This window comes from Campylobacter avium LMG 24591 (assembly GCF_002238335.1).
Taxonomy (GTDB): domain Bacteria; phylum Campylobacterota; class Campylobacteria; order Campylobacterales; family Campylobacteraceae; genus Campylobacter_D; species Campylobacter_D avium.
In genome coordinates this window covers 402,202-515,825 of the sequence record NZ_CP022347.1, presented here as the reverse complement: position 1 = coordinate 515,825, position 113,624 = coordinate 402,202, and the positions used below count along the sequence as shown (strand labels likewise).

Sequence of the window (113,624 nt, the reverse complement as noted above, 5' to 3'; positions counted from 1 at the left end):
TATGCTAGTTTCTCTTAAAGATGGAGTGTTTGTTGTGTTTATGCCGCAGGCCTCTATAAAATTTAGGGCTTGAGTGATTTTATCGCTTAGTTCGCTGTATTTATCCCTAAGCTCTGCCCTTTTTAAAAAGTCTAAATTCCAGCGATGAACTTCCCTTAAATCAGCCAAACCTCCTCTAGCAAAGGCACGAAGCAAATTTAAAGTAGTAGCACTTTGATAGTAGGCTTCAAGCATTCTTTTAGGCTCAGGCTTTCTAGCCTCCTCGTTAAATTCAAAGCCGTTTATTATGTCGCCTCTGTAACTTGGCAAAGAACGTCCGTCTATCTCCTCAAAATCAGCACTTCTTGGCTTTGCAAACTGCCCAGCTACCCTACCAACCTTTACTATAGGGCAACCGCCCGAAAAGGTAAGCACTATAGCCATTTGCAACATAAGTTTAAAAGTATCTCTTATATTATCCGCGCCGAAATTTAAAAAGCTCTCAGCGCAGTCTCCGCCTTGAAGTAAGAAAGCTTCTTTCTTTGCAACCTTAGCAAGTTTTGACTTTAAAGACCTTACCTCGCCGGCAAAAACCAAAGGAGGCAATTTCTCTAGCTTAGAAACAACAGAGGATAGCTCCTCTAAATTTTCATAAACCGGTTGCTGTTTTATAGGATATTTTTTCCAAGAATCCTTAGTCCAAGTTGCCATACAAAATCCGAAAAACTATTTCTTAAGCTCTTTTATACGTGCAGCCTTTCCTTTTCTATCTCTTAAGTAGAAAAGTCTTGCACGGCGAACCCTACCTTTTCTTAATACTGTTATACTTTCTAGGCTCTCGCTATAAAGTGGAAAAATTCTCTCAACTCCTATGTTGTTAGCACCTATTTTCCTAACTGTGAAGGTTTGAGCTGTGCCGCTGCCTCTTTTAACTATGCAAATGCCCTCGAAATTTTGAATTCTACTTTTATCGCCTTCTTGTATGCGAATAGCAAGTTTTAGAGTATCGCCTGCTCTAAAATCAGGCACAGTCTTACCCTCTAGCTGTTTTGCCTCGAAGCTTTGTATGTATTTATTTTTCATCATCTTTCCTTGTAAGTAGGTGTTTTTGATATAAGCTAGGGTTAAAAAATTTTGTCCTAGCTATAGATAACTCTTTTTTTAAAGCGTGGATTTTAACGTGATTTCCCTTTAAAAAGGCTGAAGTTGCGTTTAAATTTGTGCTTTTATAGCTAAATGAAAATGGTTTTGTAAAGGCAGGCGCTTCTAGCAAATCGTCCTCAAAGCTTTCTTCATCCAAACTTTGTGAATTTCCTAAAACTCCGCTTACATTTCTACTGATAGCATCGCAAAGAGCAAGTGCAGCTATTTCTCCGCCCGTTAAAACAAAAGAACCCAAGGAAAAAAGCTCGTTTGCAAAAAGTTCTATAACCCTTTCATCTATACCTTCGTATCTGCCGCAAACAAAGCAGATATGCTCTTTTTTGGCTAGTCTTTTTGCATCTTTTTGAGTGAAAATTTTTGCACAAGGATTTAAAAATACAAAATGTATGTTTTCATCCTTATTTTTAAGATAAGATAAGGTGTCAACTAGGGGCTGTGCTTGCATTAAAAGTCCTGCGCCGCCGCCTATTTTATAATCATCAACCTTTTTTCTAATATCCTTTGAAAAAGCTCTTGGATTTAAAAAATCAGTTTCTATGAGCTTTTTTTCCTTAGCTCTAGCAAGTATGGAATGTTCAAAATATGGATAAAAAAACTCACAAAACAAAGATACAAAGCTAAATTTCATAAACTTTTTAATAACTCTAAGGCGTTTTTAGTGTGTATTTTTTTAGCCGCAATATCCACCTTATCTATGTAAAAATCAGCATAAGGCAGGTAAAACTCAGAAACAAATTCTGGCCTTAAAGCCTCATCTACTCGCACCAAAAAAAGATAATTTGCAGAGGTTTCAAGTATATCAACAACCTTGCCAAGCTTTAGTTCATCTTCAAAAAGCTCGCAAGAGATAATGTCAAAGTAAAAAAACTCACCCTCTTTTAGCTCGCAAGTTTTTCTACTTTCTTCCTCGCTTTTGTAAAGAAGCTTATTGACCAAGGTTTTAGCAAGTTCTAAGCTCTCATAACCCTTAAAAAGAACCAAATTCCTTTCACTATCAAAGCTTTTGATTATAAAATCTTGCTCATCACCCAAAAATTTGGCATTATCTTCAAACTGCTCTAAAAAATCACTGATAATATGCAGTTTTAAAAATCCCTTTAAACCAACAGTTTTGCCAATCTTAGCAACTAAAATTTTATTCATCTATATTTTTAACAGTGACTCTGTAAGAGGTTGAATCCTTACTTTTAAAAGCAGAAATCACTGTTTTAATGGCATTCATCATCTTGCCATTTTTGCCTATTAGCTTACCTGTGTCTGCCTTATCAGCGTAAATGATGATTTCTACGAAATTATCGCCCAAAGGCACGGATTTGGTTTGAATTTTATCAGGAAAATCAGCTATTAATTTCGCATATTCTTTTAAAAATTCTTCAGCCATTATCTACTCGTTATAGAAGCAACCTTGTCGCTAAGTTTAGCACCAACGCTTTTCCAATACGCAAGTCTTTCAGCGTCAAATTTGATTAGCTCAGGTTCTACCATAGGATTATAATAACCTATGCTCTCTATCCAAGCACCGTCTCTTCTTTTTCTACTATCAGTAACAACTATCCTATAAAATGGTCTTTTTTTGCGTCCCATTCTAGTAAGTCTAATAACAGTCATTAAATTCTCCTAAAATAAAATTTATATATAAGCACGAAATGCCCATATATAAACCTTTAAAAGCCTCGTCTGGCATTTGACATCATTTGCATTAAATTTTGCATGCCTGCTTTTGATGAAAATTTCTTAGCCATCTTAGCGGCGTTTTCAAACTGCTTTAAAAAGCGATTTACTTCCATTTGCGATAGGCCTGCACCGTTTGCTATCCTACGTTTTCTAGCATTGTTTAACAAGGAAGGATTTTCCCTTTCTTTTGGAGTCATAGATGAAATCATAGCCTTTATGTGAAGTAATTGCTTTGAATTTTCAAAGTCCATATCCTTTACAGCTGAGGCTACATTTGACATACCAGGTATCATAGAAAGCAAGGACTGCATGGAGCCTAACTTGCTTACATTTTGCATTTGTTCTAGAAAATCATTAAAGTTAAATTCGCCCTTTTTGATTTTTTGATTTAATTTCTTGGCCTCTTTTTCATCTATGACGGTAGCGGTTTTTTCAGCCAAAGAAGCCAAATCTCCCTCGCCCATGATCCTGCCAACTATCCTATCAGGTATGAAAGGCTCTAAATCAGCTACCTTTTCTCCTAAACCTATAAAACGAAGCGGAATTTGAAGCTGTCTTGCTATGCCAAGCGCCACGCCACCTTTTGTATCAGCGTCAAATTTGCTAAGTATAACCCCGCTTAAACCTATGCTTTCATTAAAAGACGCTGCTGTTTTAACCCCGTCTTGTCCACTCATGGCGTCGGCTACATAAAAGGTTTCATCGGGATTTAAAGCCTTTTTTATCTCTTTTAGCTCAGAAATTAAGGCTTCATCTATGGCCAAACGTCCCGCAGTATCCACTAGTAAAACATCATAATTAGCACTTTTGGCCTTTTTAAGTGCTTCTTTTGCTACATTTAAAGCCTTTGTTTCGCCCTCTATGCTGAAAAAATCAAGGTCATTATCCTCGCAAAGCTTTTGTAGCTGCTCAACCGCTGCCAATCTTTGCAAATCACAAGCAGCAAGCAAGACCTTTTTGTTTCTAAGTTTTAAAAAATTTGCTAATTTCGCGGTGCTTGTAGTTTTACCACCGCCTTGCAAGCCACACATCAAAACAACAGTCGGCGGTGTGCTTGAAAAAACAAAGCCCTGAGGTGCATTTTTAACGCTTAAAATATCTTCTAAATTCTTTTTTATGGAAGCTAAAAACTGCTGTTGTCCGATATTGCCTTTTTTTACATCATCTTCTACTAAGGCTAATAACTCTTTTACGACCTTATGATGCACATCAGCCTTTAATAAAGACTTTTTAAGCGTATCTAAAGCATTCTTTAAGGCTTTTTCATCGTCAACAAATCTAAGTTTATTAATAGCATTTTTAAAACTATCGCTTATTAAATCAAACAAAATTTACCTCGTAATAAAAATAAAAGCATAATTCTAAAGAATTTTTGCTTTAAAGGTCTTTAAAATTTAAATTTTTAAGCTCAAAACCAAATTTTTCAAAACTTTCATCCAAATCAGCTCTAAAATGATAATCAAAAAGAGCACATTCAAAGCTGTGCAAATACATCCTTTGCGATGGAATTTTAGCATACCTTTCATCGCCTACAACTCCATATCCTGCAAAGGCGGTGTGAAGCCTGATTTGATGAGTTCTGCCTGTTTTTATGATGATTTTAGCCAAGGTTTTTTTGGCATTTATCATCAAAGGGATTATCTTTGTATAGGCACTTTGTCCCTCCTTTGAAATTTTAACAAAGGCTTTATTTTGAGTTTTTTTAACCAAGATAGGCTCATCTATCTCAAGCACCTCAGGCACTATGCCATTAAGCACTGCTATATAGCTCTTATAAACATTTTGTTTTTTAAATTCATTTATACATTTTAAACGAAAATCCTCATTTTTACAAAGCAACAAAAGCCCGCTAGTTTCTTTATCAAGCCTATTTAAAAGCCTTGCTTGTAGGCTTTTTTCCACTTCCTCGCTAAGCATAGCAAAGGGCTTATTTACAGCTATGATTTTCTCATCTTCAAAAATGATTTCTATCTTTTTTTGCTCTTTTACTACAAATTTTGCAGACTTGCTCAAAAGCTCTCTTGCTAGCTTTAGTTTTTCATTTTTATAAAAGACAAGCCCTCTATCGATAAGCTCCTTTGCCTTTGAATTTGAAATTTTTTCTTGCAGGGCTAGGAGTTTGTAAGCTTTTTCTTTCATACTAAAGCAGCCTTTATACTATCTTTTATGGGTTTTAAGCTTGGTTTAAAATTTAACATAGCTTTTTTATCCGCTTTGTTTATAATCTCATTTAGCAATGCTACATCCTCGCATATGTATATATTATCAACTAAGCAAAAAAGTGCTTTTTGATTATGTATAAAAGGGCCTGATATTATGATTTTGTTAAAAGTTGCAGGTTCTACCGGATTGTGCCCTCCAATGCCCTTTATAAAGGAGCCGCCCAAAACAACAATATCTGAGATAAGATATAAATTAATCAACTCGCCCAAAACATCCACTAGCAAAATATCGCTAGCAAAATTTGCATCAAAATTATCAAACTCACTGAATTTGCTAAAAGTGAGTGAGTGTTTTTTACAGTACTGTTTTAAAAAAAGTTCTAAATTTTTAAATCTTTCTGGGTGTCTTGGGGCTATGATTAGCCTTTGCTTTGAATTTAAGGTGAAATTTTCTAGCAAAAGCTCGTCCTCTTTTTCGTGGGTGCTTGCAAAAAGTATAAGTTCTTTATCGTTTTTTTTGTAGTGTTTATTGGCTTCTAAGTTAGCACAAGCTTTTATGTTAAAAAATTCATGCACATTTTTTGCGCCAAGCTCTTCAAGCCTTTGTTTATCAAGCTTACTTTGTGCAAAAACCTCATCTATATACGAAAAAACCTTTCTGTAAAAAAAAGAGAATTTTTTATATCTGTTAAAGGACTTGTCAGAAATTCTAGCATTAAGCAAAATCACCTTAGCACCTCTTAGCTTGGCCATAAAAACAAGCATTAACCACAGCTCAGCCTCAAATAAAACCAAAACCTTACAAGGCTTAAACCAAAATGGAAGCAAGGTTTCAAAGGCTAAGAAATTTACTTTTTTGCATTTTTTACTAGCCTCATCAAAGCCTGTTTGGGTGATGCAGCTTACACGAACATCATTAAAACTACCTAGCAAAGGCGCTATGCTTCTTATCTCCCCGAAGGAGCAAGCATGAAAATGCACCTGCGCTTCTTGCAAGGAGTTTTTGTATAAAAAAAATCTAGCCTTAATGCTATTTTTATACTTTTGCTTCAAAAAAGAAAGCAAAAGTAAAGGTATAGATAAAAAAACATGAAGCAAAGAAAGCAAAATATAGTAAAAAAATACTATCAATTCACGCTTTCAGCAATCTTTTTGCTGTCCTTTGTCTCCTCACGCTCTTTGTATAAAATTCTGCCACAGTGCGGACAAGTGACAATCTCATCTCCTCTTAGTATGGATAGATAGGTTTTATCATAAATTCTCATAAAACAGCCATAACAAGCTTGTTTTTTTACCGGAACAACGGCGGTATTTTTAGCCCATTTTCTTATTTTTTCATAAAAACTTAAAACCTTTTGATTTATCCCTGCGGTTAATTTGGACTTTTTATCGTAAACTAAGGCTCTTTCCTTTTCCAAATCCTCCATCTTGCTTTCAACATCTTTTGCTATATTTTTAAGCTCTTCTTCCTCTTTTGATTTATCTTGCAACAATTCTTGCTTTAGCTTTTCTTTATTAAGCAAAAGTTTATCTAGCTTTTCGATTTCTTCATTTGCAACCTCTAGCTGCTCTTTTACTATATCTTCTTCAATTTGCAAAGCATTTGCTTCTTTGGCAGTTTTAACATTAGGAGTTTTTTTAGAAATTTCATCCAATCTTTGTCTAAATTGCACGATGTGAGCATTATTTTGCTCTTGCTCGTTTTTTATGTCCAAAATATCTTTTTCACAAGCAAGTAAATCTTTTTCTAATTTTTGTATTTCCAACTCACTATCTCTTAAAGCCTTGTTGATTTTATCTATCTTTGGCGTGAAACCGTCAAGCTCTTTGTCAACAACTGATAATTCTACTAATTGTTCTAAGTGTTTGTTCATAAAAGTCCCTCTATTGTTTTAATGATATTTAAATGGATTTTTTGAATTTGTTATTATAACCTTTAATGGCAAATTTTGCAAATGATTGCTTAAGGAATTAACAAAACAGCTCTCACTCTCAAAATGCCCAAGCTCTATCAAATTTAGGCCATTGCTAAGTGCTTCCAAGGCTTGATGATACTTAAAATCCCCGCTTAAAAAGCAATCCGCCTTAACATCATTTATTAAATCTCCGCCAGAACCCGTGCAAATAGCTATTTTCTTAAGCTCTTCCTTAGCAAAAGCATACTTAAGCACAGGAAGTCCAAGTTTTTCTTTAACATAGGCTAGTAAATTTGAAAAGCTATCTTTAAGGTCAACATAAATCAAAAAACCATCTTGTGTATAATGCTTAAATCCCAAAATTTCCTCTGTAAAATAGGCATTTAAGTGGGATTTATCATAATTTGTATGCATGGATATTAAGGCTATATTTTTTCGTATCATAGTTTTTATAAAAGCATTTGGGTACTTGTGATTTGCTATGTTTTTTAAGGATTTAAAAATTAGCGGGTGATGAGTAATTAGCAAGGAATTCTCACTGCAAGCCTCAAGCACGGCCTCATCTATATCCAAGCTAAGATAAACATTTTCAACATCATCTTGCAAAGAACCCAAAAGCAAACCACTATTATCCCAAGCTTCTTGCTCACAAAATGGGCTTATGCTATCTAAAAAATTATATATTTTCTCAATCTTCATTTAAATTTTCTTTATAAACCTGTGCGCAACGTTTTGAAAGCTCTCTAATCTTTAGCATATACTCTTGTCTTTGTGTGCTTGAAATAACTCCTCTTGCGTCAAGTAAGTTAAAAGTATGTGCTGCTTGCATGCAGTAATCATAAGCTGGTAAAGAAAGATTATTATCTAAAATATGCTTGCACTCCTTGCAAAAATTCTCAAAATTCGCATATAAAACATCAGTGGAGCTTAATTCAAAATTATACTTGCTGTGTTCAAATTCTCCCTGCTTATGAACATCTTTATAAGTAATTTTTTCTCCATTAAATTCATTCCAAAGTATGTCATACACGCTATTAACATTTTGCAAATACATAGCAAGTCTTTCAAGCCCGTAAGTTATCTCAACACTGATTAAATCAAGTGCCAAGCCTCCAACTTGCTGAAAATAAGTAAACTGCGTTACCTCCATTCCATCAAGCCAAACTTCCCAACCAAGCCCCCAAGCACCAAGCGAAGGGCTTTCCCAATTATCCTCAACAAAGCGAACATCGTGATTTTTAAGATTAAAACCTAAAGCCTCTAAGCTCTTTAAATATAATTCTTGTATATTATCAGGACTAGGTTTTATGAGAACTTGAAACTGATAATAAGCCCCTAAGCGGTTTGGATTATCCCCGTATCTACCATCAGTTGGACGCCTACTAGGTGCTACATAAGCAGCAGCCCAAGGTTTCTTACCCAAAGAGCGTAAAAAAGTGGCAGGGTGAAAGGTGCCCGCTCCTGCTGGTATGTCGTAAGGCTGCATTATGGCACAGCCTTGTTTTTGCCAAAAATCTTGCAATTTTAAAATTATCTCGCAAAAGCTAATCATTGCGTTTTAACCTCACTTGTAACCGTGTTTTGAGCTATTTTTGCACTACCTGCTTGAGTGAAATTTTCAACCGCTTTATTCCACATCATCTTATACTTTCTTTTTAAAAACTCAACCTCATTTTGTGCGTGTTTTAGCTGCGAATTTAAAGCATCTATGGTCTTTCTATCCTCATCATAAATTTCTTGCATAGAATAAAGTGCATCTTTTAAAAACTTGTTTTCTCTTTGCAAAACCTCCAAGGTTTCATCCTTTGCGTCAAGCACCTTTTCATGTAAATTTAATATAGTTCCTATGGTTTTTTCCACAAAGCTTTCTCCTGCCAAGCTTATGGAATCGACAGGCAAAGGCTCTTCATTTGGTTTTCTTGGCACCACACTAAATGTTCCTTGATTTGCTTCTATATAAATTTTGCCATCCTCTTCCTTGAAATTTAGGGCATTGTTTGCCATCATCCCCTTGACAACATCTTCATTTAGACGAACTAATTTACAAAATTCTTGCAATTCTAAGTAAGTTTGCATCATAAATCCTTTACAACAAAACCTCTACTGTCTTTGAATCAGATATTAAATTTTCCTCTTGTTTTTTTCTATCATCTTTCAAGGACTTAGCCAATATATCGTCATTTAAGGCTAAAATTTGAATGGCTAAATAAGCAGCATTGATAGCACCTGCTTTACCTATGGCGACTGTGGCTACAGGAACGCCCTTTGGCATTTGAACTGTGGAATACAAAGAATCCATGCTAGCTAAATTTGAGCCAGGCATTGGCACGCCTATAACAGGCTTTGTGGTGCAAGCAGCAACCGCTCCGGCTAAATGTGCTGCCATGCCAGCTGCTGCTATGAAGACTTTAGCACCTCTTTTTTCAGCATCGCTTATATAATTTTTTGTTCGTGCAGGGCTTCTGTGTGCTGAAGTGATGATGAGTTCATATTTTACGCCAAAAGAGCTAAGCACTTTGCTAGCTTCATTTATGATTTCATAATCACTTTTACTACCCATTAAAATAGATACAAAATTCATACTACTTCCTTAAAAAAGAAAATTTAGGCAAAGAAAATGGCAGGGCAATTTCATTTTCATTACCGCTGTGAATTTCTTTAAATTCTTTATTTGTTCTTGAGATAAGCTTCTTAAATTCCACAAAGATTTTATCATCTTTTTTATAAATTTTGCCAAGCTCATTATCTGCTTCTTTTATATCAAAGCCGAGAGGGCAAAGCACTTCGTAGCTTTCGTTTAAAACTATCTTGCCCTTGCATTTGAAAAAAGTCCCGTCCTCGCTAAAGGCGCAAACTTGCTTTGAGCCTTGCTCTATGCTTGTGTCTAAATTTTGCGTATCGTTTCTATCTAAAGCTCTATTTACAAGATAGCCGTCTGTAAAACCGCGGTTAGCTAGTGTTTTTATCTCTTCATCGTATTTTTTTGCATCAAAATTTCCACTTAAAACATCATCTATAGCCATTCGATAAGTTCTAGTAGCAAGAGCTACATAATATTCGCTTTTAGTGCGACCTTCTATTTTAAAGGCATTTATGCAGGATTTTTGCATGATTTTATCTATATGAGTGCTTAAATTTAAATCCTTAGAATTAAATATATGTGTTCCATCCTCATCTTGTTCTAATCTAAAAAGAGTGCCATTTTCACCCTTTGCGTAAAGTTCGTATTTAAACCTACAGTCATTTGCACAAGAGCCACGGTTGCTCATTCTGCCGCTTTGAACAGAGGAAATTAAACATCTGCCAGAGTAGGCAAAACACATAGAGCCATGAACAAAGGCTTCAAATTCTAAGTTCTTGCACTGCTCCTTCATAAAGGCTATATCATTTAGCGAAAGTTCTCTAGCAACCACAACTCTCGTTGCTCCTAGGCTTTCATAGGCCTTAGCGTCAAGGTAATTTAAGATGTTTGCTTGAGTTGAGATGTGTAAATTTATATCCAAGTTCATTTCTTTTATCAAATTCGCCACGCCCAAAGAAGCTACTATAAAGGCGTCAGGCTTCATATCATAAAGTTTTTTTATGTGTTTTTTTAAATTCTCAATCTGTGAGGAAAAATAAAAGGCATTTAAGGTTACAAAAATTCTTTTACCCAAAGAATGCGTATATTTCACGGCCTCGTTAAAGCTATCGTAATCAAAACCCCTAGCTGTAGCTGCTCTTAAAGAAAAATTATTAAGCCCGGCATAGACAGCATCTGCTCCGTAAGCTAAAGCGATTTTAAGCTTAGTGAAATTTCCAGCAGGTGCTACTAATTCGGGCTTTAGCATTATTTCTTATGCCCTAGGTTCGCAATCAACTGTTCTATATCATCATTTGTAACTACATCCTCTGTGCTATCGCCATTTATATGCACAGCTGAAGAAACCCTATGTATATCATCTTTTTTAGAATCAAATAAAGAGGATATGTATCTATTTAAAGCCCTCATAACATTTATAACACGTTCGATTTTTTGTCTATGTATGTCTTGATACTGCATAGAATCCATAGCAATTAAAACTTCATTTTGCCCATCTTGCAAACGAGAAATAATATCTTTTATATCATTTTTTGAAGCATTGTTCTTATCAAGCAAATCCCTAAATGTCTTAACCTGAGGGAATTTTTCGCTTAAGATATTAAAAACCTCTAAATTTTTATTTATATTTTCCTCCACATTACGTAAAATAAGCTCTGCTTGGGAAAAATGTTTATCCATAAGTTCTAACTTATCCATAAGCTCAACAGCTCTTTTTTCACTATCTCTAGTTACATCATCTAGTTGATTAACCACTTTGTGTTCTTGATTTGGTGGTGGAGGTGGCCAATGTGCATCAGCTTTAACCCTGTAATTTTCTAAGCTAGAATCATCAACATTTGTTTCAGAATTACTTTCATCCACGCTAGGCAAGGCAACATCATCAAGGTTCGTATCGCTATTCATCAGGCTGTCAAGTTCTTCTTGGGTCATAAAACTTCCTTGAAAATACATAAAATAAACGAAACATTATATTGAAAATTATTAAATTTATAGCTAAAACCATCAAAAAATATTTATTGATAAAATGCTCAATTTTTTTTTATTAATTTAAACTTAAATTAATAAAAAAGTGCTACAATTTCAAAATATATTTCACAAAGGAGAAAAAATGGGCAAATTTGTAAATACTGTAGATGAGTTTTTTTCTTTTTGTAAGGAAAATGAGGTTTTATTTGTGGATTTTAGATTTACAGATATGATAGGAACTTGGCATCATATCACTTATAATTTAAGTGTTATAGAAAAAGAACATTTTGAGGATGGAATTCCTTTTGATGGTAGCTCGCTTGATGGTTGGCAACCGGTTCATAAATCAGATATGATACTAAAGCCAGACGCACAAAGTGCTTTTTTAGATCCTTTTACAGCTGACCCTACAGTGATAGTTTTTTGCGATGTTTATGATATTTACAAGGGACAAATGTATGAAAAATGCCCTAGAAGCATAGCTAAAAAAGCTATGGAATTCTTGAAAAATAACGACGTGGCGGATACTGCTTACTTTGGTGCTGAAAATGAATTTTTCATCTTTGATAGCGTAAAAATAGTAGATAATATACACTGCGCAAAGTATGAGATAGATACTGAAGAAGGCGAGTGGAATGATGATAAAGACTTCGTAGATGGCTACAATACAGGGCATAGACCTAGGACAAAGGGCGGGTATTTTCCTGTGCAGCCAATTGACTCTATGGTTGATTTAAGAGCTGAGATGGTGCAAACGCTTGAAAAAGTGGGTTTAAAAACCTTTGTTCATCACCACGAAGTAGCTCAAGGACAAGGAGAAATAGGCGTTAGCTTTGGTACTCTTGTTGAAGCTGCTGATAATGTGCAAATTTACAAGTATGTGGTTAGGATGGTAGCTCATCTTAACGGAAAAACCGCTACCTTTATGCCAAAACCTCTTTATGGAGACAATGGAAATGGTATGCATGTGCATATGAGCTTGTGGAAAAATGGAAAAAATTTATTTTTCGATGAAAATGGCTACGGCAAACTAAGCCAAACAGCCATACACTACATAGGCGGAATTTTAGGACACGCAAGGAGCGTTGCAGCCTTTACAAATCCTAGCTCAAATTCATATAAAAGATTGATACCTGGCTTTGAGGCGCCGTCAATACTTACTTATTCTTGCCAAAACAGAAGTGCTAGTTGTCGTGTGCCTTACGGTATAGGCAAAAACTCTGCTAGGGTTGAAATTCGCTTCCCAGATAGCACAGCAAATCCTTATCTAGCCTTTGTTTCACTGCTTATGGCCGGACTTGATGGTATAAAAAACAGTACTGTGCCTGTTGGACCGATGGATGAGAATTTATTTGAACTAACCCTTGATGAGATAAGAGAAAAAGGCATAGAGCAACTCCCTCACACCTTAAGAGGTAGCCTAGAAGCCTTAATAAGATACAATTCTTATCTAAAGCCTGTTATGACTGATACTTTCATAGATGATTATCAGCATCTTAAGTTTAAAACTCAGGTTTGGCCTGTTGAGGCTAGGCCTACTGCTTACGAGTTTAAGACTTGTTATTCTTGCTAAATTATACCAAGCTTTTTGCTTGGTATCTCATATTTTAACCACAAATATAAACTCAACTAATCTTTAGCAACATGAATTTAACAAAAACGATATAAATATCACAAAATTAAAGCTATCATACTAAAATTACAAGCAAAAACTAGGAATTTTTATGAAAGATTTAGATAAGGCATTTTTAGGACACCCAAAACCTATATTTTCGCTATCTATGACAGAGCTTTGGGAGAGATTTTCATTTTATGGAATTTATCCCTTGCTTGTGCTTTTTATGTCAGCTGCTGTATTTGAGGGCGGACTTGGATATGACAAGGCAAATACCTCTGCTATAGTTGGGATATTTGGCTCCTGTCTTTACCTTGCTGCTTTGCCGGGCGGCTACATAGCTGATAAGGTGCTTGGCTTAAAATACTCTGTACTTTTGGGTTGTATTATCATAGCCCTAGGTCATCTAAGCATAGGGCTTTCGTATTTTTATACAAATTTATTTTTCTTGGGACTAGCCTTTATAGTCATAGGCACAGGGCTTTTTAAGACATGTTCTTCTGTTATGGTGGGCGTGCTTTATAAGGACGGCGATCCTAGGCGGGATTCTGGCTTTACTATTTTTTATATGGGTATAAATTTAGGTGGCTTTGTGGCTCCGCTAATTTGTGGTTTTTTGCAAAAAGAGTATGGCTGGCACTTTGGTTTTGCAGCCGGCGGTATAGGTATGCTAATAGCCCTTTTGATATTTTACTTCATAAGCATGCCAAATTTTAAGGAATTTGATGAAAAAGTGGGCTTGAGCGAGGATTGGGACAAGCCAAAAAAGATGAGCTATGGCACAAAATGGGTGCTTATTGTATCCACGCTGGCCATATTTACGGCTTTATTTTTTGCATTAGCTGGTTTTGTAAAGCTAGATCCTATCTCTATATCCAAGCAAATGATCTTTGTTATACTAAGTCTTTGTGCGATTTATTTTACATATCTTTTCTTTTTTAGCTCTTTAAATTCAGCCGAAAAGAAAAATTTAATAGTATTTGTAGTTTTGCTTGCGGCGGCTTCTATATTTTGGTCTGTTTTTGAGCAAATACCAACCTCCTTTAACTTCTTTGCACAAAGCTACACCCAAAGACTTATCTTTGGTTTTGAAATTCCAACGCCTTGGTTTCAGTCCTTTAATCCACTTTTCATCATCACCTTTGCACCTATCATCGCCTTTGTTTGGGTATTTTTAGCTAAAAAAGGCTTTGAATTTTCCTCGCTTAGCAAATTTGCACTAGGGCTACTTTGCGGAGCTATTTGCTTTGTGATCCTGTGGGGCTTTCCATAATGACAAAACTAGCTCCAAGCCTCATACAAAATCAAGTTATGGGGCTTTGGTTTGCCTCCTCTGCCTTAGGAAATGTAGTAGCAGGACTCATAGGAGGCAATGTAGCAAATGATAAGATACAAAATTTACCCGAAATTTTCGGCTTTTTAGCCATAATGCTTTTCGTATCTTTTTTGCTTTTATTTGCGTGCAAAAAATTCATAATGAAAATAGCTAAAGCATAAATTCACTAAAACAAAAGGCTAAATTTAAAACAGCTTTTTGTTTTCTTTTTGTAGCAAAAAATAAAATTTCATACAAAAATCACTAAATTTTATCTTTTATAAACAATAAATAAAATACAATATGAAAAATTTTAAACTCAAGGAGATTATGTGAAAAAAGTTATATCAATCATAGCTGCTGGTTTGGCTGCTATCGCTTTAACGGCTTGTTCTAGCGAGAAAACAGATACAAATCAAACTAGCGCTAATGCTGATTCAGGCAAAATTTATGAGATAAAATTTGCACACGTTGTTAGTGCAAACACACCTAAGGGCAAGGCTGCGGATTTATTCGCCAAAAGAGTTGAAGAGTTAAGCAATGGACGCATAAAGGTGCATGTTTTCCCATCAGCTCAGCTTGTTGATGATGATAAGGTTTTTCAAGAGTTAAAGAGAAATAATATCCAAATGGCAGCACCTTCTTTTTCTAAATTTACACCTATAGCTAAGGAATTTAACCTCTGGGATGTGCCTTTTATCTTTAGAGATACAGAGCATTTGCACAAGGTAATGGACGGAGAAGTAGGACAAATCTTAAAAGATGTAATCTCTGCTAAAGGTTACATAGCTCTTGATTATTGGGACGCTGGTTTTAAGCAATTTAGCACAAACAAAAAGCCTATCGTAGTACCAAGCGATGCAGAGGGTCAAAAGATGAGGATAATGTCTTCTAAGGTTTTAGAAGAACAAACTAAGGCTATGAAGGCTATACCGCAAGTTTTACCTTTTGGCGAGGTATATTCTGCTCTACAAACAGGTGTTGTTGATGCGGCTGAAAATCCACTTTCAAATTTATATAACTCCAAATTTTATGAGGTTCAAAGCTCTATAACTATGTCAAATCACGGATATTTGGGCTATTTAGTAGTTGCTTCTGAGAAATTTTGGCAAGGCTTGCCGGCTGATTTGCAAGAAGTGATTAAAACAGCTATGAGAGAAGCTACTATATATGAAAGAGAAGAAAGTGCTAAGGAAGAAGAATTGCTTTTACAAAGATTAAAAGATAATGACAAAACAGGCACTAAAATTTTCGAGCTTACTGAAGAACAAAAAAAGCAGTGGCAAGATTTAATGGTAGGAATTTATCCTAAATTTTATGATTTAGTTGGTAAAGACTTGATAGAAAAAACACTTAATACAAAGTGATTTAAGTATGTGTTTTTTATCTTTGCTAAAAAAGCCCTTTTTATGGGCTCATCATAGTAAGGGCGTAAATGCCTTTTTTGATGTGCTAGATAAGATAATAGCTGGAATTAATAAAAATGTAGCAGTTATCGGTCTAGCACTTGGTATAGCTATAACTGCGGTTAATGTGGCTATTAGATACATAGCTACATTTTATCCTGACATTGGCTCACTTACTTGGGCTGAAGAGGTTGCAAGATACTGCTTTTTGTGGTCAGCTTTTTTTGGTGCGGCTTATGGTTTTAGAAAGGGCGTTCATATAAGCGTAACCACTATTATAGAGATGTTTCCTCCGGCTCTTGCAAAGGCTTGTGTGCTTTTTGCGCATATCTTAAGCTCGGTATTTTTAGCCTATATGTTTTACGCAAGCATAGAGGTTTGTCTTTTAAACAAAGAAATGGGCTATATGAGTGAGGCTTTGCATTCTGTGCCTTTGTTTTACTTTTTGCTTTGTCTGCCTATCTCATTTTTGGGTGCAACTTACCGCTCTATAGAAAAAATTTATGAGGTATCCTTTACTGACGCTAGGTATGTGGTTAAGAATGCAGAGGCTGAAATGATACACGATATGGTTATAAAGGATTAGGTATGAGTGTTTTGGTTTTAATGCTTTTACTTTTTGGCTTACTTTTGCTAGGCGTTCCTGTTGCCGTATCTTTGGGTGTTTCAGCCGTTGTAACTATGATATTTTTCTCATCACACGACATTTTAGCCGTGCCTGAAACGATGATAACAGGACTTAAACCAGCCTTGATGGCTATACCTATGTTTATCTTAGCAGGTTCATTAATGAGCAAGGGCTCATCTGCTAAGAGGATAGTTGATTTTGCTAAAAGCATAGTAGGACATTTACCGGGTGGACTTCCTATGAGTGCAATTTTAGCTTGTATCATCTTTGCAGCCGTTAGTGGAAGCTCACCTGCTACTGTTGTGGCTATTGGTTCTGTTATGTTTGTGGCTTTAAAAGAGGCTGGTTATCCTAAAAGCTACTCAGTTGGTGCCATAACCTCTGCTGGAAGTCTTGGAATTTTAATCCCTCCTTCTGTTGTTATGATAGTTTATGGAGTAACTGCTGAAGTATCTATAGAAAAACTCTTTATGGCTGGAGTAATTCCTGGTCTTATGATAGGCTTTATGATGATGCTTTATGCGTATTTTGGAGCTAAAAGACTTGGTTTTAAGTCAGGCACTCCTGCATCCTTAAAAGAAAGATGGCTTAAATTTAAAGAAGCTTTTTGGGCTTTGCTTATCATAGTTGTGGTAATTGGCGGGATTTATGCTGGGATTTTTACCGCAACAGAAGCTGCTGGTATATCTGCTGTTTATGCTTTTATCGTCTCTATATTTGTTTATAAGGATATAAAATTAAGAGATTTATATGATGTATTTTTAGATGCTGCTATAACTACTGCGATGATTTTCTTTGTTATAGGCTTTGCTGTGGTTTTTGCGCATTTTTTAACAAGCGAGAGAATTCCTCATATGATAACTGAATACCTAGTGTCTATAAATATGACTTGGTGGGTATTTTTAATCCTTGTAAATTTAGTGCTTTTTATAATGGGTCAGTTTATGGAGCCAAGCTCTGTTGTTATGATAATGACGCCACTTTTACTACCTATAGCCTTGCAACTTGGTATAGATCCTATACATTTTGGTATAGTTATGATAGTAAATATGGAAATAGGTATGCTAACTCCTCCTGTAGGGTTAAATTTATTTGTCGCAAGCTCTTTAACAAAGCTTTCCTTAAAAGATGTAACAGTTTCGGTGCTTCCTTGGCTAATGGTGCTTTTAGTAGGGCTTATACTCATTACTTACATACCTGAAATTTCTTTATTTTTACCGAATTTAGTAAGTCAATAATCCTGATATGAAAATATCGGGATTATTATAAAATGCCTTAAGAGTATTTTTATTTTATTAGTATATAATTATATTAGAATATTATAATATAATTATGAAAGGATAAAAATGCACGAAGACTTACACGATGAAAAGCTACAAGAACTAAGAAAATCTTTAGAAAGCGATGAAATTTTTGAAAATTTAGCCCTTTTGTTTGCAGCATTTTCAGACAGTACTAGACTAAAAATATTGTCTGCTTTAAGCAAGGAAGAATTATGCGTCCATGAGCTATCTCAAATTCTTAACATCAAGCAACCATCCATCTCCCAGCACCTAAAATTACTTTGGCAAAGCAAAATTGTAAAAAAAAGAAAGGTAGGACTTCATGTTTTTTACAGCTTTGATGATGAGCATATAAAAAGAATTTATAAGTTAGGAGTAGAACATGCAAAAGAATAAATTTAACATCATTATAAGCTTAATTCTTGCGTTTTTTGCCATAATTTTAAGCTACGATAAAAAGGAGCTTGATACATATTACCTCATCATTTATATGCTAATTTACATCTTTTTGGCCAAGGATATATTTAAAAATGCTTTTTTAGACTTTAAGCAAAAAGCGTTTATGAGAGAAAATTTCTTAATGGCCATAGCCAGCTTGGGAAGTTTAATGCTTAGCGAATTTAGCGAAGCCATAGCTATAATTATATTTTACAAGATAGGACAGTATTACGAAAACAAGGCGGTGGCTCATTCTAAAAACACAGTTACTTCCCTGCTATCCTTAAAAAGCGACAAAGCAAATTTAATACACAAGGATGAAATCCAAGAAGTAAAAGCACAAGATGTAAAGCCGGACGAACTCATACTTATAAAGGCTTTTGAAAAGGTTCCGCTGGACTGTTTGCTACTTGATGAGGAAGCTTTTTTAGACACCAAGGCCTTAAGCGGAGAAGCTGTTCCTAAAAGATTTCTTAAGCAAGACGAACTCTTAGCTGGCATGATAAATCAAGATAAGGCCATTAAGGCAAGAGTTATAAGAACTTATGAAAATTCAAGCATAAATAAAATTTTAGATTTAATCCAAAATTCACAAAGAGCAAGACTTGAAAAAATAATAAGCAAATTTGCTAAATTTTACACACCTGCAGTGGTTTTTCTAGCTATTTTAATAAGCCTCATACCGACTGCTATCTACGGCTTTGATGTCTTTAAGACTTATTTTGAAAAATCCTTAATCTTGCTTGTCATATCTTGCCCTTGTGCTTTTGTCATAGGCGTGCCACTTACTTATTTTGCAGCAGTTGGTAAGGCTTCTAAAATGGGCATTGTGATAAAGGGAGGAGTTTTTTTAGACGAGCTTACAAGGGCTACAAAGATAATTTTTGATAAGACAGGAACTCTAAGCAAGGGAGAATTTAAGCTGCAAAAGATACTAAATCGCAGCGATAAAAGCGATGAAGAGGTGCTTTATTACGCTTATTTAGCAGAGCTAAACTCAAGCAATCCTTTAGCCAAGGTCTTTCTTGCAAACAAAAATTTCAAGCAAAGGGATGATATAAAACACCAAGAAATACGCGGCAAAGGCGTAATAGCAAGCTTAAATGATACAAAAATCATTATGGGAAGTGCTAGATTTTTACAAGAAAAGCAAATTTCTTTGCCACAAGATGTGATAGATACTTTCAACATACATTTAGCCGTAAATAATGCCTACTTAGCTTCATTTTTGGTAGATGATAAGATAAAAGATGAGGCAAAAACTTGCATACAAGCCTTGAAAGAAATGGGATTAAAAACACAAATTTTAAGCGGAGATAAAAAAGATAGGGTTGAAGCTGTGGCAAAAGAGCTAGAAATAGACGATTGTAAGGCTCAGTGCCTGCCGCAAGATAAGTTGAAATTCATAGAAAATGATATTAAAAATAAAGAAAAAATTATCTTTGTAGGGGACGGGATAAATGATTCTTTAGCACTTATTAAGGCAAATGTTGGCATAGCTATGGGAAAAATGGGAAGCGATATAAGCGTAGAAAACTCAGATATCGTGATAATGAATGATAATTTATCAAAGCTCGTTGATTTAATGAAGCTAGCCAAATTCAGCAAAAAAATTCTTTTGCTGAATTTAAGCCTAGCCTTAGGAGTGAAAGTTCTAACTATAATCTTAGCCTCAATCACCTTTATTCCTATGTATCTTGCTATACTTGCTGATACCGGAGTAACTGTGATTGTGGTGCTAAATGCTTTGAGATTACTATATAAAAACAAAAAAGAGGAACAAGAGAGCGCGAATGCTTTGCAAATTCACGACTCCTCTTGTTGTTGCAATCACTAAAATTTGTTGTAAAGGGCGTATTTTCCAGCACCTAAAAAGATAAGTGCTAAAGAACCAAAGGCGTAAAGTGCTTGAAGCTCTACTATCCAGCCACCGTGCTGATTTAAGGCTAAGTAACCCTCAACATTTCCGCCTAAAACAACCAAAGAAGCAAAAATCATTGTGCAAAGCACTGCTAAAGAAGAAAGCCTAGTAAAAATACCAAGTATTATTAAAACAGGTGCTACAAGCTCTCCTAAATACACGCCATAAGCCACAAATTCAGGCAAAGAAAAAGCTGTCACAGAAGCTTTAATCCCATCTATACCGCTAAAAACCTTTTGTAATCCGTGAAGAAACATTAAAATTCCAACATTAAGCCTTAAAATCAAAATGCCAAAATCCTGCATAGCAACTCCTAATTTTTATGTAAATAAAAGCTAAATTATATTGTGTTTTTGTAAATTTTATATTTAAAATTGTTTATATTTAATTTATTAAATTTGTCCTCTATAAAAGATATAAAATCTCCTTTTTACAATACTTAGAAATTATTTTAATTTATAAAATATTAACTATTTTTTCGCTAAAATCAAAAACATTCTCAAAAATATTTCAATGGAGGCAAGACTCAGATGAATAGACGTGATTTTATCAAAAATACCGCTATCGCAAGTGCCGCTAGTGTGGCTGGTTTAACTGTGCCTAGCTCTGTTATGGCAAATCAGCAAGATTCTTGGCGTTGGGATAAATCTGTGTGTAGATTTTGCGGCACGGGCTGTGGCATTATGGTAGCTAGAAAAGATGGCAAGATAGTTGCTGTAAAGGGCGATCCAGCCGCTCCGGTTAACCGTGGCTTAAACTGCATAAAGGGCTATTTTAACGCTAAGATAATGTATGGAGAAGACAGGCTTGTAGCACCACTTTTAAGGGTAAATGACAAGGGTGAATTTGATAAAAACGGCAAATTTAGGCAGGTTTCTTGGCAAAGAGCCTTTGATGAGATGGAAAAGCAGTTTAAAAGAGCTTATAACGAGCTTGGTCCTAGCGGCATAGGCGTTTTTGGTAGCGGCCAATACACCATACAAGAAGGCTATGCGGCGGTAAAGCTTATAAAAGGCGGCTTTCGCTCAAACAACATAGACCCAAATGCCAGACACTGCATGGCTTCAGCTGTTGTTGCCTTTATGCAAACTTTTGGAGTAGATGAACCCTCAGGCTGTTATGATGATATAGAACTTACTGATACTATCGTAACTTGGGGTGCAAACATGGCTGAAATGCACCCTATTTTATGGTCCAGGGTAAGCGATAGAAAGCTTAGCAATCAAGATAAAGTAAAGATAGTAAATTTAAGCACCTTTTCAAACAGAACCTCTCACATAGCAGATATTGAGATTATTTTTAAACCTAGCACGGATTTAGCAATCTGGAATTTTATAGCAAGAGAGATTGTTTATAATCATCCAGAATCAATAGATGAAAAATTTGTAAAAGAGCACTGTATATTTACTACAGGATATGCAGATATAGGTTATGGTATGAGAAATAACCAAAATCATCCAAGTTTTCAAGAGAGTGAAAAAGATACTGTAGCAAAAGAAAATTCTATAATACTTGATGAAGAAGAAGCAGTATCTTTGGCATATCTTGGCTTGAAAGCAGGGGATAAACTAGATATGAAACACGGTGCTGCTGCTACTGATCATTGGGAAATAAGTTTTGATGATTTTAAAAAAGCTCTTGAGCCTTACACTTTAGATTATGTTGCTAAAGTCGCAAAGGGCGATGATAATGAAGATTTAGAAAGTTTTAAGCAAAAGCTACAAAGCTTAGCAAATCTTTACATAGAAAAAAATAGAAAAGTCGTAAGCTTTTGGACTATGGGTTTTAACCAACACACAAGAGGAACTTGGGTGAATGAACAAGCTTATATGGTGCATTTCTTACTTGGAAAACAAGCAAAACCAGGCTCTGGCGCCTTTTCTTTAACCGGACAACCAAGCGCTTGTGGAACTGCAAGAGAGGTTGGCACCTTTTCTCACCGCTTGCCTGCTGATATGGTTGTGGCAAATCCTAAGCACAGAGAAATCACAGAAAAAATTTGGAAACTTCCAAAAAATACTATAAATCCTAAGCCAGGTTCTCATTATGTGCAAATAATGAGGGATTTAGAGGATTCTAAAATCAAATTCATTTGGGTACAGGTAAATAATCCTTGGCACAACACAGCTAATGCAAATCACTGGATAAAAGCTGCTAGAACCATGGATAATTTTATAGTGGTAAGCGATAGTTATCCTGGAATTTCGGCTAAAGTAGCGGATTTAATCTTGCCTTCAGCTATGATTTATGAAAAATGGGGAGCTTACGGAAATGCAGAGCGAAGAACTCAGCATTGGAGACAACAAGTCTTGCCAATTGGCGATGCTATGAGTGATACTTGGCAGATGATTGAATTTTCAAAAAGATTTAAGCTAAAAGAAGTATGGAAAGAAACAAAGGTGGATGATAAGCTAACATTGCCTAATGTTTTAGAGGAAGCTAAGGCTATGGGTTATACGGAGGAAAGCACTCTTTATGATGTGTTATTTGCAAATGCTGACGCGAAAGCCTTTAAAGCAAATGATAAGATAGGACAAGGCTTTGATAATACTGAAGTTTTTGGCGATGAAAGAAAGGTTGTTGGAAGCGATGGTAAAGAATTTAAAGGATATGGCTTTTTCGTGCAAAAATATCTTTGGGAGGAATACCGCAAATTTGGACTTGGACATGGACATGATTTAGCTGACTTTGATACTTATCACAGACTAAGAGGACTTAAGTGGCCTGTTGTAAATGGTAAGGAAACACAGTGGCGTTTTAACACTCAGTATGATTATTACGCTAAAAAGGCCGCGCCAAATTCAGACTTTGCCTTTTATGGAAGCTCTGATAAGGCCTTACAAAAAGGAGATTTGTTAAAACCAAATACCCAGGAGAAATTCCCTCTTACAAATAAGGCTAAAATTTTCTTTAGACCTTTCATGAAAGCACCTGAAAGACCTGATTCTAACTATCCTTTCTGGCTTTGCACCGGCAGAGTTTTAGAGCATTGGCATAGCGGAACTATGACTATGCGTGTTCCTGAGCTTTACAGAGCCGTGCCTGAGGCTATGTGCTACATAAATGAAAAAGATTGCAAAAAGCTTGGCCTAAATCAAGGAGATTTAGTCTGGGTTGAATCAAGAAGAGGCAAAGTCAAAGCTAAGGTTGATATGAGGGGTAGAAATGTACCTCCTGTGGGACTTGTATATGTGCCTTGGTTTGATGAAAATGTGTATATAAACAAGGTTACACTTGATGCCACCTGTCCTTTGTCTAAGGAAACTGACTTTAAAAAATGTGCGGTTAGGATAATAAAGGTTTAAAACTCATGGACAATAGAAGGGAATTTTTTACAAAGGGCTTTAAAACTCTTTGCCTTTGCGTAGGCGGAGGATTTTTAGCTAGCATGGCCTTAAAGGCAAAGGATAGCTACTATCTAAGACCACCGGGTGCTGATGTGGAGGAGGAGTTTTTATCAAAATGTATAAGGTGCGGACTGTGCGTAAATGCCTGCCCTTACGATACCTTAAAGCTTGCCTCTATCTTTGATAGTGCGAAAAATGGAACTCCTTTTTTTGAGGCTAGAAAAGTCCCTTGCTATCTTTGCGATGACTTACCTTGTATAAGAGACTGCCCTACTAATGCTTTAGATGATAAATATTTAAAGATGAATGACGGCGCTTTCAAGCTTAAAATGGGCGTAGCTATAGTTGATTCTTTAAGCTGTATAGCGCATTGGGGCATACAGTGCGATGCCTGTTATAGAGCCTGTCCTTTGATAGATAAGGCTTTAAAGCTTGAGATGAAAAGAAATGAAAGAACAGCAAAGCACGCTTTTTTATTGCCTGTGGTGGATAATGAGCAGTGCGTAGGCTGTGGGCTATGCGAAAGGGCTTGCGTTACGCAAGAGCCAGCCATAAGGGTTTTGCCTAGAGAATATGTGCTGGGCAAGGCTGGAAACCACTATGTAAAAGGCTGGGAAAAAGATGATGAAAAAAGGCTAAATAGCCAAGAAAACAAAGAAAAAATGAAGTCAAATAAGGCTCAAGATTATCTAAATGATGGGGATTTACTATGAAATACCTTGTGCTTAGAAGAATTGTTCAGCTAGGAATTTTAGCCCTTTTTTGCTTTGTTCCCTTTGTTTTAAGCGGAAATTTAAGCTCGTCAAATCTTTTTAACACCATACCGCTAAGCGATCCTTTTGCAGTGCTTCAAATTTATCTAGCTTCATTAAGCATAGACTTTGCAGCCTTAATAGGAGCTTTGATAATAAGTGTAATATACGGACTTTTTCTAGGAAGAGCCTTTTGTGCTTGGATTTGTCCTGTTAATATGATTACTGATTTTTCAGCCTTTGTTAGAAGAAAGCTAAATTTAAAAGCCGAAAAAAGCCTTTTGCTAAGCAAGAATTTGCGTTATTACATTTTGCTTCTCTGCCTTTTTCTTTCTTTTTTTCTATCTTTGCCTGTGTTTGAAAGCTTTTCATACATAGGTATCATTCACAGAGGCATTATATTTGGCTCTGTGTCTTGGATTTTTGTTGCCTTTGTTATATTTTGCATAGATACATTTTTAAGCCCTAGGGCAACTTGCTCTCACCTTTGTCCGCTTGGTGCGTTTTATGCTTTGCTATCAAAATTTGCTTTTTTGAAAATCAAATACAGACTTGATAAATGCACCAAATGCTACAAATGTGTTCAAATTTGCCCTGAAAAGCAGGTTTTATCTTTAATAGCCAAGGAAAGCGGCTTGGTAAAATCTGGCGAATGTATAAGATGTGCAAGATGTATAGAAGTTTGCGATGATGATGCTTTAAATTTTAATATTTTTGACTTAAGGAGACTGTGATGTTAAAGAAAAGCCATGTTTTATTTATAGGTGTTTTAGCCCTTTTGTTTGTAGCCTGTAAAGACTCTGCTACAAAAGATACTAATGCAAGTACTGATGTTTCTAGCTCTAAAACTCTTAGTGATGTTGAGATAGGGCTTAGAAAAACAAGCTTAGAAAGTGAAAATTCTGTGGTTTTGCCAAATGCTGTGTATGACAGCGAAATGCCCGGTGAAAGTGAACTTTACCAAAGAGCCTTTGAAAATGCACCGCCTTTGATTTCTCACTCTATTGAGGGCATGCTACCTTTAAGCCCTGATAACAATATCTGCTTGACCTGCCATGATAAGGCCTTAGCAGCCGATATCAATGCTACTGCCATGCCTGCGACGCATTATTTTGACTTTATAAACAACAAAAGCACAGGAGATGTGGTTAGCAATGCTAGATTTTCTTGCACTCAGTGTCATGTGGTTCAAAGCGACGCAAAGCTTGTAGTTGGAAATACCTTTGAGGCTGATTTTCAAAACGAAAGCTTAAAAAAGAAGTCAAATCTCATAGATACACTTAACGAGGGCGTTAAATAATGCTAAAAATCTTAGTGCTGCTGAATTTTTTTATTTTTTTTAGCTTTGCTAATATTTTAGAATTTAATGCAAATGTAAGCACAGTAGCACTAAGACAAGATAAAATTTTAATAGGCTTAGACAGTGCCAAAGCCTTGGTTTATGATAAAAACACTAAAAATTTAGAATTTGATGTAAGCTTAGCTGAGATAAAAAACTACTACGATGACAATGTAAAGCCTAGCATTTATAGCCTTGATTATCTAAATTCCAAGCTTTTAATACTAAGTGAGGGAAAGTTGGGAGGAAAAAATTTAAGCCTCTATCAAAACGGGACTTTAACTACAAGAACCTTAAGCTTTGACTCCGCCAAGGAAGTATTTTTTATAGATGATGAGACCGTGCTGCTTGTTTTATTATCCGCTGAAATTAAGCTTTTAAAACTCAGTGATTTATCTGTGATAAAAAGCTTTTCATTCTCGCACTATAGTTTAAATGACGCTAGTATAAATGAGCAAAAAACAGAGCTTGTGAGTGTCTTTGAAAGCGGGGTTGTGGAGCTTTTTGATTTAAAAGCTTGGCAGGACAAAAAATCTTACAATGCACACAAAGATAACATTTATCAAGTTTCAAACAAAAAAGATTACATAGTATCTTGTTCTACAGATAAAAATATAGCTTTGATAAAAGATGATGAGATAAGACATATAAAAGAAAATTTTTTGATATATTCTTGTGCCTTAAGCGCTGATGCTAAATTTTTAGCCTATGCAAATAGCGAAAAAAATTTAGTAAATGTCCTAGAACTTCCTAGCTTACAACTCGTAAAAAGCATAGATACAAAAAGGCTGATGGTTGAAAATTTGATATTTTTAGATGAGGAACTTTTAATCTCTGGCTTTTCTAATCAAATAATCATTGAGGAAATAAAATGAACATTTCAAGCGTGCTAATAAACGCAAAAAAAGACAAACAAGAAAGGCTTTTAAAGGAGATAAATTCTATAAAAAATTGCTCCGTTGAGCTTGTGGAAGATGAAAAAATCATCGTTATAATAGAAAGTGAAAACTTAGATGAGGAATTAAGCTCTTATAAAAAACTAGAAAAACTTGAAAATATCATAAGTATAAATATGGTCTTTAGCTATCAGGATTTAGATGAGGATATGCAAAAGATTATGTCTGCTAATATAGAAAATATCGCAAATGAACAAAAGGACGCAAAAGACATAAAATACAGCGGAAATATAAACGACAAATTCTAAACTCTTTTTATCCTAAATACAGCCCTAGCCAAGATGTCAAAATACTTTCTTAAATAATGCTTGTGCATTACAAAGCCGCCAATTAGCCCTAAAATACTTCCTAAAACTATATCTATGAGCCTTGCACTTGCTATTACTTCAGCGTCTAAGCTCATCTTAGAGGCAACCTCAGCTAAGTAAGTAGTATAAGGAGTGATGAAAATCATAGCCAAAGCGTAGTTTCTAGTTACCACAAATTCAGTCATAAAAAACAAAAACATCATCAAAAGTATAAAAGAAAGGGTGCTAAAATTTATACTTAGTAAATACCAGGCCAAAAGAACTCCAAAAAAGGTGCCTAAAATTCTTTGAAGCTGTTTTATGAAAACTCCATTTAAGCTGATACCTTGCATAACTACAGCACAAGAAACAGCCACCCAATAAGACCTTTCAAGCTCTAAAAAATTCCCAACAAAAAGTGCAAAGCCTATAAAAACACCCATTATCAAAGAATCCACAACAACCACCTCAAAACCAAGCTCACCTCTAACAGGAATAGGCTTTGGCAAAGAATTTTTAAAGATGTAAATCACTGATAAGGAGTATAAAAATGCCATTAAATTTGCAACCATAGTGCCTACGCAAACAAGTCCGGTTAGAAAAATAAACTCACTTAGCTCAAAGGGAAAAAACGAGGCAAGCAGGGCTGAAAAAACAAAGAAAAAATACCCCGGCGCTCCTATATCATAGTATCTTACCAAGATAGAAGAGGTAGCTGCTATAAAGGCTATGATAAATGGAGTTAAAAAAGAGGGTAAAATATGCGTTAAAAGCCCTAGCAAAAAGCAAAGACACAGACCAAAAGAACAAGACATCACAACAGCCATTCTGTGATAAATAGGAGTATTTGGCACATATAAAAAGGCTAAAACGCCTATCATAGATATAAGTCCTAAATCTATCCTTTCATAAAAGGCTGAAATGCTAAGCACAATCCCAACACCAAAGGCACCAAAAAATGGCATTTGCCACACTCTTTCTGTGGGATTTAAAACAATACTATCTTTTAGGGATTTTAATAATTTTTCTTTCATAAAAAAGTCGCTATCTTTTCGCCAAATTTAACCGTGCTATTTGCTAAAGGCTTAAAGCTTAAATTTTTTGACTGGGCTATTAAGACTATGGTTGAGCCCATTTCAAAATGCCCCAATTCATCGGCTTTGTTAAGAAACAAAGAATCATAAGTTTTAGTGAAATTTCCTTTGTTAGCATTTGTTTGAATGCTTTCATCAAAGCTAAGTCTAATGCTACCCACATTTTGTGCACCCACAAAAACTAGCCAAATGTAAAAATTCTTAACAAGACATTTTAGGATAAGTCTTTCGTTTTTTGTGTAAAGATTAGCCACCTTTGAAAGTTTTTTTTCACTTACGCTAAATAATTCCCCGCTTACATAAGTAGCACTTAAAATTTGCATATCAAAGGGGCTGTGAAAGCGGTGATAATCCTTTGGCGAAAGATAAATATTTACATAATCAAGCCCATTTTTAAACTCGCTATCCTCGTAAGAATTCTTTAAAAGCTCATTTAAGCTATAAGTAAAGCCCTTTATACTAAAGGCAAATTTTTCATCCTTTGCGTCAAAACTTTGGCCAAGCTCTAAAATTTTACCATCACTTGGAGAGATAAACTCATCTTCTATTTTTCTTTGTATCTGCAAAGTTCTTGTAAAAAGCTCATTTAAGCTTAAGTATTCATCAGGCTGCTTAAATTCACTCATATCTATATCAAAATACTTAACATAGGCTTTATTGATTAGTTTTTGCAAAAAGCTAGGAAAATTACACTTTGCTACCTTGCCAAAAAGTCTTGAAGAAAAATTTGAAAATGTCATCACATCGCCTTTAAATTAAATAAAACTATCTCACTTTTTGCAAGATACCTCATGCTAAGCCCCCAAAAACCTGCCCCGCTACTTACATAAAGCTTGGTCTTTTCGCTTAAATCATAAAGTCCGTGCAAAAAGCCTTGATTTTGCTTCACTAAAAATCCAAAAGGAAAAACCTGCCCTGCGTGAGTGTGTCCGCTTAAAACTAAGTCAAAATTGCTTACATCATATCTTAAAACGCTTTTTGGCTGATGACTTAGCAAAATACTTGGTTTGCTTAAATTTAGCTTAGCTTTTGTTTTATTTATATCTGGTTCAAGGCTAGCATTACCCCTGCCAAGCCCTGCTAAATCAGCCATCGCAGCTATATTTAAAAACTCGGTTTCAAAACTATCATTTATTAAAATTTTAAGCTTTGTTTTTTGCCTTAAAAGCTCTAAAATTCCATCTATTCCTCTGTAATACTCGTGATTTCCAAGCGCGTAGTATATATCAGCTCTTATCTCATTTATGCCGCTAATATATCCTAAATCCTCAGGCTTTGTATCTACAAAATCGCCCACTATAACTACAAAATCAGGATTTAAGGAATTTATTTTTTCAACTATGCCCTTTAAAAAACTTTCATTTAAATTCTTACCAAAATGCGTATCGCTTATCATCACCATTTTTAAATCTTTTTGCAAAGTTGGTAAAGTTAGCTCAAGCTCTTTTACATCAGGAATTGATGTAGCATTGCTCCAGCCCTTTAAAACAAAGCAAAAACCAAAAAGCAAAAGTGCTAGATTAAAAAAGACCTTAACCCTACGTCTTTTTTCGCCCCTTAAGGGCATTTTGCTGGTTTTTTTGATGTAAAATTTTATACAAAAGCCCAAAATATCAGCAAAAATTGTAGTAAAAAACAAGGCATAAGTTATAGCAAAGGAATGTGCAAAAATGGTATAAATAGTGTTATTAAACTCATCATCAGCTCTAAAAATTAAAAAAGATGTCTGCATCAAAGAAAGTATGATTATAAAAATTTTTGCATATCTTTTATGCTGAAACAAGAAAGGAATTTTCATAAGCAAACGTTTATAAATATATATATTCGCTAGGATAAAAATGATAGAAAAAATTACTAAAAATATTATAAAAAGCATAAAACCTCCATTTATCTTGCCAAGGATTATAAAAATATTTGTTAAATACAGCGTTAATTTTTTTTGGATAAAATCTGGCTTTCACATAGACTTAGGATTATAAATGTATAGATTTGCACCCTCTCCAACAGGAGACTTACATATAGGAAATTTAAGAGCTGCTATATTTAATTACATCTGTGCAAAGCAAAATAATAGCGATTTTATACTTCGTATAGAAGACACTGATAAGGCTAGAAATATCCCTGAAAAGATAGATGAGATACAAGAAATTTTAAGGCTTTTTGGGCTTGAGTGGCAGCATTATTATGTGCAAAGTGAGAATTTGAAATTTCATAGACAAATGGCATTAAAGCTTTTGAGTGAAAAAAAAGCTTTTGCTTGTTTTTGCACAGAAGAAGAACTTAGTAAGAAAAAAGAGGAAGCAAAAAAAGCAAATAAAGCTTACCGCTACGATGGAAAATGCGAGAATTTAGCAGATATAGAGGTTTTAGAAAATGAAAAGCCCTTTGTAATCCGTCTTAAAAAGCCTGAAAATGATATGATTTTTGAGGACTTCATAAAAGGAACACTAAAATTCTCTCCAAAAGACATAGATAGCTTTGTGATAATGAGGGTTGATAAAACGCCTACTTATAATTTTGCTTGTGCTGTTGATGATATGCTAGAAGGTGTTAGTTGCGTGATAAGAGGCGAGGATCATGTCTCAAACACTCCAAAACAAGAGCACATAAGAGCAAGTTTAGGGTACGATAAAAAGATGACTTATGCACATTTGCCTATAATCTTAAATGAAAATGGCTTAAAGATGAGCAAAAGAGAGGCTCACTCTAGCGTAAAATGGCTTTTAGATGAGGGTATCTTACCTGCTGCCATAGCAAATTACCTAATCTTACTTGGCAATAAAACTCCGGTAGAAATTTTTGACATAAACGAGGCCTTGCAGTGGTTTGATCTTAAAAAAGTATCCAAAGCACCGGCTAAGTTTGATATGAAAAAACTCTTACAGATAAATAGAGAGCATATAAAAAGGCTTGATGATGAAAGTCTTTGCAAGGCTTTAGCTTACGAAAAAGAGCTTAAAAAAGAGTATGCGACTTTGGCGAAGTTTTATACTCAAGAAAGCAGTACCATAAAAGAGATAAAAGAAAAGCTTGATTTGATATTTACAAAACAAGCTTTTAGCGAATTTAAGGATGAAATTTCATTGCTATCAAAGCTTTTAAAAGACTATGATTTTGCTAGTGAATATGAGGATTTTAAAAAGGATTTGATGCAAAAAAGTGGTTTAAAGGGCAAGAATTTTTTTATGCCCTTAAGGCTTTTGCTTACAAATTCTACTCATGGACCTGATTTAAATGAGCTTTACGCACTTTTAAAGCCCTTTTTAAAGGATATTATAAAGGAAAAAAATGTTTCTTGATTCTTTTTTACTATCAATCGTTTCTGTTATACAAATCATCATAAATATTTATATGTGGATTATCATCATAGCAGCCTTGCTTTCTTGGGTAAATCCAGACCCTTATAATCCAATCGTTCAAACCATATACAAACTAGCAGCCCCGGCTTACCGCCTAGTTAGCAAGATACCAACCCGCATAGGAGCTGTTGATTTAGCACCGCTTATAATCATACTTGCCCTGCAGTTTATAAACATCTTGATAGGAAATTTAGCAAGGGCTTATCTATGATAAGAGCAACTTTGTTTCTTTTTTTTCTTTGCTCTTTTTCATTTTCAGCTATATATGATTTATCCACTTTAAAACAAAAAGATAATTCTTTAGCAAAAGATTACTACTTGCACCGCCTTTTTGAAAATAAACAAATTTCAAAACAAGAAGCACAAAGCCTTAGAAAGCATATTTTTAGATATGCAGGAAAATTAAAAAAAGAATTTGAAAAATTTGTGCCAGCAAGAACTTATATAGACCCAAGATATTCCAAGTGCTACAACTACACTAGAAATACCATCCTTGATGCAAACAGCTCTTGTCAGATACACAGACTAAGTTCTTTAAGATTTATCTCAAGCCTTGAAAACCAAACAAGAAGCAAGCTAGCTACTAAATTTAAGCAAAATAACAAAGGCTTGTCCATGCTACTTTTAGCCTTTAACACAAACAATCCTTTGCATTTTTTAGCACTAAATGATAGCAGTGAGAATTTCATAAAGGTGGCTAGCTTTTTTAATAATCCTGATATAGCCTTAAATAAGGACTTTGTGGATAAGCTTGTAAGGCAAAAAGGCTTTTTAAACTACATACAAAACATCATTATCAAAAAATCCCATACAGATTTAAGAATGTCGCTTTTAAGGGCAGAACCTAGCTTTGTAAGCGATGATTTGGCCTTTTATCTAGGGCTTAATGCTCTTACTTTTAACGATGAAAGAGCGGCTTTTGCTTTCTTTGAAAGGGCATACCAAAGCTTTAGACTACAAAGCCATAAAGATAATGCCTTGTTTTGGCTTTATAAAATAAGCTTAAAAGATGAGTATTTAAACACCTTGGCAAATAGCGCTTCCTTAAATATATATAGTATTTATGCAAAGGAGCTTAAAAATCAGCCTTTAACAAATTTCGAGCTTTTAGAGCTCTCATCTAATAAAAATGTAAATTTTAACATGCAAGATCCATTTGCTTGGCAGAGCTTAGCGGCTAAAATTTCAAACTCAAGCGAGGATTCTTTAAAGAAAATGGCTGAAAATTTTAAATCAAAACAAAGCTTGCCAATTTACGCTTATATCATGGAAAGGGTGCATAATTTTAAGAAAAATTACTTCATAATGCCATATTATGAGCATTTAAAAGATTATCCTAAGCAAAGACAAGCTCTAATCTTAGCCATAGCAAGACAAGAAAGCAGGTTTATACCAACTGCAATTTCCACATCCTACGCGCTTGGAATTATGCAGTTCATGCCATTTTTAGCAAATCACATAGCAAAAAATGAGTTAAAAATACCGAATTTCGACCAAGACGACATGTTTAAACCGCAAATAGCCTACAAATTTGCAAATCATCATCTTGATTATTTAGAAAAAAATTTAAGCTCAGTAGTCTTTATATCTTACGCTTATAACGGCGGCATAGGCTTTACAAACAAAATGCTTCAAAGGGATGATATGTTTAAGCCGGGCAAATTTGAGCCCTTTTTATCTATGGAATTTGTGCCTTATAAAGAAAGTAGAATTTACGCTAAAAGGGTTCTTGCAAATTATATTGTGTATTCTCATCTTTTGAGCGGTAATATAAAGATTTCGAGTATCTTTGAAAGCTTAATTCAAAGCAAGTAAAGATATTTGAGCAAATTTTAGCGGTGATTGTTTCGCTAGCATTGTTTTTCGCACTGAATTTATAGTATTTTGCGTACTCATTTTGTATTAAGTATTTTAAAAGCTCGTCATCTTTTTCTATCGGCTGAATTTCTACAAAATTAGAATTTATAAAAACTTGCAAATTTGATATATCAAAGTCATTTGGCGCTATAAAGATAGCAAAAATATCATCATCCTTGTATCTATCTAAAACAGGGCTTAAAAAGCTTAAAGTTATTATGTAATTTGTATTTAAATAAGTAAATTTAGCCTTTTGCGTGTGTATGAGGGTTTGGGATTTGAGATTAGCTATTATGTTATCATTCTTAGAACAAGCAAGAAATACAAGGCTTAAACAAATACAAAATAAAATTCTCATTTTCCACTCTTTTTACTAGGAATTATAACCTGTTAGTATTTTTTTTAGTTTAAAAAGTTATAATTATGAAATTTTTAAGAACTTTGGAAAAATTATGGGAAAATTAGTTATGGCTTTTAGTGGTCCTTCAAATTCAGGAAAAACAACACTTATAAGCAAATTAACGAAAGAATTTTTAGCTAGAAAACTAAAAGTAGCAGTTATAAAACACGACCCAGCAGATAAGGCCTCCTTTGATACAGAGGGCAAGGATAGTTTTAAGTTTTTTCAAAGCGGGGCTGATGTTTTAGTGCTAAGTCCTAAAAGAAGCACCCTATTTTCTCATAGTAGTATGGATATAGAACAAGCTTTAAGCTTAATTGATGCCGATTTGGTTTTGGTTGAGGGCTTAAAGACTTTGAAACTTCCAAGAATTAGCGTATTTTGCAAGGAAGTTGATGAGAGTTATTTTAAATACTCACAGGCCATTAGTTCTTACGAAAAGCCTAAGACAGAGGAGCTTACTTGGCTTCATCTAGATGATATTAACGGACTTTGTGAGTATATACTTAAAAACGCTAAGGAGTTAGATTGAAAGAGCTTATAAAAACGATACAAAAGGCCGTGCTTGAAATTTCAAAAGAGCTTAAAAATCCTGACACTTCGTATAGTAGCAGCGAGAATGCTACCGGAGATAAGCAGTTAAAATTAGACGTAAAAGCTGATTTGCTAATCACTGAAATTCTAAGCAAATGCCCTGATATAAAGGCTTTGATAAGCGAGGAAAAAGATGAGGCCTTGATACTTAATGAAAATGCCAAATTCATAATAGCTTATGACCCGCTTGATGGCTCATCCTTGCTTGATGTGAATTTTAGCGTTGGAAGCATTTTTGCAATCTATGAAAACGAAGCAAAGGCTAAGAATTTAAAAGCTGCTGCGTATAGTATTTATGGACCAAGGCTAGAATTTGTGCTTTGTGCTGAAAAAGTGGAGCTTTTTAGGCTTGATAAAGAGGCAAAATTTAGCCTTGTAAAAGAGCTTAAGATGAGCGAAAAAGGTAAGATTAACGCAAGCGGGGGCACTCAAAAAGAGTGGAGCAAAACTCACGCTGATTTTATCAAAGCTTTGTTTGATGAGGGTTATAGGCTAAGATATAGCGGTGCTATGGTTAGCGATGTGCATCAAATTTTATGTAAGGGTGGAGGACTTTTTTCATACCCTGCCACAAAAAGCTCACCAAATGGCAAACTAAGAGCCTTTTTTGAGGTTTTTCCTCTAGCCTTTGTTATAGAAAAAGCAGGAGGATTAAGCACAAATGGCTTTAATGAGAGCTTATTAGAGCTTGAATTTAGTGAAATTCACGCCACTACTCCTTGTTTTTTTGGTTCAAAATATGAGATAGAGAAGTTAAAACAAGCTTACAAGGTCTTAAATGGATAAATTTGAGGAAAATTTAAAGGCAAAATTACAAGAATTACAAAAATGCCAAGCTTCCTTAACTTTAGAGTCTTGCTACCCTTGTGAAAAACTACTTGAGTGCGAGCTTAGAAAAAGCTATGTAGATGCTGTTTATAACAGCATGTCAAAGGGTAAGATAGACGGGGGCTTTGATTTTTAAAGAAAGGATAAAATGCGCTATATAACAACACCTATTTATTATGTAAATGATGTACCTCACTTAGGACACGCTTATACAACTATCATAGCTGATTTTCTAGCTAGACTTTACAGGCTTAGAGGGCATAAAACCCTGCTAGTAACGGGAACAGATGAGCATGGACAAAAGATAGAACAAGCCGCAAGTGCTAGAAATTTCACGCCTAAAGAGTATGCAGATAAGATTTCAAAGGAATTTAAAAATCTTTGGGATAAGCTTGATATAAACTACGACATCTACGCAAGAACCACTGATGAAAGGCATATCAAAACAGTGCAAGCTATGTTTTTAAAGATGTGGCAAAAGGGCGATATTTATAAGGGCGAGTACGAGGGGTATTACTGCGTATCTTGCGAGACCTTTTTTACAAAAACTCAACTAAAAGAGAACGAATGCTGTGCTGATTGCGGTAAAAAAACTAGCATAGTAAAGGAAGAGAGTTATTTTTTTAAGCTATCAAAATATCAGGATAAAATTTTAAAATGGTATGAAGAAAAAGAGCCAATTTTACCAAAAAACAAAACAAATGAGCTAATAAATTTTGTAAAAGAGGGCTTAAAAGACTTAAGTATCACTAGGACCAGCTTTGATTGGGGTATAAAAATTCCAAAAGAACTTAAGGATGAAAAGCATATCATTTATGTTTGGCTTGATGCACTTTTTACCTATGTAAGCGTGCTTGATTACCTAGAAAAAGGGCAAAATTACGACTTTTGGCCTGCACATCTTCATCTAGTGGGTAAAGATATACTGAAATTTCACGCCATTTTTTGGCCTGCTTTTTTGATGAGCGTTGATATGCCACTGCCTAGATACATAGGTGCTCATGGCTGGTGGACTAGAGAGGGCGAGAAAATGAGCAAGTCAAAGGGCAATGTCATAAAGCCTATGGATATAGTAAATGCTTATGGGCTTGATTCTTTTAGGTATTTTCTTTTAAGAGAGGTTCCTTTTGGAAATGACGGAGATTTTAGCGAAGCGATTTTCATAAACAGAAATAACGCAGAACTTTGCAATGAGCTTGGAAATTTGCTAAACCGTATCATCGGTATGAGTGCAAAATACAGCAACAACATGCTTGAGAGCAAAGACATCAAGCAGCATTTTGAAAAAGAACTTAAGCAAAGCAAGGACTTTATAGACAATGCCTTGAAATTTTGCGAAAGCTTACAGCTTAACAGATACTTAGAAGAGCTTTTTAAAGCCTTGGCTGTGGCAAATTTAAGCATAAGCAAGTATGAGCCTTGGAATTTGGTAAAAAACGGAGACTTAGACAAGGCAAAAGCCTTAATTAGCCTCTGTGCTAATATCTTGGCCAAAGTAGCCCTACTTTTAAGCCCTGTTATGCCAAGCTCTATGCAAAAGCTTTCAAAGGCCTTAAACTACGAGCTAAACACGCAAAATTATAAAAAACTTATAGAAGAGGATGAGCTTTTAAATTTTAACTTAAGTCCTTGCGAGAATTTATTCAACAAGATAGAAAAACCTCTCTTAGAGCCTGTAAATTTAGAAGTCAAAAAAGAGGAAAAAAAGATAAAGATAGATGAGTTTTCTAAGATAGAAATAAAAATAGCCACCGTGCTTGAGTGCGAAAACATAGAAGGCAGCGAAAAGCTTTTAAAATTCAAGCTTGATTTAGGAGATGGTGATATAAGGCAAATACTTTCTGGCATAGCTAAATTCTATAAGGCAAATGAGCTTGTAGGAAAGCAAGTTTGCGTTTTAAGCAATCTTAAAAAGGCTAAAATTTTTGGCCATGAAAGCGATGGTATGATTTTATCTGCAAAAAGTGGAGATAAGCTAGTATTACTTAGTCCAAATGACTTGGTAAAAAACGGCTCCTTGGTAGGCTGATGAATATTAGCAATCTAATAGAACTAACAAGGGCTGTTGTGCTAAATGAGGGCTCGATTTCAAGCGTTTCATCTTTTGCACTCTCTTTAAAAGAGCTAAGCAAGGCCTGTGCATTTTTCTCAAATGATGAGCTTGAAATACAGCTTGCCTTGCAAAAAGGTGCCTTTGTTATCATCAGCGAAAATGATGTAAAAATCACAGATAAGGATGTGTTTTTTTTAAAAGTAGATGAGATAAAATTAGCTGTGCTAAGAATTTTAAGATTTATCAGCGAGGAAAAGGGCTTAAATTTTATACTGTGTTCTAAAATGGAATTAAATTTATGCCCTGCTTTTTCGCTAAATTACTTGCATGGCGATATTTTTTTGGATTTTCAAACCATAATGAAAGCTAGAAATGATAGCTTTATTTACTGCGATGATGAGTTGTATTTGCTTAAACTATGTGCATCTTATGAGGTTTTAAGACAAGCTACTTACAAAATGATTGAGCAGGGTTCTGTTTTTTTTACGAGCTTGCTTTGCGAGGGCTTGTATTTTAAAAATCTTCATTTTCCATTTATACTAGCCCAAAATTTCGCAAATATAGCCTCCAAACTCATACAAAACAAACAAGAAGTAGTTTTTAAAGCATCTTATTTGAATTTTTTTAAAATTTTCTTTATAGATGATGAATTTAAACTTTGTAAATTTGGAACTAGCAACAAAGCACTTATAGTGGTCTTTAATGAACTTGATTTTGAGTTTTTTAAAGAGGGCTTTAAATGCGTTAGCGGTTTTAAAAGCGCACTTAAGAATTCTTTGTTTTGTGATTTTTCATATTCTAAGATAGAGGATTTAAAGTATTTAGACTTTAGGTATTGCTTGCTTATGCAGGATTTAGACGAGCTTTTAGAGTGCTTGGTGCAAAATAAAACACAAGAGGCATTGTTTTAGATGTTTCATATAGTATTTTGTGCGAACGAAACTTACATAAAATTCGCAGCAGCTATGATTAACAACATTGTCTTAAAAACAAATACCAAGCTTGCTTTTTCTCATTTCCTAAAAGATAGCAAGGAAGAAGAAGGCTATGTTTTTCATATCTTAAGTGATGAGTTATCAAAAACTTGCTTGGAAAAATTAGACTTATTACAAAAAGAACTAAGCAAAATTTACCCCTTGCAGATAAAAAGCTACTCAGTTCCTTGCGATGAATTTGGTGCAAATTTAGCTTACAAGGGAACTTATGTAGCAAATTTAATCCTAAAAGCACCCTCAATCTTAGATAAAAATATAAACAAAGTTTTATATTTAGACCTTGATATGCTGGTTTTGTGTGATATAAGAGAAATTTTTGCCATAGATTTAAAGGATAATTATGTAGCCGTGGCGCAAAATCACACACATTTTGGCTCTTGGTTTAACACAGGCTTTGTTCTTATGAATTTAGAAAAATGGCGAGAGCATGATTTGGAGCAAAAATGTATAAAATATATACAAGAATACAACCCGGTTTTACCTGACCAAAGTGCTATAAATGTGTGCGTGGAAGATAAAAAGCTTATCTTAAGCTCGGTTTATAATTTTTATCCGCACAACAAATACTACAAAAAAGACTTTTTTAATGATGAGCTAACACAAATGAACGCTACGAAAAATGCCATTTTGCTACGAGGTGCTAAGATAGTGCATTTCTTGCAGTGTCCAAAGCCTTGGAACAGTGCCTTTTTAAAATCCTATAAAAATCAGCTTTGCCTTTCGATTTTTAGGCAACCTTGGTGGAATTTAGCCCTTAAAACACCTGTATTTAAACAAGAATTAGAGGCTATATACAAAACTCTTAAAAATAACGAAAGCGAGGATCTAGCCCTTTACTTAAGCATAGAACTTGAAGCACTTTGGCAAGAAATACAAAGCAGGCAAGCAGCCCTAGAAGAAAGAGTGAAAAACTCTCTTGAGTATAGATTAGGCGTTGCTTTAATCAAGGCTTCAAAGAAAAAATTTGGCTATTTGTTCTTGCCATTTAAATTTTTATACATCTACCTAAGCGTTAAATTTGAGGAAAAACTTTATAAAATCATCTCAAGGCATAATCCAAATTTAAACCTGCAAGAACTTGACAGCTATAAAAATGATGTAAGCATAGAAAATATGAAAAGACACCTATCCTACAGATACGGCTCTTGCATAGTAAAAAATTTAAAATCTTTTAAAGGCTTATTTAAACTAGCCTCTGAGCTAAGGCAAATAAAAAAGGAATTTTAAGTGAAAAATATAATGTTTTGTGCGGATGAAAACTACATAAAATTCACCTGTGTTTTAATATACAGCATAGTTTTAAATAGTAACGAAAAACATAATTTTGTTTTTCATATCTTAAGCGATACCTTAAGCGATGAGACAAAAGATAAGATAAAACTATTTGCAAAGGAATTAAATTTAGATATAAAAATTTATGAAATAAGCGATTTAGACTTTCAAGCCGCTGAGGTAAAACTTAGAAATTCGCTCCTTACATATTTTCGCTTTAAAATACCTTCTATTTTAGATACAAACATCGATAAATGTTTATATCTAGATACTGACATGCTTTGCTTGTGTGATATAAATGAACTTTTCAACTTAAATTTAAATGAACAATTAGCAGCTGTGAGCAGAGATATTTTTCCTAAAGATAAAAAAATACTTTATAAAAATACAAATACCCCCCCCCCATCTAATATCTTCAATCTAAGCAAAGCCTTAGAACTTCATAAAGAATTGTATTTTAACGCCGGTCTTTTATTAATAAATCTTAAAAAATTTAGAGAAAATGAAATAGAACAAAAATGCTTTTATATACTAAATAATTACACAAACTACTATGTAGACCAAGATATACTAAATTCATTGCTTCAAAAAGAATGCCTGTATATTGATTTTGCTTACAATGCCATGATAGCAACTTATAAAGAACATTTTAAACCTAAATTTTTTAAAGATGAAAAGCAAGACTGCGATTTATATACTAGCAAAGATGAGTATAAAAAAGCTATGAAAAATCCTAAAATAATCCATTATACATCATATAAACCATGGCTAAAACAGAAAAAATTTAATTTTTACTACACTATATCTAAGTTTTTGCCATTTTTAAGGCTACATAAAGGCATAAATGCTAATTACAAAATAGCAAAATCACATAAATTATGGTGGAATATAGCTCTAAAAACTCCGGTCTTTAAAGATGAGCTAAAAAAGATGTTTTATAAAAAATAAATTTAAGCCCTTAAACTAGCTAAATTTACTCCTTCTAAGTCTAGTAAAAACCTCTTTATATGAAGTCCGCCGCTGTATCCACCAAGTGAGTTGCTAGCAACAACCCTATGACAAGGAATGAAAATAGGAAGCTTGTTTTTGGCATTTGCGTTGCCAACAGCTCTAAAGGCTTTGTCTCTACCGATATCTTGTGCTATTTGCTTATAGCTTTTAACCGTGCCGTAAGGAATGTTTAATAAAGCCTTATAAACTGAATTTTCAAAAATAGTTGAGTTTATATCAAGTTCTACGCTAAATTTCTTTAATTTTTTAGCAAAATATAAATCAAGCTCATAGCTAGCATGTTCTAAAATTTCACAAGACTTCTCACTTAAGGCCTCATCTTCAAAATCAACTTTTACAAGCTTTTGGCCGTCACTGTGTAAAGAAAGGTAACAAAAAGGTGCTTTATAGTAAATTTTAAACATTTTTTATCCTTTTAGTAGTTACAATTAAGAAAAAATATTATACCGCAAGGAGATACGATGTCTTTTAAAGAAGAATACCAAAAATTAGTTGATGAAAGGGCAGCACAAAATATACCACCTTTACCATTAAATGCCGAGCAAACAAAAGAATTATGCGAGTTGTTAAAAGATAGCGATGATAAAGACTTAGTACTTTTACTAGAAGAAAGAGTAAGCCCGGGCGTTGATGATGCGGCCTTAGTTAAATGCGAATTCTTAGACAAGATACTAAAAGATGAGATAAAAAGCAAACTTATAGACAAGAAAAAAGCTTTAGCTATGCTTGAAACTATGCTAGGTGGTTACAATGTAAAAGTTTTAATAGACGCATTAAAACGAAAAGATACAGCAAAAGATGCCGCAAATGTGCTTAAAAACATCATCTTTGTGCATGATAATTTCAACGAGATAGAAAAATTAGCCCAAAGTGATGAAAATGCTAAAGAAATTTTAAAAAGCTGGGCTGAGGCTGAATGGTTTGTGAAAAAAGAAAAACTACCAGAGATCATAAAATGTATAGTCTTTAAGGTAGCTGGAGAGACAAATACTGATGATTTAAGTCCTGCAGGAGACGCTTTTACAAGAAGCGATATACCTTTACACGCAAATGCTATGCTAAAGGTAAGACAACCGGGCTCTTTAGAAAAGATAAAAGAGCTTAAAAAAAGCGGTAGAGAGGTGGTCTATGTAGGCGATGTTGTAGGCACAGGCTCAAGTAGAAAATCAGCCATAAATTCTATACAGTGGCACCTAGGAAAGGATATAAAAGGTGTGCCAAACAAAAGAACAGGTGGCATAGTAATGGGCTCAACCATAGCTCCAATCTTTTTTAACACAGCACAAGATAGCGGAGCACTACCTATAGTCTGCGATGTAAGTAAGCTTGAAATGGGAGATGAGTTTGAAATTCACACCTACAAAGGAGAGATAGTTAAAAATGGCGAGGTCATAGCTACATTTAAATTAAGCCCAAACACCATACTAGACGAGGTTAGAGCAGGAGGAAGAATTCCACTCATCATAGGCAGAGGACTCTGTGCTAAGGCTAGAGACGCTCTTAAAATGGGAGCTGAAGATATATTTATCAAGCCAAAACAGCCAGAAAGCGGTAGCGGAGGCTATACTCTAGCTCAAAAAATGCTTGGTCGTGCTTGTGGGGTAGATGGGGTTAGACCGGGTATGTATATAGAGCCTAGAACCCTTACCGTTGGCTCACAAGATACAACAGGACCTATGACAAGAGATGAGATAAAAGAATTAGCCTCACTTGGTTTTAATGCTGACTTTGTTATGCAAAGCTTTTGCCACACGGCAGCTTATCCTAAGGTAAGTGATTCAAATTTACATCAAACCTTGCCTTCATTTATCACAAGTAGAGGTGGGGTTAGCCTTAAGCCAGGCGATGGGGTAATCCACTCTTGGCTAAACCGCTTTGTTTTACCTGATACAGTTGGAACAGGTGGGGATTCTCACACAAGATTTCCTATAGGTATATCCTTTCCTGCGGGCTCTGGGCTTGTAGCCTTTGCTGCAGTTACAGGCTCTATGCCTTTGAATGTACCTGAGAGCGTTTTAGTAAGATTTAAAGGAGAGCTTCAACCCGGAGTAACCCTAAGAGACTTGGTAAATGCCATACCTTACTACGCCATAAAAGACGGACAATTAACAGTTGAGAAAAAAGGTAAGAAAAATATCTTTGCGGGTAAAATTTTAGAGATAGAGGGCTTACCAAATTTAAAAGTAGAACAAGCCTTTGAATTAAGCGATGCTAGTGCTGAAAGAAGTGCGGCTGCTTGTAGCGTGGATTTAAGCATAGAAAGCGTTAGCGAATACATAAAATCAAACATATCATTAATAGAAGCTATGATAGAAGCAGGCTATGAGGATAAAGAAACTCTAGCTAGAAGAGCTGATAAAATGAGAGAGTGGCTTAAAAATCCTACTCTCTTAAGGGCTGATAAGGACGCTAAATACGCTTATGTGCTTGAGATAGACTTAAATGAGATAAAAGAGCCGATACTAGCTTGTCCAAACGATCCTGATGATGTGGCTACCTTAAGTGAAATTTTAGCAGACGAAAAAAGAGCTAAAAATATAGATGAGGTGTTTATAGGATCTTGTATGACAAATATAGGGCATTACAGAGCCTTAGGCGAGATCTTAAAAGATAAGGGCATGCTAAAAACTAGACTTTGGATAGCACCTCCTACAAAGATGGATAAGGCTCAGCTAACAAGTGAGGGCTATTACGGGGTATTTGGTGCTGCTGGTGCTAGGATAGAAGTTCCGGGCTGTTCTTTGTGTATGGGAAATCAAGCTAGAGTAAATGACGGAGCTGTGGTATTTTCGACCTCAACTAGAAATTTTGACAACAGAATGGGTATGGGAGCTAAGGTATATCTAGGAAGTGCAGAGCTTGGTGCAGTTTGTGCCATACTTGGAAAACTGCCAAGTCCTAAGGAATACCTAGAAATCGTAAATGATAAGCTAGATGATGCTAAAAAGGCTAATATCTATAAGTATTTAAATTTCAATGAGATTAAAGAATTTAAATTAGCAAATTAAAATTTCTTTTACCCCGTTTTGGCTAAAATGGGGTAAAAAATTCTAAGGACTATATTTGAAATTTTTACTTTTACTTTTTTTTGCTGTGTTTTCATCCTTTGCAAATGAAGCTTGTAGCTACATCAAAACTTATAATTTAAAGCAAAATAACGACAAAGAAAATCTAGCAAAAGCCCTAGAAACTTGCTCTTTATCCCTACAAAATCAAGACTTTTCTAAGAAAATATATGAGTTATCAAACAAGATAAGAGGCTCAAATTTAGCCTGTGGTGGACTTTCATACATAGATAAATTAAGAGCCTTTCAAGTAAAACTTGCCCTTTTAATGCTAAATCCTAAAGAATACGCAAAACAAACAGATACAAAAAGAGATGAGCTTTTAAAAAGATATTTTAGATATTGGGCTTATCAAAGCATGGGTAACTACAAACTTTACACTGAATTTTGGAACGAATTTAAACAAATTTTAAATCCTCTTAAAAAATACGCCTCGCAAAATGGCTTAAATTCAAGCGAAAGCGAGCTTTTTTCGCTAGCAGCGGCTAATGAATTTTTATATTGGGCTGTTGGTGAGACGAAAATTTTTACAGATTTGGACGAATTTTCACTTTTTATACTGAACCCGCAAAATGACGCAACTCAAATAAAAGCTTACATATACACCAAACAACCAAATAAAGAAGAACTTATACAAGCACTTCACACCGCCTTGCTTGCCAAAAAACCTAGCTCTGTTATAAAGGTGTTCTTAGACCTTGGCTTAAACTTAAACGAAGGCTATGAAAGTGCCTTATTTTACGCACTGCAAAGCTATGATAATGTCAAATTTTTACTTCAAAATAACGCTAATGTAAATTATGCAAATTCCTTTGGCAAAACCGCCCTTTTTTACGCTATAGAATTTAACGAAAAAAACATAGTAAAACTACTCATAGAAAATAAAGCAAATGTAAATGCTAAATACATTTCAAATAACGAAAAATTAGCCATCATAAACAACATCGGAGGAAACAACCCCTACTATATAACCTTTTGTGCCTTAGAACATACTTCAAAGTCTGTTTTAATGCACGCAGCCTCTTACGCTGACGTTGAAATGTTAAAAATTCTTGTAGAAAATGGGGCGAATTTACACGATGTAGATGATTTGGGCTTTAATGCCCTTGACTTTGCCTTAAGTGCTAAAAAAATGGACAATGCTAAGTATTTGCAGTCTTTAGGACTTAAGGCTAATGAAAACTTATATTATGGAGGCTCTTTAGAATGAAAATAGCTTTAATAACAGGTGCTAGTTCTGGCTTTGGAGAGGCTTGTGCTAGGGCTTTAGCAAAAGAAAATTTTAAGATAGTAGCTGTAGCTAGGAGAAAAGAAAGGCTAGAAAAATTAGCTAATGAATTTAAGGGACAAATTTACACCTTAGAGCTTGATGTAAGAAAGCAAGATGAGGTTTTTAAAAGCATAGAGGCTTTGCCAAGCGAATTTAAAGACATTTCAGTACTTATAAATAACGCTGGTCTTGCACTAGGACAAGATGAATTTGATAAAATGAGCATAGATGATATAAATACTATGGTAGATACAAACATAAAGGGCTTTTTGTACATAGCAAAAGCTGTTATACCTATACTTAGAAAGCAAAAAAGTGCTAATATCTTTAATCTAAGCTCGGTAGCTGCTAGAAATCCTTATTTTGGAGGTAATGTGTATTGTGGCACCAAGGCTTTTGTATCGCAATTTTCACTAGCCCTAAGAAATGATTTAAGAGGAAGCAATGTAAAAGTTACCACCATAGCACCCGGACTTTGCAAGACTGAATTTAGCGAGGTGAGATTTAAGGGCGATAAACAAAAGGCCGATTCTGTTTATGAGGATACTAAATTCTTAAGTGCGGATGATATAGCAAAGGTTATTTTAAGTGTCTTAGCCTTGCCTGAGCATATCAATATAAACGAATTAGAACTTATGCCTGTTACTCAAACTTGGGCTGGTTTTCACATCGAAAAGACTAATATATGAAAATTATATCTATCTTAATCTTTTTATCTAGCTTTTCCCTTGCTAATGAGGCTGATTTTAACGCCTCTTACTACGGCATTTTAACACTTTTGCCGCCCTTTTTGGCCATAGTTTTAGCCTTTGTAACAAAAGATGTTATATTTTCGCTTTTTGTAGGAGCATTAAGTGGAACCTTTATGCTTGCATTTTCTGAAAGCTCAAGCATCATAGCATCAATCATCCCTGCGTTTATATCTTACATAGATAGGGTTTTAAACTCTATGACAAACAACTCAAATGCAGGTATCATCATGCAAGTTTTAACCATAGGAGGACTAATAGCTCTTATAACCAAAAACGGAGGCACAAAGGCTGTCGCTCTTTGGTTTGCTAAAAAGGCGAAAGACGCTAAAAATTCGCAGTTTGCTACCTGGTGCATGGGTTTATTTATCTTTTTTGATGATTATGCAAATTCTCTTATCATAGGACCTGTTATGAGGCCAATCAGTGATAAATTTAGAATTAGCAGGGAAAAATTAGCCTTTATCATAGACTCAACCGCAGCTCCTGTTACTGGACTTGCCATAATCTCTACTTGGATAGGGCTTGAAATTTCGCTCATTCATACTGGGTATGACCTTGTAGATCCTGCTGTTTTTGCTAGTTTACACATAGCAAGAGATGATATAAATGCCTTTGAAATCTTTGTGCAAACCATACCGTACCGCTTTTACAACCTTTTCATCCTCATCTTTGTGCTTTTAACCATATACATGGGTAAAGAATTTGGCCCTATGCTAAAGGCTGAAAAAAGAGCTCGTGCTGGAGAGATAGCCAAAGAACATTTGGTAGAAAGCGGAGGGCTTGAGGATGAAATTTTAGAACCTGATGAAAATACCAAGCTAAAAGCTTCTAATGCCATCTTGCCATTACTAACGCTTATAATCTTTGCGATTTTAAGCTTTTATTACAGCGGATACAATGCTATAAAAGATGAGGGCTTAAAAGCTATGATAGATGAGAGCCCTTTAAGCTTTTTTGCCTTAAGAACTTGCTTTGCAGAAGCAAATTCATCAACTGCCCTTTTTCAATCAGCCGTCATAGCTAGTATCTTGGCAATAATTCTTGGAATTTATAGAAAGACTTTCACCCTAAGAACCGCCATCAGCACCTGGCTTAGGGGTTGGAAGACCATGATTAGCACGGTTGCCATTTTACTTTGTGCTTGGTCCTTATCAAGCGTTATAAAAGACCTTGGAACTTCTAAGTATTTAATAGAAATTTTAACGGACACTACGCCTTTATTTTTACTGCCAACAGTCATATTTTTATTTGCATCGCTTATTTCTTTTTCCACAGGCACAAGCTACGGCACCATGGGAATTTTAATGCCTCTTGCCATACCGCTTGCTATGGGCATAGGAGTGCATAATGGGCTAAGTGGTGATGAACTTCATCACTATATGGTTATAAATATAGCCACGGTTTTAACAGGAGCAGTCTTTGGAGACCACTGCTCGCCAATTTCTGATACAACCATACTTGCTTCTATGGGTAGCAAATGCTCTTTACTAGCTCATGTAAATACTCAAATGCCTTACGCGCTCTCTATCTGTGCTGTGAGCATACTTTGTGGCTATTTACCTATCACCTTGGGCTTAAATGTTTATCTTTGCTTAGGGCTTGGAGTTGTGGCTATGATTATCTTACTTGCTTTAGTGGGTAAAAAAGTTGAATCTTGATGAAAAAAGCTCTTATTTAAAGGAGCTTTTCAAGGATTTTACCTTTGACTTCGTAAGCTTTGCTTCAAACACGAAGTCTTACAGGAACAAGCTTGAGCTTGCTATCTTTCATCAAGATGATGAAATTCACTACGCTATGTTTGAGGGCAAAAAAAAGTATATAGTAAAAGAATGCAAGATAGCAAATGAAAAGATACAAGATTTGATGCCCCTTGTCTTAAAGGCTTTAAACTCAAACAAAGCCTTAAAAGAAAGGCTTTTTGGAGTGGAGTTTTTAAGCACGAAGCTTGATATGAGCCTTACTTTGCTTTATCACAAGGACATAGAGCAAATCAAAACAGAACTAAATAAATTTAGCGAAAGCTTAAATTTAAAACTCATAGCAAGAAGCAGGGGCAAAAAGCTAGTTTTTAAAGATGAAATTTTAAAACAAGAGCTAGAAATTTATAATAAAAAATATCATTATGTATATACTAATGAGTGCTTTTGTCAAGCAAATACTTATATAAATGAAAAGATGATAGAATGGCTTTTAAAAGAGCTAAAAGATGAGAAAAAAAGAGATCTCTTAGAGCTTTACTGCGGGTATGGGAATTTTACCCTGCCCCTATCTTTTATCTTTGAAAGGGTAGTAGCAACCGAGCTATCCAAAAAAAATATAGAATTCGCACTTAAAAACTGCGAGTTAAATGGTGTTAAAAATATCAAATTCTTAAGGCTTTCAAGTGAGGATTTTTCAAAGGCTATAAAAAAAGAAAGAGAATTTTTTAGGCTAAGAGATGTAAATTTAGATGAGTTTTATTTTTCTCATATCCTGCTTGATCCACCAAGGGCTGGGCTTAGCAAAGAGGTTGTAACTTTAGCTAAAAACTATGAAAATATCATCTATATATCTTGCAATCCGCAAAGTTTAAGGCAAAATTTAGAGCATTTAAAAGAATATGAGCTTAAAAAACTAGCACTTTTTGATCAATTCGTAGATACAAAGCACATAGAGTGCATAGCCATACTAAAAAGAAAGGTTTAAGATGAAAGACTTTATGAAAGATGTTAAAACTATAGCAGTACTTGGACTAAGCCCTGATAAAAGCAAGGCTTCGCACATTGTGGCTAAGTATCTGCAAGAAAGTGGCTTTAAAATTATACCTATATACCCAAAAGAGGATATTATACTTAATGAAAAGGTGTTTAGAGCACTTGAGGATGTAAATGAAAAAATAGATTTGCTTGTGCTCTTTAGAAAGGGTGAAGTTGCTAGTGAAATTTTTGATACCGTCTTAAAAAAGGGCATTAAAAGATTTTGGCTACAGCTTGGCATAAAAAACGAAGCTGTTAAGGCAAAATGCCTTGAAAACAACATAGCTTTCGTGCAAGATAAGTGCATAATGCAAGAACTAAAGGCGATAAAATGATAGAGCTAAATAAAATTTATCAAGCAAAACAAAAAATAGCTGATTTTGCTCTTAAAACTCCTCTTTCGCATTCTCATTTTTTAAGTGATATTTGCAATGCAAAAATCTACCTTAAAAATGAAAATTTGCAAAGAACCGGTGCGTATAAGATACGAGGTGCGTATAATAAAATAGCAAATTTAAGCGAAAGCCAAAAGAAAAATGGGGTCATAGCAGCAAGTGCGGGCAATCACGCACAAGGAGTTGCCATAAGTGCTAAAAATTTTGGCATAAAAAGCACTATAGTAATGCCTGAATCAACTCCTCTTTTAAAGGTAAGTGCTACTAAGAATTTAGGTGCTGAAGTGATATTAAAGGGAGATAATTTTGATGAGTCTTATGATTTTGCGATAAAATATGCAAGAAAAAATAATATGAGCTTTATACACCCTTTTGAAGATGATTTGGTTATAGCCGGACAAGGCACTGTTATGCTTGAAATGCTAGATGATATAAATGACCTAGATGCTGTGCTTGTTCCAGTTGGAGGCGGAGGGCTTATAAGCGGTGTAGCAAGTGCTGCAAAACAGATAAATCCGGATATTAAGATAGTGGGAGTAAGTGCAAAAGGTGCTCCTGCAATGTATGAAAGCTATAAAAACAAAAAGATTAAAAATTCAAAGTCTGTCCGCACGATAGCCGACGGTATAGCTGTTAGAGACGTGAATGCTAAAAATCTTGATATTATATTAGAATGCGTTGATGATTTCGTCCAAGTAGATGATGAGGAAATAGCAGAAGCTGTATTGTTTTTGCTGGAAAAACATAAAATAATCGTTGAGGGTGCAGGAGCTGCCTCTGTAGCAGCACTGTTGCATAAAAAGATGAAATTTAAAAAAGATTCAAAGATAGCAGCCATCTTAAGTGGCGGAAATATAGATGTGCAAATGCTAAATATAATTATAGAAAAAGGGCTTTTCAAAGCTCACAGAAAAATGCAAATAATGGTTACGCTTATAGACAAACCTGGAGCTTTGCTAGACTTAACAGATAGCTTAAAAAAAGCTAATGCTAACATTGTAAAGATAGATTACGATAGATTTTCTACAAAGCTTGACTATGGAGATGCAATGATAAGCATAACCCTTGAAACAAAGGGCTTTGAACACCAAGAGGAGCTTAGAAAAATTCTTAAAGAAAAAGCTTATAAATTTAGCGAAATTCTATAAACTCAAACCATCTTACTACATTTACAAAAACTAAGGCAAAAAGCCTTAGAAATTTAGTGCTTAAATGGAATATTTTTTGCTTGTAAATCTTAAATTATATACAGTGAGTTTAATATGCAAGTAAAAAATATAAATTTTTACTCTGGAGAGAGCATAAAAACAAGTTCTAAAAAAGAGCTATATGATGAAAGAGGCTTTCAATCTGTTTTAGACAAACAGATAAAAGATGTAAGTGAGGTAAAAAATGCCCTCACTTTAGAATCTTACACAGCATATATAGTCTCAAATTTAGATATGAGTAGCTATGAAAAAAGTAGTATAAATATGGCTATAGGCTCTGCTATAGGCGTTTTAGACCTTGTAAAAGCTTATGAAAGAGCTGGTAGAAATGATACTGAACGTTTTTTACAATATGCTGAAGAAGAACGTATAAACATCATGAAAGATAAAAGCAAAGAAGAATTAGGAGAGCTTATCATAGAAGCAGCCTCTCTTTTACAAAGCGATGAGGTTTTATTAGGCAGAAGAATAAGAGGAGAAATTCCACTAAGCAAGGAACAATACAGAGCTCAAAAGCAAGACGCTGCAAATGTCTTAAAGGCTGTTTATAAGGAAATGTTTGGTGTTGAACCTGTAGTGCCTAAATTTTCACACGATTTGTCAAGGCTTGATATAAGTGGCTTAAGAGATGATTCTTTAGTAAAATCTCTTGAAAAATCTAAGTCTTCTTTAGATCCTTTTGAATTTATGAATGGCGAAAGCAGTCTAACTCACACTCAAATACAAGAGATAAAAGAGATGATAAATAGTTATGAAAGACTAGATACTGAGGCTTTAGCTGCCTTGCTTGAAAAAATATAAATGGAATATTTTTTGCTTGTAATTTTATGCAATAGTAAAGAAGGTTAGAAAAATTCATTTTAAGGAGTAAGTATGAAAAATAAATTTTTTCTAACAGTTGCACTAAGTGCCTTGTGTTTAGTATTTCTTAATGCTAAGGATGTAGACCCTACTGAGGGTAAGGAAAAAATAAGTAGAGCTGGGCTGGATATGTATGTAAATCCTGATTCACCTTTAAAAGAAGGTTTTTTAAACGGGAAGTATGATAAAAGCTTGACACAGATAAAAGAACTCTTTGAAAAGGATAAGCAAAATCCTAGAGCTCCTGCCCCGCCTGTAAGTGGTGTTGGTATTTGGCTTGTAGCTTCTGAAAAAGGCGGAGAAGAGTTAATAGCCCCAGGACAAACTCAAACAAACAGAAATCACGGTGGTTCAACCATGTATGTATCCACAGTTGTAAAGGGATATGGTGGAATTTCTAGTGATTTTGCTAGTTATGGTGGTCCAGGTTTTATTCTTAATTATGTAGATAACATACCAATAGATTTTAATGGAGATAGAATTGTAGATGGTTGGCTCATATCTTGGGATTTATCAGGCAAAAGTCCGGGAGGACAGTTTTTATACACAGCAAGGTCTATGAATCCTGGTCCAACTATGCAAACTTATATAAACATAAGGTAGGGCTTTGCTATGAAAGTAGACAATGCAAGTATCTATACACAAAATTTAGCTGGGTCAAACTCAGCTAAAGACATAAAAGAAAGCGAACAAAGCTTTGATACTGTTTTAGAAAATGAAATTAAGACAAGTGGCATTAAAGCAGAGGATATAAAAGATTGGTCTGATTTATATACTTATATTGGAGATAGACAACAAGAAAAATTAGGACAAACATTTGCTAATGAAGAGGCTGCTAAAAAACACTTTTTAATTACTGCAGCTTCCTTTGTATCTAGAATACTTCTAATCAATCAGCAAAATCCAAATGGCTCACAAGAAGATTTTGGCTATTTTTTCAGTAGACCTGATCTTTGGCAGGAAGCGTCAAGCTATGGAAATACTGATGAGATAAAACAAGAGCTTATAAACACTATATCCTTACTTCAAAGTGATATAGGTCTTGCTTGGCTTCCAAGTAAAGAAAGCTATGAGGAATTTAAGGCTAGAAAGCAGGAGGGAGCAGATTTCTTAAAAGACATATACAAAGAGCTTTTCAATGAAGAGCCTGTTGTTCCTAAATTTGAAACACTTGTCGGTGAGGGTGCTGGAAGTGGCATAGACATAAGTGCTGCCATAAAAGAATTCCTAAATAAGCCCTTTGAAAATGAGGAAGAGGATGAACTCATAGAGCTTATAAAAGAACTTTACAAATATAAAGAAAAGCAAGAAAGTAAAATTCAAGAAAGCGAGCTGAAAACTTTACAAGATATTGGACTAAAAGAAAGCTTTGACATAGAAAAACTTGCTTTAAAGGAAAGATTTACTAAAGAAAAACAAAGCATTGAAAACTTTTCTTTATCTCTTTTGCTGCAAAGTTTGTAAGCGGTGTAGGTTCAAAAATAAGTAAGAGAGTATAAAAAAATTAAAGGAGTAAAGATGAAAAAGAAATTTTTTCTAACAGTTGCACTAAGTGCCTTTACTAAGGCTTTAAATTTAAAATTTAATAGCAAATACTAAAAAGGATTTGCTATGAAAATAGACAATGCAAGTATCTACACACAAAATTTAGCTGAGTTAAACTCAGCTAAAGCCACAAAAGAAAGCGAACAAAGCTTTGATACTGTTTTAGAAAATGAAACTAAGACAAGTGGTATTAAGGCAGAAGATATAAAAAATGGCTCTGATTTAGATGAATATCTTATGTTTAAATATATAGGGGAATTGGGTCATGAAAGAGGTACTGGTGTGTGGTTTTTAAGTATGGTATCAGCTATTCAAGTGGCTATTGATAAATATGGATCAGGTGATAATGATGTGTGGCCTTCTATAGAAAAAAGTAGGGAAAATTATAAAAGCACTGATGACTTAAAACAAGATATTATCAATAGAATTTCAATCATTCAAAGTGATCGTTATGATTATACTCCGCCCAATAAAAGCAAGGCAGAACATGAAATGCAAAAGCAAGATACTATAAATGCTCTAAAAGACATATACAAAGAACTTTTCAATGAAGAGCCTGTTATTCCTAAATACGAAACACTTATCGGTGAAGGTGCTACAAGTAGTATAGACATAAGTGCTGCTATAAAAGAATTCCTAAACAAACCTTTTGAAAATGAGGAAGAGGATGAGCTCATAGAGCTTATAAAAGAGCTTTATAAAGAAAATCAAGAAAGCACAAGTAAAGAAAGTAAAATTCAAGAAAGCGAGCTGAAAACTTTAAAAGATATTGACTTTGACATAGAAAAACTTGCTTTAAAGGAAAGATTTACTAAAGAAAAGCAAAGCATTGAAAACTTTTCTTTATCTCTTTTGCTGCAAAGTTTGTAAGGATTTGTCGCATTTAAAAAGGTGGCTTAAAGCCACCAAAAGTTAAGAGTTTAAAAACTCAAGTGCCATCATCGCATCGCCTTGCATTAAATTCTTTATATTTTTTGTGTCCCAGCTAAAATGAGGACTATGATGTAGTGCAGGATTGTTTAAATCCTTTGAAATTCCAACAAAGACATAAGCACCTTGCCTAGCCCTTGTTAAAAAAGCAAAGTCCTCAGCACCCATATCAGGCTTTGCATTGTTTATTAAATTTTGCTCTCCTAAAACCTTAGCAAAGGCTTTTCTAGCCACTATGGCCATAGCTTCATCGTTTATTAAAGGCGGATACTCTCTTTTATACTTAAGCTCATAATCACCCCCAAACTCAAGTGCCACAGCCTTAGCAGTATCTTCTATGCTTTTTTGCAAAATGCTTTGCGTTTCATCGTTTAAAAAACGCACTGTGCCTTGGAGTTTAGACCTTTCAGGGATGATATTATAAGTAGTTCCAGCCTCTATCCTACCAACCGTGATAACTCCTGCCTCAACAGGTTTTATGCGTCTTGAAACCACAGCCTGAATGTTATTTACAAACCTAGCTCCCATAAGCAAGGCGTCTATAGTAGTATGTGGATGTGCTCCGTGTCCGCCCTTGCCTATAAATTCTAAGTCAAAGACATCAACTCCAGCCATCATTTCCCCACTTACGATTTGAGCTGTGTTTTCAAGCATAGGTCCCCAAAGATGACAACCAAAAACAGCATCCACCTTAGGATTTTCTAAAATTCCCTCATCTATCATAGGCTTTGCACCGCCACCATTTTCCTCAGCTGGTTGAAACATAATCTTAACGGTGCCACTAAACTCATCCTTTAGCTCATTTAATATAAGTGCCGCTCCCAAAAGTCCGGAAGTATGTCCATCATGTCCGCAAGCGTGCATTTTTCCTTTTACCTTGGAAGAGTAAGGCAAATTTGTATCCTCTTCAACAGGTAAAGCATCCATATCAGCCCTTAAAAGAACACATTTTTTACTAGTAGATTTTTTACCCTCTATAATCGCCAAAATACCAGTCTTGGCTATATCTTTTTTATAAGGAATTTTATACTTATCAAGAAAGGCACAAACTTTTTTAGCAGTTTCAAATTCTTCAAAAGAAAGCTCTGGGTATTGGTGCAAGTGCTCCCTAAAAGCAGCCATTTCATCATAATACTTATCACATAATCTTTTTACCTTTTCTAACATTTTCTTTTCTCCTCATTTTTTATCCATATATTCAAATTTTTCATCACTTTTTGAAAGATTCGTCTCCATTTTTTTGATTTCCTCTTCACCGCTTCTAACAAGGTCATTATCAGGCTCTTTTATGTCCTTGCTTTTGCCCTTGTACTCAACATTGTTTAGTATGTATCTAAATACATTTAATCTAGCTTTTTTCTTATTGTCTGAACCAATAATGGTCCAGGGGCACAAAGGAGTGTTTGAAGCTAAAAGCATAGAATACTTTGCTATGGTGTATTTATCCCAAAGTTTTTGAGACTTTTCATCAACAGGAGAGAGTTTATACTGCTTTAAAGGGTCGGTTTTTCTACTTTCAAATCTCTTTTTTTGTTCCTCTTTTGAAACTGAAAAATAAAATTTAAACATCAAAATGCCGCTATTTACCAACATTTCCTCAAATAAAGGCACTTCTTTTAGGAATTTCTTGTGCTCATCTTGGGTGCAAAAACCCATAACAGGCTCAACTCCAGCCCTGTTATACCAAGATCTATCAAAGATAACTATCTCGCCAGCAGCAGGTAAATGAGAGACATATCTTTGAAAATACCACTGAGTTTTCTCCACCTCACTTGGCTTTTCAAGAGCTACTACCCTACAGCCTCTAGGATTTAAATGCTCGGTTAGTCTTTTTATAGAGCCGCCTTTGCCAGCAGCGTCTCTTCCCTCTGTTAAGATGAGCACCTTAAGTCCCTTTTCTTTCACGAAATTTTGAAATTTTAAAAGTTCTATTTGAAGCTTTCTAAGCTCTTTTTCATATCTTATGGTGCTTTTTTTAACCCTTACGCTGACATAGTTGTTATCATCTTTTTTATCTTTTTTCTTAACTTTGTCATTTTTTTGTGGCTTTAAAATCTCTTTTTCCTTAGAAAACACCGTATTGCTCATAAAAGCTCCTTTAAAAATTATAAGTTATGGTAAGTTTACCATAAGATTTTATAATCTAGTTAAAATCACCCGGGATAATTAAATTTATGCGTCTTATAGTAACTTTTTTGTTTCTTTTTACAACAATCTTTGCAAACACCTTAAGCATAGACGAGGCTTTTAAGCTAAATTTAAGCAGCGATGAAAGCGGGGTGTATGCTGAGTTTAATATAGCCGATGATATTTACATCTATCAAAATTCTATAAAAGTAGTTTTAAATGGCGAGGATATAACAGAGCTTTTAAATTTTCCAGCCTCTGTCTTTGAAAAAAACGAGCATAGATATTATAAAATGCTTAACATATACATATCAAAACTTTTAATAGACAATGAATTTAAAGGCATAAAAGACCTTAAGCTTAAAATTTCTTATCAGGGCTGTTCTTTAAGTGGGTACTGTTACAGACCTCTTACAAAAAGTTATAATTTAAGCCTTGATGATGAAATTTACAAGATACAAAGCTTAAAAAAAGAAGCTAAAAGCTATGAAAATTCATTTTTTAGCAAGGATAAAAATTTCTTTTTAATAGTCCTTAGTTTTTTTCTAGCGGGGCTTTTGCTTTGTCTAAGTCCTTGTTCCTTACCTATGATACCCATACTTTCATCCATAATCATAGCAGATAAAAACAAGAGCAAAAAAAGAGCCTTTTTACTCTCTTTTAGTTATGTTTTTTCTATGGCTTTAGCCTATGCTTTGCTTGGAATTTTAACAAGTATCTTAGGTTTTAGCTTACAAGTATTTTTACAAAAACCTCTAGTTGTGATATGCCTTGCCCTTATTTTTGTGCTTTTAGCCCTATCTTGCTTTGGGCTTTTTTCGCTTTCTTTGCCAAGCAAAATGCAAAGTTTCATAAGTCAAAAAACAAGGGGTGGAAGCTTTATGGCGGTGGTCATTATGGGCTTTTTATCGGTATTTGTTTTAAGTGCTTGTATGATAGCTCCCTTAGCTGCTGCACTTTTATACATAGCAAACACCGCAGATATTTTACTTGGAGGCCTTGCCCTTTTTGCACTTGGCTTTGGTATGGGGTTGCCTTTACTTTTGCTTGGCTTTGGCTTTGGCTTTTTAAAAAATTCAGCTCTCATAAAAAAGATAAATATCTTTTTTGGCTTTTTAATGCTTTATATGGCGCTTTATCTTGTATCAAGATTTATAAATGAGGCTTACGCCCTTTTAGCCTACTCTATCTTAACTGCCTTTTTTGTGAGCTTTATAGGGCTTTTTGACAGGGTTAAAAATAAGCTTGATAAAGTTTTTAAGGCTTTCTTGATACTGGTTTTATTTCTAGCAGCAAGCCTTTTTTTTAGGGGCTTTGAGCTTTTATTTTACAAGGATGAGCTTAAAACTAAGAGCGAAAGTCTTTTTACCTACGCAAATTCACTAGCTGAGATAAAGGAAATTTTAGCTAGTTCTAAAGCTCCTGTTATGCTTGATTTTACAGCTTCTTGGTGCGTAAATTGTAAGCTTTTAGACAATACAACCTTTAAGGATAAAGAATTAAAAGAGCTTTTAAAAGAATATAAGCTTGTTAAGATTGATTTAAGCGAGGATACAGAGCAAAACAGGGATATAATGAAAGAATTTTCAGTCTTTGCTCCCCCTGTTTTGCTTTTCTTTAAAGAAGGAGAAAAAAAGCTTGAAATAGTTGGCTACATAAGCGCAAAGGATCTTTTAAAAAGACTTAAGGATACTTTCTAGCTTTTTTAAAGCCCTTAAATTCTCCTTTGTAAAAAGAGGCTTGGAAAATAAAAACTCACAACTTTGCCCTAGCTTTAAAAAAGAGTGTTGAGGCTTGTTAAAACTACCAAAATCAAGCTTTAAAACCAAAAAATCCTCAGCCTTAAAAAGCTCTTGCAAGGAGATAAAAAAATCCTCTCCCTTAAATTTAAGCCTAGTGAAATTCTTAGCTAGCTCACAAAGTTTTTCCTTAGAAAAAGAAAGGTTTGAAATCTCAAATTCCTCTTGCACAAGCTCTTTGCTTTGCTCATTGCAAATGGCTCTTATGGTGTAAATGTCTTTTTCTTTTCTTAGCCATCTGTCCTCATACTTACTTTTTATGGCTATGTCCTCGTTTTTGCATACCTCTAAATCCTTAAAACTTTCCTTTAAAATTTCTAAGGAAAAGTCAAAATACTCCTTACTATCAGTTCTTAGCTCAAAAACACCATCCTTTTTTAAAATTCTAAGGCATTCTAGGGCAAAATCCTTGCTGATTATGCGTCTGTGTGGCTGTTTATCCCAAGGCACGGGAAAATGAAGAAAAATTTTAGTTACAGAATTTGAAGGAAGCTTTGAAAAAAGTACTCTAGCGTCAGCTTTTAGCAAAAGGACATTGTTTAAATTTTTACTAGAAGCTAGTTTTGCAACCTGCTCTATGGTTTTTGTGTAAATTTCTATGCCTATTACACTTTTATCTTGCTCTTTTTGTGCTTGATATAAAAGATGTCTTCCAGAGCCAAAGCCTATTTCTATGAGAGGGTCTTTTAAGCTATTATAATTTTTTATGAAATTTTCTATCTTATCTTCTATATGAGGACTTTTTTGCAAAAGCCTAGTTTTTTTTACAGCATTTGCCTCGTTAAAAACCTCTTCGCAAAAGGCTTCTTTAAAGTGCAGCAAAGCCTTTTGTATATAGCCTATCTTTGAAAGTCTAGTGTCTTTATGAGATTTAATCAAAAAGGCATTATCTTTCGGCAAAATTTGCACAAAAAAATTCTCCCCTTCAAAGCTAGTATAAAGCAAGGATGAGTGCTCATTTTTACAAAGCCACTTAAACTCAAGCTTATCCAGCTTGTAAGGTAAGTTTAAATCCTTTATCTTTTTACACTTAAAATTTGGCATTTTTTACCTAGATATAGACACAGGCTTTGAAGGCTGTGAGGCTATATTAAACTCATCTATGGCTATAACTTCGTATCTGTAGTTTTGCCCTACAGTTATAGTGGTGTCCGTAAAACTTTTATCTCTTATATCCTTAAATTCAACATCTCCCACGCCACCGTATCGTTTTATAACATAGCTTCTAGCTCTATCATCATTATCCACCCAAGAAAGCACAAAAGCTGAGCCCGTAAAAGAGCTTGCAACTATGCTAGGTGCAGCAGGAGCGCTAAGCGTACTTCCTCTTACAGCATCGCTTGGCATAGGACTTTCAAGCCCGTCTTTATCGACTATGGTTACTTTGTATTCTTTACTTTTGCCAACTTCATTTATTACATCCTCGTAGTATAGGTTGTTTGTCTTTGCTATGTTGGTAAATGGCAAAATAGAGCTTCTTGCATAAATTTTATAATAAGCTAAATCCTTAAATTCAGGATTATCCCAAGTAATTCTTATCACATTAGGCAAGGAATCGCTAACTGAGCTTATGTGAACCTGGGGTGGTAAATCTTTTGTTGTAGAATTTACTATCTCACTTGATTCAGAATACACACCATCAAAGGTTTTAGCAAAAATTCTATACTGAAAATTTTGATTTGGCTTTAAATTCTCATCTATGTATTCAGCACTTAGTCTGTTTTTAACCTCGGCTAAATATTTAAATTCAGCCATATTATCAGCCCTTTCTATAACATAAGAATGCACTCTTAAATCAGGGTGCGGACGCCATATAAGCTTGATTTTATTTGGCAAGCCACTTAAGGCCTGAACGAAAGGCAAAGACACTATGCGTGCAGATGTTTTAGCCTCCACAACAACGCCTTCCTTTGATATGTGCCCCTCTTTATTAAAGCTTTTCATAGCGTAATAATACTTCGTGTTTGGCTCTAAATTTGTGTCAACAAAATGTGTCTTGTATTTATTTTTTATAGTGGCTATAAGCTCTAAATTTGTATCTTGTTCGCCGCCTCTATAAAGATAAAAGCCCTCTATGTCTTCGTTATACAAGCTTTTCCACTCAAAGGCAACAGAATTTATAGAACTTATGTGCTTAAGCTCATTAATCACCGGCAAATTCTCATTTACAACCGTTTGTTTTTGCGTATTAATAGCAGCACAAGCGTTAAATAAAACTGTCAAAACTAGAGCATATGTAAGAAAGAGAAAGTTTTTCATCTAAAATTCCTTTGTCAAAGTTCATTAAAATTTGGTTAAAATCATCAAATAAAGGAGCTTTTACAAAGAGTTTTTCGCCGCTTTTTGGATGTATAAAATACACAAAATACGCGTGCAACATCACTCTTTTAAAGCTTTCTTGTTTATAACCATACAAAGCATCGCCTAAAATGTGGCGATTTAGGCTTTCTAAATGAGCTCTTATTTGATGTGTGCGACCGGTAAAAAGCTTTGCGGCTATTAAATTTACGCCATTTTCACTAAGCAAATTCACAAAGGCTGATTTGGCCTCTTTAGCACCTTTTAAGCTTAATCCTTCTTTTGGAACTGTTTTTTTAAGTCTATTTGAATTTGATCTGAGCAAAGCCTTATCTACTATCATTTTATCATCTTTTAGTGGCAAATCAATTAATGCTAGATAAAATCTACCCATGCTCTTATCCAAAAGTTGCTTTGCTAAAAAATTATGGGCCTCGTTATTTTTGGCTATAACAATAGCCCCACTAGTGCCTTTATCAAGCCTGTGCAAAAGTCCAGCTCTTAGCTCTCCATTTAAATTTGATAAGGAGTAGTTTTTTTGAAGCAAAAAATCAACCAAAGTAGCCTCCCTAACCGTATCAGCCCCGTGAACCACTAAATTTGGCGGCTTATTTAAAACCAAAATATCCTCATCCTCATATAAAATTTCAACATCAAAATCCACATCAAAGCTTTGATTTAGCTCTTTTTTCTCCGGAAATTTAAGCTTTATAACATCATTTGGCTTGAGCTTAAAAGATGTTTTTTTGTGCAAGATATCATTTATCAAAATTCCTTGTTCTTTAATCAAGCTTTCAATTTGATTTCTACTAATTTTCAACTTTTTGCTTAAAAAAACATCCACTCTGCTTTGCTCATCTGCTATGTATTTTTGCATTTTAGCCCTATTTTCTAACGAAATTTATATTTAATTAATATATAATATCAAAATTTATTTATTTTCTTTAGGACGAACCTTGAAATTTGATAGAAGAATGTTTACGCATTTTGACTTTGTGCAAGTTTTTTTAATAATACCTATAATATCCGTGTCCTTTGTTTTAGTCTATGAAGCTTCAATTTTCCTAGCTGAAAAACAACTTGTTTATACTATAGTTGGACTTTTGGCCTTTTTTATATGCTTTATACTGCCGATTAGAAAGCTAGCCTGGCTTATACCTGTGGTGTATTGGATAAATATAATCTTGCTTTTAAGCGTGGATGTTTTTGGAGTAGAAAGACTTGGCGCAAAAAGGTGGCTTGAAGTGCCATTTACTCACTTTACCATACAGCCATCAGAGCTTTTTAAACCCTCATTTATCCTTATGCTTGCGTATTTAATCTACAGAAATCCCCCACCAAAAGGCGGTTATAAGCTAAAAAAATTCCTAGAATTATCATTTTATATATTGCTACCTTTCTTTTTAATAGCTGCTGAGCCTGACTTAGGAACAGCCACAATCTTGCTTATAGTAGGCTTTGGTACGCTTTTTATAATAGGGGTAAATTATAAAATTTGGCTAAGCATTTTTTTGATAATAGGACTTAGCTCGCCGATAATCTACACGCATTTTTTAAAACCCTATCAAAAGCAAAGAATTCATGATTTCTTAAGCGAAGAACCAAGCTATCAAGTGCAACAATCAATCATAGCCATAGGCAACGGAGGCTTAAGCGGCAAAAACATAGAAGAAGCCACGCAAACGCATTTTAAATTCCTGCCTATCTCAACAAGTGATTTTATCTTTGCTTACACGGTTGAAAGATTTGGCTTTGTTGGCGGAGCCTTTGTTCTTGCCCTTTATATGCTTTTAATCTTTCATCTTTTAAGTTTAAATAAAAAGCTTAAGGATGATTATTTTGCAAGGGTTGTTACAAACTGTGTGGCACTTTTTATCTTCATTTATGTTGGAGTAAATGTCTCTATGAATATCGACTTAGCACCTGTTGTTGGTGTTCCTTTGCCCTTTTTTAGTCATGGGGGAAGCTCTTTTGCTACCTTTATGATTTTTTTTGGAATTTTGCAAAATTTAATCACATTTAGATATTTTTCGGTGAAAGAAGTTATTAAGATACTTTAAAGGAAAAAGTATATATAATCTCGTCTTTGTTAGCTGGATTTGTAGCTCAGTTGGTTAGAGCAACCGGCTCATAACCGGTTGGTCGCAGGTTCGAGTCCTGCCAAATCCACCACTTTTTAGCTTCCAACTCAAAGGCTTCCCAAATGCAAACCACCATACTTTTTGATTTAGATGGCACTTTAATAGATTCAACCAAAGCCATACTAAATTCTTTTAACTTTGCTTTTTTAGATAACAAAAACAAAAACTACGATAAAAAAAAGATAAAAGCTTTAATAGGCATTAGCCTGGATGAAATTTTTAAAGCCTGTGCCGTTGATGATGTGGATAAATACATAAGCTCATATAAAAAACAATATGAAAAGGTTTATCTAGAGCAAAGCTTTCTTTTGCCGCTTGTAAAAGAGGCACTAAGCGAGGCAAAAAGCTTTGCTAAGCTGGGCGTAGTTACAAATAAGGGAGGATTTTTTACGGCAAAACTGCTAAAACACTTAGGAATTTTTGATTTTTTCGGCACTATAATAACTAAGGATGATGTAAGCAAGGCTAAACCTGACGCAGAACCTATAAATAAAGCTTTAGAAACGCTTAAGCAAGAAAAAGAAAATGCTTACTTAGTAGGCGATACAAGCATAGACGCAAAAGCGGCTAAAAATGCTAATATAAAATGCGTAGCCGTTGAGCCTATGTATGAGAGCAAAGAAGAGCTTGCAAAAAGCGGGGTTTTCATAGCTAAAAATGTCTTAGAAGCTGTTTTACATATAAAGAATTTGGAGGCAAAATGAGTGTTATAATGGAGCTTTGCGTATTTAGCATAAGTGGAAGTCTGTCAAAATCTAAAGAGGTAAAAGCTATATTACAAGCCTTTGATAAAAGGGGTATAAAATACGAGCTAAATCCTATGGGAACTTGCGTAGAATGTAAAAATATGAAAAAGGCTACAAAAATTTTAAGACTAGCAAGCAAAAGCATAGACGCACAAAGATTTTACATAGTGGCTAAATTTGACTGCTACAAGGGCAGAAAAAAGAGTATGCAAGATAAGGTAAAAAGCGTAAAAGATGATTTATCTAATATCAGCGAAGGCTCATAATTTTAAGGGTGTAGAAAATATCTGCCTTTCTAAGATAAAGCTTAACAAAATAAAGGTGAATTTAAAGGACTTTGATACCCTTATAACAAGCTCTAAAAACGCACTTAAATCCTTGCTTAAAAGTGAATGCGAGTTAAATTTAAAAATGCAAATTTTAACACTTAGCAAGGAAAGTGCACAAGATTTTAAAAAATTAGCTTTTAAAAATGTAAAAACTCCTAAAAAAGCCTATATGAAAGACTTACTAAATGAGTTTCAAAATGAGCTAAAAGATAAAAAAATTCTTTATCTAAGAGCTAAAAAAGTATCCTTTGACTTAGCAAAGAAGGCAAAAAATTTAAATATAAAAGAAATAATAGCCTATGAAAATGTTTATAAAAAACATAGGATTAAAAACCTTGTAAGACCTTGTATTTTTATCTTTACTTCCTTTGATCTAGCCGATACTTTTTTAAAATACTATGAGATAAAAGATGATGATAAGATAGTAGCTATAGGCTCCAGCACTGCTTTAAGATTAAAAGAATTTAAAAACATATTTATAAGCAAAAAAGCCAATATAAAAGAATGCGTAAAACTTGCAAGAAAACTTGAAAAAATTAATTCTTAGCCAAATTTTTAAGCTCTTTTATCTTTTTACGATTGAAAATGATATATAAAAAGCTTATTACTCTATACACAAACCTCATAATTTCTCTATGAGTATTTATAATAGCTGATTTTTTTCCCATATTTATGGTGCTTTGTTCAAAATGCATTGATATAAGATAAGGCTTGAAGACAATTATAAAAACATCGTGTAGAAAAAATTTATCCATATAATCATCTAAAGGATAAAAAAATTTAGCTTTTTTTAAAAATTTAATCGCAGCCGCTGGTCTTAAAAGATAACCTTGAGTGCCACTAGCTCTTCTGGTTGTCAATATATGATGTTCGTTTAGATAAATCACGCCCTTAAGCTTTTTTAAAGCCATTAAACGCACAAAATCATAAGGAGAATTTATAAACTCATCTATAAATTCTAAAAATTCATTTTTAAAAATCACATCATCTTCTAGTATAATGATGCTTTCATCAAGCTCTATGCATTTTTTCCAAAGCATCAAATGAGAAGCAAAGCACGCTTTTTCACTAGAACTTAACGCCCCCCCCCTTAGCAAATTTGCTTTTTTATCATCTATATACTCATCAAAAGCTTTTAAATTTGCTTCATTTTTTCCGTCAATAGCTTCAAAAAATTCAAAACTTAGCTTAGATTTTAAGGTTTTATCCTTTAAATAAAGCTCATTTATTCTTTTTTGCATAGCTTCTTTTCTATCCGCTGACCTAGCTAAATTTATGATAAAAACTCTCATAAAGCCTACTTGTGATAATCAAATAAATTCAAAAATTTCCTAGCCCTATCTGTGCTTGGATTTTCAAAAAAAAGATCTGGTTTTGAAATCTCTACTATTTTTCCATCATCCATAAAAACAATCTTATCAGCCACAGCCCTTGCAAAGGCCATTTCGTGAGTTACTATAAGCATAGTAAGTCCCTCTCTTGCGAGGCTTAGCATAACCTCTAAAACCTCTCTTACAATTTCTGGATCAAGTGCAGCAGTAACCTCATCAAAAAGCATTATATCAGGATTCATACAAAGACTTCTGACTATGGCTATCCTTTGCTTTTGTCCTCCACTTAATTCTTTTGGATAGGATTTAAGTTTTTGTAAAAGCCCAACCTTATCAAGCCACATCTTAGCTTCTTCTAAAACCTCATCTTTTTTTCTTTTTTCAACCTTCATTGGTGCAAGAAGTATATTTTGCTCAACAGTTAAATGGTCAAAAAGCTCATAAGACTGAAAAACCATACCTACTTTTTGTCTTATCTTTGTCCAATTTTTATAATCCTTAGTTATAAGCTCTTTGTCTATGATAATTTCTCCACTAGCTATGTTTTCAAGCCCATTTATACATCTTAAAAGAGTAGATTTACCACAACCACTAGGTCCTAAGATAACAGCAACCTCGCTCTTTTCAACCTCTAAATTTATACCCTTTAAAACCTCATTTTCTCCATAAAATTTATGCAAATTTTTAAGCTCTAATATACTCATTTTAACTCCATTTTTTCTCTAAAAATTTAGAATACAAAGAAAGAGGATAGCAAAGCAAGAAAAATACAAAAAAGATAAGCCCATATATTACGAAAGAGGCATAAACGAAGCTGTGATTTGCTTCTATTATCTGCTGTCCTACTTTTACAAGCTCTGCAACTCCTATTAAAAAAGCAAAGGTGCTTGATTTTATCATTCTAGTAAGTAAATTCATACTCATTGGAGTAAGTCTTCTTAAGGCTTGGGGCAAGATGATGTAAAGATAGGTTTGAAGCCTTGTAAAGCCTAAAGAAAGGGCTGATTCAAACTGATGTTTAGCTATACTAGCAAGTGAGGCACGCACTAAATCCATCATCTCAAAAATTCCCCAAATGCTAAAAACCAAGATAGTAGAAGCTAAAGCACTTAAATTTAGCCCAAACCAACGAGATAAACCAAAATAAACCACAAAAAGCCAGACGATTAAGGGCATAACACGGACAAATTCAAGACAAAATCTACAAAAGATATAAATAATTTTATTGTTTAAAGACATCAAAATTCCAAAAACAAGCCCTCCAAAAGAAGAAATCAGTATAGAAAAAAAGGAAATTTCTAAGGTAAGCAAAAGCCCATCAAATAAACGAGAAAGATAATTTACAGAAAAAAGCTCAAGCATAAGAAAGCCTTTTTTCAAGAAAGGATAAAAACAAGGACATAGGCAAGATTATGATTAAATAACTTATGAAAAGCAAGAACAAAAGCTCATCGGTTTTATAGCTAAGTGAATTTAAGCTAGTCATAGTATTTACAAGATCTGGCAAGGCTATGATGGTTACAACTGATGTTTCTTTGAATAAAAATATAGTATTTGCAGACAAGGAGGGCATACAAATTCCCAAAGCCTGAGGCAGAGTAATGAAACGCAAAATTTGAAATTTATTAAGTCCTAAGGACAAGGCAGCCTCAAACTGCTGCTTTTTAACCGCATCTATACCAGCTCTTAAACTCTCAGCCATATAAGAGCCACCCAAAAAAGAAAGCCCCACAACAGCACAGCTAAATGAAGACATATGTAGTCCCAGTCTTCCAAGACCGTAGTATAGAAAAAAAAGTTGTATAAGAAGAGGGGTATTTCTTGAAAATTCTATGTAAATGGCACAAAGTTTATACATAAAATTTAGACGAAAAAAGTACATTGCCACGCAAAAAAGCCCGATGATAAATGAAAATAAAAGTCCCAAGCCAAAGACTTGCAAGGTAAGCAAGCCAGCGTCAAAAAACATAGGACTAACCTTAGTTATAAAAGCAAAATCCATATAAGCCTTTTAAAGTAAAATTAAAGAATTTTAATACTTTTTTATAAATCTTAGCTTACAAATCAAGACTTAAAATTTCTTTATAAATTCTTTCGCAGTTTTTGCCATCATTAAAAGCAAAAAAGGCTCTTGCCCTACTTAAAAAAGGCTCTTTAAATTCGCATTTTTCGTTTTTATAAAGCTCGGCTAAAAGCTCGTTTAAATTTTTACAAACAGCTCCAAAGCCATCTTTTTCATAGTCAAAATACCCGCTTTGCCACTGAGTTAAAAAAAAGCTTTCCTTATCAAAATGATAATAAAGCACGGGCTTAGAAAGCTTAGCTACATCAAAGGCTACGCTTGAATAATCCGTTATTAACAGTGCTGTTTTTGCAAAAAGCTCTTGTAAATTTTTGCCATTTGCAAGTTTTATCCCTTTATCAAGCCTAAAAAAATTTAAATAAGGCAAAATGTTTGGGTGAGGATTAAAACAAAGCTCATAAGAGTTTTTTTCGCAAAAGTTTAAGAGCTCATACGAGCTTAAAAGCTCATTATATTTTTTAAAATAAAGACTTTGAGTGAAGTTTTTATTTATCCTTCTTGTGCCAAGCTTTTTGCTAAAAGCACCTACTATGTCGCGTCTCCAAGTAGGCATTATAAGTATGTATTTTTTTTCTTTTTTTAAGGTTAAAAGCCTATCATGTCTTGCTAAACCAGTAAGCTTGACCTCTTTTTCAGAAAGTTTGTAAGCACTTTCATCTACAAAGCTTTTAAATTCAGGCTTTGCACTTGTTATCAAAAGGTCTATTTTTCTTTGATTTAACCAAGCCGAAATTTCTTTTTCTAAAATTCCGTGCTGTAAAAAAATGAAATCTTTTGTTACAAGGGTATTTTTGCCAAAAGCCCCATAAAAATACCTATCTATATGAGAACTTATAATCTTATCGGCTCTAAAAAGTAGATATAAAAATTTAAAAGAATTTAAATCTACTAAGTTAAAACCCTCATCAAAAAGCCTTTTAAAATCCTCGCTTTTTTTAGATAAAACAAAGTAGATTTTTTTATCTATTCTTTTGTGTCTTAGGTAGCGGTATAAGTGCTCTGCATTATCATCAGCTCTTAAATTTGAATCGGCAAAAAGCCATATTTTATCATTTCTTGCTCTTCTTTTTTTAAGACTTTTAAGCTCCTTATAAAGCTGGTTTAAATTTTTAAGCTCCTTGCCCTTAAATTCTAAGATAAAAGCCCTATGATCAAAATCCTTTTTAAAAGCCTCATCAAATTTTATCCATAATCTTTTTTCATAAACAAAATCCTCATCTAAAAAAGAAATTTTCCTTATCTTTTCAGCTGTGATTTTTGAATTTTTTAAAAAATTTTCATAGTTTTTAGCGTAAAAAAAAGAAAGCAAAAGCTCATCTTTTTTTTCATCTAACTTTTCTATAAATACTCTTTGTTTTGCTTGCAAAGTTTCATTTTTAAAAAGATGAAAAAAGCCTATTTTATGAAAATGTTTTATCCCGCAAAGCTTAAAATTTACTATGTGCTCATTTGGTAAAAGCGTGAAAATTTTTCTTAAATGAAAGCTTAAATTTAAACTTTTTATCTCCTCATTTTTTACATTTAAAAGCCCATCAACAAAGTAAAAAATATTGTATAAAATGGTATTTGAAAGAAAGCTTGGTATAAAACCCAAATCTTGTTTATACTTACGCAAAATTTCCTCAAAAAAATCTGCATAAATAAGCTTATATTTAACCCTGCTTGGTGAGCTATCTAAAAGCGAGGTTTTATTAAATCTCTTTCTGTAATAATACCTAGCTTCCTTTAAAAATGCCACTTTTTTATCATAATTTTGTAAAAAGAAAGTTAAGATAAAAATAACATCTTCGCCATAAGATAAATCCTTTTCAAAATGCAAGTTATCATCTAAAAATTCTCTTTTAAAAAGCACAGAATTTGTAGCAAGTTGTATAAAGGTATCTAAATTTTTTATGTCTTTTACGCAAGTTTTTTTAAACTTAAAATTTAAGCTATGACTGTCCTTATATCTAACAACTCTTCTTTCTCTATAAAAGATAAAATTTGCACAAAGCATAGCTAAATTTTTATCATTTTTTTTAGTTAAGAATTTATCCATTTCATAAAAAAAATTTCTATCTAAAATATCATCACTATCTGCAAAATTTACAAATGTAGCTTTTATATCACTTTTTTTAAGATAAGATAAGCCCAAATTTCTAGCAGAACTAACTCCCTCATTTTGTTTATATATGTAGTGTATGTTTTTAGGATATTTTTTAAGATATTTTTTAATGATAAAAAAGCTTTCATCGTTTGAGCCATCATCTACAAGTATAAGCGTGATATTTCTTTTAAAATCAAGCCTTTGATTTATGATAGAAAGTAAAAAATCATCTAGATATTTAGCACAGTTATAAAGAGGCGAAATTATGACATAACTTTGCCTCGCCTTATATTTTTTAAGCAAGAATTTTTTAAAAAAATTTATGCAAGGATAAAGCAAAGCACCTTTAAAAAAATATCTTGAAAGCTTTAAGGTATTTTCACTTAGGTAAAACATTTTTGCCCTTAAAAATTTTCATATCCTTAAAAAAAAGCCTTGGAGAGCTAATAAATTTTCTAAATAATCTATAAAATTTAAAATGAGAAATATAAATTTTTAAAAAATTTCCGCCCTTTTGTTTGCCGTATTTTATCTCGTATAAATAAGGCTTGTAAGCTAAATTTTTTAAAGGAAAATTTCTTTGTTTTTCTAAGTTTTTAAATTCTTTTTCATAAATTTTAAGCCTCTCAAAAAAAAGCTTGTGATTTTTTTCTCTATTATCAAAATAGCCATTTTGATTTATGGCTTCGTGATAAAAATGCAGTGCATAAAGTCCAAGATACATAGTTTCGTATCCTAAAAGTGAAAATAAGGCACGAAAGCCCTCATAAGTATCAAAGTTCCAATTTCTAGCATCGTAAGCTAAATTCCTTGGCATTTTTTCAAAAGATAAGGTTTTTAGCATAAGCCTAGCCAAAAAATCAAAATCCTCATAACCATGTCCAAGAAAATTCTCATCAAAGCCGCCAAGTTCTAAGAATTTTTGCTTATTTACAACAAGCACAGATGAAGCACTAGCTAGGTTTAAAACTATCTTTTTTTCAGCTCTTAAAATATCATTTTGCGCCAAAGTATCCCACAAAGCCTCATCAACAGAGTTTAAAAACTCGCTACCCTCTTTGCTTAGATAAAGACAGGGCAGTAAAAAAAACTCTTCCTCTTTTTCATCGATTTTTCTTATCTTAATAAGCTCTAAAATTTTTTCTAAACTTTTTTGGGATAAAAAACAATCTATGTCTAAAAACAAAAGCACCTTAGAATTGGCTTTTAAAGCACCTAAATTTCTACAAGCTCCTTGAGAAAAAACCTTTTGTTTTTCATCCTTTAAATAAATATGCCCTTGTCTTAAGAGCTCATCTTTAAAATCAAAATCCTCGCTTGAAAAACCCTCGACAAAGATAAATTCCAAATTCTCATCACTCTTAAAAGAGTGAATTTTTTTAAAAAGCCTTTCTTTTATGAAAGGTCTTTCTTTACTAAGTCCAAAGGGAATGATGATAGAAAGCTTCACAAACTGCCTTTTTACTTAAACCACGAGGCAATCTTATCGAAAAAACCTTGTTGTTCTTGATGAATTCCCTCTTCATTTACTCCAAAACTTTCGTTTAATTTTGCTAAAAGCTCTTTTTGTTCGTCATTTATGTGCTTAGGAAAGCTTATGCTAATTTGCACTATTTGCCTGCCTATCTCCTCGCTGTGTATGTCCTTTACACCCTCTTTTTCTAAAACAAAATGATCACCGTCTTTCGCACCCACAGGCAGTTCCAAAAAGGCATGTCCTCTTATGGTAGGAATTTTTACCTTTGCTCCAAGTGCTGCTTGAGTGAAGAAAACAGGGAATTTGAGGTATATATCGCTACCATCTCTTATAAAGGTTTCATCATCTTGCACCGAAATTTTAACCAGCAAAGCCCCTCTAGAGCCGCTTTGAGTGAGATTTCCTCTTTGTGCTACTCTTAAACTCATCGCATCATCAATGCCTTCTGGTATGTCAAGCTCTATGCTGTCTCTTTTATTTTCATATCCTAAACCGGAGCAAGTTTTACATTTGTCTTTAACAATGCTTCCCTCGCCCCTACACTCATCGCAGGTTTGAACAAAGGTCATAAAGCCTCTGCTAAGGCCAACTTGTCCCCTGCCCTCGCACTTAGGACAAATTTTTACTTCTCCGTCTTTTGAGCCTGTACCCTTGCAATCTTTGCAAAAGCTCTTATACATAAATTCTACATTTTTTTTAGTGCCAAATACAGCTTCTTTAAAGCTTATAACAAGTGGTATTGATAAATTTTCGCTGTATTTTTCACTGCTTTGCCTTTTGTTTCTTTTTCTTGAGCCTGAAAAGCCAAAAAAATCCGAAAAAATGCCCTCTATGTCTATATCGGCGAAATTAAAACCAGAGCCTTGCATACTGCTTTTAAGACCGTCTCGTCCATATCTGTCATAAATAGACCTTTTCTCATCATCGCTTAAAATTTCATAAGCTTCGTTTATGAGTTTAAATCTAGCCTCAGCCTCTTTATCGCCTTGATTTCTATCTGGGTGGTATTTTAAAGCTAGTTTTCTATAAGCTTTTTTTATACTGTCTTTATCTGCTGTTCTTGTGATTTCTAGTAACTCGTAGTAATCAATCTCCACTATGTTGTCCTTTTTTAAAGTAAAATTTGTATTTTAACAATATTTCTTATATTTTTAAGAAATATTATAAGTTTTTTTTGTGTAAAATTTTTCATTTTACATGTAAAATTACTTTATAATTTCATAAGCTTTAAATATTTTTTGTTATACTTAGACTATTGTTATACTTAGACTATTGTTTTAAAGGACTTGAGATGGTAAATGTAATTATGATAGAAGATGATAGCGAATTTGCAACGCTTTTGTCTGAATACTTAGCCCAATTCAACATCAAGATAAAAAATTACGAAGATCCTCGTCAGGCTCTGTCTTGCGATGTGTCTTTGTTTGACTGCTTAATTCTTGATTTAACCTTGCCTGATATAGACGGGCTTGAAATTTGCAAGAAAATTCGCAGAAAAAGCGATATACCTATCATTATCTCATCAGCTAGAGGCGATATCAGTGATAAGGTTGTTGGCTTTCAAATCGGTGCTGATGATTACTTACCAAAACCTTATGATCCTAAAGAAATGTATGCTAGAATAACCTCTCTTACAAGGAGAGCGAAAAAAAGTGACAGAACAACATTTGATGCAAATTATTTATTTAGAGTGGATGCGAAAAGACATGAAATTTATTATGACAAACAAGTTCTAACACTTACTCCAGCAGAGTATGACATACTTTCTTTTTTGATTAATCAACACGGCTTTGCTGTATCAAGAGAGCAGCTCATACACAATTCAAGTGCCTTAAAATACAAAGATAGCAAAAGCATTGATGTTATTATAGGAAGATTAAGAGCTAAGATAAATGATAGCTCTAAAAATCCTAAACACATATTTTCAGTGCGTGGCATAGGCTATAAACTCATAGGATGAAATACTACTCAACAAGGACTAAGATTACCATAGCCTTTTCTTTGGCCTTTTTTTTCATTTGTATGTTTTTTATAGTAACGGTTTATCTAGAAATTCAAAAAAATAATAAAAAGCTAAATGAACAGCAACAGCACTTCGTAGATAACATACTAAACAACTATAACGCCAGCTACGATAAAGATATAATAGTATATTTGCAAAGTACCGGTTTTAAGATATTACATGATGATGAGTTAGCGCAAAGGGTAAAAAAACACGGCACGGTAAGTTTTTCTACAGTTAAATTTTATGGAGAATTTAAGCTAATATCTTATAAAAATCAGCTTTTTTTGTGGTTAAAAAACAGCCAATACGACTTGGTTTTATATATAAATAGAGCTTATATAAGCTTTGAGTTTTTGCTTTTTGGCTTTTTGCTTGCTATATTTTTCTTTTTGCTTCTTTATTTTGCAATCATGGAGTATTTAAACCCGCTTAAAATTCTATCAAATCAAATTGACCAGATAATGAAAGGTAAAAAATTCACATCTTACAAATACAAACAAGATGAGATAGGCAAAATAGCCTTTGAATTTTTTAACATCTTAGATAAAAATCAAAATTTACTCTACTCAAGACAGTTCTTCCTAAGAGCCATTATGCATGAGCTTAAAACGCCGATTGGCAAGGGCATGATAATAGCACAGCTACTAAATGACGAAAAGCAAAAAAACAGATTGTTAAAGGTTTTTAAAAGACTTGATTCTTTAATAAATGAATCAGCTAAAATGGAAAATTTGTTCTCAAAAAGCTATGTGTTAGAGCCTAAAGAATACAAATTTAAAGAACTAGTTATGGCTGCTAAGGATTTATTGATGATTGATGATTTTGATAATAAGGTCATAATCGCAAGAGGAGAGGATATAAAGCTTACAGCGGACATAGAAACCTGTGCTTTGGTCTTAAAAAATCTTATAGATAATGCCATAAAATACTCTCTTGATGGTATTTGCATAATAGAATGCTTTGATGAGTATGTCATAGTCAAAAACAAGGCAAAGGCACCGCTTAAATATAAATTTGAGGAATACACAAAGGCCTTTGTTAGAGAAAAAGGAAACAAGCAAAAAGGCATGGGACTTGGACTTTACATAGTGGATCAAATTTGCTCAATGTGTAATCTTAGCCTAAATTACAGCTTTGAAAATTATTATCATATATTTAAAATATCAAGGGTGAAATATGGCCAATGAAAAGATAAATGAGCTAGTAAATAACCTAAGCCTTTTGCCTAGCATTGGTAAAAAATCAGCCCTAAGGCTTGCGTATTTCTTAAGCAAAGAACACAGCCTTAGCCTAAAAATCGCACACAACATAGAAGAGGTGGTTCGCTTCGTAAAACCTTGCATAAGGTGCGGAAATTTAAGTGATGATGAGTTGTGCGAGTTTTGCGTAAATGAAAATAGAGATAAATCCTTGCTTTGCATAGTCGAATCAGCTAAGGATATATTAATCATAGAGGAAAGCTCTAGTTTTAACGGGCTTTATTTTGTGCTTGATGAAATAAGCGATGATAAAATAGACAAGCTAAGAGCCATGATAAATATAAATTCTTGCAAGGAATTAATCTTTGCCTTAACGCACTCCGTGCATTCTGACGCTTCGTATTTTTTCATAGAAGAAAAACTTAAGGATTTAAATTTAAGCTTTTCTAAGATAGCGCAAGGAATTCCTAGCGGGGTGAGTCTTGAAAATGTTGATTTAATCTCCTTGCATAAGGCCATAGCCTTTAGAACGAAGTTGGATTAAAATCCGTGCTGCTTAAATTTTGCTCGCAGTCCTCGCAGCCCTCCTCACTTAAAAACATCTCGTATTTTAAATCATTTTTTGAAAAATTAAAATAAGAATTAAAAGTTAATAAACTAACATCAAGACCCATGAAACCTAACTTTGCTTCATAAAAATTCACAAAGTCTTCATCAACTTTGGCAAAGATAAAATTTCTCTCATCAAATTTAAACACAAAAATATCATCTATGCAAAAAAAATCCTGTATCAAAGCATGCTTAAAATGTCTAGGCGTGTTTACGCCAAGGTAAAACAAATCATCTTTTTTATGCAAACTTACACTAAACTCATCGCTTAAATAGCCATCTTTGTATATGTAATAGCTGTGATTTGACAGATTATATAAAAAATCATTTTCTTTGATATTTTTTCTCCAAAGCTCCCATTTTGCGTCTTTTGAAAATAATTTTCTTCCAGATAAATTAGCAGTATTAAACAAACTTTCCTCCAAATTCACATTTGAAGCAAAGAAAAGCTTGTTTAAATCAACAAATTCAGGCTCATCTTTAAAAAACACTTCCTCATCTAAGCTGGTAAAATAGTCCTCAAGCTCTACGGAGTTTTCTTTTAAATTTGTAATTTTTAGACTATAAATTTCATCTTTAAAGCTTAGTTGATACGAATAAAAGGCGTTTGAAAAGCTAAATTTAGTTAAGCCTTCACTAAGCTCGATAAAAGCATCCTTTAAACTAAAAACTTTTTCGTTTTTCTTATCTTGTATATTAAAAATAGAATCTATGCAGTATAAGCTAGTGTTTTCATCAAGCGAATTTAACTTACAGTCAAATTTTAAACCCAGGATATAGGCCTCATTTTCAAGAAATATTTTAGCCTTATCTTGCTCTTTTTCGCTAAATTCTGCGCTGTTATTTAGCTTAGTAAAATTAGCCTCTTGTCTATCTTTATCTTGTTTATCGCAAGATATGAAAAAAAGTAAAAAAATGATAAAAACTAATCTAAGCATAATTTTAAATCCAAAAAAATCCTAATTTCTTACCAAAGTTTTATTAATTTTAATATAATAAAAGTATCAAAGTAAAGAGTATTTAATGAGATTAAGAAAAAAAGATATTATAAATTTACGAAAAATAGCAAGTGATCCTAAAAAGGTCTTTGTGCTTTTAATCCTTGGGACTTTGATATTTTTCCTAAACTCCTTTATAGCAAGTCAAGACTACTTGCAAGGCAAGGTCGTAAAGGTAATAGATGGCGATACTATCACACTCTTAGATGAGGCAAAAAAAACTCATAGAATTCGCCTCTTTGCAATAGACGCACCAGAATCAAATCAGGCCTTTGGCAAAAAATCAAGAGACTTTCTAGCCTCTATGATAGCTTCAAAACACATAAAGGCCATAAAAAAGGATAAGGATAAATATGGAAGGATTATTGCTAAGATAGAATTAAACAATGAGGACATTAACAAAAAAATGGTGGAAAACGGCTACGCTTGGGCTTACACTTACTACAGTGATATATATAAAAAATACGAAGAGCAAGCACGGTCTCAAAAACTAGGTCTTTGGGTTGATAAAAACCCGATAGAACCTTATAAATGGCGAAAGATGAATGATAAAAATGACTAAGCTTATAATGACTTTTTTTGTGCTGCTTTTTTTCAGTGCTTGTTATATAAATGAAAGAGGTATATCAAATAGGTATTATGATGACTGTACCTATTATTACGACGCTACGGGAACTTACCGCGAAAGCTGTCCTAAAAATTGGATTGATATACCGTATCTAAAGCCTTAGTTCTTTTTGCTCATCAAGTCAGCAACCATGGCCATGCCATCAGCTTGAGTTGGCATGGCGGCGGGTTTTACGCTCTCTTTATCTTGTTTGTCTTCGTTCTCTGTTTCGCTTGAGTCTGAAAGCTTTTTGTTTTGCGGTCTTTCCATTTTAAAGATATGAGCGTCAGTAACCACTACTTGCATATTTGCTTCAAACACTTTTATTTCTTTTACAAAACCTGAAACCTTCACTTCCCTTTTTCTTGAATTCTCATCAAACAAAGCCTGTGCTTCTAAGAATAAAACATCGCCAAATTTTAAGGGAGCATAAAAATAACTCTTGGATGAAATTAAGACGGAGTATTCTTTATTCACCGCAGCTAAGGCTACATAATTTGCCGCTGCAAAAACAAAGGCGTTAAGAAGCAGGCCTTGCTCATCCACTATCATATCAGCTGTGCCTACAAAAATAGACTTGGCATGATTTTTGCTTATCTCATATATATGCCCGCAAAGGTTATTATTTATTTCAGGGCAGGATATTAACTCACTCTTAGCGTGAGCTAAATCCTCTTGTGAGACATACTGTTCTATCTGTGCGTCTACAAAACTCTCGGGATTAGTCATTACTCAACCTTTATAAAATATTAACCTTCAAACCTTGTGAGTATATCGACTAAAAAGAAATTAACTTCATAGTTTTTTATAATTTTCTTGTAAATTTAAATTCTTTAACTTAGGCTAGCCTTTTAAGCTAGCAAAGTTAATTTTTTATCAAAACAAAGCACTCTTTTTCATCAAAAAGCCCCAAAGATAAATCCCTTTTTTCCTTTGGCATTAGTTTGCATTCCTCTTTTAGCAAAACCACATCAAGGCCTTGTATTTGGTTATTTTCTTGTCTTAAATCATTGCTTGGAATGAAATTTTCATGCTTTAAGATGTAATTTTTCTCATTAAAGCCTATGATATACTCATTATCCTTTATCTGTGATGCTAAAAATATTATGTTATTGTTATCTTTATTTAGGGATTTTACTAATAAATTTAAAAAATTTTCATTTTTATTAAGAGACTTTAAAAACTCGCATAATTTTAAAAACAAAGTATAATCCGTGCTAAGTGCCAAATTTTTAGGCACAAGCTCTTCATTGCTTGCCTTGTAAAGAGCCATAAAATGACTTATATCCTCAAATTCATACAAAAAATTATTAGCATAAAAACTAAGCGCTATGGCTAGATAATCAGCACTTAGCCTCTCATCTTTTATGGCAAGCAAGGTTAATCTAGCCTTTTTCAAGGCCTTTAATTTTAAGCTTTTATCTAAATTTACTTTGGCAAATTTAGCCTCTAGGGCGTGTCTTATGAGATTATAACTTGCTGTTCTTTGTTCGTGTTTACTAAGGCTTGTTAAGTCCTGCTCCAAAAACTTGTCAAACACATTATCTAAGGCATTAAGTTTTAAGGCAAAAAAGCTAGATAAGAGCGTGTAAAAAACAATAAATTCTCTTATCCTCAAAGCTAAATAATTCATAGTTTTCACATCCTTTTAACTCATCTTTTATCTTGCTGCCCTTATAAAGCGCGAAAATGGTGTTTTTATCACAAAAATTCATACAAAGATTTACAAGCTCTTTAACAGGCATCAAAGCTCTTGAGCTTATCACATCGGCTTTTATGTTTAAGTTGCTATCTTGAATTTTACTCTTTTGTATGCTTAAATTTTTGAGTTTTAACTCACTTTTTAGCAAAAATAAAAAGGCATTTTTTTTCGAATTTGGCTCAAATAAATAAAAATCAGCCTCCAGTAAAAAGGCTAAAAAAATAGCAGGAAAGCCCGCTCCACTGCCAACATCTACTATATTTTTGGCATAAGTTAAATCCTTAAAATCAAGCACTTTTATACTATCTAGAATTTCTTTTTCTAAGCTCTTAAATCCGCTTATATTATGCACTTTTTGATAGGCTAAAAAAATTTTTTCATAAGAAAGTATCCTAGAAAAAAACATATCTTTTTTTTCTGTACTTAGCTGTTTTAAAAAATTTGATTTTTGCTCTATCAAGCTTAAATTCAAGATAAATGCCCCATTTTTTCTTCTTTTATCTTTAAATAATCTTGGTTAAATTCATTTGAAGAAATTTTTATAGGAATTCTCTTTTTTACCTCTACTTTTAGGCTATTGATTTTTAAAGGATTGTTTGTTATCAAATTTATAGCCTTTATCTTGTAATAATCTAAGATAAAATCCACCACATCGTACTTTCTTTCATCTGCCTTAAAGCCAAGTTTTAAATTTGCTTCTATGGTATCTAAGCCCTTATCTTGCAAGGCATAGGCATTGATTTTATTTAACAATCCTATGCCCCTGCCCTCTTGCCTTAGGTAAATTACCAAGCCGCCGTGTTCTTGTATGTATTTTAAAGCATACTCAAGTTGGGCACCACAGTCGCATTTTAAAGATAGCAAAGCGTCTCCTGTTAGGCATTCTGAGTGAATTCTAACATTTACAACATCTCCTAAATCTTTACTCATTATGCACAAATGCTCTTTCTCGCCCTCTTTAAAACTTTGCACCTTAAACATTCCTAATTTAGTAGGTAAATTTGCAAGTTCTGATACTTTTATGTCCATATATTAAAACCTTTATACTATAATTTAAGGAGATTTTAGCCAAAAAAAGGAAACTTATGTTTAAAAGATTTAGAAGGCTTAGATTTAATGAAAATTTAAGACTTATGTTAAAAGAAACTAGCCTAGAAATACGAGATTTTATATATCCTTTATTTGTGGTAAGAGGCGAAGGCGTGAAAAACGAAATTTCATCCATGCCCGGCGTGTTTCAAATGAGCTTAGATAATATCTTAAAAGAGTGCGAAGAATTGCAAGAATTAGGCATTAAGGCCATAATACTTTTTGGAGTTTTAGAAAGCGAAGAAAAAGATAGTATAGGAAGTGAAGCCTTAGATGATGATTCTTTGATAGCAAGCAGCATAAGAGAAATCAAAAAAAAGTTTCCAAACTTGTTTGTAATTAGCGATTTATGCTTTTGCGAATACACAGAACACGGGCACTGCGGCATAATAAATCCTAAAACAAAAACAGTTGATAATGACGCTACGCTTGAAATTTCAGCAAAACAAGCCTTAGTTCATGCAAGGGCTGGTGTTGATATGATAGCACCAAGCGGTATGATGGATGGCATTATACACACCTTAAGAGAGGCTTTAGATACTAACGGCTTTGAAAATTTGCCCATTATGTCGTATTCTACAAAATTTGCTTCGGCGTATTATGGTCCCTTTAGAGAGGTTGCTGGCTCAAGCCCTAGTTATGGAGACAGAAAGACATACCAAATGGACTTTGCAAATGCCAAAGAAGCCTTGCTTGAAAGCTTAGAAGATGAGTTGCAAGGTGCTGATATCTTGATGATAAAACCAGCACTTGCTTATCTTGACATTGTCAAAGAACTTAGCTTAAATACCAAGTTGCCAATCTGCGTTTATAATGTAAGCGGGGAATACGCCTTACTTAAGGCTGGAGAAAAAGCTGGTGTGATTGACTATGAAAAGGTGCTTTTAGAAAGTATGATAGCATTCAAAAGAGCTGGAGCAAAACTTATAATCTCGTATCACGCTAAGGAAGTAGCAAAACTTTTAAAGGATAACTTATGAGGCATTTTTTAAGCTTGAAAGACTACACAAAAGATGAAATTTTAGAGCTAATCAAAGGTGCTGTAAATATAAAAAAAGAGCCTAGAAAACTGCTTGTAGATAAAAGATTGGCTATGATTTTTGAAAAAAATTCAACTAGAACAAGAATGGCTTTTGAGTTGGCCATAACAGAACTTGGAGGCAAGGCTTTGTTTTTGAGTGCAAACGACTTACAGCTAAGCAGGGGTGAGCCTATAAAGGATACGGCAAGGGTTATTGGCTCTATGGTTGATTTTGTCATGCTTAGGGTTAATAAGCACGAAACGCTTTTAGAATTTGCCAAATACTCAAAGGCACCTGTTATAAACGCACTTAGTGATTTGTATCATCCCACGCAAGTTTTAGGAGATTTGCTAACCATACAAGAGTATAAAAAAGAAGGCAAAATAGCTTTTGTAGGCGATACAAACAATATGTGTAATTCTTGGTTGATTGCCGCTTCTATCTTAGGATATGAACTTAGCGTTGCTTATCCTGAAAATTACAAGATAGCTCCTGAAATTTTAGACATAGTAAAAGAAAATGCTAAAAAAAGCGGAGCAAAAATAGAATTTTACAATGACAAAACAAAGGCCATAAAAGGCAAAGATGTTGTTATAACTGATACTTGGGTTTCTATGGGACAAGAAAGCGAAAAAGAGAAAAAGCTAAAAGACTTTAAAGACTTTATGATAGATAAACAGGCTATGTCTTTTGCAAACCAAGGCGCAATCTTGCTTCACTGTTTGCCAGCATACAGAGGCTACGAGGTAAGTGAGGAAATTTTTGAAGAACATAGCGAGGTGATTTTTAACGAAGCGGTAAATAGATTGTACGTGGTAAAATCTTTGCTTTGCTTTTTAAGCTCAATTAAATGTTAAAGGGATAGATATGAAAAACAATCTTGTAAAATCCTCAACTTCCATCGATAAGATAAATGAATTTAGCAAATCTTTAGGCTTAAAAGATAACGAAAAAACTGTGTTAGAGGTGGTAAAAAGCACTGATACTACAAAATTACTAAATTTAAGGCAGGGTTCTTACTCTAATCCCGAGCCTTGGTTTATCATAGATGAAGACGATAAGGTGCATACTATCTTATCCATCGCTAGTCTTAAGGATTTGCTAGAAAATGTTAGAGAATTAAGAAAAGAAAATTTCGAGCTAAGGCTTGAAAAGGCTATATTTCAACGAGTTCCTATAGATTTTAATGATGTATGGCTTGTGGCCATGGATGAGATTAAAAAACAGATGATGAAAGGTGTGAGCGATTTAAGCATAGATTTAGATGTTTTGTTAGAGCAGATTAAAAAAGAACATCCAAATTTATTTGTAGATGTAAATGCTTTTTTGGCAGGAAAAGACGAAAATGAGAGATTATAAGGCCTTTACTCGCTTTTCCAAAGCAGGACCTAGATACACATCTTATCCCACTGCTGTTGAATTTAATACCTCTTTTAGCTATGATGATTACATATCAAGGCTTCGTTCCTTGGATAAAGAATTATCGCTTTATTTTCATCTTCCCTTTTGTAGGTCTGCTTGTTATTTTTGCGGTTGCAATGTCATATACACGGCTAAAGAGGAGCTTAAAAGTAGATACATCGACTTTTTATTTAAAGAGCTTGATATACTAAAAAATACCATAAACACCGAACAAAAGGTCATACAGCTTCATTTTGGTGGCGGCACTCCAACCTTTTTTTCAGCTGCTTATCTTGAAAAACTTATAAAAAAGATAAAATCCACTTTCACAAATTTTGATGAAAATGCTGAGCTTAGCTGCGAGATTGACCCAAGATTTTTAAACGAGGAGCAAGCCCAGCTTCTTTGCAACGAAGGCTTTAACAGGATAAGCTTTGGCGTGCAAGATTTTGACGAAAGAGTGCAAAAAGAAATTCACAGAATTCAAAGCTTTGAGCTTAGCAAAAACGCTATACAAATGATGAGAGATAGGGGCATAAAGTCCATAAATATAGACCTTATCTACGGGCTTCCTTATCAAAATTTGCAAAGTTTTGCTAAAACCTTGGACAAGGTCATGCTATTAAATCCCGATAGGCTTGCTATATTTAACTACGCTCATGTTCCTTGGCTTAAAAAAAATATGAGAAAATTTGATGAAAGCACACTGCCAAGCCCTGATGAAAAACTTGAAATTTTGGAGTATTGCGAGAAATTCTTGACAAAAAATTCTTACAAGATGATAGGAATGGACCATTTTGCAAAAGAAGATGATGAGTTATTTAAGGCTCTTAAAAATGGAAGTTTGCATAGGAATTTTCAAGGATACACAACAAAGGGCGGTGCAGCCTTAATAGGCGTAGGACTTACGAGCATTGGAGACGGGGGCAATTATTACGCTCAAAATTACAAGGATATGAAAGCTTATGAAGAGGCTATTTTAAATGGTAAATTGCCCTTTGAAAAGGGAATTGTATTACATGATGATGATATGCTAAGAAAAAAAGTTATCATGTCTTTGATGTCGAATTTTTACTTAAATATAAAAGATATAGAGGATAAATTTAAGATAAATTTTTGGCAATATTTTGAGGATGCTTTAAAGCAGCTGGAGGAATACAAGGACTTTTACGATATAAAAGATAAGGAAATTTTTGTAAATGAAACCGGGGTTTTGTTGATTAGAAACATAGCTATGTGTTTTGATGCTTATATGTATAAATTTAGCGATGATAAAAAAGTATTTTCAAAGACTGTGTAATGTTAAATAATATCAAAAATATAAGTTCTGCCTGCGTTAAATGCGGAAAGTGCATACAATCTTGCACTGTTTATGACATAAAAAAAGACGAAACTAACTCACCACGCGGTTTTTTAGACCTAATTTCTGCTTATAAAGATGAGAATTTAAAGCTTGATAAAGGCTTAAAAAAGGTATTTGAATCTTGCTTTTTATGTACTAGGTGCGTGGAAGTTTGCCCTAGCAATATCAGGGTGGATACTGCCATTGAGGCGGTTCGCTTTGACATAGTCAAGCAAATGGGCATAGCTTGGTATAAAAAGATTATGCTATACCTGCTTTCTCATAGAAAAGTTATGGATTTAGCAGCAAAATTTGGCTATGTGTTTCAATCCTGTGCCTTTAAAATTCAAGACAATTCTATGATGAGGGCTAAATTTTCTTTGCCTATGATTAAAAAAGATAGGCTCTTAATTGCCTTTAAGAAAAAAAGCTTTTTAAACTCAAACCCAAATTTTATAGATAATAAAGGCGAAAAAAGCATAGCATTATTTGTTGGTTGCCTTGCTAATTATTCTTATACAAGCACGGCATTTAGCATACTAAAGATAGCTAAAAAGCTAAATATAAATGTGGATTTAATGCAAAAGCAAGTTTGTTGCGGTGCGCCGCATTACTTTACCGGAGATTTTAAAACCGTTGAAAGCTTAGCCAAAAAAAATATAAGTTATTTTGAGGAAAAGCTCAAAAAAGTAGAAGCTATCATAATCCCCGAGGCCACATGTTCGGCTATGATAAGGGTTGATTATGAGCATTTTTTCAAGCTTATAAATGATGAAGAGTGGGCTAAAAGAGCTAGAAAAGTTAGCGAGAGAATTTTCATAGCAAGTAAGTATTTTTATGAATTTACGCCTTTACTTCAAGTGCTTCAAAAACTGCCAAAGAAAGATTATAAACTTACTTATCACGACCCTTGTCATTCTAAAAAAATGCAGGGCTATCACAAGGAAGTAAGAGAGCTTTTAAAGGTTAATTTTAAATTTAAAGAGCTAGACGACACAAATTCTTGCTGTGGTTTTGGCGGGCTTAGTATGCAAAGTGATTACTACGATGAGGCCTTAAAAGTGGGCTTAAAAAGAGTAAAAGACATAGAAAAAAGTGAGGCGCAAATTCTTAGTGCTGAGTGCTCAGCTTGCAGAATGCAGCTTAGCAATGCCTTGCACCAAAGCAAATCAAACACAAACTTTAAAGCTCCCTTAGAGCTTATAGCTTCTTGTTTTGATGAGACTTAATCTTTGCTAGTTTTAAAGCTGTTTTAACCGCTTCTATGTAGCTTTTATTGCTTATCTTAGCGTTTTTATAGGCCTTATCAAAGGCTGTGCCATGGTCTGGGCTTGTCCTTATGATAGGCAAATTTAAACTTATATTCACACTTTCATCAAAATACAAGGCCTTAAGAGGCGCTAAGGCTAAATCATGATACATGCTAACCAAACGGTTACATCTTTTCAAAGCATCAGCCCTAAAAGCCGTATCAGCCACTAATAAATCCTCAAGATATATATTTTTACCGCTAGAACTAGCCTCACAGTGCCTTAAAAAATTCTCATCGGCAATCAACTTTTCAAGCACTTGCTTGCTTTGCTCTTTTTGCTTAAGATAAACATTGCTTATCCTAATAGCCCTTAGCATTATCTCTTCCTCCTCTCCGCCTATGGTCTTAAAATCGGACGCGTGAGGGTTAAAGGCCAAGACACCTATTTTTTTAAAATTGCTACTCTTATAAAGATTTATAAAAAAATTACAAAGTTTTTCAACGGTTATATGCTTACTTACATCTCTGAGCGCTATGTGCTCGGTAAATAGGGCTACAAAAAGCTTTTTATTGCCAAGAACCATTATGGCTTCTTGCTTGAAAAAATCCCTCAAGGCCTCAGTATGCCCCTTGTATAAAATTCCAGCTTCCTGCCAGGCCTTTTTATGAATGCTCAATGTTACCAAAGCCTTGGCATAATTCATAGAAACGAAATTGCAAGCTGCCTTAAATGAGGCAAAAGAATACGCCCCGCTTTTTTTGTCAATTTGCGAAGGCCTTATCTCATAATCACTTTCATAAGATACATCAAGCTTGGAATAAAATTTATTTCCTTTAAAAACGCAATCTTTGCTACCGTAAAATTCAACTATATGAAAATCTTTTGGAAGTTTTTTATCTAAAAGCTTGCAGGCTTTTAGTAGTAAATTTTTATGTATGAAATAATACGGAGTGCAAATTTTACTAAGCTTTTTATGACTTTTTAAGATAAGCTCTAAAGAAATTCCGTTTAAATCCCCGACGCTAACAGCAATCTTAGCCACACAATTCCTTCATCTGTAAAATAGCCTCTTTTAAGCCTACAAATACGGCTCTTGCTATTATGCTTTGGCCTATGTTTAGTTCTTGTATCTCTTTTATCTTGACTATTTCTTTGACATTTTTATAGTTAAGCCCATGCCCAGCTGCTACCTTTAAACCAAGCTCCTTAGCCTTTAAGGCACAGTCTTTTATGCTGCTAAGCTCCTCATCTAGAATTTTAAATAATTTATCTTTTTTTACATCTAATTCTTTTATCGCGTAAGGTGTTTTTAAGATATTTGTAAAAATAGCACTGTGTAAATTTGCAAACACCCCCGTATGAAGCTCTATAAAATCAGCTTCAAGCTCGCAGGCCTTGTGAATATTCTCAAGCTTTGCATCGATAAATAAAGATACTTCTATACCCTCATCTTTAAGTGTTTTTATGATGTCTTTTAAATTCTTTAAATTTAAATTTAAACCGCCCTCAGTGGTAAGCTCTTGCCTTTTTTCAGGCACTAAGGTAATTCTAAAAGGCCTTGCTTTTAAGGCTATGTCTATCATCTCTTTTGAGGTGGAACACTCCAAATTCACTATACTCTTACAATGAGTAAGTATGTCCTTTAAGTCATTTTCATTAGTATGGCGTCTATCCTCTCTTACATGCAAGGTTATTTGGTCAACCAAGCTAGATACCAAAATCGCAGCCTCCAATAAATTAGGCTCATCTACCATCCTAGCTTGTCTTAAAACGGCAATATGGTCAATATTTACACCCAAAAGCATGAAAAATCCTTAAATTTTTAGTAAAATTATACTCTATTTTAAAGGAAAAAATATGATTTTAGGCATAGATTTAGGCTCAAATACGCTAAGAGCCGTTTTAATGGATGAGAATTTAACTGTGATAAAAGAGGCTGAATTTATAGTGGCTGCTGCTAAAAATTTATCTCAAAATAATCTAATAAGCAATGAAGCCATAGCTCGTTTAAAAAACGCCTTGCGAAATTTAAAGGAACAAAATTTTGACCTTACAAAAGCAAGAGCAGTCGCAACAGCTGCCTTTAGAAAGGCTAAGAACACAGAGCTTATTTTCAAGGAAATAAAGGATGAATTTAATATAGAATTTAAGCTAATTGATGCCAAAGAGGAGGCTAGATTAAGCGTTTTAGGTATGCAAAATGCTCTTAATAAATTAGGTATAAAGGATAAAAAACTTCTATTTTGCGACCTAGGCGGTGCATCTTGCGAGCTTTCTTTTGCAAATACCACTAAAAGCTTTGACTTTGGCATAATAAGCTTTTATGAAAAGGCCATGAAAGCCGAAAACTTAGGGAAAAACTATAAAATTTCAAGTCTAAAAACAAGGGATAAGATACTTAAATTTCATTTTTTACTAAAAGATAGAAAGCTTAAAAACATAGCTATCTTAGCCTTTAAAGAGGTATTTTTAGCTAAGAGTTTTTTAAGAAAAAGCAAGGCTAAAAAAATTGTGCTAAACTCAGGAGTTCCTACGGCATTAGTAGCACTAAAACAAGGGCTTTTATATGAGGAATATAATGCTAGTTTGATAAATGGTAAAAAGCTTTATAGAGGGGATTTTTTGTATTATGGCTTAAAGCTTTGGTATATGAGCGAAGAAAAGGCCTGCCTTTTGGTTGGCAAAAATCGCAAAAACTACCTAGTCGCTGGCTGCTTTTTACTCTATGCACTCTTTGAAAAAGAAGAGCTGATAGTAGTTGATGAGGGCATTAGAGAGGGTATTTGCATAGATTTTATGAAAGAATTTCGATGCTAACTTCAGTCTTTTTAGGACTATCTTTTATGTCAATTACTCTTAGTTCCTTTGGCAAAACACTTAGCAAGGCTTCATTACTTTCAACTTGATTTTGCGCCATAATCCTAAGCAACAAGCCTCTATAAGCCTTGGCAAAATGACTTAGCACCTTTTTATCTTTAAAAAATTTATAAGTGTAAAATTTCTTGCTTGGCACATAAAATTTATCATAAAATGAAGCTCTTAAATCAAGCACCTGCTCATCTTGCAAAAACTCATCTAAAGCCTTTGAAAAAGTCTTTTTGTAAAAATTTGCTATATCTTCATTGTTAAGCTTAGCGCCTTGTTTGAATTTGTAGTTTGTAATGCTATCTTTAGCCAAAATAGGGCCAAAAAGATTTGAAAATATAATGGTGTTATTCTTAACATACTCTTTTGCACTTTCATCAAGAGAGGCAAAATCAAGATATTTATAAGACACCCCGCTATATCTAGTAATGGCCATTGAGGTCTTAGCCTTAAAAATGTCTCCTTTAAAGGCCAAAATATCATCTTCTTTTTTAAGCTCAAAAAATTTTTCTAAATCTTTTAAAGAAGCAGTATTCACAAAGTCATTGTAAGCTTTTAAGGGCTTTAAGCGTTCCTTGTAAAGCTCCTTAAAGATAAAAGAATTCTCACTAATCTCAGCTAAGCTCGATGAAGAATTCTTAGCCTCACTAGGAGAGAAAAGAATTTTCATACTTAGCTTAAATAAGTGCTTATGATAACGCCGTCATTAAGAGCCACCACTATGCTAGCTCCATTTTTACTAGCTATATCTCCGGCTACAAAGATGCCCTTTACATTACTTTGTTTGTTCTCATCAAACACAGGCACGCCCTTATCATCCACTTCTATGCCGCATTTTTGTAAGAAATCAACAGGAGTTGAACCACCGATAGCATAAATCACTCTATCATAGCTTTCAGTGCTACCATCGTTAAATTTTATCTTAGCCTTGGAGTTTTCATCCTCTATTTCTTGTATATCCACGCCTAGCTTTAGTTTAAGCTTTCCATTTTGATTGCATTCATTTACATCATTTAGGTTGGTATCATTTAATCTTGTAAATTTATCTCGTCTGTAACAAAGGGTTACATCATTATTTTTACACAAATCAACAGCGTATTCAGCGGCAGAATTTCCCCCGCCGACAATTATAATCTTCTCATTTCCTAAAACAGAATTTGCATTAAAATTTATGATTTTATTTAAAGAACTAGGTATTTTGTAATCAGGCTTATTTGGCTTGCCCATTCTACCTATGGCCACTACTATGTTTTTACATTCATAGCTTCCCTTTGTTGTATTCACAACAAAAAATTCACCGTTTTTCTTAACGCTTTCAACCTCACTGTTAAATTCAAGCTCTAAATTGTGCTCCTTAATGGCGTCTCTAAAAGTTTGCAAAGAACTTTCCTTAGTGCCATCCTCAAAAGGAACATGCCCTCTGTTTGTGCTATCGTGGCCTTTGTATTCCTTATCAACCCTTTTGCCATCTTTATAAAATTTCAAAAAAGTTTGACAAATATCATCAGCCTTTTCTAGTATCAAAAGCTCTTTATTTTTCAGCTTTGCCTCAACCCCAGCACCTATGCCAGCGGGACCTGCACCGATTATTATTAAATCAAATCTTCTCATCTAAAACCTCTTTTTTTATAATTTTTTCTAAATTTAATAAATTTGTGTAAATTAAAAGCTATATTAGAGAAATTTTAGTAAAAATTCTAACGCAACTGTTTTAAATTTACACGATTTTATTTCTTTGTGCGTATTTTTTTATGTTTGACTTGCTGAAATTTATCAAATCCTGCGTGCTAGATATGTAAAATGGCAGCTTTGAAATACAGTATTTAAGCACCTCTGAAGCTGCTTTTGCGTCATCTAAAGCCCTGTGGTGGGTGTTTTGTATATTTAACAAATCCTTTAAGGCATTAAGTCCGTATTTTTCACTATCTATCAATCTTTTTGCTAGGTCTATGGTGCAAAGCTTTTGATTTAGCAAAATGCCAAAACCGCATTGATACAAGGAAGCCGAAATAAAATTATAATCAAAAGCCACATTGTGCGCCACAAAGATACTATCTTTTAAAAAAAGCCTGAATTCGTTTAAAATATGCGGCAAGGACGGTGCGTTTTGCAACATAGATGAAGTAAGGCCTGTTAGCTCTTGTATGGTGCTTGGGATGAAATCTGCTCTTATTAAAGAATGAAAGCTGTCAATTTCCTTTGAATTTTGAATTTTATACGCACCAATTTCTATTATCTGCCCTCCTCTTTTAAGGCTTGCGCTGCTTTCTATATCAACCACGCAAAAAATTTCATCTTTAATCTTTGTATGCTTTGCCTTAAGCTCGAATTCGTTTTTTGAGTTCAGCCTCACTCCAAGACCTAGCAATTCTATCATATACTCATCAAGCTCTAAGCCCTGAAGTTCATCAAGCAAAGAAAGTTTATCTATGAGCCAATTATACGGCTTGCTTTGTTTGCTCAAGGCTTCTATGATATGTTCTACTTCGCAACTCAAAATTCAAGCTTTAAAGAATTTATAGAATTTTTATAATCATTTGAGGAAAATATATAAGAACCAGCTACCAAAATATCGGCTCCGGCCTCGTCCAAGTCGCTGGCATTTAAGCCATTTACTCCCCCATCAACCTCTATAAATAATTTTAGGTTTTTGCTATCCACTAGCTTTCTTAATTCTTTTATCTTGTCATAAACTAAATTCAAAAAGCTCTGCCCGCCAAAGCCGGGATTTACGCTCATTAAAAGCACTAAATCGCTGAATTCTAAAAGATGTATTATGCTAGAAATTGGCGTGTGTGGATTAAGAACTATGCCAGCGCCAACGCCGTGTTTTCTTATATACTCACACAGTCTTATAGGGTGTTTTTCAGCTTCTATATGAAAGCTAATGAATTTAGGCTTTAATGGCAAAAAAAGATCCACAAAAAAAGGCACATTTTCAACCATTAAATGTATATCCAAAGGCACAGAACTTATCTTAGAAATATCTTTTAATACGCAAGGTCCAAAGGTTAAATTCGGCACAAAATGACCATCCATAACATCTATGTGAAGCAAATCAGCTCCAGCTTCGCACACTTTAACAATCTCATCTTTTAAATTTAAAAAATCAGCAGATAATAAAGAAGGTGCCACATACATAATCACAAGCCTTTTATTTTTATATCGCGCATTATACTAAAGCTGTGCTTTAAAAAAACTGATATTTTAAGCTTTAATTTTATTTTATTTTGGTATAATCTCGCCTTTAATTAAAATTTAATAAAAGAGGTGTTATATGGCTAGAATTTGTGCTTTATCAGGCAAAGGACCAATGGTTGGTAACAATGTAAGTCACGCGAACAATAAAACAAAAAGAAGATTTTTACCAAATTTAAGAACAGTTCGTATAAAACTAGAGGACGGAACTGTTAAAAAGATACGGGTAGCAGCTTCGACATTAAGAACTCTAAGAAAAAACTCCAAATAAACACGGGGTATCAACTCCGCGTAATTTTATTTTGAATTTGCGTTGCATTTTTATGTAATTTGCTGTTTTTTATGATACAATGGATGTATATTTTTTTAAGGAGAATTTATGTGGCACGAGTATAGAGCCTTAATGACGGAACTTAAGGGCAAGGACAGGCATTTTGATAGTCTTTTTGAAAAACATAATGAACTTGATGATAAAATCAAAGACGCTGAAGAAAATAGAGTTTACCTAGATGATATAGAACTTACTAAATTAAAAAAAGAAAAGTTAAGAATTAAAGAAGAGTTAGGACAGTACCTAGCCAGCTTATCTAAAAAATAAAACAAAATCTATACTTGGAAGGAGGCTTGATGTTTTTCGGAAGCAAAAAAGAGGAAAAGTCTGCTGATTTACAACAAGAAATTCAAAAACTACAGGTGCAAGTGCAGCAGCTAAAAAGCGAAAATGCGCAGCTAAAAGAAAATTTAAAATCTCAAACTAGTAGCGATGCCGCTTCCAAACAAGTATCATTGTTGCTAGATAATCTCATAGATGGTATCTTGGCAAATGTTACCAAAATACAAGGCGACATGACTAACAATGTAAAGCAAGCAGACATCATAGCAAATTCTTCAGAATCAACCGTAAGTGCTATGAATGAGCTAAGCCAAGTAACCTCATCTATAAACGATTCTTTAAATTCTATAGTAGAATCAGCTGACCGTTCAAGAGACACAGCAGGAACCTTGCACAGAAGTGTTGATGAGATAACAAATGTTATAAATTTGATTAAAGATGTTAGCGACCAAACCAATCTTTTAGCTTTAAACGCTGCCATTGAAGCCGCGCGTGCAGGAGAACATGGACGTGGCTTTGCTGTCGTTGCTGACGAGGTTAGAAAACTGGCTGAAAAAACACAAAAAGCAACGGCCGAAGTTGAGATGAATATAAATTTATTAAAGCAAAATGCAAATGAAATGTTTACTCAAAGCGAACAAGTGGAAAAAGTGAGCATATCATCAAGCGAGTATATATCACAGTTCTCAAGCAAATTTGAAGAACTAAAAGATGAGGCAAATTCATCTAACCACCACGCTATGGGTATTACCTCTGAGACTTTTATATCTTTGGTTGAGCTAGATCATGTCGTATTTAAGCTAAATGGATATAGAGCGATAATAGCTGGAAAAGGCGAGACACTCCCAGATCATACTTCTTGTCGTTTAGGAAAATGGTTTGCAGATGAGGGCAAGGAAATTTTTGGCTATTCTCATTTGTTTTCAAAGATTGAGGAGCCGCACAAAGAAGTGCATGAAAATATGAATATAGCCATAAAATTAGCCGCTTCTGAAAAAATTGATGAGGACACACAAAAGCAAATTTTACAAAGATGTGAGGCTGCTGAGAAAAATTCTCAAAAATTATTTGGTATTTTTACAGAGCTACTTGATTTTCACCGCAAACAAGGTGCAAATTCTACACCTAACCATACACAAGCTGAAGAAAACGAAGAAAGCAAATAAGTTAAAAGAACTTAGGTTCTTTTAACTATTTATATTATAAAGCTTAGATTTATGCTTCATAAACCATAAGTACGCGAATTCAAAAGATGATGAGTGAGCAACCGTTTTAGCAAAGTCTTCAAAATCTTTTACTTTTACAAAAACAACTTCTATCTCCTCATCGTCAAGTCCGCCTCCTAAGCCCTTTTTATCATCCTCATCAACTTCTGCAAAAAACATAGTCTGCTTGCTAGCGCCACTACCAAAACCACTATAAAATTCACTTATCTTTTCAACAGATTTTGGCAAATAACCAATCTCCTCCAAGCATTCTTCCTTGGCTATATCCTCTATGCTTAAATTCTTATCCACCAAGCCAGAACAAAGCTCGACGCTCTTGCCTAGCTCATCTTTAGGAAGCTGCATGTTGTTTCTAAGCTGATAATCCCAAAGTGGAATTCTAAACTGCTTAACAAAGACAAAAGAGCATAAACTCTTATGGTACAACAGCACAGAAACACTATCTAGGGACTCTACAAAATCCCAACTATGCTTTTTACCATTCCTTAAAAATGTAAATCTTTTAGTTTTAATATAAACAGATGACGTAAATTCCTCTTGTTTTAAAGACTGTATGTCCATTTTAACCTCATTTCAAAGCTATGGCCTCATACATAGCTTGTGCGATTTCTCTTTCTCTATCTTTTATATTAAAGAAAAGCTCAAAAGCAAACACAGCCTGCCACAAGAGCATATCAAGCCCATCTTTACAATGCACATTTAAAGATTTGCAAAGCTTAAGAAAAGCGGTTTCCTTGCCATATATCACATCAAAGGCAAAGTTGGCATTTTTTAAAATTTCACTTAAAAGCTCTTTTTTACAAGGCAAATCATCATTATTTAAACCTGCTGAAGTGCTATTTATCACGCACTCAAATTCAAAATCTTGCAAATCATCATACAAACTTGTCTTACAAAAAGAAAAAGCTTCTAAATTAGCAGAACTTCTATTTGCCACACAAACATCCACACCCTTACTAAGCAGTGCAAAGGCGATAGCCCTTGCTGTTCCGCCAGCACCAAGTATTAAAGCTTTTTTTATATCTTTAAAGGAGGATATGGCTTGTAAAAAGCCCAGTGCGTCGGTATTATAAGCATATATTTTGTTATTTTTTACTAGCAAGGTATTTGCAGAGCCTATTTTTAACGCTAAGTCATCTTTAAAATCGGCGCAGTCTAAGGCCTGTTTTTTAAAAGGCACAGTTATGTTTGCACCGTCTAAGGATAAGGCAAAAAGCCTTGCTCTTAAATCTTTTTCATCATCTAGTAAATACCTGGTATAAAAAGCATTAAGTCCTAAGGACTTAATGGCATAATTATGAATTCTAGGGGATTTTGAGTGTGAGATTGGATTACCAAAAACGGCTAAAGCTTTCATTTTACTTGAAAAATAAAGGCATCTTTTTGCACATTTTCGCGAATTTTCTTAAGCTCATCATTTAGTTCGTCCTTGCTAAAAGGCCCTACTAAAACTCTGGTAAGCTCTTTGCCATTGACAGTAGCCTTATAAAGCTTGTGCTGATAGCCATTTTTTTGTAACAAAGAAAGCTCCCTTGACTTAGGGTCAAATTTAGCAACAGAAAAAACCTGTATATAAGAACCAGCTTCTATCTTTGCATCATTAGTTTTTACATTATCAAACAAATCCTTAGCGTCTGTTGTTTTCTTAGGACTTTCTTTCTTATCGCTAGAAGCTTTATTATCAGTATTAGTAGTCTTTGTAGTAGGCTTTGCTACTTCAGCTGGCTTAGTAGATTGAGCAGAATTCGCTGCTGGAACAACTTGAGGTTTTGCATCTTGAGCTTTAGTATCTTTAGGTTCCTCTACAAGCTCTTCTTCAATCTGAGGAAGAGGCGTAGCTGTGCTTAAATTCAGGTCTGTGCTGGTATTTTCATCAAGTCCTTGCAACTTCCTTCTTAATTCCTCAAAATCATCAAGGTCTGTTGAATTTGTCTGAGTTATAGGAACCGTAGGTTCGAAATTCTGAGCTTGTGGGCTTTGAGGTTCTGCTGGGAAAATCCCCTGAGATACAGCTTCCTCTTTATTCACATCATCACTATTTATAAGTTTCATAACTATCATAACCACTAAAAAAAGTATGGCAAGAGCTATAACTCTAAGTAAAATTTTCTTTATCTTTTCACTTTTGTTTGTCTTATCTAATATAATATCATCAAAATTATTCTTTCTATCGTCCATATCAAAGCCTTTTTACATGTGTTTAGACCACGATGTGCCTCGTTCTTTCTTAAAGACATCGTAAGGTAATATCATTATATTATACTCTCTTGGTAAATTTAAGGTAGGAAAAGCCCTCCACTCAACAGGCATCTTGGTAGAAAACATCATAGAAAGCTTGGAAGCTAAGTTACAGCCCTCTTGCAAAGTCGTATGTCCTTTGTGGATGTAAAGATGCAGATGACCTGGCGTCTTGGTCTTGTACGCAGTGAAATTTATAAAACCCTCGTCCCTTAGTATAAGTTGCGCTCTTTGCCAAAATCTATCACAATTAAAGCCATTATAGTCAAATACGATATTTTCAACATAATCGCTACTGTTAATCAAACTATGTGCAACTACTATCTTGCCTTCCGCATGTTCTTTAATTATGCTAGAGTTAAGCGGTGCGTTTATCTTTTCAAATTTATTGAAAAAATACCTACCCCTATGTGCAAATTTACTAACAATCTTATCGCGTTTTATGTAATAATGGTCGCTTATAATCTTTATAAGCGACAAATCCATAGATGTTATCAAAACATAGCCTTTGTGTAAATTATAAATTCGCTAGCAAGTTTTTTTAATTTTTCTTTGGTTTGGCTTTGGACTTTTTCATTGTTTATGTCATCCAAAACATCTGCTATTGAATTTGCTACTATTTCTATTTCTTTTTCTTTGAAACCGCGAGCTGTAAGGGCTGGGGTTCCTATACGAACGCCGCTTGTTACGAAAGGACTTCTTTTTTCGCCAGGAACTGTGTTTTTATTAACAGTTATACCAGCCTTGCCTAGTGCTATATCAGCGTCCTTACCGCTAAATTCTTTATCTAAGAAATTCATTAATACAAGGTGATTATCAGTTCCATCGCTTACTAGTTTATAATTTCTTTGCATAAGAACCTTAGCTAAAACCTGTGCATTATCTACAACTTGCTTAGCATAAGCTTTCCACTCAGAAGAGAGATTATACTTAAAGCCAACGGCTTTTGCCGCTATCACATGCATTAATGGGCCGCCTTGAATTCCAGGGAAAATTGCTGAATTTATTTTCTTAGCTATCTCCTCATCATTAGTCATGATGATACCGCCTCTTGGGCCTCTTAGGGTCTTGTGAGTTGTTGAGCTAACTACATGTGCGTGAGGGAAGGCACTTGGATGAACACCTCCTACTATAAGTCCGGCAATATGAGCTACGTCAGCGAAAAGGTAAGCTCCAACCTCATCTGCTATTTCTCTAAATTTAGCAAAATCAATCACCCTAGCATAAGCACTAGCACCGCACACTATCATCTTAGGTTTTACTATGTGTGCAATTTCTCTTACCTTATCGTAATTTATACGACCGTCTAGCTCAACCCCGTAAAAAAAGCTTTCATAAAGCTTTCCTGAGGAACTTACCTTGGCTCCGTGGGTTAAGTGTCCTCCGTGGCTCAAATCCATACCTAAAATTTTATCGCCTGGATTTAGTAAAGCCATATAAACACCTTGATTTGCCTGCGAGCCTGAATTTGGCTGAACATTTGCAAATTCACAGTTAAAAAGCTGCTTACATCTGTTTATGGCTATATTTTCTATCTCATCTACAAATTCACAGCCTCCGTAATATCTCTTGCTAGGATAGCCTTCTGCGTATTTGTTGGTAAGAATGCTGCCCATAGCCTCCATAACCTCTGGTAATGTGAAATTTTCACTAGCTATCATTTCTAGGTCTTCACACTGCCTCTTAAGCTCTAAATTCGCTAAATCGTAAATTTCCTTGTCAAAGTCTTGCAAACTCATTTATTCTCCTTTAAATCTGTTTTAAGCGGTCTCATAGCTGGGAAAAGTATAACATCCCTGATTGATTTTTTATTAGTTAAAATCATCACAAGCCTATCTATACCTATGCCCTCGCCTGCCGTTGGCGGCATAGCGTAAGCTAAAGCTTGAACAAAATCCTCATCCATATCGCAAGCTTCCTCATCGCCTGCATTCTTAGCCTCAATTTGCTTTAAAAATCTTTCATATTGATCTAGCGGGTCGTTTAGCTCGTTAAAGCCATTTGCCACTTCTTTGCCAGCTATAAATAGCTCAAATCTCTCTGCTATGGTATTATCCTCATCACTTCTTCTTGATAGCGGGGATATGGATATTGGAAAATCTATCACAAAGGTAGGATTTATAAGCTTAGCTTCCACATAATTATCAAACAACTCAGCTTGCAAATAACCCAAATCCTTATTTTCATCCGCAGCAAAGCCGTCTTCTTTTAACTTAGAAATAATCTTGTTTTTATCTTCTATAAGCTCTTTATCAAGTTTGCCGTATTTTATCAAAGCGTCCTTATATGAAATTCTTTCAAATCCCTTTGAAAAATCAATGCTCATACCATCAAATTCTAAAACTCTGCCCAAATTTAGCTCGTCTAATAAAGTATAAATAAGCTCCTCGGTAAGGTCCATAAGGTCCCTGTATGTATGAAAAGCCCAATAAAATTCTATGGTTGTGAATTCTGGATTATGTGTAAGGTCCATTCCTTCGTTTCTAAAGCAACGATTAATTTCAAAAATCGCCTCAAAGCCTCCCACAACAAGTCTTTTAAGATAAAGCTCTGGGGCTATTCTTAAAAATCTCTCAACCCCCAAGGCATTGTGAAAAGTCTTAAAAGGTTTTGCGTTTGCCCCGCCTGCGATTGGGTGCATCATGGGCGTTTCAAATTCCAAAAAGCCTTTATTTTCAAAAAAATTCCTAAGTATTTTTGTTATTTTTGAGCGAGTTATAAAATCCTTTCTAACATCGGCATTCATAATCATATCTAAGTATCTTTTTCTGTATCTTTGCTCTATGTCAGTTAAACCGTGGTATTTCTCTGGCAATGGTGTAATAGCCTTTGTGGCTATGGTAAGCGTGCGAACGTGCAAAGAAAATTCACCTGTTTTTGTGGTAAATGGATAGCCACTCACTAAGATTATGTCGCCAACTTCTAAATTCTTTTTAATTATGCTGTAGTATTCATCGCCTAAAATATCTTTGTTGAAATAAATTTGTATGTTGCTAAGCTCATCCTCGATGTTTGCAAAGACTGATTTGCCAGCTATTCTAAGCAATTTAACCCTGCCGCTTATGAAAACAGATACACTTTCATCTTTTTGTTCATCTTGCTCTTTTACATAGGCAAATTTATCTCTAAATTCTTGTATAGACATATCTTTTTTAAGGAAATGCGCGTATGGGTTTAGGCCATTTTTTCTTAATTCATTTGCCTTTTGAATTTTTTGCTGTTCTAAAACGCTATCAAACATTTATATTTTTACCTTTAAATCCAATTTATTACACTCAGAGCAAAGACCGTATAGTTGCATCAAATGTCCTGTTAGCTTAAATTTATACTCCTTAGCAATCAAGGCTTGTTGTCTTTCTATGATAGGATTTTCAAACTCAACTATAGTACCGCAATTTTTGCAAATTAAGTGATCGTGATGTGGCTTAGTAGCAAGCTCAAATTTCTTACCAGCTATACCAAAGGAAATGGAAGTAACCATTTCTGATTCTTCTAACAAATTCAAAGTTCTATAAACAGTTGCTATGCCGATATTTAAATCCGGCTCATCAGTTTTAATTTTCACATATAAAGCCTCTGGAGTGTAGTGCATATCGCTGTGGTATAAGGTTTTAAGCACAACTTCTCTTTGTCTTGTATACTTAAGTCCGCTTTCTTTTAAAATTTTTTTAAATCTATCCAGCAGTGTCTCATACTCTACATTTTCTATAAACATAAAAACTACTCCTTTTAATTATTGTATGCTTTGATTCACTTCGCTAATGCCTTTTTCAACAGCTTCTATGCCGTCTTGAACTCGCTCATCGTTCATAATAAAAGCACCGAATTTTTCTAAACTTGCAAAAACCTTGCTGTCCTGCACCATAGGTTTTATACTTGCACTTAAAAAGCTAATTTTATTTATACAAAAAACAAGTATTGAAAATATTAAAAATATCTTAGCTCCGCTAAATAAAAAGCCTAACAAGCGGTTTAAAAAGCCTAAGCCGCTTAATTTGATAAGCTTTGAAAAAATAGCAGCCAAAAACAAACAAAAAACCCATATAATGATAACCATAGATATAAAAGCGACAAATTTTAATAGGTCTTCATTAGAGATATGATAAATGTGAGTATTTATAAACTCGCCAAGCACAGAAAAGTATCTAGAAGCTATTATCACGCCGCCTACTATGCCTATGAGCCCGAATAACTCCCTAATAAAGCCGTTTATAATCCCTCTAATAGCTATCAAAAAAGTTAAAGCCAAAATTACAATATCAAACCAAGAAAAACCAAGTAACAAACCACACCCTCACTCTATAACTTTTGGAACCAAAAAAAAGCTTTCATCATGCGAAGGAGCGTGCTTTAAAACACAGTCTATCACATCGCTTTGTTTGCTAAGATCCTCTCTAAAAGGAGTGCAAGCATCTATAGTGCTAACAGTGGCTTCAAAGGCACTTAAATCAAGCTCGTTTAAATTCTCCACAAAGCTAACTATCTCGCTTAAATTTGACATGGTCTCTTCCCTTTTATCATCGGATATCCTAAGGGCACTAAGTTTTTCTAGCTTATTTAATAACTTATCGTCTATGTTCATACTACAAAAAACCTTTAAAAAATGAACTATCTGTGATTATATCAAAATATAGTTTATAATTCCACATAAAAACAAAATAAAATTTTTCTTATTTTGTAATTTTTTAATGATACAATTTTGAGTTAATTTTATATGAAAAGGATGTAAAGTGGCTTTAAAAGATGATTTACAGTCGATTAAAAATAACTTAAGCGCGCAGGAAAAGATGATTGAAAACTTTATAAAAGGCGAGAGGTTTTTTAAGAAATACAAATACATAATCCTTGCTGTGCTGGTGCTACTCATAGCATATTTTATATACATATCCGTAGATTCAAGCCTAAACGAAAATAGAATAAAAGAAAACAACGAACTCTTAATATCGCTTATGAAAGAACAAAACAGCACGAAAGAAGAGCTTTTAAAAGAAAAAAATCCAAATTTATACGCCATTTATCTACTTAATAGAAATGATATGAGTTTTGATGAGCTTAGCAAAAAACTTCAAGACCTAAAGTTAGACCCCTTGGTAAAAGAGCTTTTAAGCGGGTCAAATTCAAATTTGCTAGGAGATTATAATAAACTTTTACAAGCCTATGACTTGTTAAAGCAAGACAAGATAGAGGAAGCAAGGGTGATTTTAGATAAAATTCCAAATCTTTCAGAAATCAAACAACTAGCTGATAACTTCAAGCACTATCACGGAAAACAATGATGAAAAATGTAATTTTCGCCGCCTTAGCACTTGTTTTATTTAGTGCTTGCGGGACAAAAAAACAGTATTTTGAGCCGGATAAAATAGAAGATAAATTAAGTTATGATAGTAGATTAAAATCGCAGATTAACAGCTCAAGCGATGAATTTGCCGTGCTTAATAATGGACAAATTTTATCCAAGCAAGGACTTATAGAAAATTTTAAATTAGAAAAAGAATTTAGCATACTAAAATATGAGGCTGATGAATTTGTAATAGCTGATAATTTCGGTTTGCTAAAGATAGTAAATGCCGATGGGGATGAGCTTTACTCGCATAAATTTGACGCTGCTGTTTTAAGCGTGGCTTTGCAAGGAGATGATTTGGCTTTGATTTTGGCAAATAATAGCATTGTACTAGCCAATAGAAGCCTAGGCATTAAATTTCAGCAACTTTTAGCACCCGCACCAGCACAAGATATGCGTGTTGCAAGCCCTGTTTTTTTAACAAATATGATTATCTTTCCTAGTCTAGATGGCAAACTAAATGTCTTTGATACGCAAACGCAAAAAATCATAAGAAGCTTCATCATAAGTAGGGATGAATTTTTTAATAACATAATATATCTAGAAATAAAAGATAATAAAATGATAGTTGCTAGCAGCAATAGAGTTGTCGTAGTGGATGAGGGTAGAACTTTCTCGCTAGGCGAAGAAATCCGTAATATAGCCGTTTACAAGGATAATATTTTTATATTTGCTAAGAATGGTAACATTATAAAAACAGATTTACATTTAAATAAACTTTTTGAGAAAAAATTTAAGTTTGCTATCTATAATGAAATCAATATTTTTAAAGATCATTTATATGTCTTTGAAAAAACAGGTTATTTAATAAAAAGTGATTTAAATTTGCAAGAATTTAAGATTTATAGAGTGAGTGGAGCTAAAGACAGCAATGCCTTTATGCAAGATGATAAATTCTACTACTCTAATAAAATATTAAATTTAATTTAATTACTTTTATAAGGTTTTGCGGAAAGATGCTTTTGTGCGATATAGGAAATTCTAACGCCAATTTTTTGGACGATAGCAAATATTTTTCATTAAGTATTGATGAATTTGTGGAATACAACAATGATGAAAAAGTATTTTACATAAATGTTAATGACAATATGAAAAGTATTTTAAGAGAGAAAGAAAATTTCATAAATTTAGAGCCTTATTTTAGATTTGACACTATTTACTGCGGTCTTGGGGTTGATAGGATAGCTGCTTGTTATACCATAGAAGATGGCGTTGTTGTGGACGCTGGAAGTGCAATTACTGTTGATATAGTGTCTAACTACATGCATCTTGGAGGATTTATCTTGCCCGGCATAGTAAGCTATAGAGACGCTTACACAAAGATTTCTTCAAGACTTAAGTGTGAATTTAATACTCAAATAAGCCTAGATGCCTTTCCTCAAAGAACTGTTGATGCCTTAAGCTATGGTGTCTTTAAAAGCATATATTTATTGATAAAAGATGCTGCTTATGGCAAGAAATTATATTTCACCGGTGGCGATGGGCAGTTTTTAGCCAATTTTTTCGACAAGGCTATATATGATAAATTATTAGTTTTTAGAGGTATGAAAAAGATAATAGAGGAAAATTCTCATTTGTTGTTTGATAAAAAATAAAAAAAGGAAGGAAAATGAAAGAATTTGATGTAGTGGTAGTTGGTGCTGGAATTTCGGGTGCGGCTTTATTTTACGAGCTTGCTAGATACACTGATATAAAAAATATAGCATTGATAGAAAAGTATGATTCTATAGCTACGCTTAATAGCAGGGCTACTAGCAACTCACAGACTATACATTGCGGAGACATAGAAACAAATTACACTATAGAAAAGGCTAGAAAAGTTAAGGTAAATGCCGATATGGTGGCAAAATACGCCTCCAAACAAGAGGGCAAGCCCTTTGTTTTTTCTCATCAAAAAATGGTCTTAGCTGTTGGGGATGAGGAGTGCAAGTATCTTAAAAACAGATACGAAGAATTTAAAGAATTATATCCTTATGTGAAATTTTTTGACAAGCAAAAGGTAAAAGAGCTAGAACCAAGGGTTGTTTTAGCTGAAAATTCAAAAGGAGATAGAAAAGAAAGCATAGTGGCTATGGGTGCCTTGCAAGGCGATAGTTACACCACCATAGACTTTGGCAAAATGGCTCAAAGCTTGGTGGATAATGCTTTAAAAGAGGATAAAAATACCTTTGTTGAATTTAATCAAGAAGTTATTAAGATAGAGCAAAAAGACGGACATTTTGTTATAAATACAAAATCAGGTGCAAAATATCACTCAAAGGCCGTTGTTGTAAATGCTGGAGCGCATTCTTTGTTTTTAGCTCACAGAATGGGCGTTGGTTTAGATAAGTCTTGCTGGCCTGTGGCAGGTAGCTTTTATCTAACCAAGCAAAAACTTTTAAATGGCAAGGTTTATACGGTGCAAAATCCTAAGCTTCCTTTTGCTGCCTTGCATGGAGATCCTGATTTAATGGCTGATATGAATACTCGCTTTGGGCCAACCGCTCTTGTTATACCAAAGCTTGAGAGATATCACGGCTTAAAGTCTATGTGGGAGTTTTTTGAAACCCTTAAATTTGACGCTAAGGTAGCTAAGATAACTCTTGGCATGCTAAAGGATAAAACCGTTGGTATGTATATCTTTTCAAACTATTTGTATGAGCTTCCTCTAATAAATAAAAGACTTTTTGCAAAGAGTATAAAAAAGATAGTGCCTAGCATAAAAGCAAGTGAAATAGAATATGCCGAAGGTTTTGGCGGGGTTAGGCCTCAAGTTATAGACAAAACAAGGGGCGAATTAATGCTAGGAGAAGCTAGTATCACAGATGTAAAAGGAGCGATTTTTAATATGACTCCAAGCCCTGGTGCTACTTCTTGCCTTGGCAATGCCAAAAAAGATGCACAAAGCGTTTGTGAGTATTTGGGCGCTAAATTTGATGAGGATAAATTTAATAGCGATTTTGCTTAGAATTTCCATGAAGCAATACGCAAAAAAGGATATAAATGCTTAAGAAAACAAAGATAGTAGCAACAGTAGGTCCAGCTAGCGAAAAAGAAGAAACCCTAAAACAAATGATAATTAAAGGCGTAAATGTCTTTAGGCTAAATTTCTCTCACGGAAGCCACGAGTATCATAAGCAGAATTTAGACAAGATTAGGAAGGTTTCAAAGGAGTTAAATACTAGAGTTGGAATTTTGCAAGATATAAGCGGGCCTAAGATAAGGACTTTGGAGCTTAAAGAAGCATTTGAACTAAAAGCAAATGATAGGCTTGACTTTCATAAAGAGGCTATTTTAGGGGAAAAAGTAGCGCAAAATCACTATAAACTAAGCATTAATCATCCTGAAATTCTAGCCATGCTAAAAAAAGATGAGTACATATATCTTTATGACGGAAGCATAAGGGCTAGAGTTGTTGAAGCTAGCGATAATTTGGTGCAAACCATAGTGGAAAATGACGGCTTTTTAAGCTCAAACAAGGGTATAAATTTCCCAAACACCCGCATAAATATAGACGTCATCACCCAAAAGGATAAAAAAGACTTACTTTGGGGCATACAAAATAACGTGGATTTTCTAGCTATTTCCTTTGTGCAAAACGCGCATGATATAGACGAGGTTAAAAATATCTTGGCAGAGCATAATGCCAAGATAGCAATCTTTGCTAAGATAGAAAAATTCGATGCTGTTGAAAATATTGATGATATAATCTACTCTAGCGACGGCATTATGGTGGCTCGCGGGGATTTAGGCATAGAAGTGCCTTACTATAAGGTGCCAAACATACAAAAAGAGATTATAAGAAAGGCAAATTTTGCAAGCAAGCCCGTTATAACCGCTACGCAAATGCTTTTTTCTCTAGCTAAAAACCTAAATGCCACAAGAGCTGAAATTTCAGATGTGGCAAATGCTGTTATGGACGGCACTGACGCGGTTATGCTAAGTGAGGAAAGTGCGGTGGGAATAGACCCTGTGAATGCTGTTGAGGTGATGTCTAAGACCATCATAGAAACCGAAAAGCATTATCCTTATAATAAATTTGATCATTTTCAACTCTGCGATGATACCGATAAAATAATGCACTCAAGTGCCTATCTAGCAAAGGATTTAAGTGCTAATGCTATCCTAGCTCTTACAAGTAGCGGCAAATCAGCCATGAAAATGGCTAGGTATAGGCCAGATACTAGGATTATAGCCATAGCGCATTCAGAAAAAATTCTAAATATGCTAAGCATAGTTTGGGGTGTCGAACCTTTGGTTTTAGTAGATAAATCAGACGAGCTAACAGGGCTTATAACAAGCTCCATAAAAGAGGCTAACAAACAAGGGCTTATAAATTTAGATGAGACCTATATACTAACCGCTGGCTTTCCAACAGGCATAGAAGGAAGTTCTAATCTTATAAGAATTCTTAAAAAAGAGCAAACACAGTACTACCTAAACTCATAATGGCTAGTTAAACTAGCCAAGAATTTATTATTTCCTCTAGTATTTCTTTATGTTTTTATTGGCTTTTGGTTTGAGTGTGCAATCACCGCTAAAATAGTACAAAAAATCCACAGTATAATTAAAAATACCTTCCCAAAGCCAACAGCTTAAACCACTCTAATTCTTACTTGCATTTTACCAGCACTTAACTATCAATATATTTTTTTAGGTTATAATGAAATTTTTACAAAAGGAAGTTGATGTTAAGCAAGAGAAAAGAGCTCTTTTTATTTATATTAATAGCATATGTTTTTAGCGTGTTGTGCAGATTTTATTGGGTTTATTGGGCTTCATCTTTTGAGGAATTTTTCTTTAATGATGAATTAATGATCATCTCAAACGACGGCTACGCCTTTGCAGAGGGTGCAAGGGATATGATAGCTGGATTTCATCAAGAAAATGACCTTTCTTACTACGGTAGCTCTTTATCAACTCTTACTTATTTGCTTTATACAATTTTGCCATTTAGCTTTGAAAGTATCATTTTGTATATGAGCGTCTTTCTTTCTTCCTTGCTTGTTGTGCCGATTATACTCATAGCTAGAGAATACAAACTTGGCTTTGGTGGCTTGGTAGCGGCCTTGCTTGCTAGCGTGGCAAATAGTTATTACAACAGAACAATGGCTGGGTATTACGACACAGACATGCTGGCTATAGTCTTGCCTTGCTTTGTGATATATTTTATGATAAGAATTATAAAAAAACAAGATTTGCTAGCTTTAATCTTGCTTCCTGTTTTTATAATATTTTACCTTTGGTATTACGCCTCAGCATACACTCTTGTAGTGGCTTTAATCGGCCTTTTTTTCATTTACAATCTTATCTATCATAGAAAAGATAAGATAGTTTATATGGCAAGCATATTTATGCTAATAGCCATATCATCCTTAGCTTGGTACTATTTACTTTGTGCAATAGCTATATTATTTGCTCTTTTTGTTCTAAAAAATGAGCATTTTAAGCCTAAATTTATAGCCTTTTTAGGAATTTTGGTAATCATTTTCTTGCTACTTAGCGGAGGCCTTGACCCTATACTTTATCAGCTGGAATTTTATATCTTTAAAAGCGACATGTCCTCAGTTGCAAGTTCTAGCCTGCAAAGCTTTACATATTTTAATGTAAATCAAACCATCCAAGAAGTTGGAGATATAGACATATCAGTCTTTATGCAAAGAATTAGCGCTAGCGAGCTTGTGTTTATCCTATCTTTATTTGGGCTTGTTTTGCTGCTTAAAGAACACAAAAGCTTTGTGCTTGCTTTGCCCATGCTTTTTCTTGGTTTTTTAGCGTTAAGAAGTGGGCTTAGATTTACTATTTATGCCGTGCCTGTTATGGCTCTTGCTTTTGGGTATTTTTACCTTTATGCCTGTTCTTTTTTAAAGAATTTTAAGTATAACAATCAAGATGCAAAACTATATAAAATTTTAAGCTTCATAGCCATTTTTGCCTGCTTTATCCTTGCTTTTATTTTTGAAAATACCTTTATATTCGAGCTTGGGACCTTATTTGTATTTATACTACTCATTTTGTATTTTTTAAATGATAAGGATAAATTAAAAATCATACTCAACGCAAGCTTTCTTTTCATATCCTTATTTTTTGCACTAAAGCACATATATGAGTATAAAGCACCGACTGTTTTTGCGAAAAATGAGGTTGAAATTTTAAACTCTCTTAAAGAAATGGCACAAAGAGAAGATTATGTGATTGCTTGGTGGGATTATGGCTATCCTATTAGGTATTATTCTGATGTTAAAACCTTGGCAGATGGTGGTAAACACTTGGGTAAAGATAATTTCTTCCCTTCCTTTGTTTTAAGCAAAGACCAAATTTCAGCAGCAAACATGGCAAGACTTAGCGTAGAATACACAGAGCAAAATTTCAAAACCCCTTTTAGCGATATTTTAGCTGCCATGATGAGTGATTACGGCGAGAATAATGAGCTTTTATTTTTTAATCAGCTTTCAAAAAAAAGCTTTCCTATGAAAACTGCAAAAAGCAGGGACGTGTATATTTATATGCCAAACCGCATGGCGCAAATTTTTTCAACGGTTGCTTCGTTTTCTAACATAGACTTAAAAAATGGCGAGATTAACTCTCCTTTCTTTTTTTCCTCTGCTTATGCTATATCAACTAATAATTCGCATATAATGCTTAGTAATGGAATATTAATCTCAAGTGATTTCACAAGAGTTATCATAGGCAACGAAGAGGGCTTTATAAACAGCTTCATAGAGCTTACGGACATACAAAATGCAAGATATAACATAAGAGAAATTGACAAAAGCTCAAATTTATATATGTTTTTTATACAGCCATCCCAATTTATAATCATGGATAAAAGCATGTATGAAAGTGCCTTTGTGCAGATGTTTTTCCTAAACAATTACGATAAAGAACTATATGAGTTGGTAATCAATAGCCCTTACGCAAAAGTATTTAAACTAAAGAGATGAGATGAAAATCGCCTTTTTAAGCCATAGCGCTATGAGCCTTTATCATTTTAGAATGCCAATCATTAAGGCCTTGCTAGCAAAAAATCACGAGGTTTTTTTACTAGCTCCTGATGATGAATACTGCAAAAAGCTAAGAGATGAGGGCTTTACTGTGGTAAATTACGAGCTTTCAAGGGCTAGTTTAAATCCCTTTACAGTAATATCAAATTTCTTAAATCTTAAAAAAACTTTAAAAAATTTGCAAGTAGATGCCATACAAACAAATGCTCACAAAAGCAACACCTTTGGCATAATAGCTGCTTTTTTCGCAGGAATTAAATTTCGTTTTGCCATAGTAGAAGGACTTGGCTCTTTTTATATAGACAATGATTTTAAAAGCATTTTGGTAAGATTTAATATAAATTTTTTATACAAAATATCCTTTAGGCTTGGAACAAAATTTATCTTTGTAAACAAAAGCGACGCGGAGTTTATGAAAAAACTTGGCTTAAAAGATGAAAAACTTTGTATCATAAAATCCGTAGGCGTGAATTTAAGGCAGTTTTTCCCACAACACATAAACAAAGATGTAAAAAGAAAGTTTTTACAAGAATTAAACTTAGATGATAAACCTATAGTTTTAATGGTGGCAAGAGCCTTGTGGCATAAGGGCGTGAGAGAATTTTACGAAGCAGCTAGCATGCTTAAAAATAAGGCGAATTTCATCTTAGTAGGCGGGGTTGATGATAACAAATCCTGTGCCCCGCTTAGCTTTTTAAATAGCGGTCATGTAAAATACTTGGGCGCAAAAGATGATATAGCCTTTTACTTGAATTTATGCGATATTTTCGTCCTACCAAGCTACAAGGAAGGCTTCCCAAGAACGGTTTTAGAAGCCAAAGCTTGTGCTAGGGCTTGCGTTGTAAGTGACTGTGATGGCTGCGTGGAAGCCATTAGAAACGGTCATGATGGCCTGTATGCTAAGACGGCCTCGAGCAATGATTTAGCACAAAAAATAGAACTTTTGCTAGATGATGAAAAATTAAGGCAAAATTTAGCACAAAATGCCTTTGAGGACGCGCAAAAATACAGCGACACAACACTTGCTAAACAGTACTTAAATTTATACAAAGAAAGTGGTTTAAATGTATAAAAATTTTATTAAAAGAATACTAGATTTTACATTAGCCCTGGTGCTTTTGATTGTTTTTTCACCGCTTATACTAATCATAGCCATTGTTTTAAAAATAGTACAAGGCTCAGTTATTTTCAAGCAGGAAAGACCGGGACTTAATGCTAAAATTTTCACCATTTATAAATTTAAAACAATGAGTGATGAAAGAGATGAAAAGGGCGAATTATTAGCAGATGAGCTTAGATTAAAACCCTTTGGAAAGCTTGTTAGAAGCTTAAGTTTGGATGAGCTACCTCAGCTTTTTAATGTCTTAAAAGGCGACATGAGTTTTATAGGCCCTCGTCCTCTTTTAGTAGAATACCTAGAACTTTACAACGATGAGCAAAAACACAGGCATGACTTAAGACCGGGCATTACAGGCTGGGCACAGGTAAATGGCAGAAACAACATATCTTGGGCAAAGAAATTTGAGCTTGATTTGTATTATGTAAAAAACTGCTCCTTTGCCCTAGATGTTAAGATAGTGTTTCTAACTATCATAAAAGTTTTAAAAAGAAGCGGGATAAACAAAGATGGCAACGCAACAACATCCAAATTCAACGGCTCAAACTAAAAATATCTACATATACGGAGCAAGCGGACATGGGCTTGTTTGTGCTGATGTGGCTATGTCAAATGGCTATAAAAGGGTGATATTTTTAGATGATAGCAAAAAAGATAGCTTGAAATTTAATGAAAACTTGGACAAATTTGACATCTTTATAGGTATTGGTGATAACAAAACTAGAGAAAAAGTGTATGAAAAAGTTTCAAGTTGTGGTTTTAATGTAGTAAATTTGATACATCCAAGTGCTATAATAAGTCCTAGTGCTTGCATAGAGCAAGGCGGTGTTTTAGTAATGCCAAATGTCGTCATAAACGCAAAAGCTGTAGTTGGTAAAGGAGCTATCTTAAACACATCTTGCGTTGTAGAACACGAGTGCAAGATAGGAGAATTTACGCACATTAGCGTTGGTGCGAAATTAACAGGCAATGTCAAAATAGGTAAAAGAAGCTTTCTTGGCGTAAATTCTTGTATCTTGCCAAATTTAAGCTTAGCAGATGATAGCATTTTAGCAGCAGGAGCATTGCTTAGTAAAAATGCCGATAAAAGCGGAATTTATATAGGACTTCCAGCAAGGTTAAAGGAGAAGAAATGAGGTATTTTTTATCCCCGCCACATATGGGCGAAAACGAAATGAAATACATACAAGAGGTTTTTAAAAGCAATTATATAGCCCCTTTAGGAGAATATGTAAATAAATTTGAAGAAATAACAAAGTCTTACACAGGTGCGAAAAACGCACTTGCCCTAAATTCAGGCACGGCCGCCATACATCTAGCCTTAAGGGTTGCTGGTGTCAAGCAAGGAGACATAGTCCTAGCTTCAACCTTTACCTTTATCGGCTCTGTAAGTCCTATCATATACTTAGGAGCAAAGCCTGTATTTATCGACTGCGATGAAACATACAACATAGATGTATCCTTGCTTAAAAAGGCCATAAAAGAGCTTGATAAAAAACCTAAGGCCTTGATACTCACGCATTTATACGGCAATGCGGCAAAACTTGATGAAATCGTATCTGTATGCAAGGAAAATGATATAGTTTTGATAGAAGATGCAGCTGAGGCACTAGGCTCTTTTTATAAAAACAAAGCTTTGGGACGTTTTGGCGAATTTGGCGTATTTTCTTACAATGGAAATAAAATCATAACCACTTCAGGCGGCGGAATGCTAATAAGCGACAATGATGAAGCCTTGGAAAAGGCTAGATTTTACAGCACTCAAGCAAGAGAGCCATTTTTACACTACGAGCATTTAGACTATGGCTATAATTACCGCTTAAGCAATGTTTTGGGTGCTATTGGCTTTGCACAAATGGAGGTTTTAGAGGAAAGAGTTCTTAAAAAAAGGCAAATTTATGAGTGGTATAAAGAATTTTTAGGAGATGATTTTACCTTTTTAGATGAGCTTGAAAATAGTCGTTCAAATAGGTGGCTTAGCACGGCTTTACTAAATTTTGACAAAAACGAACTATTTAAAACCGAGGAAAAAACACAGGCCAAAGCCAAGGAAATAAAGATAGATGATAAAATTTTAAAGCTTATTGATGACTTGAAAAATGAGGGTATTGAAAGCAGGCCGCTTTGGAAAAGCATGCACTTGCAAAAGCTTTTTGAAAACGAACTGTGCTTTTTAAATTCAAATTCTGAGATATTTTTTAAAAAAGGACTTTGCTTGCCTAGCGGAACAGCCATGAGCAAAGATGATGTAAAAAGTATTAGTGATATCATAATAAAAAGCATTAGGTCCTAAGATGATAAACCTTTCTTTTAAAAGCAAGAGGATAGCATTTTTCTTAATAATCGATGTTGTTCTTATCGCACTTTCTTTGTGCCTTTCTTTTTATTTGAGGTTTGATTTAAGCATACCGCCGTATTTTTACAATGCCTTGTTTAAATCCTTTTTTGTTTTGCTGTTTTTAAAAATATTTTTTCTTTATTTTTTTAATATTTATAATGTTGCCTGGAGATTTTTTTCGCTAAATGAAGCTAGAAAAATTTTTATAGCCTTGCTTTTATCAAATTCAATTTTTACCATTATTTTTTATCTTTTTGATGATTTTTTTAATCCCTTTCCAAGAAGCGTTATTATCATAGATTTTGTCGTCTCTTCTTTGCTTATAGGCTCTTTTAGAATTTCAAAAAGAATGCTGGTGGATTTTAAAAAATCAAAATTTGAAAAAGAAGCCCTGCCTTGCGTTATAGTGGGTGCGACATCTAAGGCCTTACATCTTTTAAAAGGTGCTAAGGAAGGTTCTTTGGAGCTCTTTCCTGTCGGCGTTGTGGATATGAGAAAGGAATTAATTGGAACGCAGTGCGATAAATTCATAGTTGATGACATAAAAAAACTCAAAGAATACGCCCAACAAGGAACAAAAACTGCGATAATAGCCTTTAAAAAACTTCCTCAAAACAAGCTTAAAGAATTATTTGACGAGCTTATATCTTATGGGATGAGCGATATAAAAATTTTCTCTTTTACGCAAAATCAAGCAAGAGATATAAGCATAGAGGATTTATTGGCTAGAAAACCAAAAGATTTGGATAATGAAGCTGTGGCTAAATTTCTAAAGAACAAAACGGTTTTAGTAAGTGGTGCGGGCGGAACCATAGGCTCTGAGCTTTGCAAGCAGTGCATGAAATTTGGTGCTAAGTATTTGATTATGCTAGAGCATAGCGAATATAATCTTTACAAGATAAATGATGAACTAAGCGAGTATAAGGACAAGATAGAGCCTGTTTTAATGAGTATCTTGGATGAAAAAAGCTTAGATCTTTTACTAGCTTCTTATGAAATAGACCTAATCCTACACGCAGCCGCTTACAAGCATGTGCCTTTGTGCGAGCAAAACCCTCACTCAGCTGTCATAAACAACATATTAGGCACTAAAATTTTATGCGATTTGGCTAAGAAAAATAAGGTCAAAAAATTTGTGATGATTAGCACAGATAAAGCCGTTAGACCTACTAGCATAATGGGTTGCTCTAAAAGGGTGTGTGAGATATACAGTTTAAATTCTAGCGAGGAAAATTTTGAAGTGGCTTGCGTTCGCTTTGGCAATGTTCTTGGCTCAAGCGGCAGTGTTATACCTAAATTTCAAGCTCAAATTGCCGCAAACAAGCCTTTGAGTGTAACTCACCCTGATATAGTTCGTTATTTTATGCTAGTAAGTGAGGCTGTGCAACTTGTTTTGCAGGCTGCAGCTATTGCTAAGGGCGGGGAGCTTTTTGTGCTTGATATGGGCAAGCCTGTTAAGATTATGGATTTAGCTAAAAAAATGCTTACTTTATCTAATAAAAATCATTTAGAAATTCAAATCACAGGCCTAAGAAAGGGCGAAAAGCTATTTGAAGAGCTTTTGATACATGAGGATGATGTAAAAACAGAGTATGAAAGTATTTTCGTAACTCATAGTGAAAAATACGAAATCAAGCTTTTAAACGAGCAGATAAGCAAACTCTGCCAAAGTGATGATGTGGCAGGACTTTTAAAGGAAATTGTGCCTGAATTTAAGCACAACAAAGATGGAGTTTAGGACTTTAGATATTCAATCGCAAGCCTTGCAATCTTTGTTTTATCAAAGTCTTTGGCTCTAAATTTAGCCTTTTGCTTATAAAGCTTTACTAGCTCTTTATCCTCTATCATTTTTTTAAGTCCCTCAAACATAGATTTTTCATCATTTACCTTAACCAAAAATCCAAATTCATTATCCTTAAAAAGCTCCTTTGCTCCGCTTTGATGATTTGTACAAACCACAGCACAAGAACAAGCTAAACATTCTATAAGAACATTCGAAAAGCCCTCGAAAGAGGAAGCAAAGGCAAAAAATTCACACTTGCTTATATACTTATAAGGATTTTTATCAAAGCCTAGCAAAAAAACCTTGTCTTCTAAATTTAAACTTTTTATAAGCTTTTCTAAGTCCTCTTTTAAAGGTCCTTCGCCTAAGATAAGCAGTTTTAAATCAGTATCAAGCCTTGCGTAAGCTCTTATTAAAAGGGCGTGATTTTTACCCTTATCAAGTCTGCCAACGCTTAGTATGAAAGGCTCTTTAAATGAAATTTGCTCTTTTGCCTTTTCTTCTATGCCCTCTAAGTCTATGGCATTGTATAAAATTTTGCATTTTAGCTCATCTACCTTGAAATTTTTAAGCAAATCCTCTTTGTTTCCCTGTGAATTTGCTAGGATTAAATCAGCCTTATTATAAAGCAGCTTGATTAAGAATTTATTTATAAAAGAAGTTAGATTAAAGCCTTTATACATAATGCTAGGCGTGGTGCATTCATTTATCACAAGCTTGGTTTTAAGTCCAAAAAGCCTAGCTAAAAGAGCTATGTAATTTGGTCTATTTAAAAAAACAAAGCTAGTGTCTATACCTAAGCTTTCACAAAGTTTTTTATACTTAAGTGCTAAAAATGGTAGCTTGATAAATTTTAAGATAGCATTTTCATCCGCTTTTGAGTGCTCTAGGAAGTGAATTTTCGTATCCTTTATATCATAAGAAATCTTATCAGACATCAAAATAAGATGTGTATCAAAATGTAAATTTAAAGTAGGAAGCAAGGTGGCAACAACTCTTTCAGCACCACCAGATCCTAAAGAATATATAAAAATTCCTAATTTTTGCATCTCATTCTCACTCTTATACTTGATAAAAAAGCTATGGCTTTGTTTGGTAAAAAACTTACAAATAAAAGCAAAAAGGCAGGTAAATTCGGCCTTATCCTTAAGCTTTTATATAAGCAGTAAAACATCTTTTTATACATTTTAGCTAATTTTGCATAATAAGCCGCCATTTTGTAATAAATCGCACAGGCTTTTTTATAATCCTTATCATCTTTAAGCTCATTTTCTAAAATTTTAGCAAGTTCTAAGTAGCCAAGATAAACCCTAGCAGCGTTTTTAAAGGCTGATTTTGTAACGCTATCTTCTCTATTTATCCTATAAATTCTTAAAGCCTTATGTATGTAAAGGCTTTTTTCTTTATATAAATTTACCCACAAAACAGCCTCATTCCCGTAAAGCTCATCGTTAAATCTCTTATTTTCAAGCAAGGATCTTTTAAAGATGGATAAAAACTCTCCATAAAATTTGCCAAGCAAAAAGTCCTTTTTGCTTATCTCTTCTTCCTTATCTAAGCCCTTGCCACTAAATTCTTGCTTTAAAATGCCCTTTTCTTCCACAAGGCAGTTTCCAAAGATGTGAGAGTATCCAAGCCTTGCTTTTTGCACCAAAGATGAAATCGCTCCTTCTAAAAGCTCATCATCATCATCTAAAAACATTACAAAGTCACCCACTGCATTATCTAGGGCGTTGTTTTTATTGCCATTTGGTCCTTTTTTATAGCTTTCATTTTGTACAAATTTTATCCTAGCATCCTCTTTCATAAGAGTAGCTACTACTTCTTTTGTATCATCGCTTGAAAAATCATCACTTATAATTAGTTCAAAATCCTTAAAATCTTGCTTTAAAACAGATAAAATAGCCTTTTTTAAAAGTTTACTTCTATTATAAGTGCAAATTAGCACGGATAAAAAAGGCTTCATTTGCTTAAATCCTTTGCAAAGGATAAGAGCCTTTGACTTAGAATTTTAGTATCAAAGCTTTGTTTTCTAAGCTTAGCATTTTCTAAAAGCTCTAAAGAAAGCTTTTCATCACAAAGCACAGTTGTTAAAGCTCTAGCTAAGGCTTCATCATCATCTACATCCACCAAAAGTCCGTCTTTTTTATCCTCTATCAAATCCTTTAAATTCCCGCTATATCTAGTGCTTATCCTTAAAACATCAAAATACAAGCTCTCTATAAGCACGGTAGGAAGGCCTTCTACAAAGGAGCAAAGACAGAGCACTTTAGCCCTTTCATAAAGCTTTGAAATTTCATTTACCTTGCCTAAGAATTTAACACTTATGCTAAGCTCTTTTGCTAGGCTTTCTAAGCTTTCTTTTAAAACCCCGTCTCCTGCTATAACAAAGCTATACTCTTTTTTAAGCCTCTCATCTAGCCTTGAAATAGCTCTTAAAAACATAGCTGCATTTTTATTTTCATCAAGCCTACCAACAAAGAGCACTAAATTTTCTTTTTGCTTTTTTTCTATCTTATAGCTACTAAAATGGCAAGGATTTAAAAGCACTCTAACATCCTTTACAAAGCTTTCATAGTAATTTTTATCCTCGTTTGAAAGCACGGTTAAAAGCCTTGCTTTTGGATAAGTAAGCCTTCTTAAAAAACGCCAAAATTTAGATTTTAAATAGCCTTGCGAGCTGTGCTCACAGATGATTAAGGGCTTATTTAAGCCTATATTTGCAAGCAAACAAGCTATATTTGTGCTATCTAAAAAAGAGATATAAACATCGCTATTTTCACTCTTTATAGCCTCTCTTAGGGCTAGAAATTTTTTTATCCTACTTGCTATTTTATGATATAAATTTTCAAAGCTAAATTGCCTTAATGTTATAAGCTTTATCCTCTCATCAAGCTCGTAAAAACTAACTTCTTTGTGAAATTTTATTATGCTTATTTCTTGCTCTTTACAAAGTTCATTTGCAAAAGATACGCAAACCCTTTCAGCCCCTCCAGCATTTAAGGTGGCTATGATAAAACTTATCTTCATTCTTTTTCCACCACTATCTTACCTTTTACAAGCCTATAAACCTTATCACAATGCTTTATCGTGCTTAAGCGGTGTGCTATGATGATAAGGGTTTTATCCTTGCTAAGAGCGTAAATTTCATTCATTATCCTTTCCTCGCTCTTATCATCAAGTGCTGAGGTAGCCTCATCAAGCACCAAAATTTCAGGCTCATTATAAAGTGCTCTTGCTATGGCTATGCGTTGCTTTTGTCCTCCGCTTAAGTTATTTCCTCCATCTCCTACCTTTGTGTAAATTCCATCCTTTAAAGAGGA

123 protein-coding genes, 1 tRNA gene and 1 pseudogene (2 of these 125 only partly in view) are annotated in these 113,624 nt (G+C 34.2%); 67 read left to right on the top strand and 58 right to left on the bottom strand.

Translation table 11 applies throughout. From position 1 onward, the window contains the following. The 16 genes in view from CAV_RS02660 to CAV_RS02585 are tightly spaced (at most 56 nt apart) and all read right to left on the bottom strand, a layout consistent with a single transcriptional unit that may run on beyond the window. On the bottom strand, positions 1-690 hold the 5' portion of the coding sequence (locus CAV_RS02660; protein ID WP_094324969.1) for a class II 3-deoxy-7-phosphoheptulonate synthase. 657 nt of this gene lie to the left of the window's left edge; the window shows 690 of its 1,347 coding nt (coding positions 1-690); the start codon lies at positions 688-690; its stop codon lies off the left edge, out of view. Positions 691-705: 15 nt separating this feature from the next. Then, positions 706-1,062 (bottom strand): 50S ribosomal protein L19, encoded by a 357-nt coding sequence (rplS, locus tag CAV_RS02655; RefSeq protein WP_094324968.1) that lies wholly within the window; start codon positions 1,060-1,062, stop codon positions 706-708. Continuing rightward, the gene (trmD, locus tag CAV_RS02650; protein WP_094324967.1) at positions 1,052-1,771 is read right to left on the bottom strand and encodes a tRNA (guanosine(37)-N1)-methyltransferase TrmD; all 720 of its coding nucleotides are present in this window, start codon (positions 1,769-1,771) and stop codon (positions 1,052-1,054) included. Before trmD ends, rplS begins: the two co-directional genes overlap by 11 nt. Then, positions 1,768-2,286, bottom strand: a complete 519-nt coding sequence (gene rimM, locus CAV_RS02645; protein ID WP_094324966.1) for a ribosome maturation factor RimM — start codon at positions 2,284-2,286, stop codon at positions 1,768-1,770. Before rimM ends, trmD begins: the two co-directional genes overlap by 4 nt. Further along, the gene (locus CAV_RS02640; protein ID WP_094324965.1) at positions 2,279-2,524 is read right to left on the bottom strand and encodes a KH domain-containing protein; all 246 of its coding nucleotides are present in this window, start codon (positions 2,522-2,524) and stop codon (positions 2,279-2,281) included. Before CAV_RS02640 ends, rimM begins: the two co-directional genes overlap by 8 nt. Beyond that, positions 2,524-2,751 carry a 30S ribosomal protein S16 gene (rpsP, locus tag CAV_RS02635; protein ID WP_094324964.1) on the bottom strand — a complete coding sequence of 76 codons (228 nt, stop codon included), beginning with the start codon at positions 2,749-2,751 and terminating at the stop codon, positions 2,524-2,526. Before rpsP ends, CAV_RS02640 begins: the two co-directional genes overlap by 1 nt. Positions 2,752-2,807: 56 nt before the next feature. Then, positions 2,808-4,145: a signal recognition particle protein gene (ffh, locus tag CAV_RS02630; RefSeq protein ID WP_094324963.1), complete on the bottom strand. Its 1,338-nt coding sequence runs from the start codon at positions 4,143-4,145 to the stop codon at positions 2,808-2,810. A gap of 49 nt (positions 4,146-4,194) precedes the next feature. Next, positions 4,195-4,956 (bottom strand): pseudouridine synthase family protein, encoded by a 762-nt coding sequence (locus CAV_RS02625; protein WP_094752798.1) that lies wholly within the window; start codon positions 4,954-4,956, stop codon positions 4,195-4,197. Beyond that, positions 4,953-6,107: a lipid IV(A) 3-deoxy-D-manno-octulosonic acid transferase gene (waaA, locus tag CAV_RS02620; RefSeq protein ID WP_094325529.1), complete on the bottom strand. Its 1,155-nt coding sequence runs from the start codon at positions 6,105-6,107 to the stop codon at positions 4,953-4,955. The genes CAV_RS02625 and waaA overlap by 4 nt, the downstream gene beginning before the upstream one ends. After that, positions 6,107-6,853 carry a zinc ribbon domain-containing protein gene (locus CAV_RS02615; RefSeq protein WP_094324961.1) on the bottom strand — a complete coding sequence of 249 codons (747 nt, stop codon included), beginning with the start codon at positions 6,851-6,853 and terminating at the stop codon, positions 6,107-6,109. Before CAV_RS02615 ends, waaA begins: the two co-directional genes overlap by 1 nt. Before the next feature lie 18 nt (positions 6,854-6,871). Then, on the bottom strand, positions 6,872-7,594 hold the full coding sequence (locus CAV_RS02610; protein ID WP_094324960.1) for a Nif3-like dinuclear metal center hexameric protein: 723 nt from the start codon (positions 7,592-7,594) through the stop codon (positions 6,872-6,874). Then, complete coding sequence (gene glyQ / locus CAV_RS02605) at positions 7,584-8,447, bottom strand: glycine--tRNA ligase subunit alpha (protein ID WP_390088499.1); 864 nt, start codon at positions 8,445-8,447, stop codon at positions 7,584-7,586. Before glyQ ends, CAV_RS02610 begins: the two co-directional genes overlap by 11 nt. Continuing rightward, positions 8,444-8,971, bottom strand: a complete 528-nt coding sequence (locus tag CAV_RS02600) for a DUF3972 domain-containing protein (protein WP_094324959.1) — start codon at positions 8,969-8,971, stop codon at positions 8,444-8,446. The genes glyQ and CAV_RS02600 overlap by 4 nt, the downstream gene beginning before the upstream one ends. 10 nt (positions 8,972-8,981) lie before the next feature. After that, complete coding sequence (gene purE / locus CAV_RS02595) at positions 8,982-9,476, bottom strand: 5-(carboxyamino)imidazole ribonucleotide mutase (RefSeq protein ID WP_094324958.1); 495 nt, start codon at positions 9,474-9,476, stop codon at positions 8,982-8,984. 1 nt (position 9,477) lies between these two features. Next, positions 9,478-10,725 (bottom strand): peptidase U32 family protein, encoded by a 1,248-nt coding sequence (locus CAV_RS02590; protein ID WP_094324957.1) that lies wholly within the window; start codon positions 10,723-10,725, stop codon positions 9,478-9,480. After that, the gene (locus tag CAV_RS02585; RefSeq protein WP_094324956.1) at positions 10,725-11,408 is read right to left on the bottom strand and encodes a chemotaxis protein; all 684 of its coding nucleotides are present in this window, start codon (positions 11,406-11,408) and stop codon (positions 10,725-10,727) included. Before CAV_RS02585 ends, CAV_RS02590 begins: the two co-directional genes overlap by 1 nt. Before the next feature lie 178 nt (positions 11,409-11,586). Here CAV_RS02585 and glnA point away from each other — a divergent pair, with 178 nt between their 5' ends. The 8 genes from glnA to CAV_RS02550 all read left to right on the top strand — a co-directional run bounded on the left by glnA (position 11,587) and on the right by CAV_RS02550 (position 19,966). Next, positions 11,587-13,017 carry a type I glutamate--ammonia ligase gene (gene glnA, locus CAV_RS02580; RefSeq protein ID WP_094324955.1) on the top strand — a complete coding sequence of 477 codons (1,431 nt, stop codon included), beginning with the start codon at positions 11,587-11,589 and terminating at the stop codon, positions 13,015-13,017. 151 nt (positions 13,018-13,168) lie between these two features. After that, the gene (locus CAV_RS02575; protein WP_245807425.1) at positions 13,169-14,332 is read left to right on the top strand and encodes a peptide MFS transporter; all 1,164 of its coding nucleotides are present in this window, start codon (positions 13,169-13,171) and stop codon (positions 14,330-14,332) included. Beyond that, positions 14,332-14,556 (top strand): Di-/tripeptide transporter, encoded by a 225-nt coding sequence (locus CAV_RS09385; RefSeq protein ID WP_245807424.1) that lies wholly within the window; start codon positions 14,332-14,334, stop codon positions 14,554-14,556. The genes CAV_RS02575 and CAV_RS09385 overlap by 1 nt, the downstream gene beginning before the upstream one ends. Positions 14,557-14,739: 183 nt before the next feature. Then, a complete protein-coding gene (locus tag CAV_RS02570; protein ID WP_390088841.1) occupies positions 14,740-15,741 on the top strand; it encodes a DctP family TRAP transporter solute-binding subunit in 1,002 nt (333 codons plus the stop codon). Positions 15,742-15,748: 7 nt separating this feature from the next. Beyond that, positions 15,749-16,366, top strand: a complete 618-nt coding sequence (locus CAV_RS02565; protein WP_186821775.1) for a TRAP transporter small permease — start codon at positions 15,749-15,751, stop codon at positions 16,364-16,366. 2 nt (positions 16,367-16,368) lie between these two features. After that, a complete protein-coding gene (locus CAV_RS02560) occupies positions 16,369-17,646 on the top strand; it encodes a TRAP transporter large permease (protein WP_094324954.1) in 1,278 nt (425 codons plus the stop codon). A 108-nt stretch (positions 17,647-17,754) separates the two neighbouring features. Next, positions 17,755-18,087, top strand: a complete 333-nt coding sequence (locus CAV_RS02555; protein ID WP_094324953.1) for an ArsR/SmtB family transcription factor — start codon at positions 17,755-17,757, stop codon at positions 18,085-18,087. Then, positions 18,074-19,966 carry a heavy metal translocating P-type ATPase gene (locus CAV_RS02550; RefSeq protein ID WP_094324952.1) on the top strand — a complete coding sequence of 631 codons (1,893 nt, stop codon included), beginning with the start codon at positions 18,074-18,076 and terminating at the stop codon, positions 19,964-19,966. The genes CAV_RS02555 and CAV_RS02550 overlap by 14 nt, the downstream gene beginning before the upstream one ends. On the opposite strand, the gene CAV_RS02545 is transcribed toward CAV_RS02550, so the two are convergent. Next, the gene (locus CAV_RS02545) at positions 19,963-20,355 is read right to left on the bottom strand and encodes a DoxX family protein (RefSeq protein ID WP_094324951.1); all 393 of its coding nucleotides are present in this window, start codon (positions 20,353-20,355) and stop codon (positions 19,963-19,965) included. The genes CAV_RS02550 and CAV_RS02545 overlap by 4 nt on opposite strands. 225 nt (positions 20,356-20,580) lie before the next feature. Here CAV_RS02545 and napA point away from each other — a divergent pair, with 225 nt between their 5' ends. Genes napA through CAV_RS02515 form a run of 6 tightly spaced genes read left to right on the top strand, consistent with a single transcriptional unit; the run spans position 20,581 to position 26,692 of the window. Further along, a complete protein-coding gene (napA, locus tag CAV_RS02540) occupies positions 20,581-23,355 on the top strand; it encodes a periplasmic nitrate reductase subunit alpha (protein WP_094324950.1) in 2,775 nt (924 codons plus the stop codon). Between the two features lie 5 nt (positions 23,356-23,360). After that, positions 23,361-24,110 carry a ferredoxin-type protein NapG gene (gene napG / locus CAV_RS02535; RefSeq protein WP_094324949.1) on the top strand — a complete coding sequence of 250 codons (750 nt, stop codon included), beginning with the start codon at positions 23,361-23,363 and terminating at the stop codon, positions 24,108-24,110. Then, the gene (gene napH / locus CAV_RS02530) at positions 24,107-24,883 is read left to right on the top strand and encodes a quinol dehydrogenase ferredoxin subunit NapH (protein WP_094324948.1); all 777 of its coding nucleotides are present in this window, start codon (positions 24,107-24,109) and stop codon (positions 24,881-24,883) included. The genes napG and napH overlap by 4 nt, the downstream gene beginning before the upstream one ends. Continuing rightward, positions 24,883-25,449: a nitrate reductase cytochrome c-type subunit gene (locus tag CAV_RS02525; protein ID WP_094324947.1), complete on the top strand. Its 567-nt coding sequence runs from the start codon at positions 24,883-24,885 to the stop codon at positions 25,447-25,449. The genes napH and CAV_RS02525 overlap by 1 nt, the downstream gene beginning before the upstream one ends. Next, positions 25,449-26,363 carry a WD40 repeat domain-containing protein gene (locus tag CAV_RS02520; protein WP_094324946.1) on the top strand — a complete coding sequence of 305 codons (915 nt, stop codon included), beginning with the start codon at positions 25,449-25,451 and terminating at the stop codon, positions 26,361-26,363. The genes CAV_RS02525 and CAV_RS02520 overlap by 1 nt, the downstream gene beginning before the upstream one ends. Beyond that, a complete protein-coding gene (locus tag CAV_RS02515) occupies positions 26,360-26,692 on the top strand; it encodes a chaperone NapD (protein ID WP_094324945.1) in 333 nt (110 codons plus the stop codon). The genes CAV_RS02520 and CAV_RS02515 overlap by 4 nt, the downstream gene beginning before the upstream one ends. On the opposite strand, the gene CAV_RS02510 is transcribed toward CAV_RS02515, so the two are convergent. The 3 genes from CAV_RS02510 to CAV_RS02500 are packed head-to-tail and all read right to left on the bottom strand — an operon-like array spanning position 26,689 to position 29,701. After that, the gene (locus CAV_RS02510; RefSeq protein ID WP_245807423.1) at positions 26,689-27,765 is read right to left on the bottom strand and encodes an FUSC family protein; all 1,077 of its coding nucleotides are present in this window, start codon (positions 27,763-27,765) and stop codon (positions 26,689-26,691) included. The genes CAV_RS02515 and CAV_RS02510 overlap by 4 nt on opposite strands. Beyond that, positions 27,762-28,565 carry a phosphatidylserine decarboxylase gene (locus CAV_RS02505; protein ID WP_094324944.1) on the bottom strand — a complete coding sequence of 268 codons (804 nt, stop codon included), beginning with the start codon at positions 28,563-28,565 and terminating at the stop codon, positions 27,762-27,764. Before CAV_RS02505 ends, CAV_RS02510 begins: the two co-directional genes overlap by 4 nt. Then, positions 28,565-29,701 (bottom strand): metallophosphoesterase, encoded by a 1,137-nt coding sequence (locus CAV_RS02500; protein ID WP_094324943.1) that lies wholly within the window; start codon positions 29,699-29,701, stop codon positions 28,565-28,567. Before CAV_RS02500 ends, CAV_RS02505 begins: the two co-directional genes overlap by 1 nt. A 103-nt stretch (positions 29,702-29,804) precedes the next feature. Here CAV_RS02500 and gltX point away from each other — a divergent pair, with 103 nt between their 5' ends. From gltX to CAV_RS02485, 3 genes are read left to right on the top strand one after another with little or no spacing between them, the layout of a single operon-like run. Further along, positions 29,805-31,124, top strand: a complete 1,320-nt coding sequence (gene gltX / locus CAV_RS02495; protein WP_094324942.1) for a glutamate--tRNA ligase — start codon at positions 29,805-29,807, stop codon at positions 31,122-31,124. Continuing rightward, entirely contained in the window at positions 31,114-31,395 is a 282-nt protein-coding gene (locus CAV_RS02490; protein WP_094324941.1) for a YggT family protein, read from the top strand. Before gltX ends, CAV_RS02490 begins: the two co-directional genes overlap by 11 nt. Further along, positions 31,392-32,999, top strand: a complete 1,608-nt coding sequence (locus CAV_RS02485; RefSeq protein WP_094324940.1) for a lytic transglycosylase domain-containing protein — start codon at positions 31,392-31,394, stop codon at positions 32,997-32,999. Before CAV_RS02490 ends, CAV_RS02485 begins: the two co-directional genes overlap by 4 nt. Here CAV_RS02485 and CAV_RS02480 read toward each other — a convergent pair. Beyond that, positions 32,902-33,399, bottom strand: a complete 498-nt coding sequence (locus CAV_RS02480) for a hypothetical protein (RefSeq protein ID WP_094324939.1) — start codon at positions 33,397-33,399, stop codon at positions 32,902-32,904. The genes CAV_RS02485 and CAV_RS02480 overlap by 98 nt on opposite strands. Before the next feature lie 94 nt (positions 33,400-33,493). Here CAV_RS02480 and mobB point away from each other — a divergent pair, with 94 nt between their 5' ends. The 7 genes from mobB to CAV_RS02445 are packed head-to-tail and all read left to right on the top strand — an operon-like array spanning position 33,494 to position 40,131. Beyond that, positions 33,494-33,973 (top strand): molybdopterin-guanine dinucleotide biosynthesis protein B, encoded by a 480-nt coding sequence (gene mobB / locus CAV_RS02475; protein ID WP_094324938.1) that lies wholly within the window; start codon positions 33,494-33,496, stop codon positions 33,971-33,973. After that, positions 33,970-34,821, top strand: a complete 852-nt coding sequence (locus CAV_RS02470) for a class 1 fructose-bisphosphatase (RefSeq protein WP_094324937.1) — start codon at positions 33,970-33,972, stop codon at positions 34,819-34,821. Before mobB ends, CAV_RS02470 begins: the two co-directional genes overlap by 4 nt. After that, on the top strand, positions 34,814-34,999 hold the full coding sequence (locus CAV_RS02465) for a hypothetical protein (protein ID WP_094324936.1): 186 nt from the start codon (positions 34,814-34,816) through the stop codon (positions 34,997-34,999). Before CAV_RS02470 ends, CAV_RS02465 begins: the two co-directional genes overlap by 8 nt. A gap of 12 nt (positions 35,000-35,011) precedes the next feature. Continuing rightward, positions 35,012-36,892 carry a methionine--tRNA ligase gene (gene metG / locus CAV_RS02460; protein ID WP_094324935.1) on the top strand — a complete coding sequence of 627 codons (1,881 nt, stop codon included), beginning with the start codon at positions 35,012-35,014 and terminating at the stop codon, positions 36,890-36,892. Further along, positions 36,892-37,827: a hypothetical protein gene (locus CAV_RS02455; protein WP_094324934.1), complete on the top strand. Its 936-nt coding sequence runs from the start codon at positions 36,892-36,894 to the stop codon at positions 37,825-37,827. The genes metG and CAV_RS02455 overlap by 1 nt, the downstream gene beginning before the upstream one ends. Beyond that, positions 37,828-39,138 carry a glycosyltransferase family 8 protein gene (locus CAV_RS02450; protein ID WP_094324933.1) on the top strand — a complete coding sequence of 437 codons (1,311 nt, stop codon included), beginning with the start codon at positions 37,828-37,830 and terminating at the stop codon, positions 39,136-39,138. It abuts the gene before it with no gap. Continuing rightward, positions 39,139-40,131 carry a glycosyltransferase family 8 protein gene (locus CAV_RS02445; RefSeq protein WP_094324932.1) on the top strand — a complete coding sequence of 331 codons (993 nt, stop codon included), beginning with the start codon at positions 39,139-39,141 and terminating at the stop codon, positions 40,129-40,131. Between the two features lie 2 nt (positions 40,132-40,133). On the opposite strand, the gene CAV_RS02440 is transcribed toward CAV_RS02445, so the two are convergent. Beyond that, positions 40,134-40,598, bottom strand: a complete 465-nt coding sequence (locus CAV_RS02440) for a methylated-DNA--[protein]-cysteine S-methyltransferase (RefSeq protein WP_094324931.1) — start codon at positions 40,596-40,598, stop codon at positions 40,134-40,136. A 57-nt stretch (positions 40,599-40,655) separates the two neighbouring features. Between CAV_RS02440 and CAV_RS02435 the strand changes: the two genes are divergently transcribed. The 11 genes from CAV_RS02435 to CAV_RS02385 all read left to right on the top strand — a co-directional run bounded on the left by CAV_RS02435 (position 40,656) and on the right by CAV_RS02385 (position 52,895). Further along, entirely contained in the window at positions 40,656-43,202 is a 2,547-nt protein-coding gene (locus CAV_RS02435) for a bifunctional aconitate hydratase 2/2-methylisocitrate dehydratase (protein ID WP_094324930.1), read from the top strand. A gap of 55 nt (positions 43,203-43,257) precedes the next feature. Further along, a complete protein-coding gene (locus CAV_RS02430) occupies positions 43,258-44,469 on the top strand; it encodes an ankyrin repeat domain-containing protein (RefSeq protein WP_094752797.1) in 1,212 nt (403 codons plus the stop codon). Beyond that, complete coding sequence (locus tag CAV_RS02425; protein WP_094324928.1) at positions 44,466-45,218, top strand: SDR family NAD(P)-dependent oxidoreductase; 753 nt, start codon at positions 44,466-44,468, stop codon at positions 45,216-45,218. The genes CAV_RS02430 and CAV_RS02425 overlap by 4 nt, the downstream gene beginning before the upstream one ends. Next, a complete protein-coding gene (locus CAV_RS02420; RefSeq protein WP_094324927.1) occupies positions 45,215-46,939 on the top strand; it encodes a Na+/H+ antiporter NhaC family protein in 1,725 nt (574 codons plus the stop codon). The genes CAV_RS02425 and CAV_RS02420 overlap by 4 nt, the downstream gene beginning before the upstream one ends. Further along, the gene (gene trmA / locus CAV_RS02415) at positions 46,929-47,966 is read left to right on the top strand and encodes a tRNA (uridine(54)-C5)-methyltransferase TrmA (protein ID WP_094324926.1); all 1,038 of its coding nucleotides are present in this window, start codon (positions 46,929-46,931) and stop codon (positions 47,964-47,966) included. The genes CAV_RS02420 and trmA overlap by 11 nt, the downstream gene beginning before the upstream one ends. Before the next feature lies 1 nt (position 47,967). Next, a complete protein-coding gene (locus CAV_RS02410; RefSeq protein ID WP_094324925.1) occupies positions 47,968-48,351 on the top strand; it encodes a CoA-binding protein in 384 nt (127 codons plus the stop codon). Then, the gene (ilvA, locus tag CAV_RS02405; protein ID WP_094324924.1) at positions 48,348-49,559 is read left to right on the top strand and encodes a threonine ammonia-lyase; all 1,212 of its coding nucleotides are present in this window, start codon (positions 48,348-48,350) and stop codon (positions 49,557-49,559) included. The genes CAV_RS02410 and ilvA overlap by 4 nt, the downstream gene beginning before the upstream one ends. Positions 49,560-49,673: 114 nt before the next feature. Then, entirely contained in the window at positions 49,674-50,420 is a 747-nt protein-coding gene (locus CAV_RS02400) for a hypothetical protein (RefSeq protein WP_094324923.1), read from the top strand. 72 nt (positions 50,421-50,492) lie between these two features. Continuing rightward, positions 50,493-51,083, top strand: coding sequence for a DUF4879 domain-containing protein (locus CAV_RS02395; protein WP_094324922.1), 591 nt, complete (start codon positions 50,493-50,495; stop codon positions 51,081-51,083). Positions 51,084-51,092: 9 nt separating this feature from the next. After that, positions 51,093-51,944, top strand: a complete 852-nt coding sequence (locus CAV_RS02390; RefSeq protein WP_094324921.1) for a hypothetical protein — start codon at positions 51,093-51,095, stop codon at positions 51,942-51,944. 147 nt (positions 51,945-52,091) lie between these two features. Then, entirely contained in the window at positions 52,092-52,895 is an 804-nt protein-coding gene (locus CAV_RS02385) for a hypothetical protein (RefSeq protein WP_094324920.1), read from the top strand. A gap of 42 nt (positions 52,896-52,937) precedes the next feature. Here CAV_RS02385 and CAV_RS02380 read toward each other — a convergent pair whose 3' ends face one another. Then, positions 52,938-54,122, bottom strand: coding sequence for a M20 metallopeptidase family protein (locus CAV_RS02380; RefSeq protein ID WP_094324919.1), 1,185 nt, complete (start codon positions 54,120-54,122; stop codon positions 52,938-52,940). 12 nt (positions 54,123-54,134) lie between these two features. Beyond that, complete coding sequence (ppk2, locus tag CAV_RS02375; protein ID WP_094324918.1) at positions 54,135-55,043, bottom strand: polyphosphate kinase 2; 909 nt, start codon at positions 55,041-55,043, stop codon at positions 54,135-54,137. 107 nt (positions 55,044-55,150) lie between these two features. Here ppk2 and dsbD point away from each other — a divergent pair, with 107 nt between their 5' ends. Further along, positions 55,151-56,782, top strand: coding sequence for a protein-disulfide reductase DsbD (gene dsbD, locus CAV_RS02370; RefSeq protein ID WP_157676305.1), 1,632 nt, complete (start codon positions 55,151-55,153; stop codon positions 56,780-56,782). Here dsbD and trmB read toward each other — a convergent pair. From trmB to CAV_RS02355, 3 genes are read right to left on the bottom strand one after another with little or no spacing between them, the layout of a single operon-like run. Then, positions 56,756-57,925: a tRNA (guanosine(46)-N7)-methyltransferase TrmB gene (trmB, locus tag CAV_RS02365; protein ID WP_094324916.1), complete on the bottom strand. Its 1,170-nt coding sequence runs from the start codon at positions 57,923-57,925 to the stop codon at positions 56,756-56,758. The genes dsbD and trmB overlap by 27 nt on opposite strands. A 3-nt stretch (positions 57,926-57,928) precedes the next feature. After that, a complete protein-coding gene (locus tag CAV_RS02360) occupies positions 57,929-59,140 on the bottom strand; it encodes a fibronectin type III domain-containing protein (RefSeq protein WP_094324915.1) in 1,212 nt (403 codons plus the stop codon). Continuing rightward, entirely contained in the window at positions 59,088-60,056 is a 969-nt protein-coding gene (locus CAV_RS02355; RefSeq protein WP_094324914.1) for an RluA family pseudouridine synthase, read from the bottom strand. The genes CAV_RS02360 and CAV_RS02355 overlap by 53 nt, the downstream gene beginning before the upstream one ends. A 97-nt stretch (positions 60,057-60,153) precedes the next feature. On the opposite strand from CAV_RS02355, the gene CAV_RS02350 reads away from it, so the two are divergent. The 5 genes from CAV_RS02350 (at position 60,154) to CAV_RS02330 (ending at position 62,942) form a co-directional block, all read left to right on the top strand. Further along, complete coding sequence (locus CAV_RS02350) at positions 60,154-61,239, top strand: FtsW/RodA/SpoVE family cell cycle protein (RefSeq protein WP_094325524.1); 1,086 nt, start codon at positions 60,154-60,156, stop codon at positions 61,237-61,239. A gap of 35 nt (positions 61,240-61,274) precedes the next feature. Then, positions 61,275-61,351 (top strand) — tRNA-Ile (locus CAV_RS02345). A gap of 31 nt (positions 61,352-61,382) precedes the next feature. Beyond that, positions 61,383-62,024 carry an HAD family hydrolase gene (locus CAV_RS02340; RefSeq protein WP_094324913.1) on the top strand — a complete coding sequence of 214 codons (642 nt, stop codon included), beginning with the start codon at positions 61,383-61,385 and terminating at the stop codon, positions 62,022-62,024. Continuing rightward, the gene (locus CAV_RS02335; protein ID WP_094324912.1) at positions 62,021-62,332 is read left to right on the top strand and encodes a thiamine-binding protein; all 312 of its coding nucleotides are present in this window, start codon (positions 62,021-62,023) and stop codon (positions 62,330-62,332) included. Before CAV_RS02340 ends, CAV_RS02335 begins: the two co-directional genes overlap by 4 nt. Further along, positions 62,301-62,942 carry a uroporphyrinogen-III synthase gene (locus tag CAV_RS02330; protein WP_094324911.1) on the top strand — a complete coding sequence of 214 codons (642 nt, stop codon included), beginning with the start codon at positions 62,301-62,303 and terminating at the stop codon, positions 62,940-62,942. The genes CAV_RS02335 and CAV_RS02330 overlap by 32 nt, the downstream gene beginning before the upstream one ends. On the opposite strand, the gene CAV_RS02325 is transcribed toward CAV_RS02330, so the two are convergent. The 7 genes from CAV_RS02325 to dnaJ are packed head-to-tail and all read right to left on the bottom strand — an operon-like array spanning position 62,932 to position 70,469. Beyond that, positions 62,932-63,687 carry a glycosyltransferase family 25 protein gene (locus CAV_RS02325; protein WP_094324910.1) on the bottom strand — a complete coding sequence of 252 codons (756 nt, stop codon included), beginning with the start codon at positions 63,685-63,687 and terminating at the stop codon, positions 62,932-62,934. The genes CAV_RS02330 and CAV_RS02325 overlap by 11 nt on opposite strands. A 5-nt stretch (positions 63,688-63,692) precedes the next feature. Continuing rightward, entirely contained in the window at positions 63,693-64,430 is a 738-nt protein-coding gene (locus tag CAV_RS02320) for an amino acid ABC transporter ATP-binding protein (RefSeq protein ID WP_094324909.1), read from the bottom strand. A 1-nt stretch (position 64,431) separates the two neighbouring features. After that, positions 64,432-65,088 carry an amino acid ABC transporter permease gene (locus tag CAV_RS02315; RefSeq protein ID WP_094324908.1) on the bottom strand — a complete coding sequence of 219 codons (657 nt, stop codon included), beginning with the start codon at positions 65,086-65,088 and terminating at the stop codon, positions 64,432-64,434. Continuing rightward, positions 65,081-65,728 (bottom strand): amino acid ABC transporter permease, encoded by a 648-nt coding sequence (locus CAV_RS02310; RefSeq protein ID WP_094324907.1) that lies wholly within the window; start codon positions 65,726-65,728, stop codon positions 65,081-65,083. Before CAV_RS02310 ends, CAV_RS02315 begins: the two co-directional genes overlap by 8 nt. 55 nt (positions 65,729-65,783) lie before the next feature. After that, complete coding sequence (locus CAV_RS02305; protein WP_094324906.1) at positions 65,784-68,291, bottom strand: CDP-glycerol glycerophosphotransferase family protein; 2,508 nt, start codon at positions 68,289-68,291, stop codon at positions 65,784-65,786. Further along, positions 68,275-69,345, bottom strand: coding sequence for a galactosyltransferase-related protein (locus CAV_RS02300; protein WP_094324905.1), 1,071 nt, complete (start codon positions 69,343-69,345; stop codon positions 68,275-68,277). The genes CAV_RS02305 and CAV_RS02300 overlap by 17 nt, the downstream gene beginning before the upstream one ends. Before the next feature lie 11 nt (positions 69,346-69,356). Further along, positions 69,357-70,469, bottom strand: coding sequence for a molecular chaperone DnaJ (dnaJ, locus tag CAV_RS02295; protein ID WP_094324904.1), 1,113 nt, complete (start codon positions 70,467-70,469; stop codon positions 69,357-69,359). A gap of 194 nt (positions 70,470-70,663) precedes the next feature. On the opposite strand from dnaJ, the gene CAV_RS02290 reads away from it, so the two are divergent. From CAV_RS02290 to recR, 3 genes are read left to right on the top strand one after another with little or no spacing between them, the layout of a single operon-like run. Next, on the top strand, positions 70,664-71,332 hold the full coding sequence (locus CAV_RS02290; protein WP_094324903.1) for a response regulator transcription factor: 669 nt from the start codon (positions 70,664-70,666) through the stop codon (positions 71,330-71,332). Further along, positions 71,329-72,564, top strand: coding sequence for an ArsS family sensor histidine kinase (locus tag CAV_RS02285; protein ID WP_094324902.1), 1,236 nt, complete (start codon positions 71,329-71,331; stop codon positions 72,562-72,564). Before CAV_RS02290 ends, CAV_RS02285 begins: the two co-directional genes overlap by 4 nt. Then, entirely contained in the window at positions 72,554-73,120 is a 567-nt protein-coding gene (gene recR, locus CAV_RS02280) for a recombination mediator RecR (protein ID WP_094324901.1), read from the top strand. The genes CAV_RS02285 and recR overlap by 11 nt, the downstream gene beginning before the upstream one ends. Here recR and CAV_RS02275 read toward each other — a convergent pair. Then, on the bottom strand, positions 73,101-74,123 hold the full coding sequence (locus CAV_RS02275) for a hypothetical protein (RefSeq protein ID WP_094324900.1): 1,023 nt from the start codon (positions 74,121-74,123) through the stop codon (positions 73,101-73,103). The two genes, recR and CAV_RS02275, sit on opposite strands and share 20 nt — an antisense overlap. 85 nt (positions 74,124-74,208) lie before the next feature. On the opposite strand from CAV_RS02275, the gene CAV_RS02270 reads away from it, so the two are divergent. Then, on the top strand, positions 74,209-74,745 hold the full coding sequence (locus CAV_RS02270) for a thermonuclease family protein (protein WP_094324899.1): 537 nt from the start codon (positions 74,209-74,211) through the stop codon (positions 74,743-74,745). Beyond that, the gene (locus CAV_RS08965; RefSeq protein WP_094325523.1) at positions 74,738-74,914 is read left to right on the top strand and encodes a hypothetical protein; all 177 of its coding nucleotides are present in this window, start codon (positions 74,738-74,740) and stop codon (positions 74,912-74,914) included. Before CAV_RS02270 ends, CAV_RS08965 begins: the two co-directional genes overlap by 8 nt. Here the strand turns inward: CAV_RS08965 and CAV_RS02260 are convergent. The 4 genes from CAV_RS02260 to ribA all read right to left on the bottom strand — a co-directional run bounded on the left by CAV_RS02260 (position 74,911) and on the right by ribA (position 77,521). Further along, positions 74,911-75,519, bottom strand: coding sequence for a hypothetical protein (locus CAV_RS02260; protein ID WP_186821774.1), 609 nt, complete (start codon positions 75,517-75,519; stop codon positions 74,911-74,913). The two genes, CAV_RS08965 and CAV_RS02260, sit on opposite strands and share 4 nt — an antisense overlap. Positions 75,520-75,655: 136 nt before the next feature. Next, the gene (locus CAV_RS02255) at positions 75,656-76,423 is read right to left on the bottom strand and encodes a hypothetical protein (protein WP_094324898.1); all 768 of its coding nucleotides are present in this window, start codon (positions 76,421-76,423) and stop codon (positions 75,656-75,658) included. Beyond that, complete coding sequence (gene rsmG / locus CAV_RS02250; protein WP_245807422.1) at positions 76,365-76,964, bottom strand: 16S rRNA (guanine(527)-N(7))-methyltransferase RsmG; 600 nt, start codon at positions 76,962-76,964, stop codon at positions 76,365-76,367. The genes CAV_RS02255 and rsmG overlap by 59 nt, the downstream gene beginning before the upstream one ends. Next, entirely contained in the window at positions 76,961-77,521 is a 561-nt protein-coding gene (gene ribA / locus CAV_RS02245; protein WP_094324897.1) for a GTP cyclohydrolase II, read from the bottom strand. Before ribA ends, rsmG begins: the two co-directional genes overlap by 4 nt. 56 nt (positions 77,522-77,577) lie before the next feature. Between ribA and hemB the strand changes: the two genes are divergently transcribed. From hemB to CAV_RS02220, 5 genes are read left to right on the top strand one after another with little or no spacing between them, the layout of a single operon-like run. After that, complete coding sequence (gene hemB / locus CAV_RS02240) at positions 77,578-78,561, top strand: porphobilinogen synthase (RefSeq protein WP_094324896.1); 984 nt, start codon at positions 77,578-77,580, stop codon at positions 78,559-78,561. Further along, positions 78,558-79,460, top strand: a complete 903-nt coding sequence (gene argF, locus CAV_RS02235) for an ornithine carbamoyltransferase (RefSeq protein WP_094324895.1) — start codon at positions 78,558-78,560, stop codon at positions 79,458-79,460. Before hemB ends, argF begins: the two co-directional genes overlap by 4 nt. 10 nt (positions 79,461-79,470) lie before the next feature. Then, positions 79,471-79,962, top strand: coding sequence for a DUF2603 domain-containing protein (locus tag CAV_RS02230; protein WP_094324894.1), 492 nt, complete (start codon positions 79,471-79,473; stop codon positions 79,960-79,962). Further along, positions 79,949-81,304, top strand: coding sequence for an oxygen-independent coproporphyrinogen III oxidase (hemN, locus tag CAV_RS02225; RefSeq protein ID WP_094324893.1), 1,356 nt, complete (start codon positions 79,949-79,951; stop codon positions 81,302-81,304). The genes CAV_RS02230 and hemN overlap by 14 nt, the downstream gene beginning before the upstream one ends. Further along, positions 81,304-82,575 (top strand): (Fe-S)-binding protein, encoded by a 1,272-nt coding sequence (locus tag CAV_RS02220; protein WP_094324892.1) that lies wholly within the window; start codon positions 81,304-81,306, stop codon positions 82,573-82,575. The genes hemN and CAV_RS02220 overlap by 1 nt, the downstream gene beginning before the upstream one ends. Here CAV_RS02220 and pdxA read toward each other — a convergent pair. Continuing rightward, positions 82,547-83,641 (bottom strand): 4-hydroxythreonine-4-phosphate dehydrogenase, encoded by a 1,095-nt coding sequence (gene pdxA / locus CAV_RS02215; RefSeq protein ID WP_094324891.1) that lies wholly within the window; start codon positions 83,639-83,641, stop codon positions 82,547-82,549. The two genes, CAV_RS02220 and pdxA, sit on opposite strands and share 29 nt — an antisense overlap. Further along, positions 83,634-84,404: a pyridoxine 5'-phosphate synthase gene (locus CAV_RS02210; RefSeq protein WP_094324890.1), complete on the bottom strand. Its 771-nt coding sequence runs from the start codon at positions 84,402-84,404 to the stop codon at positions 83,634-83,636. Before CAV_RS02210 ends, pdxA begins: the two co-directional genes overlap by 8 nt. 55 nt (positions 84,405-84,459) lie before the next feature. Here CAV_RS02210 and CAV_RS02205 point away from each other — a divergent pair, with 55 nt between their 5' ends. Then, a complete protein-coding gene (locus CAV_RS02205) occupies positions 84,460-85,416 on the top strand; it encodes a Ppx/GppA phosphatase family protein (protein ID WP_094325521.1) in 957 nt (318 codons plus the stop codon). On the opposite strand, the gene CAV_RS02200 is transcribed toward CAV_RS02205, so the two are convergent. From CAV_RS02200 to rpe, 4 genes are all read right to left on the bottom strand, one after another. After that, positions 85,394-86,134, bottom strand: coding sequence for a YaaA family protein (locus tag CAV_RS02200; RefSeq protein WP_094324889.1), 741 nt, complete (start codon positions 86,132-86,134; stop codon positions 85,394-85,396). The two genes, CAV_RS02205 and CAV_RS02200, sit on opposite strands and share 23 nt — an antisense overlap. Before the next feature lie 2 nt (positions 86,135-86,136). Continuing rightward, entirely contained in the window at positions 86,137-87,075 is a 939-nt protein-coding gene (locus CAV_RS02195; protein ID WP_094324888.1) for an NAD(P)-binding domain-containing protein, read from the bottom strand. 106 nt (positions 87,076-87,181) lie between these two features. Beyond that, on the bottom strand, positions 87,182-87,961 hold the full coding sequence (locus CAV_RS02190; RefSeq protein WP_390088456.1) for a 3'-5' exonuclease: 780 nt from the start codon (positions 87,959-87,961) through the stop codon (positions 87,182-87,184). After that, positions 87,958-88,605 (bottom strand): ribulose-phosphate 3-epimerase, encoded by a 648-nt coding sequence (gene rpe, locus CAV_RS02185; protein WP_094324886.1) that lies wholly within the window; start codon positions 88,603-88,605, stop codon positions 87,958-87,960. Before rpe ends, CAV_RS02190 begins: the two co-directional genes overlap by 4 nt. A 136-nt stretch (positions 88,606-88,741) precedes the next feature. Here rpe and rpmB point away from each other — a divergent pair, with 136 nt between their 5' ends. From rpmB to CAV_RS09300, 4 genes and pseudogenes are all read left to right on the top strand, one after another. Further along, a complete protein-coding gene (rpmB, locus tag CAV_RS02180) occupies positions 88,742-88,933 on the top strand; it encodes a 50S ribosomal protein L28 (protein WP_094324885.1) in 192 nt (63 codons plus the stop codon). Positions 88,934-89,041: 108 nt separating this feature from the next. Then, positions 89,042-89,260 (top strand): HP1242/YdcH family protein, encoded by a 219-nt coding sequence (locus CAV_RS02175; RefSeq protein ID WP_094324884.1) that lies wholly within the window; start codon positions 89,042-89,044, stop codon positions 89,258-89,260. Between the two features lie 440 nt (positions 89,261-89,700). Continuing rightward, positions 89,701-89,946: pseudogene (locus tag CAV_RS09305) on the top strand (methyl-accepting chemotaxis protein); the annotation flags it as partial. A gap of 69 nt (positions 89,947-90,015) precedes the next feature. Then, positions 90,016-90,441, top strand: a complete 426-nt coding sequence (locus CAV_RS09300; protein ID WP_390088837.1) for a CZB domain-containing protein — start codon at positions 90,016-90,018, stop codon at positions 90,439-90,441. Between the two features lie 21 nt (positions 90,442-90,462). On the opposite strand, the gene CAV_RS02165 is transcribed toward CAV_RS09300, so the two are convergent. From CAV_RS02165 to gatC, 9 genes are read right to left on the bottom strand one after another with little or no spacing between them, the layout of a single operon-like run. Further along, positions 90,463-91,062 (bottom strand): NUDIX hydrolase, encoded by a 600-nt coding sequence (locus CAV_RS02165; RefSeq protein ID WP_094324882.1) that lies wholly within the window; start codon positions 91,060-91,062, stop codon positions 90,463-90,465. A gap of 7 nt (positions 91,063-91,069) precedes the next feature. Then, positions 91,070-91,858: a shikimate dehydrogenase gene (locus tag CAV_RS02160; protein ID WP_094324881.1), complete on the bottom strand. Its 789-nt coding sequence runs from the start codon at positions 91,856-91,858 to the stop codon at positions 91,070-91,072. Then, on the bottom strand, positions 91,855-92,679 hold the full coding sequence (locus CAV_RS02155; protein ID WP_094324880.1) for an SPOR domain-containing protein: 825 nt from the start codon (positions 92,677-92,679) through the stop codon (positions 91,855-91,857). The genes CAV_RS02160 and CAV_RS02155 overlap by 4 nt, the downstream gene beginning before the upstream one ends. Before the next feature lie 12 nt (positions 92,680-92,691). Next, complete coding sequence (locus CAV_RS02150) at positions 92,692-93,237, bottom strand: DUF1882 domain-containing protein (RefSeq protein WP_094324879.1); 546 nt, start codon at positions 93,235-93,237, stop codon at positions 92,692-92,694. Beyond that, complete coding sequence (locus CAV_RS02145; protein WP_094324878.1) at positions 93,234-94,478, bottom strand: serine hydroxymethyltransferase; 1,245 nt, start codon at positions 94,476-94,478, stop codon at positions 93,234-93,236. Before CAV_RS02145 ends, CAV_RS02150 begins: the two co-directional genes overlap by 4 nt. Further along, positions 94,475-95,980: a lysine--tRNA ligase gene (lysS, locus tag CAV_RS02140; protein ID WP_094324877.1), complete on the bottom strand. Its 1,506-nt coding sequence runs from the start codon at positions 95,978-95,980 to the stop codon at positions 94,475-94,477. Before lysS ends, CAV_RS02145 begins: the two co-directional genes overlap by 4 nt. After that, positions 95,981-96,454, bottom strand: a complete 474-nt coding sequence (locus CAV_RS02135; protein ID WP_094324876.1) for a Fur family transcriptional regulator — start codon at positions 96,452-96,454, stop codon at positions 95,981-95,983. It abuts the gene before it with no gap. Between the two features lie 18 nt (positions 96,455-96,472). Further along, positions 96,473-97,024, bottom strand: a complete 552-nt coding sequence (locus CAV_RS02130; RefSeq protein ID WP_094324875.1) for a CvpA family protein — start codon at positions 97,022-97,024, stop codon at positions 96,473-96,475. Between the two features lie 9 nt (positions 97,025-97,033). Then, on the bottom strand, positions 97,034-97,321 hold the full coding sequence (gene gatC / locus CAV_RS02125) for an Asp-tRNA(Asn)/Glu-tRNA(Gln) amidotransferase subunit GatC (RefSeq protein ID WP_094324874.1): 288 nt from the start codon (positions 97,319-97,321) through the stop codon (positions 97,034-97,036). A gap of 148 nt (positions 97,322-97,469) precedes the next feature. Here gatC and CAV_RS02120 point away from each other — a divergent pair, with 148 nt between their 5' ends. The 11 genes from CAV_RS02120 (at position 97,470) to pglF (ending at position 110,256) form a co-directional block, all read left to right on the top strand. Then, positions 97,470-98,015, top strand: a complete 546-nt coding sequence (locus CAV_RS02120; RefSeq protein WP_094324873.1) for a hypothetical protein — start codon at positions 97,470-97,472, stop codon at positions 98,013-98,015. Then, on the top strand, positions 98,012-99,010 hold the full coding sequence (locus CAV_RS02115; RefSeq protein ID WP_245807421.1) for a YncE family protein: 999 nt from the start codon (positions 98,012-98,014) through the stop codon (positions 99,008-99,010). Before CAV_RS02120 ends, CAV_RS02115 begins: the two co-directional genes overlap by 4 nt. A 26-nt stretch (positions 99,011-99,036) precedes the next feature. After that, a complete protein-coding gene (locus tag CAV_RS02110) occupies positions 99,037-99,675 on the top strand; it encodes a type III pantothenate kinase (RefSeq protein ID WP_094324872.1) in 639 nt (212 codons plus the stop codon). A gap of 14 nt (positions 99,676-99,689) precedes the next feature. Continuing rightward, the gene (locus CAV_RS02105; protein ID WP_094324871.1) at positions 99,690-101,027 is read left to right on the top strand and encodes an FAD-dependent oxidoreductase; all 1,338 of its coding nucleotides are present in this window, start codon (positions 99,690-99,692) and stop codon (positions 101,025-101,027) included. A 35-nt stretch (positions 101,028-101,062) separates the two neighbouring features. Beyond that, positions 101,063-102,508 carry a pyruvate kinase gene (gene pyk / locus CAV_RS02100; protein ID WP_094324870.1) on the top strand — a complete coding sequence of 482 codons (1,446 nt, stop codon included), beginning with the start codon at positions 101,063-101,065 and terminating at the stop codon, positions 102,506-102,508. A 239-nt stretch (positions 102,509-102,747) separates the two neighbouring features. Next, positions 102,748-105,003: an STT3 domain-containing protein gene (locus tag CAV_RS02095; RefSeq protein ID WP_094324869.1), complete on the top strand. Its 2,256-nt coding sequence runs from the start codon at positions 102,748-102,750 to the stop codon at positions 105,001-105,003. Position 105,004: 1 nt separating this feature from the next. Continuing rightward, positions 105,005-106,135: a glycosyltransferase family 4 protein gene (locus CAV_RS02090; protein WP_094324868.1), complete on the top strand. Its 1,131-nt coding sequence runs from the start codon at positions 105,005-105,007 to the stop codon at positions 106,133-106,135. Continuing rightward, positions 106,128-106,730 carry an undecaprenyl phosphate N,N'-diacetylbacillosamine 1-phosphate transferase gene (gene pglC / locus CAV_RS02085; protein ID WP_094324867.1) on the top strand — a complete coding sequence of 201 codons (603 nt, stop codon included), beginning with the start codon at positions 106,128-106,130 and terminating at the stop codon, positions 106,728-106,730. Before CAV_RS02090 ends, pglC begins: the two co-directional genes overlap by 8 nt. Continuing rightward, complete coding sequence (gene pglD / locus CAV_RS02080) at positions 106,690-107,316, top strand: UDP-N-acetylbacillosamine N-acetyltransferase (protein ID WP_094324866.1); 627 nt, start codon at positions 106,690-106,692, stop codon at positions 107,314-107,316. Before pglC ends, pglD begins: the two co-directional genes overlap by 41 nt. Beyond that, complete coding sequence (gene pglE, locus CAV_RS02075) at positions 107,313-108,473, top strand: UDP-N-acetylbacillosamine transaminase (RefSeq protein WP_094324865.1); 1,161 nt, start codon at positions 107,313-107,315, stop codon at positions 108,471-108,473. The genes pglD and pglE overlap by 4 nt, the downstream gene beginning before the upstream one ends. 1 nt (position 108,474) lies before the next feature. After that, positions 108,475-110,256 carry a UDP-N-acetylglucosamine 4,6-dehydratase (configuration-retaining) gene (gene pglF / locus CAV_RS02070; protein WP_094324864.1) on the top strand — a complete coding sequence of 594 codons (1,782 nt, stop codon included), beginning with the start codon at positions 108,475-108,477 and terminating at the stop codon, positions 110,254-110,256. On the opposite strand, the gene pglJ is transcribed toward pglF, so the two are convergent. The 4 genes in view from pglJ to pglK are tightly spaced (each overlapping or abutting the next) and all read right to left on the bottom strand, a layout consistent with a single transcriptional unit that may run on beyond the window. Then, on the bottom strand, positions 110,253-111,350 hold the full coding sequence (gene pglJ, locus CAV_RS02065) for an N-acetylgalactosamine-N,N'-diacetylbacillosaminyl-diphospho-undecaprenol 4-alpha-N-acetylgalactosaminyltransferase (protein ID WP_094324863.1): 1,098 nt from the start codon (positions 111,348-111,350) through the stop codon (positions 110,253-110,255). The genes pglF and pglJ overlap by 4 nt on opposite strands. Then, positions 111,338-112,267, bottom strand: a complete 930-nt coding sequence (gene pglI / locus CAV_RS02060; RefSeq protein ID WP_094324862.1) for a GalNAc(5)-diNAcBac-PP-undecaprenol beta-1,3-glucosyltransferase — start codon at positions 112,265-112,267, stop codon at positions 111,338-111,340. Before pglI ends, pglJ begins: the two co-directional genes overlap by 13 nt. Further along, positions 112,264-113,331, bottom strand: a complete 1,068-nt coding sequence (pglH, locus tag CAV_RS02055; RefSeq protein WP_094324861.1) for a GalNAc-alpha-(1->4)-GalNAc-alpha-(1->3)-diNAcBac-PP-undecaprenol alpha-1,4-N-acetyl-D-galactosaminyltransferase — start codon at positions 113,329-113,331, stop codon at positions 112,264-112,266. Before pglH ends, pglI begins: the two co-directional genes overlap by 4 nt. Beyond that, a protein-coding gene (gene pglK / locus CAV_RS02050) for a BC-type lipopolysaccharide transporter PglK (RefSeq protein ID WP_094325519.1) crosses the window boundary here: on the bottom strand, positions 113,328-113,624 show its 3' portion. Its footprint extends 1,401 nt past the window's final position; only the last 297 of its 1,698 coding nucleotides appear in the window; its start codon lies off the right edge, out of view — the gene reads right to left on this strand; the stop codon is at positions 113,328-113,330. Before pglK ends, pglH begins: the two co-directional genes overlap by 4 nt.

Excerpts from the sequence above, each read along its gene's own strand:
- rplS (WP_094324968.1), bottom strand. The coding sequence starts at position 1,062 with ATGAAAAATAAATACATACAAAGCTTCGAGGCAAAACAGCTAGAGGGT.
- trmD (WP_094324967.1), bottom strand. The coding sequence starts at position 1,771 with ATGAAATTTAGCTTTGTATCTTTGTTTTGTGAGTTTTTTTATCCATAT.
- rimM (WP_094324966.1), bottom strand. The coding sequence starts at position 2,286 with ATGAATAAAATTTTAGTTGCTAAGATTGGCAAAACTGTTGGTTTAAAG.
- CAV_RS02640 (WP_094324965.1), bottom strand. The coding sequence starts at position 2,524 with ATGGCTGAAGAATTTTTAAAAGAATATGCGAAATTAATAGCTGATTTT.
- rpsP (WP_094324964.1), bottom strand. The coding sequence starts at position 2,751 with ATGACTGTTATTAGACTTACTAGAATGGGACGCAAAAAAAGACCATTT.
- CAV_RS02625 (WP_094752798.1), bottom strand. The coding sequence starts at position 4,956 with ATGAAAGAAAAAGCTTACAAACTCCTAGCCCTGCAAGAAAAAATTTCA.
- CAV_RS02615 (WP_094324961.1), bottom strand. The coding sequence starts at position 6,853 with ATGAACAAACACTTAGAACAATTAGTAGAATTATCAGTTGTTGACAAA.
- CAV_RS02610 (WP_094324960.1), bottom strand. The coding sequence starts at position 7,594 with ATGAAGATTGAGAAAATATATAATTTTTTAGATAGCATAAGCCCATTT.
- glyQ (WP_390088499.1), bottom strand. The coding sequence starts at position 8,447 with ATGATTAGCTTTTGCGAGATAATTTTAAAATTGCAAGATTTTTGGCAA.
- CAV_RS02600 (WP_094324959.1), bottom strand. The coding sequence starts at position 8,971 with ATGCAAACTTACTTAGAATTGCAAGAATTTTGTAAATTAGTTCGTCTA.
- purE (WP_094324958.1), bottom strand. The coding sequence starts at position 9,476 with ATGAATTTTGTATCTATTTTAATGGGTAGTAAAAGTGATTATGAAATC.
- CAV_RS02590 (WP_094324957.1), bottom strand. The coding sequence starts at position 10,725 with ATGCTAAAGCCCGAATTAGTAGCACCTGCTGGAAATTTCACTAAGCTT.
- CAV_RS02585 (WP_094324956.1), bottom strand. The coding sequence starts at position 11,408 with ATGACCCAAGAAGAACTTGACAGCCTGATGAATAGCGATACGAACCTT.
- glnA (WP_094324955.1), top strand. The coding sequence starts at position 11,587 with ATGGGCAAATTTGTAAATACTGTAGATGAGTTTTTTTCTTTTTGTAAG.
- CAV_RS02575 (WP_245807425.1), top strand. The coding sequence starts at position 13,169 with ATGAAAGATTTAGATAAGGCATTTTTAGGACACCCAAAACCTATATTT.
- CAV_RS09385 (WP_245807424.1), top strand. The coding sequence starts at position 14,332 with ATGACAAAACTAGCTCCAAGCCTCATACAAAATCAAGTTATGGGGCTT.
- CAV_RS02565 (WP_186821775.1), top strand. The coding sequence starts at position 15,749 with ATGTGTTTTTTATCTTTGCTAAAAAAGCCCTTTTTATGGGCTCATCAT.
- CAV_RS02560 (WP_094324954.1), top strand. The coding sequence starts at position 16,369 with ATGAGTGTTTTGGTTTTAATGCTTTTACTTTTTGGCTTACTTTTGCTA.
- CAV_RS02555 (WP_094324953.1), top strand. The coding sequence starts at position 17,755 with ATGCACGAAGACTTACACGATGAAAAGCTACAAGAACTAAGAAAATCT.
- CAV_RS02550 (WP_094324952.1), top strand. The coding sequence starts at position 18,074 with ATGCAAAAGAATAAATTTAACATCATTATAAGCTTAATTCTTGCGTTT.
- CAV_RS02545 (WP_094324951.1), bottom strand. The coding sequence starts at position 20,355 with ATGCAGGATTTTGGCATTTTGATTTTAAGGCTTAATGTTGGAATTTTA.
- napA (WP_094324950.1), top strand. The coding sequence starts at position 20,581 with ATGAATAGACGTGATTTTATCAAAAATACCGCTATCGCAAGTGCCGCT.
- napG (WP_094324949.1), top strand. The coding sequence starts at position 23,361 with ATGGACAATAGAAGGGAATTTTTTACAAAGGGCTTTAAAACTCTTTGC.
- napH (WP_094324948.1), top strand. The coding sequence starts at position 24,107 with ATGAAATACCTTGTGCTTAGAAGAATTGTTCAGCTAGGAATTTTAGCC.
- CAV_RS02525 (WP_094324947.1), top strand. The coding sequence starts at position 24,883 with ATGTTAAAGAAAAGCCATGTTTTATTTATAGGTGTTTTAGCCCTTTTG.
- CAV_RS02520 (WP_094324946.1), top strand. The coding sequence starts at position 25,449 with ATGCTAAAAATCTTAGTGCTGCTGAATTTTTTTATTTTTTTTAGCTTT.
- CAV_RS02515 (WP_094324945.1), top strand. The coding sequence starts at position 26,360 with ATGAACATTTCAAGCGTGCTAATAAACGCAAAAAAAGACAAACAAGAA.
- CAV_RS02510 (WP_245807423.1), bottom strand. The coding sequence starts at position 27,765 with ATGAAAGAAAAATTATTAAAATCCCTAAAAGATAGTATTGTTTTAAAT.
- CAV_RS02505 (WP_094324944.1), bottom strand. The coding sequence starts at position 28,565 with ATGACATTTTCAAATTTTTCTTCAAGACTTTTTGGCAAGGTAGCAAAG.
- CAV_RS02500 (WP_094324943.1), bottom strand. The coding sequence starts at position 29,701 with ATGCTTTTTATAATATTTTTAGTAATTTTTTCTATCATTTTTATCCTA.
- gltX (WP_094324942.1), top strand. The coding sequence starts at position 29,805 with ATGTATAGATTTGCACCCTCTCCAACAGGAGACTTACATATAGGAAAT.
- CAV_RS02490 (WP_094324941.1), top strand. The coding sequence starts at position 31,114 with ATGTTTCTTGATTCTTTTTTACTATCAATCGTTTCTGTTATACAAATC.
- CAV_RS02485 (WP_094324940.1), top strand. The coding sequence starts at position 31,392 with ATGATAAGAGCAACTTTGTTTCTTTTTTTTCTTTGCTCTTTTTCATTT.
- CAV_RS02480 (WP_094324939.1), bottom strand. The coding sequence starts at position 33,399 with ATGAGAATTTTATTTTGTATTTGTTTAAGCCTTGTATTTCTTGCTTGT.
- mobB (WP_094324938.1), top strand. The coding sequence starts at position 33,494 with ATGGGAAAATTAGTTATGGCTTTTAGTGGTCCTTCAAATTCAGGAAAA.
- CAV_RS02465 (WP_094324936.1), top strand. The coding sequence starts at position 34,814 with ATGGATAAATTTGAGGAAAATTTAAAGGCAAAATTACAAGAATTACAA.
- metG (WP_094324935.1), top strand. The coding sequence starts at position 35,012 with ATGCGCTATATAACAACACCTATTTATTATGTAAATGATGTACCTCAC.
- CAV_RS02455 (WP_094324934.1), top strand. The coding sequence starts at position 36,892 with ATGAATATTAGCAATCTAATAGAACTAACAAGGGCTGTTGTGCTAAAT.
- CAV_RS02450 (WP_094324933.1), top strand. The coding sequence starts at position 37,828 with ATGTTTCATATAGTATTTTGTGCGAACGAAACTTACATAAAATTCGCA.
- CAV_RS02440 (WP_094324931.1), bottom strand. The coding sequence starts at position 40,598 with ATGTTTAAAATTTACTATAAAGCACCTTTTTGTTACCTTTCTTTACAC.
- CAV_RS02435 (WP_094324930.1), top strand. The coding sequence starts at position 40,656 with ATGTCTTTTAAAGAAGAATACCAAAAATTAGTTGATGAAAGGGCAGCA.
- CAV_RS02425 (WP_094324928.1), top strand. The coding sequence starts at position 44,466 with ATGAAAATAGCTTTAATAACAGGTGCTAGTTCTGGCTTTGGAGAGGCT.
- CAV_RS02420 (WP_094324927.1), top strand. The coding sequence starts at position 45,215 with ATGAAAATTATATCTATCTTAATCTTTTTATCTAGCTTTTCCCTTGCT.
- CAV_RS02410 (WP_094324925.1), top strand. The coding sequence starts at position 47,968 with ATGAAAGACTTTATGAAAGATGTTAAAACTATAGCAGTACTTGGACTA.
- ilvA (WP_094324924.1), top strand. The coding sequence starts at position 48,348 with ATGATAGAGCTAAATAAAATTTATCAAGCAAAACAAAAAATAGCTGAT.
- CAV_RS02400 (WP_094324923.1), top strand. The coding sequence starts at position 49,674 with ATGCAAGTAAAAAATATAAATTTTTACTCTGGAGAGAGCATAAAAACA.
- CAV_RS02395 (WP_094324922.1), top strand. The coding sequence starts at position 50,493 with ATGAAAAATAAATTTTTTCTAACAGTTGCACTAAGTGCCTTGTGTTTA.
- CAV_RS02390 (WP_094324921.1), top strand. The coding sequence starts at position 51,093 with ATGAAAGTAGACAATGCAAGTATCTATACACAAAATTTAGCTGGGTCA.
- CAV_RS02385 (WP_094324920.1), top strand. The coding sequence starts at position 52,092 with ATGAAAATAGACAATGCAAGTATCTACACACAAAATTTAGCTGAGTTA.
- CAV_RS02380 (WP_094324919.1), bottom strand. The coding sequence starts at position 54,122 with ATGTTAGAAAAGGTAAAAAGATTATGTGATAAGTATTATGATGAAATG.
- ppk2 (WP_094324918.1), bottom strand. The coding sequence starts at position 55,043 with ATGAGCAATACGGTGTTTTCTAAGGAAAAAGAGATTTTAAAGCCACAA.
- trmB (WP_094324916.1), bottom strand. The coding sequence starts at position 57,925 with ATGCCAAATTTTAAGTGTAAAAAGATAAAGGATTTAAACTTACCTTAC.
- CAV_RS02360 (WP_094324915.1), bottom strand. The coding sequence starts at position 59,140 with ATGAAAAACTTTCTCTTTCTTACATATGCTCTAGTTTTGACAGTTTTA.
- CAV_RS02355 (WP_094324914.1), bottom strand. The coding sequence starts at position 60,056 with ATGCAAAAATACATAGCAGATGAGCAAAGCAGAGTGGATGTTTTTTTA.
- CAV_RS02350 (WP_094325524.1), top strand. The coding sequence starts at position 60,154 with ATGTTTACGCATTTTGACTTTGTGCAAGTTTTTTTAATAATACCTATA.
- CAV_RS02340 (WP_094324913.1), top strand. The coding sequence starts at position 61,383 with ATGCAAACCACCATACTTTTTGATTTAGATGGCACTTTAATAGATTCA.
- CAV_RS02335 (WP_094324912.1), top strand. The coding sequence starts at position 62,021 with ATGAGTGTTATAATGGAGCTTTGCGTATTTAGCATAAGTGGAAGTCTG.
- CAV_RS02330 (WP_094324911.1), top strand. The coding sequence starts at position 62,301 with ATGATTTATCTAATATCAGCGAAGGCTCATAATTTTAAGGGTGTAGAA.
- CAV_RS02325 (WP_094324910.1), bottom strand. The coding sequence starts at position 63,687 with ATGAGAGTTTTTATCATAAATTTAGCTAGGTCAGCGGATAGAAAAGAA.
- CAV_RS02320 (WP_094324909.1), bottom strand. The coding sequence starts at position 64,430 with ATGAGTATATTAGAGCTTAAAAATTTGCATAAATTTTATGGAGAAAAT.
- CAV_RS02315 (WP_094324908.1), bottom strand. The coding sequence starts at position 65,088 with ATGCTTGAGCTTTTTTCTGTAAATTATCTTTCTCGTTTATTTGATGGG.
- CAV_RS02310 (WP_094324907.1), bottom strand. The coding sequence starts at position 65,728 with ATGGATTTTGCTTTTATAACTAAGGTTAGTCCTATGTTTTTTGACGCT.
- CAV_RS02305 (WP_094324906.1), bottom strand. The coding sequence starts at position 68,291 with ATGTTTTACCTAAGTGAAAATACCTTAAAGCTTTCAAGATATTTTTTT.
- CAV_RS02290 (WP_094324903.1), top strand. The coding sequence starts at position 70,664 with ATGGTAAATGTAATTATGATAGAAGATGATAGCGAATTTGCAACGCTT.
- CAV_RS02285 (WP_094324902.1), top strand. The coding sequence starts at position 71,329 with ATGAAATACTACTCAACAAGGACTAAGATTACCATAGCCTTTTCTTTG.
- recR (WP_094324901.1), top strand. The coding sequence starts at position 72,554 with ATGGCCAATGAAAAGATAAATGAGCTAGTAAATAACCTAAGCCTTTTG.
- CAV_RS02275 (WP_094324900.1), bottom strand. The coding sequence starts at position 74,123 with ATGCTTAGATTAGTTTTTATCATTTTTTTACTTTTTTTCATATCTTGC.
- CAV_RS02270 (WP_094324899.1), top strand. The coding sequence starts at position 74,209 with ATGAGATTAAGAAAAAAAGATATTATAAATTTACGAAAAATAGCAAGT.
- CAV_RS08965 (WP_094325523.1), top strand. The coding sequence starts at position 74,738 with ATGACTAAGCTTATAATGACTTTTTTTGTGCTGCTTTTTTTCAGTGCT.
- CAV_RS02260 (WP_186821774.1), bottom strand. The coding sequence starts at position 75,519 with ATGACTAATCCCGAGAGTTTTGTAGACGCACAGATAGAACAGTATGTC.
- CAV_RS02255 (WP_094324898.1), bottom strand. The coding sequence starts at position 76,423 with ATGAATTATTTAGCTTTGAGGATAAGAGAATTTATTGTTTTTTACACG.
- ribA (WP_094324897.1), bottom strand. The coding sequence starts at position 77,521 with ATGGACATAAAAGTATCAGAACTTGCAAATTTACCTACTAAATTAGGA.
- hemB (WP_094324896.1), top strand. The coding sequence starts at position 77,578 with ATGTTTAAAAGATTTAGAAGGCTTAGATTTAATGAAAATTTAAGACTT.
- argF (WP_094324895.1), top strand. The coding sequence starts at position 78,558 with ATGAGGCATTTTTTAAGCTTGAAAGACTACACAAAAGATGAAATTTTA.
- CAV_RS02230 (WP_094324894.1), top strand. The coding sequence starts at position 79,471 with ATGAAAAACAATCTTGTAAAATCCTCAACTTCCATCGATAAGATAAAT.
- hemN (WP_094324893.1), top strand. The coding sequence starts at position 79,949 with ATGAGAGATTATAAGGCCTTTACTCGCTTTTCCAAAGCAGGACCTAGA.
- CAV_RS02220 (WP_094324892.1), top strand. The coding sequence starts at position 81,304 with ATGTTAAATAATATCAAAAATATAAGTTCTGCCTGCGTTAAATGCGGA.
- CAV_RS02210 (WP_094324890.1), bottom strand. The coding sequence starts at position 84,404 with ATGCTTTTGGGTGTAAATATTGACCATATTGCCGTTTTAAGACAAGCT.
- CAV_RS02200 (WP_094324889.1), bottom strand. The coding sequence starts at position 86,134 with ATGAAAATTCTTTTCTCTCCTAGTGAGGCTAAGAATTCTTCATCGAGC.
- CAV_RS02195 (WP_094324888.1), bottom strand. The coding sequence starts at position 87,075 with ATGAGAAGATTTGATTTAATAATAATCGGTGCAGGTCCCGCTGGCATA.
- rpe (WP_094324886.1), bottom strand. The coding sequence starts at position 88,605 with ATGTATGTGGCACCTTCTTTATTATCTGCTGATTTTTTAAATTTAAAA.
- rpmB (WP_094324885.1), top strand. The coding sequence starts at position 88,742 with ATGGCTAGAATTTGTGCTTTATCAGGCAAAGGACCAATGGTTGGTAAC.
- CAV_RS02175 (WP_094324884.1), top strand. The coding sequence starts at position 89,042 with ATGTGGCACGAGTATAGAGCCTTAATGACGGAACTTAAGGGCAAGGAC.
- CAV_RS09300 (WP_390088837.1), top strand. The coding sequence starts at position 90,016 with ATGGGTATTACCTCTGAGACTTTTATATCTTTGGTTGAGCTAGATCAT.
- CAV_RS02165 (WP_094324882.1), bottom strand. The coding sequence starts at position 91,062 with ATGGACATACAGTCTTTAAAACAAGAGGAATTTACGTCATCTGTTTAT.
- CAV_RS02160 (WP_094324881.1), bottom strand. The coding sequence starts at position 91,858 with ATGAAAGCTTTAGCCGTTTTTGGTAATCCAATCTCACACTCAAAATCC.
- CAV_RS02155 (WP_094324880.1), bottom strand. The coding sequence starts at position 92,679 with ATGGACGATAGAAAGAATAATTTTGATGATATTATATTAGATAAGACA.
- CAV_RS02145 (WP_094324878.1), bottom strand. The coding sequence starts at position 94,478 with ATGAGTTTGCAAGACTTTGACAAGGAAATTTACGATTTAGCGAATTTA.
- lysS (WP_094324877.1), bottom strand. The coding sequence starts at position 95,980 with ATGTTTGATAGCGTTTTAGAACAGCAAAAAATTCAAAAGGCAAATGAA.
- CAV_RS02135 (WP_094324876.1), bottom strand. The coding sequence starts at position 96,454 with ATGTTTATAGAAAATGTAGAGTATGAGACACTGCTGGATAGATTTAAA.
- gatC (WP_094324874.1), bottom strand. The coding sequence starts at position 97,321 with ATGAACATAGACGATAAGTTATTAAATAAGCTAGAAAAACTTAGTGCC.
- CAV_RS02115 (WP_245807421.1), top strand. The coding sequence starts at position 98,012 with ATGATGAAAAATGTAATTTTCGCCGCCTTAGCACTTGTTTTATTTAGT.
- CAV_RS02110 (WP_094324872.1), top strand. The coding sequence starts at position 99,037 with ATGCTTTTGTGCGATATAGGAAATTCTAACGCCAATTTTTTGGACGAT.
- CAV_RS02105 (WP_094324871.1), top strand. The coding sequence starts at position 99,690 with ATGAAAGAATTTGATGTAGTGGTAGTTGGTGCTGGAATTTCGGGTGCG.
- pyk (WP_094324870.1), top strand. The coding sequence starts at position 101,063 with ATGCTTAAGAAAACAAAGATAGTAGCAACAGTAGGTCCAGCTAGCGAA.
- CAV_RS02095 (WP_094324869.1), top strand. The coding sequence starts at position 102,748 with ATGTTAAGCAAGAGAAAAGAGCTCTTTTTATTTATATTAATAGCATAT.
- CAV_RS02090 (WP_094324868.1), top strand. The coding sequence starts at position 105,005 with ATGAAAATCGCCTTTTTAAGCCATAGCGCTATGAGCCTTTATCATTTT.
- pglC (WP_094324867.1), top strand. The coding sequence starts at position 106,128 with ATGTATAAAAATTTTATTAAAAGAATACTAGATTTTACATTAGCCCTG.
- pglD (WP_094324866.1), top strand. The coding sequence starts at position 106,690 with ATGGCAACGCAACAACATCCAAATTCAACGGCTCAAACTAAAAATATC.
- pglE (WP_094324865.1), top strand. The coding sequence starts at position 107,313 with ATGAGGTATTTTTTATCCCCGCCACATATGGGCGAAAACGAAATGAAA.
- pglF (WP_094324864.1), top strand. The coding sequence starts at position 108,475 with ATGATAAACCTTTCTTTTAAAAGCAAGAGGATAGCATTTTTCTTAATA.
- pglJ (WP_094324863.1), bottom strand. The coding sequence starts at position 111,350 with ATGCAAAAATTAGGAATTTTTATATATTCTTTAGGATCTGGTGGTGCT.
- pglI (WP_094324862.1), bottom strand. The coding sequence starts at position 112,267 with ATGAAGCCTTTTTTATCCGTGCTAATTTGCACTTATAATAGAAGTAAA.
- pglH (WP_094324861.1), bottom strand. The coding sequence starts at position 113,331 with ATGAAGATAAGTTTTATCATAGCCACCTTAAATGCTGGAGGGGCTGAA.